The organism is Streptomyces sp. WP-1, assembly GCF_030450125.1.
Lineage (GTDB): Bacteria > Actinomycetota > Actinomycetes > Streptomycetales > Streptomycetaceae > Streptomyces > Streptomyces incarnatus.
In genome coordinates this window covers 795,550-908,357 of sequence record NZ_CP123923.1, presented here as the reverse complement: position 1 = coordinate 908,357, position 112,808 = coordinate 795,550, and the positions used below count along the sequence as shown (strand labels likewise).

At 72.5% G+C, this 112,808-nt stretch carries 104 protein-coding genes and 3 pseudogenes (2 of these 107 only partly in view); 58 read left to right on the top strand and 49 right to left on the bottom strand.

The features are described 5' to 3' along the window. Positions 1–822 carry the 5' portion of an acetylglutamate kinase gene (gene argB, locus QHG49_RS03730; RefSeq protein ID WP_301487209.1) on the bottom strand. Its footprint begins 135 nt before the window's first position, so the window shows 822 of its 957 coding nt (coding positions 1–822); it begins with the start codon at positions 820–822; its stop codon lies off the left edge, out of view. Between the two features lie 658 nt (positions 823–1,480). On the opposite strand from argB, the gene QHG49_RS03725 reads away from it, so the two are divergent. From QHG49_RS03725 to QHG49_RS03705, 5 genes are all read left to right on the top strand, one after another. Next, positions 1,481–2,275 (top strand): 2,3-dihydro-2,3-dihydroxybenzoate dehydrogenase, encoded by a 795-nt coding sequence (locus QHG49_RS03725; RefSeq protein WP_301487208.1) that lies wholly within the window; start codon positions 1,481–1,483, stop codon positions 2,273–2,275. Positions 2,276–2,336: 61 nt separating this feature from the next. Next, entirely contained in the window at positions 2,337–4,001 is a 1,665-nt protein-coding gene (locus QHG49_RS03720; RefSeq protein WP_301487207.1) for a (2,3-dihydroxybenzoyl)adenylate synthase, read from the top strand. A 15-nt stretch (positions 4,002–4,016) separates the two neighbouring features. Next, positions 4,017–4,649, top strand: a complete 633-nt coding sequence (locus tag QHG49_RS03715; RefSeq protein ID WP_301487206.1) for an isochorismatase family protein — start codon at positions 4,017–4,019, stop codon at positions 4,647–4,649. A gap of 186 nt (positions 4,650–4,835) precedes the next feature. Then, positions 4,836–6,233 carry a lysine N(6)-hydroxylase/L-ornithine N(5)-oxygenase family protein gene (locus QHG49_RS03710; protein ID WP_301487205.1) on the top strand — a complete coding sequence of 466 codons (1,398 nt, stop codon included), beginning with the start codon at positions 4,836–4,838 and terminating at the stop codon, positions 6,231–6,233. Positions 6,234–6,252: 19 nt separating this feature from the next. Continuing rightward, complete coding sequence (locus QHG49_RS03705; protein WP_145484376.1) at positions 6,253–6,483, top strand: MbtH family protein; 231 nt, start codon at positions 6,253–6,255, stop codon at positions 6,481–6,483. Positions 6,484–6,586: 103 nt separating this feature from the next. On the opposite strand, the gene QHG49_RS03700 is transcribed toward QHG49_RS03705, so the two are convergent. Next, positions 6,587–6,754 (bottom strand): hypothetical protein, encoded by a 168-nt coding sequence (locus QHG49_RS03700; protein ID WP_159707136.1) that lies wholly within the window; start codon positions 6,752–6,754, stop codon positions 6,587–6,589. A gap of 23 nt (positions 6,755–6,777) precedes the next feature. On the opposite strand from QHG49_RS03700, the gene QHG49_RS03695 reads away from it, so the two are divergent. The 11 genes from QHG49_RS03695 to QHG49_RS03645 all read left to right on the top strand — a co-directional run bounded on the left by QHG49_RS03695 (position 6,778) and on the right by QHG49_RS03645 (position 26,597). Then, positions 6,778–7,980, top strand: coding sequence for an isochorismate synthase (locus QHG49_RS03695; RefSeq protein WP_301487204.1), 1,203 nt, complete (start codon positions 6,778–6,780; stop codon positions 7,978–7,980). A 154-nt stretch (positions 7,981–8,134) separates the two neighbouring features. After that, the gene (locus tag QHG49_RS03690; RefSeq protein ID WP_145484379.1) at positions 8,135–8,374 is read left to right on the top strand and encodes a phosphopantetheine-binding protein; all 240 of its coding nucleotides are present in this window, start codon (positions 8,135–8,137) and stop codon (positions 8,372–8,374) included. Then, positions 8,371–9,225, top strand: a complete 855-nt coding sequence (locus QHG49_RS03685; protein WP_301487203.1) for a siderophore-interacting protein — start codon at positions 8,371–8,373, stop codon at positions 9,223–9,225. Before QHG49_RS03690 ends, QHG49_RS03685 begins: the two co-directional genes overlap by 4 nt. Before the next feature lie 142 nt (positions 9,226–9,367). Next, complete coding sequence (locus tag QHG49_RS03680; protein WP_301487202.1) at positions 9,368–10,366, top strand: ABC transporter substrate-binding protein; 999 nt, start codon at positions 9,368–9,370, stop codon at positions 10,364–10,366. Then, positions 10,363–11,385 (top strand): iron ABC transporter permease, encoded by a 1,023-nt coding sequence (locus tag QHG49_RS03675; RefSeq protein ID WP_301487201.1) that lies wholly within the window; start codon positions 10,363–10,365, stop codon positions 11,383–11,385. The genes QHG49_RS03680 and QHG49_RS03675 overlap by 4 nt, the downstream gene beginning before the upstream one ends. After that, the gene (locus QHG49_RS03670) at positions 11,382–12,377 is read left to right on the top strand and encodes an iron chelate uptake ABC transporter family permease subunit (RefSeq protein ID WP_301487200.1); all 996 of its coding nucleotides are present in this window, start codon (positions 11,382–11,384) and stop codon (positions 12,375–12,377) included. The genes QHG49_RS03675 and QHG49_RS03670 overlap by 4 nt, the downstream gene beginning before the upstream one ends. Next, entirely contained in the window at positions 12,374–13,159 is a 786-nt protein-coding gene (locus QHG49_RS03665) for an ABC transporter ATP-binding protein (RefSeq protein WP_145484388.1), read from the top strand. Before QHG49_RS03670 ends, QHG49_RS03665 begins: the two co-directional genes overlap by 4 nt. Before the next feature lies 1 nt (position 13,160). Further along, on the top strand, positions 13,161–23,150 hold the full coding sequence (locus tag QHG49_RS03660) for a non-ribosomal peptide synthetase (protein ID WP_301487199.1): 9,990 nt from the start codon (positions 13,161–13,163) through the stop codon (positions 23,148–23,150). Further along, complete coding sequence (locus QHG49_RS03655) at positions 23,147–24,550, top strand: DHA2 family efflux MFS transporter permease subunit (RefSeq protein WP_159707146.1); 1,404 nt, start codon at positions 23,147–23,149, stop codon at positions 24,548–24,550. The genes QHG49_RS03660 and QHG49_RS03655 overlap by 4 nt, the downstream gene beginning before the upstream one ends. Next, the gene (locus QHG49_RS03650; protein WP_301487198.1) at positions 24,550–25,575 is read left to right on the top strand and encodes a 3-deoxy-7-phosphoheptulonate synthase; all 1,026 of its coding nucleotides are present in this window, start codon (positions 24,550–24,552) and stop codon (positions 25,573–25,575) included. The genes QHG49_RS03655 and QHG49_RS03650 overlap by 1 nt, the downstream gene beginning before the upstream one ends. A 74-nt stretch (positions 25,576–25,649) precedes the next feature. After that, the gene (locus QHG49_RS03645) at positions 25,650–26,597 is read left to right on the top strand and encodes a methionyl-tRNA formyltransferase (RefSeq protein WP_301487197.1); all 948 of its coding nucleotides are present in this window, start codon (positions 25,650–25,652) and stop codon (positions 26,595–26,597) included. 102 nt (positions 26,598–26,699) lie between these two features. On the opposite strand, the gene QHG49_RS03640 is transcribed toward QHG49_RS03645, so the two are convergent. Together QHG49_RS03640 and QHG49_RS03635 are read right to left on the bottom strand one after the other, a co-directional pair. Then, entirely contained in the window at positions 26,700–27,410 is a 711-nt protein-coding gene (locus QHG49_RS03640) for a hypothetical protein (RefSeq protein ID WP_301487196.1), read from the bottom strand. 590 nt (positions 27,411–28,000) lie between these two features. Beyond that, positions 28,001–29,578: an ATP-binding protein gene (locus tag QHG49_RS03635; RefSeq protein WP_301487195.1), complete on the bottom strand. Its 1,578-nt coding sequence runs from the start codon at positions 29,576–29,578 to the stop codon at positions 28,001–28,003. 116 nt (positions 29,579–29,694) lie between these two features. Here QHG49_RS03635 and QHG49_RS03630 point away from each other — a divergent pair, with 116 nt between their 5' ends. Both QHG49_RS03630 and QHG49_RS03625 read left to right on the top strand, forming a co-directional pair. After that, complete coding sequence (locus tag QHG49_RS03630; RefSeq protein ID WP_145484399.1) at positions 29,695–30,057, top strand: hypothetical protein; 363 nt, start codon at positions 29,695–29,697, stop codon at positions 30,055–30,057. Further along, the gene (locus tag QHG49_RS03625) at positions 30,054–30,482 is read left to right on the top strand and encodes a response regulator (RefSeq protein WP_145484401.1); all 429 of its coding nucleotides are present in this window, start codon (positions 30,054–30,056) and stop codon (positions 30,480–30,482) included. The genes QHG49_RS03630 and QHG49_RS03625 overlap by 4 nt, the downstream gene beginning before the upstream one ends. Before the next feature lie 537 nt (positions 30,483–31,019). Here the strand turns inward: QHG49_RS03625 and QHG49_RS03620 are convergent. The 3 genes from QHG49_RS03620 to QHG49_RS03605 form a co-directional block, all read right to left on the bottom strand. Next, positions 31,020–31,865, bottom strand: a complete 846-nt coding sequence (locus QHG49_RS03620; RefSeq protein ID WP_301487194.1) for an SDR family oxidoreductase — start codon at positions 31,863–31,865, stop codon at positions 31,020–31,022. 220 nt (positions 31,866–32,085) lie between these two features. Then, entirely contained in the window at positions 32,086–32,241 is a 156-nt protein-coding gene (locus QHG49_RS03615) for a hypothetical protein (protein ID WP_301487193.1), read from the bottom strand. 705 nt (positions 32,242–32,946) lie between these two features. After that, positions 32,947–33,300, bottom strand: a complete 354-nt coding sequence (locus QHG49_RS03605) for a hypothetical protein (RefSeq protein WP_301487192.1) — start codon at positions 33,298–33,300, stop codon at positions 32,947–32,949. A gap of 268 nt (positions 33,301–33,568) precedes the next feature. Between QHG49_RS03605 and QHG49_RS03600 the strand changes: the two genes are divergently transcribed. After that, positions 33,569–34,006 carry an integrase core domain-containing protein gene (locus tag QHG49_RS03600; RefSeq protein WP_301487191.1) on the top strand — a complete coding sequence of 146 codons (438 nt, stop codon included), beginning with the start codon at positions 33,569–33,571 and terminating at the stop codon, positions 34,004–34,006. Here QHG49_RS03600 and QHG49_RS03595 read toward each other — a convergent pair. From QHG49_RS03595 to QHG49_RS03575, 5 genes are all read right to left on the bottom strand, one after another. Beyond that, positions 33,964–34,167, bottom strand: coding sequence for a hypothetical protein (locus QHG49_RS03595; RefSeq protein ID WP_301487190.1), 204 nt, complete (start codon positions 34,165–34,167; stop codon positions 33,964–33,966). The genes QHG49_RS03600 and QHG49_RS03595 overlap by 43 nt on opposite strands. Before the next feature lie 97 nt (positions 34,168–34,264). After that, on the bottom strand, positions 34,265–34,615 hold the full coding sequence (locus QHG49_RS03590) for a hypothetical protein (RefSeq protein ID WP_301487189.1): 351 nt from the start codon (positions 34,613–34,615) through the stop codon (positions 34,265–34,267). Positions 34,616–35,475: 860 nt separating this feature from the next. Then, entirely contained in the window at positions 35,476–36,048 is a 573-nt protein-coding gene (locus tag QHG49_RS03585; RefSeq protein WP_301492685.1) for a class I SAM-dependent methyltransferase, read from the bottom strand. A gap of 5 nt (positions 36,049–36,053) precedes the next feature. Further along, complete coding sequence (locus tag QHG49_RS03580; RefSeq protein WP_301487188.1) at positions 36,054–36,278, bottom strand: hypothetical protein; 225 nt, start codon at positions 36,276–36,278, stop codon at positions 36,054–36,056. Between the two features lie 68 nt (positions 36,279–36,346). After that, a complete protein-coding gene (locus QHG49_RS03575; RefSeq protein WP_145484411.1) occupies positions 36,347–36,757 on the bottom strand; it encodes a hypothetical protein in 411 nt (136 codons plus the stop codon). An 805-nt stretch (positions 36,758–37,562) separates the two neighbouring features. On the opposite strand from QHG49_RS03575, the gene QHG49_RS03570 reads away from it, so the two are divergent. Continuing rightward, positions 37,563–38,231, top strand: coding sequence for a DUF5753 domain-containing protein (locus QHG49_RS03570; protein WP_301487187.1), 669 nt, complete (start codon positions 37,563–37,565; stop codon positions 38,229–38,231). Between the two features lie 96 nt (positions 38,232–38,327). Next, positions 38,328–38,531: a DUF397 domain-containing protein gene (locus QHG49_RS03565; protein ID WP_301487186.1), complete on the top strand. Its 204-nt coding sequence runs from the start codon at positions 38,328–38,330 to the stop codon at positions 38,529–38,531. A 199-nt stretch (positions 38,532–38,730) separates the two neighbouring features. Here the strand turns inward: QHG49_RS03565 and QHG49_RS03560 are convergent, their stop codons facing one another. From QHG49_RS03560 to QHG49_RS03520, 10 genes and pseudogenes are all read right to left on the bottom strand, one after another. After that, positions 38,731–39,036, bottom strand: a complete 306-nt coding sequence (locus QHG49_RS03560) for a hypothetical protein (protein ID WP_145484415.1) — start codon at positions 39,034–39,036, stop codon at positions 38,731–38,733. Further along, positions 39,033–39,506: a hypothetical protein gene (locus QHG49_RS03555; RefSeq protein WP_301487185.1), complete on the bottom strand. Its 474-nt coding sequence runs from the start codon at positions 39,504–39,506 to the stop codon at positions 39,033–39,035. Before QHG49_RS03555 ends, QHG49_RS03560 begins: the two co-directional genes overlap by 4 nt. Before the next feature lie 64 nt (positions 39,507–39,570). Further along, positions 39,571–40,320: a transposase family protein gene (locus QHG49_RS03550; RefSeq protein WP_301487184.1), complete on the bottom strand. Its 750-nt coding sequence runs from the start codon at positions 40,318–40,320 to the stop codon at positions 39,571–39,573. A 42-nt stretch (positions 40,321–40,362) separates the two neighbouring features. Next, on the bottom strand, positions 40,363–40,644 hold the full coding sequence (locus QHG49_RS03545; RefSeq protein WP_301487183.1) for a hypothetical protein: 282 nt from the start codon (positions 40,642–40,644) through the stop codon (positions 40,363–40,365). Positions 40,645–41,438: 794 nt separating this feature from the next. Next, positions 41,439–41,597 (bottom strand): annotated as a pseudogene (locus tag QHG49_RS34005) (transposase); the annotation flags it as partial. A 371-nt stretch (positions 41,598–41,968) separates the two neighbouring features. Further along, complete coding sequence (locus QHG49_RS03540; RefSeq protein WP_301487182.1) at positions 41,969–42,934, bottom strand: pirin family protein; 966 nt, start codon at positions 42,932–42,934, stop codon at positions 41,969–41,971. Positions 42,935–43,054: 120 nt separating this feature from the next. After that, positions 43,055–43,405: a hypothetical protein gene (locus tag QHG49_RS03535; RefSeq protein WP_301487181.1), complete on the bottom strand. Its 351-nt coding sequence runs from the start codon at positions 43,403–43,405 to the stop codon at positions 43,055–43,057. Beyond that, complete coding sequence (locus QHG49_RS03530) at positions 43,402–44,058, bottom strand: RNA polymerase sigma factor (RefSeq protein ID WP_159707184.1); 657 nt, start codon at positions 44,056–44,058, stop codon at positions 43,402–43,404. The genes QHG49_RS03535 and QHG49_RS03530 overlap by 4 nt, the downstream gene beginning before the upstream one ends. Positions 44,059–44,120: 62 nt before the next feature. After that, positions 44,121–44,573: a hypothetical protein gene (locus QHG49_RS03525; RefSeq protein ID WP_301487180.1), complete on the bottom strand. Its 453-nt coding sequence runs from the start codon at positions 44,571–44,573 to the stop codon at positions 44,121–44,123. A gap of 143 nt (positions 44,574–44,716) precedes the next feature. After that, positions 44,717–45,685, bottom strand: a complete 969-nt coding sequence (locus QHG49_RS03520; protein WP_301487179.1) for a pyridoxal-phosphate dependent enzyme — start codon at positions 45,683–45,685, stop codon at positions 44,717–44,719. 75 nt (positions 45,686–45,760) lie between these two features. Here QHG49_RS03520 and QHG49_RS03515 point away from each other — a divergent pair. From QHG49_RS03515 to QHG49_RS03500, 4 genes and pseudogenes are all read left to right on the top strand, one after another. Further along, positions 45,761–46,792: pseudogene (locus QHG49_RS03515) on the top strand (thiolase domain-containing protein); the annotation flags it as partial. A gap of 83 nt (positions 46,793–46,875) precedes the next feature. Next, positions 46,876–47,118 (top strand): DUF397 domain-containing protein, encoded by a 243-nt coding sequence (locus tag QHG49_RS03510; RefSeq protein ID WP_145491426.1) that lies wholly within the window; start codon positions 46,876–46,878, stop codon positions 47,116–47,118. Positions 47,119–47,265: 147 nt separating this feature from the next. After that, positions 47,266–48,171 (top strand): universal stress protein, encoded by a 906-nt coding sequence (locus QHG49_RS03505; RefSeq protein WP_301487178.1) that lies wholly within the window; start codon positions 47,266–47,268, stop codon positions 48,169–48,171. Between the two features lie 407 nt (positions 48,172–48,578). Further along, positions 48,579–49,076 carry a hypothetical protein gene (locus QHG49_RS03500; protein ID WP_145491421.1) on the top strand — a complete coding sequence of 166 codons (498 nt, stop codon included), beginning with the start codon at positions 48,579–48,581 and terminating at the stop codon, positions 49,074–49,076. Between the two features lie 13 nt (positions 49,077–49,089). Here the strand turns inward: QHG49_RS03500 and QHG49_RS03495 are convergent, their stop codons facing one another. Next, on the bottom strand, positions 49,090–51,060 hold the full coding sequence (locus tag QHG49_RS03495; protein ID WP_301487177.1) for an N-acetylmuramoyl-L-alanine amidase: 1,971 nt from the start codon (positions 51,058–51,060) through the stop codon (positions 49,090–49,092). 437 nt (positions 51,061–51,497) lie between these two features. Next, complete coding sequence (locus tag QHG49_RS03490; RefSeq protein WP_301487176.1) at positions 51,498–52,640, bottom strand: aminoglycoside phosphotransferase family protein; 1,143 nt, start codon at positions 52,638–52,640, stop codon at positions 51,498–51,500. Positions 52,641–52,886: 246 nt separating this feature from the next. Between QHG49_RS03490 and QHG49_RS03485 the strand changes: the two genes are divergently transcribed. Further along, on the top strand, positions 52,887–54,380 hold the full coding sequence (locus QHG49_RS03485) for a hypothetical protein (RefSeq protein ID WP_301487175.1): 1,494 nt from the start codon (positions 52,887–52,889) through the stop codon (positions 54,378–54,380). Between the two features lie 70 nt (positions 54,381–54,450). Here the strand turns inward: QHG49_RS03485 and QHG49_RS03480 are convergent, their stop codons facing one another. Continuing rightward, positions 54,451–55,905, bottom strand: coding sequence for a PP2C family protein-serine/threonine phosphatase (locus tag QHG49_RS03480; RefSeq protein ID WP_159698615.1), 1,455 nt, complete (start codon positions 55,903–55,905; stop codon positions 54,451–54,453). Between the two features lie 363 nt (positions 55,906–56,268). Between QHG49_RS03480 and QHG49_RS03475 the strand changes: the two genes are divergently transcribed. Continuing rightward, the gene (locus tag QHG49_RS03475; RefSeq protein WP_301487174.1) at positions 56,269–56,682 is read left to right on the top strand and encodes an SsgA family sporulation/cell division regulator; all 414 of its coding nucleotides are present in this window, start codon (positions 56,269–56,271) and stop codon (positions 56,680–56,682) included. 151 nt (positions 56,683–56,833) lie between these two features. Further along, on the top strand, positions 56,834–58,858 hold the full coding sequence (locus tag QHG49_RS03470) for a phosphocholine-specific phospholipase C (protein WP_301487173.1): 2,025 nt from the start codon (positions 56,834–56,836) through the stop codon (positions 58,856–58,858). Here QHG49_RS03470 and QHG49_RS34000 read toward each other — a convergent pair. Further along, on the bottom strand, positions 58,848–59,972 hold the full coding sequence (locus QHG49_RS34000; RefSeq protein ID WP_370530421.1) for a serine hydrolase: 1,125 nt from the start codon (positions 59,970–59,972) through the stop codon (positions 58,848–58,850). The genes QHG49_RS03470 and QHG49_RS34000 overlap by 11 nt on opposite strands. Between QHG49_RS34000 and QHG49_RS03455 the strand changes: the two genes are divergently transcribed. Continuing rightward, a complete protein-coding gene (locus QHG49_RS03455) occupies positions 59,958–60,350 on the top strand; it encodes a hypothetical protein (protein ID WP_370530420.1) in 393 nt (130 codons plus the stop codon). The two genes, QHG49_RS34000 and QHG49_RS03455, sit on opposite strands and share 15 nt — an antisense overlap. 80 nt (positions 60,351–60,430) lie before the next feature. Here the strand turns inward: QHG49_RS03455 and QHG49_RS03450 are convergent, their stop codons facing one another. After that, a complete protein-coding gene (locus QHG49_RS03450) occupies positions 60,431–61,525 on the bottom strand; it encodes a chemotaxis protein (protein WP_301487171.1) in 1,095 nt (364 codons plus the stop codon). Between the two features lie 417 nt (positions 61,526–61,942). On the opposite strand from QHG49_RS03450, the gene asnB reads away from it, so the two are divergent. Continuing rightward, on the top strand, positions 61,943–63,784 hold the full coding sequence (asnB, locus tag QHG49_RS03445; protein WP_145491398.1) for an asparagine synthase (glutamine-hydrolyzing): 1,842 nt from the start codon (positions 61,943–61,945) through the stop codon (positions 63,782–63,784). Positions 63,785–63,793: 9 nt separating this feature from the next. On the opposite strand, the gene QHG49_RS03440 is transcribed toward asnB, so the two are convergent. Beyond that, on the bottom strand, positions 63,794–64,516 hold the full coding sequence (locus tag QHG49_RS03440) for a DUF4232 domain-containing protein (protein ID WP_301487170.1): 723 nt from the start codon (positions 64,514–64,516) through the stop codon (positions 63,794–63,796). Positions 64,517–64,573: 57 nt separating this feature from the next. Continuing rightward, the gene (locus QHG49_RS03435) at positions 64,574–66,202 is read right to left on the bottom strand and encodes an alpha/beta hydrolase (protein ID WP_301487169.1); all 1,629 of its coding nucleotides are present in this window, start codon (positions 66,200–66,202) and stop codon (positions 64,574–64,576) included. Positions 66,203–66,499: 297 nt separating this feature from the next. Here QHG49_RS03435 and QHG49_RS03430 point away from each other — a divergent pair, with 297 nt between their 5' ends. The 5 genes from QHG49_RS03430 (at position 66,500) to QHG49_RS03410 (ending at position 69,557) form a co-directional block, all read left to right on the top strand. Then, positions 66,500–67,144, top strand: coding sequence for a chaplin (locus QHG49_RS03430; RefSeq protein ID WP_167532436.1), 645 nt, complete (start codon positions 66,500–66,502; stop codon positions 67,142–67,144). 217 nt (positions 67,145–67,361) lie between these two features. Beyond that, entirely contained in the window at positions 67,362–67,595 is a 234-nt protein-coding gene (locus tag QHG49_RS03425) for a hypothetical protein (protein WP_301487168.1), read from the top strand. Beyond that, entirely contained in the window at positions 67,586–67,771 is a 186-nt protein-coding gene (locus QHG49_RS03420; protein WP_301487167.1) for a hypothetical protein, read from the top strand. The genes QHG49_RS03425 and QHG49_RS03420 overlap by 10 nt, the downstream gene beginning before the upstream one ends. Positions 67,772–67,866: 95 nt before the next feature. Further along, positions 67,867–68,721, top strand: coding sequence for a GNAT family N-acetyltransferase (locus tag QHG49_RS03415; RefSeq protein ID WP_145491385.1), 855 nt, complete (start codon positions 67,867–67,869; stop codon positions 68,719–68,721). A 50-nt stretch (positions 68,722–68,771) separates the two neighbouring features. Further along, the gene (locus tag QHG49_RS03410) at positions 68,772–69,557 is read left to right on the top strand and encodes a GNAT family N-acetyltransferase (RefSeq protein ID WP_301487166.1); all 786 of its coding nucleotides are present in this window, start codon (positions 68,772–68,774) and stop codon (positions 69,555–69,557) included. A gap of 7 nt (positions 69,558–69,564) precedes the next feature. Here the strand turns inward: QHG49_RS03410 and QHG49_RS03405 are convergent, their stop codons facing one another. Next, the gene (locus QHG49_RS03405) at positions 69,565–69,828 is read right to left on the bottom strand and encodes a GlsB/YeaQ/YmgE family stress response membrane protein (protein ID WP_301487165.1); all 264 of its coding nucleotides are present in this window, start codon (positions 69,826–69,828) and stop codon (positions 69,565–69,567) included. Between the two features lie 227 nt (positions 69,829–70,055). On the opposite strand from QHG49_RS03405, the gene QHG49_RS03400 reads away from it, so the two are divergent. Further along, the gene (locus tag QHG49_RS03400; protein ID WP_301487164.1) at positions 70,056–71,540 is read left to right on the top strand and encodes a hydrolase; all 1,485 of its coding nucleotides are present in this window, start codon (positions 70,056–70,058) and stop codon (positions 71,538–71,540) included. Positions 71,541–71,588: 48 nt separating this feature from the next. Here QHG49_RS03400 and QHG49_RS03395 read toward each other — a convergent pair whose 3' ends face one another. Next, on the bottom strand, positions 71,589–74,330 hold the full coding sequence (locus tag QHG49_RS03395) for an exo-beta-D-glucosaminidase (RefSeq protein WP_301487163.1): 2,742 nt from the start codon (positions 74,328–74,330) through the stop codon (positions 71,589–71,591). 175 nt (positions 74,331–74,505) lie between these two features. On the opposite strand from QHG49_RS03395, the gene QHG49_RS03390 reads away from it, so the two are divergent. Together QHG49_RS03390 and QHG49_RS03385 are read left to right on the top strand one after the other, a co-directional pair. Next, the gene (locus tag QHG49_RS03390) at positions 74,506–75,948 is read left to right on the top strand and encodes an APC family permease (protein ID WP_301487162.1); all 1,443 of its coding nucleotides are present in this window, start codon (positions 74,506–74,508) and stop codon (positions 75,946–75,948) included. Between the two features lie 138 nt (positions 75,949–76,086). Beyond that, on the top strand, positions 76,087–76,587 hold the full coding sequence (locus tag QHG49_RS03385; protein ID WP_159707883.1) for a GNAT family N-acetyltransferase: 501 nt from the start codon (positions 76,087–76,089) through the stop codon (positions 76,585–76,587). Positions 76,588–76,743: 156 nt separating this feature from the next. Here QHG49_RS03385 and QHG49_RS03380 read toward each other — a convergent pair whose 3' ends face one another. Continuing rightward, complete coding sequence (locus QHG49_RS03380; protein ID WP_145491368.1) at positions 76,744–77,190, bottom strand: SPW repeat protein; 447 nt, start codon at positions 77,188–77,190, stop codon at positions 76,744–76,746. A 235-nt stretch (positions 77,191–77,425) separates the two neighbouring features. Here QHG49_RS03380 and QHG49_RS03375 point away from each other — a divergent pair, with 235 nt between their 5' ends. The 3 genes from QHG49_RS03375 (at position 77,426) to QHG49_RS03365 (ending at position 80,177) form a co-directional block, all read left to right on the top strand. Further along, on the top strand, positions 77,426–77,803 hold the full coding sequence (locus QHG49_RS03375; RefSeq protein WP_145491365.1) for a BlaI/MecI/CopY family transcriptional regulator: 378 nt from the start codon (positions 77,426–77,428) through the stop codon (positions 77,801–77,803). A 16-nt stretch (positions 77,804–77,819) separates the two neighbouring features. After that, positions 77,820–78,746 carry a M48 family metalloprotease gene (locus QHG49_RS03370; protein ID WP_301487161.1) on the top strand — a complete coding sequence of 309 codons (927 nt, stop codon included), beginning with the start codon at positions 77,820–77,822 and terminating at the stop codon, positions 78,744–78,746. A gap of 360 nt (positions 78,747–79,106) precedes the next feature. Then, complete coding sequence (locus tag QHG49_RS03365) at positions 79,107–80,177, top strand: adenosine deaminase (protein ID WP_159698582.1); 1,071 nt, start codon at positions 79,107–79,109, stop codon at positions 80,175–80,177. On the opposite strand, the gene QHG49_RS03360 is transcribed toward QHG49_RS03365, so the two are convergent. Together QHG49_RS03360 and QHG49_RS03355 are read right to left on the bottom strand one after the other, a co-directional pair. Next, positions 80,159–80,674 carry a DUF664 domain-containing protein gene (locus tag QHG49_RS03360; protein WP_159698579.1) on the bottom strand — a complete coding sequence of 172 codons (516 nt, stop codon included), beginning with the start codon at positions 80,672–80,674 and terminating at the stop codon, positions 80,159–80,161. The two genes, QHG49_RS03365 and QHG49_RS03360, sit on opposite strands and share 19 nt — an antisense overlap. Positions 80,675–80,717: 43 nt before the next feature. Continuing rightward, on the bottom strand, positions 80,718–81,620 hold the full coding sequence (locus QHG49_RS03355; protein ID WP_159698576.1) for a LysR family transcriptional regulator: 903 nt from the start codon (positions 81,618–81,620) through the stop codon (positions 80,718–80,720). Between the two features lie 109 nt (positions 81,621–81,729). On the opposite strand from QHG49_RS03355, the gene QHG49_RS03350 reads away from it, so the two are divergent. Then, positions 81,730–82,722 (top strand): aldo/keto reductase, encoded by a 993-nt coding sequence (locus QHG49_RS03350; protein WP_301487160.1) that lies wholly within the window; start codon positions 81,730–81,732, stop codon positions 82,720–82,722. Between the two features lie 81 nt (positions 82,723–82,803). Here QHG49_RS03350 and QHG49_RS03345 read toward each other — a convergent pair whose 3' ends face one another. Further along, positions 82,804–83,187 (bottom strand): nuclear transport factor 2 family protein, encoded by a 384-nt coding sequence (locus QHG49_RS03345; protein ID WP_145491349.1) that lies wholly within the window; start codon positions 83,185–83,187, stop codon positions 82,804–82,806. A 316-nt stretch (positions 83,188–83,503) separates the two neighbouring features. On the opposite strand from QHG49_RS03345, the gene QHG49_RS03340 reads away from it, so the two are divergent. Then, the gene (locus QHG49_RS03340) at positions 83,504–83,914 is read left to right on the top strand and encodes a hypothetical protein (protein ID WP_159698570.1); all 411 of its coding nucleotides are present in this window, start codon (positions 83,504–83,506) and stop codon (positions 83,912–83,914) included. Here the strand turns inward: QHG49_RS03340 and QHG49_RS03335 are convergent. Continuing rightward, entirely contained in the window at positions 83,867–85,165 is a 1,299-nt protein-coding gene (locus QHG49_RS03335) for a streptophobe family protein (RefSeq protein WP_301487159.1), read from the bottom strand. The genes QHG49_RS03340 and QHG49_RS03335 overlap by 48 nt on opposite strands. Positions 85,166–85,382: 217 nt before the next feature. Between QHG49_RS03335 and QHG49_RS03330 the strand changes: the two genes are divergently transcribed. Then, positions 85,383–85,835, top strand: coding sequence for an ATP-binding protein (locus QHG49_RS03330; RefSeq protein WP_145491339.1), 453 nt, complete (start codon positions 85,383–85,385; stop codon positions 85,833–85,835). A gap of 84 nt (positions 85,836–85,919) precedes the next feature. Here QHG49_RS03330 and QHG49_RS03325 read toward each other — a convergent pair whose 3' ends face one another. Next, positions 85,920–86,807 (bottom strand): RNA polymerase sigma factor SigF, encoded by an 888-nt coding sequence (locus QHG49_RS03325; protein ID WP_159698564.1) that lies wholly within the window; start codon positions 86,805–86,807, stop codon positions 85,920–85,922. A gap of 337 nt (positions 86,808–87,144) precedes the next feature. On the opposite strand from QHG49_RS03325, the gene QHG49_RS03320 reads away from it, so the two are divergent. Beyond that, positions 87,145–87,627 carry a VOC family protein gene (locus QHG49_RS03320; RefSeq protein WP_159698561.1) on the top strand — a complete coding sequence of 161 codons (483 nt, stop codon included), beginning with the start codon at positions 87,145–87,147 and terminating at the stop codon, positions 87,625–87,627. 10 nt (positions 87,628–87,637) lie between these two features. On the opposite strand, the gene QHG49_RS03315 is transcribed toward QHG49_RS03320, so the two are convergent. Further along, positions 87,638–88,642 (bottom strand): zinc-binding alcohol dehydrogenase family protein, encoded by a 1,005-nt coding sequence (locus tag QHG49_RS03315; protein WP_301492684.1) that lies wholly within the window; start codon positions 88,640–88,642, stop codon positions 87,638–87,640. Between the two features lie 134 nt (positions 88,643–88,776). Between QHG49_RS03315 and QHG49_RS03310 the strand changes: the two genes are divergently transcribed. The 4 genes from QHG49_RS03310 to QHG49_RS03295 all read left to right on the top strand — a co-directional run bounded on the left by QHG49_RS03310 (position 88,777) and on the right by QHG49_RS03295 (position 91,945). Continuing rightward, positions 88,777–89,571 carry a VOC family protein gene (locus tag QHG49_RS03310; protein ID WP_301487158.1) on the top strand — a complete coding sequence of 265 codons (795 nt, stop codon included), beginning with the start codon at positions 88,777–88,779 and terminating at the stop codon, positions 89,569–89,571. A gap of 45 nt (positions 89,572–89,616) precedes the next feature. Beyond that, the gene (locus tag QHG49_RS03305; protein WP_301487157.1) at positions 89,617–90,324 is read left to right on the top strand and encodes a ribonuclease H; all 708 of its coding nucleotides are present in this window, start codon (positions 89,617–89,619) and stop codon (positions 90,322–90,324) included. A gap of 66 nt (positions 90,325–90,390) precedes the next feature. Beyond that, positions 90,391–91,374, top strand: coding sequence for an aldo/keto reductase (locus QHG49_RS03300; protein ID WP_145491320.1), 984 nt, complete (start codon positions 90,391–90,393; stop codon positions 91,372–91,374). A gap of 73 nt (positions 91,375–91,447) precedes the next feature. Further along, on the top strand, positions 91,448–91,945 hold the full coding sequence (locus QHG49_RS03295; RefSeq protein ID WP_145491315.1) for a DUF6328 family protein: 498 nt from the start codon (positions 91,448–91,450) through the stop codon (positions 91,943–91,945). A gap of 346 nt (positions 91,946–92,291) precedes the next feature. Here the strand turns inward: QHG49_RS03295 and QHG49_RS03290 are convergent, their stop codons facing one another. The 5 genes from QHG49_RS03290 to QHG49_RS03270 form a co-directional block, all read right to left on the bottom strand. Continuing rightward, positions 92,292–92,717, bottom strand: a complete 426-nt coding sequence (locus tag QHG49_RS03290) for an SsgA family sporulation/cell division regulator (protein ID WP_145491312.1) — start codon at positions 92,715–92,717, stop codon at positions 92,292–92,294. Between the two features lie 69 nt (positions 92,718–92,786). Further along, positions 92,787–93,758, bottom strand: a complete 972-nt coding sequence (locus QHG49_RS03285; RefSeq protein WP_159698540.1) for an LLM class F420-dependent oxidoreductase — start codon at positions 93,756–93,758, stop codon at positions 92,787–92,789. A gap of 119 nt (positions 93,759–93,877) precedes the next feature. Further along, positions 93,878–94,840, bottom strand: a complete 963-nt coding sequence (locus tag QHG49_RS03280; protein ID WP_301487156.1) for a pyridoxal-phosphate dependent enzyme — start codon at positions 94,838–94,840, stop codon at positions 93,878–93,880. A 19-nt stretch (positions 94,841–94,859) separates the two neighbouring features. Beyond that, positions 94,860–95,537 (bottom strand): AIM24 family protein, encoded by a 678-nt coding sequence (locus tag QHG49_RS03275; protein ID WP_145491301.1) that lies wholly within the window; start codon positions 95,535–95,537, stop codon positions 94,860–94,862. A 54-nt stretch (positions 95,538–95,591) separates the two neighbouring features. Continuing rightward, complete coding sequence (locus tag QHG49_RS03270; RefSeq protein WP_159698534.1) at positions 95,592–96,773, bottom strand: serine hydrolase; 1,182 nt, start codon at positions 96,771–96,773, stop codon at positions 95,592–95,594. Positions 96,774–97,106: 333 nt separating this feature from the next. Here QHG49_RS03270 and QHG49_RS03265 point away from each other — a divergent pair, with 333 nt between their 5' ends. Both QHG49_RS03265 and QHG49_RS03260 read left to right on the top strand, forming a co-directional pair. After that, positions 97,107–98,867 (top strand): M4 family metallopeptidase, encoded by a 1,761-nt coding sequence (locus QHG49_RS03265; protein ID WP_301487155.1) that lies wholly within the window; start codon positions 97,107–97,109, stop codon positions 98,865–98,867. Between the two features lie 240 nt (positions 98,868–99,107). After that, entirely contained in the window at positions 99,108–100,343 is a 1,236-nt protein-coding gene (locus QHG49_RS03260) for an SGNH/GDSL hydrolase family protein (RefSeq protein WP_370530560.1), read from the top strand. A gap of 17 nt (positions 100,344–100,360) precedes the next feature. Here QHG49_RS03260 and QHG49_RS03255 read toward each other — a convergent pair whose 3' ends face one another. Genes QHG49_RS03255 through QHG49_RS03245 form a run of 3 tightly spaced genes read right to left on the bottom strand, consistent with a single transcriptional unit; the run spans position 100,361 to position 103,859 of the window. Further along, positions 100,361–100,711: a UBP-type zinc finger domain-containing protein gene (locus QHG49_RS03255; RefSeq protein ID WP_145491289.1), complete on the bottom strand. Its 351-nt coding sequence runs from the start codon at positions 100,709–100,711 to the stop codon at positions 100,361–100,363. Beyond that, on the bottom strand, positions 100,708–102,186 hold the full coding sequence (locus QHG49_RS03250) for an ATP-binding protein (protein ID WP_301487153.1): 1,479 nt from the start codon (positions 102,184–102,186) through the stop codon (positions 100,708–100,710). Before QHG49_RS03250 ends, QHG49_RS03255 begins: the two co-directional genes overlap by 4 nt. Continuing rightward, positions 102,183–103,859, bottom strand: coding sequence for an FAD-dependent oxidoreductase (locus QHG49_RS03245; RefSeq protein ID WP_301492682.1), 1,677 nt, complete (start codon positions 103,857–103,859; stop codon positions 102,183–102,185). The genes QHG49_RS03250 and QHG49_RS03245 overlap by 4 nt, the downstream gene beginning before the upstream one ends. A gap of 241 nt (positions 103,860–104,100) precedes the next feature. On the opposite strand from QHG49_RS03245, the gene QHG49_RS03240 reads away from it, so the two are divergent. Next, positions 104,101–104,967, top strand: a complete 867-nt coding sequence (locus QHG49_RS03240; RefSeq protein WP_159698522.1) for a universal stress protein — start codon at positions 104,101–104,103, stop codon at positions 104,965–104,967. A gap of 7 nt (positions 104,968–104,974) precedes the next feature. Here QHG49_RS03240 and QHG49_RS03235 read toward each other — a convergent pair whose 3' ends face one another. Both QHG49_RS03235 and QHG49_RS03230 read right to left on the bottom strand, forming a co-directional pair. Further along, the gene (locus tag QHG49_RS03235) at positions 104,975–105,748 is read right to left on the bottom strand and encodes an MBL fold metallo-hydrolase (RefSeq protein WP_145491281.1); all 774 of its coding nucleotides are present in this window, start codon (positions 105,746–105,748) and stop codon (positions 104,975–104,977) included. 106 nt (positions 105,749–105,854) lie between these two features. Then, positions 105,855–106,484 carry an alpha-ketoglutarate-dependent dioxygenase AlkB gene (locus QHG49_RS03230; protein ID WP_159698516.1) on the bottom strand — a complete coding sequence of 210 codons (630 nt, stop codon included), beginning with the start codon at positions 106,482–106,484 and terminating at the stop codon, positions 105,855–105,857. A 125-nt stretch (positions 106,485–106,609) separates the two neighbouring features. Between QHG49_RS03230 and QHG49_RS03225 the strand changes: the two genes are divergently transcribed. Further along, a complete protein-coding gene (locus tag QHG49_RS03225; protein ID WP_145491276.1) occupies positions 106,610–107,251 on the top strand; it encodes a TetR/AcrR family transcriptional regulator in 642 nt (213 codons plus the stop codon). A gap of 18 nt (positions 107,252–107,269) precedes the next feature. After that, entirely contained in the window at positions 107,270–108,943 is a 1,674-nt protein-coding gene (locus QHG49_RS03220) for an FAD-binding dehydrogenase (RefSeq protein ID WP_159698513.1), read from the top strand. 2 nt (positions 108,944–108,945) lie between these two features. On the opposite strand, the pseudogene QHG49_RS03215 reads toward QHG49_RS03220, so the two are convergent. After that, positions 108,946–109,293, bottom strand: a pseudogene (locus QHG49_RS03215) (DUF488 domain-containing protein). 207 nt (positions 109,294–109,500) lie between these two features. Between QHG49_RS03215 and QHG49_RS03210 the strand changes: the two are divergent. The 4 genes in view from QHG49_RS03210 to QHG49_RS03195 are tightly spaced (at most 42 nt apart) and all read left to right on the top strand, a layout consistent with a single transcriptional unit that may run on beyond the window. Continuing rightward, the gene (locus QHG49_RS03210; RefSeq protein ID WP_301487152.1) at positions 109,501–110,922 is read left to right on the top strand and encodes a M1 family metallopeptidase; all 1,422 of its coding nucleotides are present in this window, start codon (positions 109,501–109,503) and stop codon (positions 110,920–110,922) included. 42 nt (positions 110,923–110,964) lie between these two features. Continuing rightward, positions 110,965–111,699: a L,D-transpeptidase family protein gene (locus QHG49_RS03205; RefSeq protein WP_159698507.1), complete on the top strand. Its 735-nt coding sequence runs from the start codon at positions 110,965–110,967 to the stop codon at positions 111,697–111,699. Between the two features lie 20 nt (positions 111,700–111,719). After that, positions 111,720–112,424 (top strand): response regulator transcription factor, encoded by a 705-nt coding sequence (locus QHG49_RS03200; protein WP_301487151.1) that lies wholly within the window; start codon positions 111,720–111,722, stop codon positions 112,422–112,424. Continuing rightward, positions 112,421–112,808, top strand: the beginning of a protein-coding gene (locus QHG49_RS03195) for a cell wall metabolism sensor histidine kinase WalK (RefSeq protein ID WP_301487150.1). 1,490 nt of this gene lie beyond the right edge of the window; the window shows 388 of its 1,878 coding nt (coding positions 1–388); the start codon lies at positions 112,421–112,423; the stop codon falls past the right edge of the window. Before QHG49_RS03200 ends, QHG49_RS03195 begins: the two co-directional genes overlap by 4 nt.

Sequence of the window (112,808 nt, the reverse complement as noted above, 5' to 3'; positions counted from 1 at the left end):
GCCCGGCACCCGCCCGTCGATGACACGCGCCGCCCGCACCCCCTCGCGCACCGCCCGCAGGCACCCCTCCATCTTGGGCACCATCCCGCCGGTCAGGTCCGGCAGCAGCGCGTCGAGTTCCGACGCGGTCAGCCGCTCGATCACCTCGTCGCTCGTCGGCCAGTCGGCGTGCAGCCCGGTGACATCGGTGAGGACGATCAGCCGCTCGGCGCCCAGGGCACCCGCCAGGGCCGCCGCCGCGAGATCCGCGTTGACGTTGTAGACCTCGCCCCCGGCCCCCCTGGCGAGCGGTGACACCACCGGGACGCGGCCCCGGGACAGCAGCGCGCGGATCGTCTCCGGGTCCACCCGGACGACATCGCCCACCAGCCCGATGTCCACCGGCTCGCCGTCCACCCAGGCCGGTCTGCGGACGGCGGTGAGGGTGTGCGCGTCCTCGCCGGTCAGTCCGACCGCCAGCGGGCCGTGCGCGTTGATGAGGCCGACGATCTCCCGCTGCACCTGCCCGGCGAGCACCATGCGCACCACGTCGAGGACTTCGGGCGTGGTGACCCGCAGCCCGGCCGTGAAGCGGACCTCCAGGTCGAGCCGGGCGAGCAGGGAGCTGATCCGGGGCCCGCCGCCGTGCACCACCACCGGGTGGACCCCGGCCCGCAGCAGCGTCACGACGTCCCGCGCGAAGGACCGTTGCAGCGCCTCGTCGACCATGGCGTGGCCCCCGAACTTCACCACGACCACCTTGCCCACGGACGCCTCCAGGTGGGGTGTGGGGTCGGCCGGTGGGGGAGTGGAGGGTGCGGCAGGCGCGGAAGTCGATGTCATCGGGTGTTCGTCCCTTCGCTGAGGCCCCTGGTGGGGGCCATGGGGTCGGCTCGCGCGGCCCGGCGTCGGACCGCCCCGGGCACAGGGCCGTGCGGACGGTGCGGAGTCGGGTGGCCGGGAGCCGGCGGCGCGCGTACGTGGGCGCGGTGCGGCCGGATGGGCGGGTGCGGCGGAGTGCCGCGGCGCGGACCGGCGCGTCCAGCGCGTCCGGTGCGCGGTGACGTGTGCCGGCGGTGCGGTGCGGTGCGGTGCGGTGCGGTGCGGTGCGGTGCGGTGTGCGGTGCCGCTGCTTCCGGCGTCCGACAGTCCGACGCCGACCGGGAACGGCCGTCGCGACGTCGTCCCCGGGGACGTTACCCGACGACGCGGCCCGCTCGCTCGTACGGGTACGCCCCGGGCCTCTTGGGCACAAACCGCAGGACATCGCGGGGACTTGGGTTTTCGGGGGGTGATCCGGGTGACATGGCGCCGACGTTGACGATCACCGTCAAGGTAAAGGTATGGTTAGCCTTACCTAAGTCGCCGGGGGCGGGCCGTGGTGTCCCCCCGGGTGGTCGTATCCGTTGCGCGTTCGCCGGAAACCCGAGGCCATGAAGTCATCCCACAGATCCCCATCTGCCGTTCACCGATCAGGCGCCCGATACGAGGGGGCGGTCGTATGAGCGGCGAGCCCGAACTGGCCGGTCGTACGGCCCTGGTGACCGGGGCGGCGCGGGGAATCGGCGCCGCCGTGGTCGAGGCCCTCGCCGGACAGGGCGCACGCGTCCTCGCCACCGATGTGGACGGTGCGGCCGTGGCCGAACTGGCCGCACGGCACGAAGGCCGGGTCACGGGCCGGGAATTGGACGTGACCGACGCCACGGCGGTGGAGGACCTGATCGCCGAGGCCGAACGGACCCTGGGGCCCCTGGACATCGTGGTCAACGTGGCCGGCGTCCTGCGCGGCGCGGCCGTGGTCGACCTGGACGACGCCGACTGGGCGGCCGTGTTCGCGGTCAACACCGACGGCGTCTTCCATGTCTGCCGGGCCGCCGCCCGCCGGATGACCGAACGGCGCCGGGGCAGCATCGTGACCGTCGCCTCCAACGCGGCCGGTGTGCCCCGCGCCGGTATGGCCGCCTACGCCGCCTCCAAGGCCGCCGCCGTGATGTTCACCAAATGCCTCGGGCTGGAGGTCGCCCCGTACGGGGTGCGGTGCAACACCGTGTCCCCGGGCTCCACCGACACGGACATGCAGCGCGCCATGTGGGACAGGGCGCCCGGCGGCCCCGACAGCGGCCGACGGGCGGTGATCGAGGGGGACCTGGCGTCGTACCGCACCGGCATTCCGCTCGGCCGGATCGCCGAGCCGTCGGACATCGCGGACGCCGTCGCCTTCCTGGTCTCCGACCGCGCCCGGCACATCACCCTGCACGACCTGTACGTGGACGGCGGCGCCACCCTGCGCGCCTGACCGCCCTCGGCGCACACCGCCGCCCCGTGACGAACCCCGCCGAACACCGTGGAGCCACGCCGTGACCATCGAACCGATACCCGCCCCCTCGGGCCTCACCCCGGGCGTGGACGCGCCCACCTGGCCCGAGGAGTTCGCCGAGCGCTACCGGCGGGCCGGTCACTGGCGGGGCGAGACCTTCGGCCGCATGCTCCGCGAGCGGGCCGCCGCCCATCCCGACCGGGTCGCCCTGGTGGACTTCGCGCCCGAGCGCCGCACCCGGACGTACCGGCAGCTGGACGAGGCCGCCGACCGGCTCGCCGCCGGGTTCGCGGGGCGCGGCATCGGGCGCGGGGACCGGGTGGTCGTCCAGCTGCCCAACACCGCCGAGTTCGCCGAAGTGGTCTTCGCCCTCTTCAGGCTGGGCGCGCTGCCCGTGTTCGCGCTGCCCGCCCACCGCGACACCGAGATCACGCACTTCTGCGCCTTCTCCGAGGCCGTCGCCTATGTGATCCCGGACGTGCACGACGGCTTCGACCACCGCGACCTCGCCACCCGGGTCCGGCAGAGCGCCCCCGGCCTCCGGGAGATCTTCGTGGCGGGCGACCCGGGCGGGCACACGGCGCTGTCCGACGTGCCGTGCGGCCCGTCCGGACCGCTGCCCGAACCGCAACCGCACGAACTGGCCTTCCTCCAGCTGTCGGGCGGGACGACCGGGGTGTCCAAGCTGATCCCCCGCACCCACGACGACTACATCTACTCCCTGCGCGGCTCGAACGAGATCTGCGGTGTCGACGCGGACACCCGCTTCCTGGTCGTCCTGCCCGCCGCCCACAACTTCCCCATGAGTTCCCCCGGCTGGCTCGGCACGCTGTACGCCGGAGGCCGCGTCGTGATGTGCCCCAAGCCCGATCCGACGACCGCGTTCGCCCTGGTCGAGCAGGAGCGGATCACCATGACCGGCCTGGTGCCGCCGCTCGCCCTGCTGTGGACGGACAGCGCGCCGCGCGCCGAACGCGACCTGGCCAGCCTGGAGCTGGTGCTGGTCGGCGGGGCCAAATACAGTGAGCAGGCGGCGCGGCGGCTGGAACCGGCGCTCGGCTGCCGGCTGATGCAGGTCTTCGGGATGGCCGAGGGCCTGGTCAACTACACCCGGCTGGACGACGATCCGGAGACGATCGTCACCACCCAGGGCCTGCCCATCTCGCCCGACGACGAGATCCGGATCGTGGACGACGCCGACCGGGACGTGCCCGACGGCGAGTTCGGGCATCTGCTGACCCGGGGCCCCTACACCATCCGCGGCTACTGGCGGGCTCCGGAGCACAACCGGTCCGCGTTCACCGAGGACGGCTTCTACCGCACCGGTGACATCGTCCGCCGCACGGCGAGCGGGCACCTGATGGTGGAGGGGCGGGCCAAGGACCAGATCAACCGGGGCGGCGAGAAGGTCGCCCCGGAGGAGATCGAGAACATCATCCTGGCCCACCCGGCGGTCCATGACGTCTCCCTGGTCGCGGTGCCCGACGACTACCTCGGCGAGCGCACCCTCGCCCATGTGATCCTGCGCGCCGACGCCGAGCCGCCGACGGCCGCCCAGATCAAGGCGTTCGTCCGCGCGCGCGGTGTCGCCGCCTACAAGATCCCCGACCTCGTCCGCTTCGTCGACGCCTTCCCGCAGACCGGCGTCGGCAAGGTCAGCAAGAAGGGGCTGCGCTCGGCCGCGGTCCCCTCCGAGCAGCGCTGAAAGGCCCCTCTCCCCATGGCACTTCCGTCCATCACCGGCTACCCCCTGCCCACCGCGGGCCAGTTGCCGGACAACCGGGTCTCCTGGTCCGTGGACCCGGCGCGGGCGGTGCTGCTGGTGCACGACCTCCAGCAGCACTTCCTCTCCGCCTTCCCGCCCGGCGAACAGCCGCTGACCGGCATGCTGGCCAACACCGCCCGGCTGCTCGACGCGGCCCGGCAGGCCGGGACACCCGTGGTCTACTCGGTCCAGCGCGGCGGCCAGACCCCCGAGGAACGCGGGCTCCAACTCGACTTCTGGGGACCGGGCGTGGCCGACGATCCGACGGCCCTGGCCATCCCGGAACCCGTGGCCCCCCGGCCCGGCGACACGACGCTGACCAAGTGGAAATACAGCGCGTTCGCCCGCACGGACCTCGCGGACCTGATGCGGGACCAGGGACGCGACCAGCTGGTCGTCGTCGGTGTGTACGCGCACATCGGCGTCATGACGACGGCCTGCGACGCGTGGATGCGGGACATCCAGGCGTTCGTGGTCGCCGACGCCGTGGCGGACTTCTCCCGCGAGGACCACGAGATGGCCCTGCGCTGGGCGGCCGGCCGGTGCGCGATGGTGATCACCACGGACCAGGCGGCCGAGTCCTTCTGAGCGGCCGTTGCCGCCGGGTCCAGCGCGTCGCACGTTAGTTGATGAATCATCAACTCCTTTTAGCATTGCCGGTGTTGATAGGCCGATGAGGCTTGACACCATCCCGAACCTAGGAAAACTTAGGCGAGGCTTGCCTAAGTGAAGATCGTTTGTCGGTCCCTCGCGGGACCTTGTCGAAGGGCGAAGATGTCAGCAGGGCGTGCGGTTGCCGGTGGGCCGGGTCAGTGGCCGGTCCAGGATGTGGTCGGTGTGGGCTTCGGTCCGGCGAATCTGGCGTTGGCCGTCGCGGTCGCGGAGCAGAACGCGCACGGCGGCGGTCGTGGACTGCGCTCGGTGTTCGTGGAGCGGCAGCAGGAGTTCGGCTGGCATCGGGGAATGCTGCTGCCGGGCGCGACGATGCAGGTCTCGTTCCTGAAGGACCTGGCGACGATGCGGGACCCGGGCAGCCGGTTCACCTTCCTGCGCTACCTGCACGACAAGGGCCGGCTGGCCGACTTCATCAACCAGAAGTCGTTCTTCCCGACCCGCGTGGAGTTCCACGACTACCTCCGCTGGTGCGCGGCCATGGTGGAGGACCAGGTGCGCTACGGGCGCCAGGTGTACGCCCTGCGGCCCGCCGCGGACGGCGACGGTCCCGCCTCCGTCCTGGAGGTCCACACCCGCCCCGCCGACGGGGAGGCCTCCGGTGACGAAGTGCTGCGGACGCGCAACGTCGTCCTGGGTACGGGACTGGTGCCCAGGTTCCCGGAGAACGTGACGCCGGGGCCGCGGGTGTGGCACAGCTCGGAGCTGCTGCCGCGGGCGGCGGCCCTGAAGGACCGCCCGGCGCGGCGCTTCGTGGTGGTCGGCGCGGGCCAGTCCGGCGCGGAGGCCGCCGAGTTCCTCCACCGCGAGTTCCCGGACGCGGAGGTCTGCGCGGTCTTCAGCCGCTACGGCTACAGCCCCGCCGACGACAGCCCCTTCGCCAACCGGATCTTCGACCCGGCGGCCGTCGACGACTTCTACACGGCGCCCGACGAGGTCAAGGAATCCCTGCTCGGCTATCACGCCAACACCAACTACTCCGTCGTGGACGGCGAGTTGATCGAGCAGCTCTATCGCACCGTCTACCAGGAGAAGGTCGCCGGCACCGAACGGCTGCGGATCCTGAACGCCACCGCCCTGACCGCCGTCGAGGAACACCCCCAGGGTGTCCGCGTGGCGCTGCGCCCCCTGATCGACGGCGACCCCCGCACCCTCGACTGCGACGCCGTCGTGCTGGCCACCGGCTACCGGCCCTCCGACCCCCGCACCCTCCTCGGCCCCCTGGCCGAACACTGCCTGACCGACGGCCAGGGGCGGCTGCGGATAGGACGCGACCACCGGATCGCCACCACCGGCGCCGTCCGCGCAGGAATCTACCTCCAGGGCGCCGCCACCGAGCACACCCACGGCATCACCTCCTCCCTGCTGTCCACCCTCGCCGTCCGCGCCGGTGAGATCTGCGACGCGCTCCTCCTCGACCGCGCCCAGCGCACGGACGCCGGCGCCGAGGCCGCCGACCTCGCGGCCGAGACCGGCACCGTTCCCCTCCCCACCCCCTGACCCCGCCAGGAGACCGGCCATGGCCGCCACCAACCCCTTCGAGGACGACAGCGCCCGCTACCTCGTCCTCGTCAACTCCGAGAACCAGCACTCCCTCTGGCCCGCTTTCGCCGCCGTACCCCAGGGCTGGACCGTCGCCCACGGCGAGGACACCCGCGAGGCGTGTCTCGCCCACGTCAGCCGGCACTGGACCGACATGCGGCCCACCAGCCTGATCGAGCACGCGCGCGCCGCGGCGCCGGACGCCTGAGAGTCGCGGGCCCGGTGGGCGGCGCACTCCCGCACGCAAGTCCCTGGTGCGGACGCGTAGTTGACCGTCGAGCCTTTCTCTTAATAAAGTAAGGCTAACCTAACTATCTGGTGAGGTTGTCGTATCCGGCCAGGTTCTCGGAGCCCTTGCTTCCCCGCCCGGAACCCCTGCCGATGTCCTCGCTCGTCACCGCTCTCGCGAGCCGGCGCGCCTCTCCCGGCAGGACGACCACCCCGGAGAAACCGCCGTGCCGCCGGCGCCCAGACCGCACGCCCGAATGAAGGATGCACCGACGTGTCCCTATCCACCCTGATGCGCCCCAGCCCCATGCACCGGCCCTCCGACCTGCTGGCGGCCTACCTCACCGGCTCGTTCTACTTCTCCTCGGCACGCGGCACCCTGCTCGCCGACGGTGTGCACACCCGGGTACGCGCCGGGAGCGGCGCCCGGGCCCTCGCCGCGGCCGAGGCGCTGGACGCGGCGGCCGCGGCCGGACTGCCCGATCCCGTCGTGGTCGGGGCCGCCGGATTCCGTCCGGACGGTGACGCCGGCCTGCTGGTCCCCGCGGTCGTACGGCGCGCGGGCGCCCCCTCCGCCCTGGCCGGCCATCTGCCCCAGCCGGGATCCGGCACCGGGTGGACGGTTCGGCCCCGCCCCGAACCCGAGGGCTACACCGCCGCGGTGAGCCGGGCGCTGGAGCTGATCGGCGACGGCGAGCTGCGCAAGGTGGTGCTGGCCCGTTCCCTGGAGCTGACCGGCGAACATCCCGTGGCCGTGCCCGCGCTGCTGACCCGGCTGGTCCACGCCGACCCGGCGTCCTACGCCTTCGCCGCCGATGTCACCGCCCCCGGTGACCCCGCCCCGCGCACCCTGGTCGGCGCCAGCCCCGAGCTGCTGGTGTCCCGGCGCGGCGCCCACGTGACCGCCAACCCGCTGGCCGGGTCCGCCCCCCGGGCCGGTGACGAGAGACTCGACCGGGAACGGATCGCGCGGCTGCGCGACTCGGCGAAGGACCTCGGCGAACACGCGCACACCGCCGCCCAGGTGGCCGAGGTGCTCGGCCGGTTCTGCGCCGACCTCGACGTCCCCGAGCGCCCCGAGGTGATCGGGACACCGACGATGTGGCACCTGTCCACCCGGATCACCGGACGGCTGCGGGACCCGCTGGACCCGGCCAGCTCCGCGCTCGGCCTGGCCGAGGCGCTGCACCCCACCCCCGCCGTCTGCGGAGTGCCCGCGCCCCGGGCCCTCACCGCCATCGCGGAACTGGAGCCCGAGGACCGCGGCTACTACGCGGGCATGGTCGGCTGGAGCGGACTCGACGGCGACGGCGAGTGGGCGGTGACGATCCGCAGCGCCGAGGTCTGCGACCGCACCGTACGGCTGTTCGCCGGAGCCGGCATCGTCCCCGGTTCCGACCCACAGGCCGAACTGGCCGAGACCTCGGCCAAGTTCCGCACCCTGTTGCGCGCCCTCGGCCTCGAACACCTCGTATGAACCGCGCCGCGGGCCCTGGCCGCCCTCCTGTCCGGCAGCCGCGGACCCCGGCAACGGCACGGCACCCCGCCCGTCCCGACCTTCCCAACCGTCCCATCTGTCCGGCCCGATCGCCGACCCCGCCGTCGGCACCCATATCCCGAGGAGTCAACCGATGAGTGAGGCACTGTCACCCGAGCGCATCCGCACGGACGTCGCGGAGCTGCTGGGCTGTGCTCCCTCCGAGATAGCCCCCGACGACGACCTGCGCGACCTCGGTCTCGACTCGGTACGGCTCATGACCCTCGTCGAGCGCTGGCGGGCGGACGGCGCCGGCGACCTCGAACTGCCCGACCTGGCGGAACGTCCCGAACTGGCCCACTGGCAGGCCCTCCTGACGGGCGAGAAGGCATGAGCCGCACCGAGCACCGGCCCGGCCACCTGGAGCGGATCGAGGAGGTCCTGGCCGGACCCCGCCCCGAGAAGGTGCGCTACCCGATCCGCGTCCGCCGCACCGAGGTCGTACGCACCACGACGGTCGGCGCCGGTCTGCTGCGGGTCACCCTGGGCGGACCGGGCACCGAGGGGTTCGAGGCGCACTCGCCCATCGACCACGTCAAACTCCTCTTCCCCGAGCCCGACGGATCGCTGCGCCTGCCAAAACCCGACGGCGACCTGCTGAAGTGGCCCCGCCCCGCGCCCACTTCACGGGAGTACACCGTGCGCCGCTACGACCCGGAGACGGGCGAGATCGACATCGACATCGCCCCGCACGAGGGCGGTCTGGCCTCGGACTGGGCCCAGCGGGTACGCCCGGGCGCCGTCCTGCATGTCGCGGGACCGCCCGGCGGGCTGATCGTCCCGCCCGTCTACGACCGCTATCTGCTGGTCGGCGACATCACGGCACTGCCCGCGATCGCGCGCTGGCTGGAGGAGCTGCCCCGGGACGCGGAGGGCTGGGCGTTCATCGAGGTCGCCGGCGCGGCGGAGGAGATCGAACTGTCCGCCCCGGCCGCCGTCGAGGTGCGCTGGCTGCACCGCGGCGACCGCCCGGCGGGCACCGGCGACGCCCTGGTACAGGCCGTCACCGCCGTACCCGTCGCCGAGGGCGAGCGGCTGTACGCGTGGATCGCCGGCGAGGCCGGACAGATCAAACCGCTGCGGCGCTGGGTCCGCGACGAACTGCGCCTGGACCGGGCCGACTACGAGATCACCGGTTACTGGAAGCGCGGCATCGCCGACTTCGACGACGAGCACGAGCACTGACGGCACGTCGTCCCGGCCGTCCCACCACCCCCACCCCTTTATCCACCCACGAATTCCTTCCGGCGACCTGCCGGAAGGCCATGGACCGAGGCACAACCGCTCGAAGGAGCGGACCGGTCTCGCATGTCAGAAGGAGTCGCACATGTTCACGCGCAGATCAGCGGGTCTCGTCGGTGCCGTCGCACTGGCCCTGACCCTGAGCGCGTGCGGATCGTCCCACGACGACGCCGCGGGCAAGCCCGAGAAGAACGACACCCGGGTCTTCACCGCGGACAACGGCAAGGTGACGATCCCGGTCCACCCCAAGCGCGTGGTGGCCACCGGCTACGCCGTGCCCACGCTGATCGAGGCCGGCGCCCCGCTCGTCGGCATCTCCTCCTGGCAGCGCGGGGAACCGATGATGGACGGCCAGGAAATGGCCACCTACAAGAAGCTGACCAAGGTCGCGGGCGAGCAGGCCTCGGAGACCAACTACGAGGCCATCGCCGAGGCCAAGCCCGACCTCATCGTGCTCGGCGTCCCGGTGCCGGTGCTCGGTGACATCGACATGAAGCGGCTCAGGTCCATCGCCCCCGTCGTCGCGATCGGCCCGACCCTGCCCTCCCAGTGGCGTGACGTGTCCACCAAGCAGGCGGACGCGGCGGGCGTGCTCACCAAGTACGAGTCCGACAAGGCCACGTACGAGGCCGAGGCGGCGAAGCTGAGGAAGAAGTACCAGAAGGTGCTGCCCCAGCTGAAGCTCGGCCACGTCGGCGCGTACGGCGACACCTCCAAGGGCACCTTCCAGCGCGAGTTCAACGGCTCGTGGGGCACCAACGTGGCCCAGGACGTCGGCGCCGAGTACTACGGCAAGGTCAAGAAGGCCGGACCCGGCTCCAAGTCGGTGAGCGAATACCCCTCCATGGAGCAGATCACGGACTCCCTCGGCCAGGCCGACGCCATCACCTACTCGGTCGACGCCGACGGCAGCGTCCCGGACTCGGTCAAGTCCGTCCTCGACTCGAAGCTGTGGAAGAACCTGCCCGCGGTCAAGAAGAAGATGACGTTCCCGATCGCCTACACCGAGGCGTCGACCTACGGGGACGCCCTGAAGACCCTGAAGGCGATCGACAAGGCGTTCGCGCCCCTGCTCGACAAGTGACCGCCACGGACCGCCCCGACCAGGGGGAGTCACCCGGGCGGGACCTGAGGAGGACCGGCCTGCTCATTGGCGGGCTGGTCCTGCTGGCCGCGGCTGCCGTCCTCAGCATCGCCGTCGGCGCCCACGCCGTACCCCCCGCCGATGTGGTCAGGGCCCTGTTCGACTACCGAGGAACGAACGACGACGTGATCGTACGAGACGTCCGGGCCCCCCGGGCGCTGCTGGCGGCGGCCGTCGGCGCCGCCCTCGCGGTCGCGGGCGCGCTGATCCAGACCCTCGCCCGCAACCCCCTCGCCGAGCCCGGCGTCCTCGGGGTCACCGCGGGCGCGGGGTTCGCGGTCACGGTCGGCGCCGCGCTCGGCCTGGCCGGCGGGCAGGGCGGCCAACTCCTGTGCGCCGTCGCCGGTTCGGTGCTGGCCGCCCTGCTGGTCCTGTCGGTGGGACGGCGCGCGCCCCTGCGCCTCGTCCTCACCGGCGTGGCCCTCACCGCCGTACTGGGGGGCATCGCACTGGGGCTGCGGCTGATGAACCCGAAGCTGTTCGACGCCTACCGGTTCTGGTCGGTCGGGACCCTCGCCGGACGCGAACAGGAACCGCTGACCCTGCCGCTCGTCGCCATCGGCATCGCCCTCGTGGCGGCGCTGGCACTGGGGCGGTCCCTCAACGCCCTGGCACTGGGCGAGAACGTGGCCCAGACCCTGGGCGCCGGGGTGGCCCGCACCCAGGCCGTCACGCTGGTGCTCATCACCGTGCTCAGCGGCGCCGCGACCGCGGTGGCGGGCCCCATCCTGTTCGTCGGCCTGATCGTGCCGCACCTCGCCCGCAGGGCGGCCGGCGGCTCGGTGCCCTGGCTGGTGCTGTACTCGATGGTCCTCGGTCCCGTGCTGCTGCTGGCCGCCGACACCGCGGCCCGCGTGCTGCTGCCCACCGGGGAGATGCCGGTGGCCATCGTGACCGCGTTCCTCGGCGGCCCCATGCTGATCTGGACCGTCCGCCGCTACGGGGCGGGGGCACTGTGACCGGGTACGCTCCGCGGGTCGCGCGCCGCCCGCTGCTGGTCGCCGTCGTCCTGGCCGTCCTGGTCCTCGCGCTCGGCCTGCTCGGGCTGTGCTACGGCGCGTCCTGGGCCTCCCCCCAAGAGGTGCTGTCCGCCCTCACCGGGCGGGAGCGGTCCGTGGTGATCATCGACTGGCGGCTGCCCCGGGTGGCGGCCGGCGCCGTCTTCGGGGCCGCGCTCGGCGTGGCGGGAGCCATCTTCCAGAACCTGACCCGCAATCCGCTCGGCAGCCCCGATGTGATCGGCCTGGACGCCGGCTCCTACACCGGAGCGCTGTTCGCGATGACCGTGCTGTCGGGCACCTCCGCCCAGCTGGCCACCTCCTCGGTGGTCTGCGGACTGCTCGTCTCGGCCGTCGTCTACCTGCTCTCCGTCGACCGGGGCTTCTCCGGGCTGCGCCTCGTGGTGATCGGCATCGCGGTCAACGCGATGGTGACCGCGCTGAACTCCTGGATCGTGCTCCGTGCCGACCTGGACATCGCGATCGCCGCGGTCGGCTGGAGCGCCGGTTCCCTCAACGGCGTGGACTGGTCGGACCTGTGGATCCCGTTCTGGGTGATCGCCGTACTGCTGACGATCATCGCCGTCCAGGCCCGCGCCATGCACCAGACCGCGCTCGGTGACCCGCTCGCGGTCACCACCGGGGTCGCGCTCGGCCGGTTGCGGCTGCTCATGGTGCTGGTCGGCGTCGGCTGCACGGCGACGGTGACCGCGGTCGCCGGACCCATCGCGTTCATCTCGCTGGCCGCTCCGCAGATCGGCCGCCGGCTCGCCGGCTCGGCGGGCATCCCCCTGCTCCCGGCCGCCCTGACCGGGGCCGTCCTGCTCCAGGGCGCCGACCTGATCGCCCAGGCGCTGCTGGCGCCGGTCGCGCTGCCCGTCGGTGTGGTGAGCACCGCCGTCGGGGGCTGCTATCTGATCTGGCTGCTGACCAAGGAGGTGAGGCGCGCATGAGCGCACGCCTGACCGCGCGGGAGATCACCCTGCGCTACGGCGACCGGGTGGTGGCCACCCGGCTGAGCCTCGACATCCCCGACGGCGCGTTCACCGCGGTCGTGGGCCCCAACGCCTGCGGGAAGTCCACCCTGCTGCGCGCGTTCGTCCGGCTGCTGCGCCCCGCCGAGGGACACGTGGAACTCGACGGGCGCGAGGTCGGGTCGTACCCGTCCAAGGAACTGGCCCGCCAGGTCGGCTTCCTGCCCCAGGACCCGCTGGCCCCGGACGACGTCAAGGTCCGGCAACTGGTCGCCCGCGGCCGGTTCCCGCACCAGTCGCTGCTGTCCCTGTGGTCCGAGAGCGACGAGCGGGCCGTCACCGAGGCGATGGCCGCCGCCGGCGTCTTGGAACTGGCCGGCCGGCCCGTCCAGGAGCTGTCCGGCGGGCAGCGGCAGCGGGTCTGGATCGCCATGGCGCTCGCCCAGCAGACCCCGTATTTGCTGCTCGACGAACCCACGTCCTTCCTGGACATCACCCACCAGTACCAACTGCTGCGCCTGCTGGCCCAGCTGCGCGACCAGGGCCGCACCGTCATCGCCGTACTGCACGACATCAACCAGGCGTGCCGCTTCGCGGACCACCTGGTGGCCATGCGCGACGGACGGGTGGTGGCCGAGGGCAGGCCCGCGGACATCGTGGACGCCGCGCTGATCAAGGACGTCTTCGATCTGCCCAGCGTCATCGTGCCCGACCCGGTGGCCGCCACCCCGATGGTCGTCCCCACACTGCAAGGAGAGTGAGTTGACCACCCCACCCGCCCCCGCGGACCGACTGCTACCCCTGACCGGCGCCCAGTCGGGCATCTGGAACGCGCAACGTCTGGAACCGGACTCGCCGTACTACGTGGTCGGGGACGTGGTGGAGATATCCGGCGGCGAGCGGCCGATCGACCCGCAGGCGCTCGCCGAGGCCGTCCGGGCGACCACCGAGGAGGCCGAGAGCCTGCGCCTGCGGGTGTACGACACCCCCTCGGGCCCGCGCCAGACGGTCAGCGACACCCCGGTGGAGCTGCCCCGGATCATCGACGTCGGCGGCGCGAGCGACCCCACGGCCGCGGCCGCCGCCCTCGTCGAGGCCGAGCGGGCCCGCGCGGCCGAGCACTGCCGCGCGATGGTGGACCGGCCGCTGTACGAGCCCGTCGTCATCCGGCTCTCCGACCGGGAGGTCTGGTACACCCAGCTGGGCCACCACCTGGTCTTCGACGGCTACAGCGGAGCCATGGTGGCCCGCCGCACCGCCGCCCACTACACCGCCCTGGTGCGGGGGACCGAACCGCCGCGCCGCACCTTCGGGACGCTCGCCGACGTCGTCGCCGCGGACCGTGAGTACCGGGAGAGCGAGCGCGCGGCGGCCGACCGCGCCTACTGGGTGGACCGGTTCACCCCGCTGCCCGACCTGGACGACGTGCGCACCTTTGCCGGCCCCTCCGGCCGCTCGCTGAGCGCCCGCACCCGCCTCACCCCCGAACAGACCGCCCGGCTGCGCGAGTTCGCCGACCGGGAGAAGGCCACCTGGGGCGAGGCGCTGATCGCCTGCTACGCCGCCTTCCTGCACCGCATGCTGGGCCGCACCGACGTGGTCTTCGCGCTGCCGCTGATGTGCCGGACCGCCTCCGCCGAACTGCGCACCCCGGTCATGGCCGTCAATGTGCTGCCGCTGCGGGTGGACGTGCACGGCGGGGACGACTTCGGCGAGCTGACCCGCCGGGTCGCCGCCGCGCTGCGCGAGACGCGCCGGCACCAGCGCTACCGGGGCGAGGACCTGCCGCGCGACCTCAAGGTGCCCGGCGCGGGCGCGCTGCTGCACGGCCGCGGCATCAACCTCAAGGCGTTCGACCTGGCACTGGACTTCGACGGGGCGACGGGCCTGATGCGCAATGTCGCGGGCGGCCCGCCCGAGGACATGGGCCTCGCGGTGCTCCCCACCCCCGACGGCGGACTGCACCTCGGCTTCGAGGTGGACGCCCGCGACAACGACCAGGAGAGCGTCGACGGCAAACTGGCCGGATTCCGCGCGCTGCTGACCGGCCTGCTCGACGGACGGACCGTGGCCCGCGTCCCCATGGGCGGTGCCGACGGCGAGGTCCCGGCCCCCTGGACGCCCGCGGCCCTGCCCGGCACGCCGCTCCTCGTGCCGGACGCGTTCGACGCCATGGCCGCCGCGGCCGCCGCCGGTGACACCGCCCTCGTCTGCGGCACGGACCGGCTGTCCGCCGGTGAACTGGCGGGCCGGGTCCACCGGTTGGCCCGCGCGCTGCGGGCCCGGGGCATCGGACCCGACGACGTCGTGGCCCTCGCGCTGCCCCGCTCCGCCGACCTGGTCACCGCGCTGCTCGCGGTCCTGGACGCGGGCGCGGCCTTCCTCCCCCTGGACACCGCCTACCCGCCCCAGCGGCTGCGCGCCCTCGTCGAGGACGCCCGCCCGGCCCTGGTGGTCACCTCCGGCGCGGTCGACGGCCTCCCCTGGGACACCCTGCTCGCCGAGGCCGCGCCGCTGTCCACCGCACCGCTGGCACCGGGCGAACTGGCCGCGCCCCGCCACCCGGAGCACCTGGCCTACGTCATCCACACCTCCGGTTCCGCCGGACGCCCCAAGGGCGTGCTCGGCCGGGCGGGCGGCCTGGCGGCGCTGCTGCACCACCAGCGCGCCGCGGTCGTCGCCGAGACGGAGCGCGCCACGGGCCGCCGCCTGCGCGTCGCCCACACCTACTCGTTCGCCTTCGACTCGGCCTTCGACCACCTCGTATGGCTGCTGTGCGGACACGAACTCCACGTCTACGACGCCGAGACCGTCCGCGACGCCGACGCGCTGCTCGCGGCGTACGCCCGGGACGGCATCGATGTCGTCGACACCACGCCCTCGATGGCGGCGGCCCTGGTCGACGGGGGACTGCTCGACCTGCGCCCGGCCCTGCTCGTCCTCGGCGGCGAGGCCACACCCCCGGCGCTGTGGCAGCGGATCGTGGCCTCCGGCGTCGGCGCCCGCAACATGTACGGGCCGACCGAGGCGACCGTGGACAGCACCACCGCGCCCGTCACCGGGGACGCGCCCACCATCGGCCGGCCGCTCGCCGGCACCCGCGCCTACGTCCTGGACCACGCCCTGCACCCGGTGCCGCCGGGCGCGGTGGGCGAGCTGTACCTGGCGGGCCCGCACCTGGCCCGCGGCTACCTCGGCATGCCCGGTACGAGTGCCGAGCGTTTCGTCGCCGACCCGTACGGGGCGCCCGGGGAGCGGATGTACCGCACCGGCGACCTGGCCCGCTGGGTCCCCGGGCGCGGCCTGGACTACCTGGGCCGTGCCGACGGCCAGGTGAAGGTGCGCGGCCACCGGGTGGAGACCGGCGAGGTCGAGGCCGCGCTGGCCGCGCTGCCCGGAGTCACCGCCGCTGCCGCCGCCGTACGCTCCTCCCGGCTGGTCGGCTACGTCGTGTCCGCCACCGTCACCGCCGACGTGGTGCGCGCCCGGCTGGCCGAGACGCTGCCCGAACACCTCGTACCCGCCGCCGTGGTGGTGCTCGACGCGCTGCCCCTCACCCCCAACGGCAAGCTCGACCGCGCCGCGCTGCCCGCACCCGTCAGTGCGGGCGGCGGCCGGGAGCCCCGCACCGAGCCGGAACGCCTGCTGTGCGCGGCGCTCGCCGAGGTGTTCGAGGTCGAACGGGTCGGTGTGGACGACGACTTCTTCACCCTCGGCGGGGACAGCATCTCCGCGATCACGGTCAGCAGCAGGCTGCGCGCGCTGGGCCTCGAACTGCGGCCCCGGGACCTGCTGGCCCGCCGCACCTTCGCCTCCCTCGCCGCCTTTGCCGTACCCGCCGAGGCGACGGACGAACCGGCCGACGACCCGACCGGGCCCGTCACCGCGCCGCCCATCGTGCGCGACCTGCTCGATGCCCACCCGGACCTCGACGTGGTCGCCGGATACGCCCAGTGGACGGCCCTGCGCGTCCCCGAACTCACCCTGGAAACCCTGGACATGGGGGTCCGGGCGATCCTCGACCGGCATGACGCGCTGCGGCTGCGGGCCGGCGAGGACGGCCTGGAGATCCTGCCCCGGGGCGCGGTGCCCGCCGTCGTCACCGAGGTCCACGGCGCGGACGCCGCCACGGTCGCCCGTCAGCTGGCGGACGAACTGGACCCGCGCCGCGGCGACCTGCTGCGGGCGGCCCTGCTCCGCACCGGCCCGGACGCCCCGGACGAGGTGGTCCTCGTCGTGCACCACCTCGCCATGGACGGCGTCTCCTGGCGGATCGTCATCCCCGATCTGCACGCGGCCTGCACGGGCGGCACCCTGCCGCCGGCCGGTGCCTCCTGGCGGCGGCACGCCACCCTCCTCGCCGAACAGGGCGCCGCCGGAACCCGGCGGGACGAACTCGGCCACTGGCGCACCGCCCTCGCCTCCGCGACCCGCCTCGGCACCCGGCCCCTGGACCGGACGAAGGACACGGTCTCGACCGCCCACCGCTCGGTCACCACCGCCTCCCCGGCCGTCACCGAGGCCCTGCTGACCACACTGCCCGCGGCCTACCGCGCAGGTGTCGACGAGATCCTGCTCGCGGCCCTGGTCCTGGCGCTGCGCGAGTGGGGCGCCGAGGGGGACGCGGTGACCGTCACCCTGGAGGGACACGGCCGCGAACACCTCGATCTCGCCCGCACCGTCGGCTGGTTCACCAGCGAGTACCCGGTGCGGGTACCGGCGGCCGGCGACCCGGGGGACGTGCTGCGGGCCGCCAAGGAGGCCAAGCGGGGCGTCCCCGGACAGGGACTCGGCTACGGCGTGCTCCGCCACCTGGACCCGGCGGGCGCCGAACTGGCCGCCGTACCGCCGCCGGACGTGCTGCTCAACTACCTCGGCCGCTTCGCGCCGTTGACCGGCACCGGATGGCGACTGCCCGAGGAGGACGCCTTCTCGGTGCTCGAACCCGGCGCCAAGGCCCTGGAACAGGTACTGGCCCTCAACTGCTTCGTCCACGAGGGGGACGAGCCCCGGCTCGCCGTCGAATGGACGGCCGCCACCGGCGTCCTCGGCGCCGAGGCGGTGGCCGCCCTGCACACGGCGTGGGACCGGGCCCTGGAACTGCTGGCCGACCACGCCCGGCACGCCACCGGCGGCCTGACCCCGTCCGACCTCCCGCTGGTCGGCCTCGACCAGGACACCATCCGGGCGCTGGAGCGCTCCGGCCCCGTCGAGGACGTGTGGCCCGCCACCCCGCTCCAGGTCGGACTGTCCTTCCACACCCTGGTCCGCGACGACCCGGACACCGATGTGTACGTCGTCCAGGCCGTCACCACCCTGGAGGGCGAACTCGACCCCGAGCGGATGGCGCGGGCCGCGCGGGAACTGCTGCGCCGCAACCCGTCGCTGCGCGTGCATCTGGCGCAGACGGGCGACGAGGTGGTGCAGGTGGTGCCCGCCGAGGTCACCCTGGAGTGGCGCCGCGACGACGACTTCGAGCGGGCCGTCCAGGCCGAACTGGCGCGCCCCTTCGACCCGTCCGGGCCGCCGCTGATCCGTTTCCTGCTCTCCCGCGTCGGCCCCGCCGAGCACAGACTGGTGATCACCAACCACCACGCGCTGCTGGACGGCTGGTCCATGCCGCTGGTCGGCCGCACCCTGCTCGGCATCTACGCCGAACTGGGCGGCGGACCGCAGGTGCCGCCCGCCGCCGACGTCCGCGAGTACTACCGCTGGCTGGCCGGCCGGGACCGCGAGGCGTCCCTGGCCGCGTGGCGCGAGGCACTCGACGGTGTCGACGGCGCCACCCGGCTGGCACCGGCGACGGCCGGGACCTCGGTCGAGCGGCCCGGCCGGATCGCCATCGACCTGGGCCCGGACTTCAGCGAACGGCTGCGCGCCTTCGCCCGCGACCGGGGCGTCACCCTGACCACGGTGCTCCAGACCGCGTGGGGCCTGCTCCTCGGCAGGCTCACCGGGCGCGACGACGTGGTGTTCGGCTGCCCGGTGTCCGGGCGGCCCGCCGAGGTGGACGGCGTGGCCGGCATGATCGGCCAGCTCGGCACCACCATCCCCGTGCGGGTGCGGCACACCCAGGACACGACCGTCCGGGAACTGCTGGCACAGGTGCACTCCGAGAGCGTCGCGCTGGCCGACCACCACTACGTCGGCCTGCCCGGCATCCAGCGGATCGCGGGCGCGGGTGAACTCTTCGACACCATGCTGGTGATGGAGAACTTCCCGCTCTCCGACCGCGCCCGCACCCCGCTGGCCCCCGGACTCGACCTGGCCGCGGTGGACATCACCGACGCCACCCACTACGCCCTCACCGTGATCGTGCTCCCCGGGGACACCCTCACCATCGGACTCGGCTACCAGCCCAGCGCCTTCGACGAGCCGACGGTGCGCGACCACGGCCGCCGCCTGCACCATCTGCTGCGCGAGATCGTCGCCGATCCCGCACGGCCCGTGCTCGCCCTGCCCCTGCTCGACGAGGCCGAGCGGGAGCGGATGCTGCGCACCGGCACCGGGGCCCGCCCGGTCCGTGAACGCGGCCCATGGCTGGCGGAGTTCGCCTCCTGGGTGCGCCGCAAGCCCGACGCCGAGGCCCTCGTCTGCCGCGACCGCGCCCTGACCTACGCGGAACTGGACCGGGAGGCCAACCGGCTCGCGCACGCGCTGATCCGGCGCGGCGTCCGGCCGCAGGACCCGGTCGCGGTGTTCCTCGGCCGGGACATCGAGATGACGGTGGCACTGTTCGGCGTGGCCAAGGCGGGCGCGGTGTACGTGCCGATGGACGCGAGCTACCCCCAAGACCGGCTGGCGTACATGCTGGACGACATCGCACCGGCCGCCGCCGTCACCACGGGCGCCGAACTGCCCACCGCCCGCGACATACCGGTGCTGCGCCTCGACGACCCGGACACCCTCGCCGGTATGCCCGGCACCGACCCGGCCGGGGCCCGCGCCAGTCTCACCGAGGACGCGCTCGCCTACGTCATCTACACCTCCGGCACCACCGGACGGCCCAAGGGCGTCGGCGTCACCCACCGCGGCGTACCCGACCTGATCGCCCTCCAGGAGGACGTCGTCCAGGTCACCGAGCACGACCGCTATCTGCACTTCGCCTCGACCGGCTTCGACGTGGCGTTCTGGCAGACCATGGTGCCGCTGCTGTCCGGAGGCACCTCCGTGATCGCCCCCGAGGAGGTACGCGTTCCCGGGGACGAACTGCTGGACTACATCGTCGAGCACCGGGTGACCGGCGTGAACCTGCTGCCGTCGTTCCTGGCGGCGATGCCCGACGACCGCACCGTCGACCCCGACGTGTTCTTCGTCGTCGGCGCCGAACGCCTCGATCCCGAACTGGCCCGGCGCTGGGGCGAGGGCCGGCGGGCGCTGTTCAACGCCTACGGCCCCACCGAGGTCACCATCAACTCCGTCACCTGGAAGTATGATCCGGCCGACCCCGGCCCGCTGCCGATCGGCCGCCCCGACCCCAACGTCCGCGCCTACGTCCTGGACCGCGGTCTGCACCCCGTGGGCACCGGTGTGACGGGCGAGCTGTACCTCGCCGGACCGAGCCTGGCGCGCGGTTACCTCGGCCGGCCCGACCTGACCGCCGCCGCGTTCGTGGCCGACCCCTTCGGGCCGCCCGGCGAACGCATGTACCGCACGGGCGACCTGGTGCGCTGGCGGGCGGACGGCCACCTGGTGTTCCTCGGCCGCGCCGACCACCAGATCAAGATCCGCGGCTTCCGGGTCGAACTGGGCGAGATCGAGTCCGCGCTGACCCGCCACCCCGACGTACGCGCCTGCGCGGTGGTCCTGCGCGAGGGACGGCTCGTCGGCTACGTCATCCCGGTCGACGGCGCCGAGTGCGACACCGCCCGGATCCGCGAGCACCTGGCCGCCGGGCTGCCGGACCACATGGTGCCCACCGCGCTGGTGGTCCTCGACCGGCTGCCGCTGGGCCCCGGCGGAAAGCTCGACACCGCCGCCCTGCCCGCCCCCGACACCGCGACCGCCGGCCGCCGCGAACCCGCCACCCCCGCGGAAGCGGTGCTGCTCGGTGTCTTCCGGGACATCCTCGGCAGCGACGACATCGGACCCGACGACGACTTCTTCGCGATCGGCGGGGACAGCATCGTCTCCCTCCAGGTGGTCTCCCGCGCCCGCCGCCAGGGACTCGGACTGACCGCGCGGGACGTGTTCGAGGGCGCCACGGTCGCCGGGATCGCCGCCCGCGCCCGGGCCCTCACCGAGGACCGCGCCCCGGCGGTCGGCGACGCCCCGCTGACCCCCCTCATGCGGGACCTGCTGCGCCGCGCGGGCACCGCCGCCGACGGCTTCTGCCAGTGGGTGGAGGTCTGCGTCCCGCCCGGCGGCGACGAGCACTCCTGGCGGACCGTGTTCGACAAGGTGCTGGCCCGCCATGACGTGCTGCGCGCCCATCTGGTCGCGGACGCGCTGCGCATCCCGCCGGCCGGTGCGGTGACCGGCGCCGATGTGCTGGTCCGGGTGCCGGTGGCGCCGGACCTCACGGCCGAGGGCCTGCGCGCCCTGGCCGACGAGTGGACCGCCGAGACCCGCGCCGCGCTGGACCCGCGCACCGGACCGCTGCTGCGCGCGATCTGGCTCGACACCGGAGCCGCACGGCCCGGCCGGCTCGTCCTGATCGCCCATCACCTCCTCGTGGACGGCGTCTCCTGGCGCATCCTGCTGGACGACGTGCGCCACGCGTACGACGGCGGCACCCCGGCCCGGCACGGGCTGTCCTTCCTGGCCTGGGCGCGCACGCTCCGCGCGGCCGACCGCGGCGCCGAACTGCCGCACTGGCAGCGGATGACCGCCACCGAGGCACTGGCGGCCCGGCCGCTGGACCCCGCCCGGGACACCGTGGCCACCGCAGCGCACCACGAGATCGCCCTCGACGCCGACACCACCCGGGCCCTGACGACGGCCCTGCCCGCGGCCCTGCGCAGCACACCGGACGCGCCCCTGCTCGCGGCGCTCGTCCGGGCCGTACGCGCCTGGCGCGGCACCCCCCGGCTGCTCGTCGCGCTGGAGAGCCACGGCCGCCCCGCCGACGCGGACCTCTCCCAGACCGTCGGCTGGTTCACCGCCGTCCACCCGGTGCTGCTCGACGCCGACGACGACCCGAAGGCGGTCGCCGAACGGCTGCGCGCCCAGGGCGACGGCCTCGGCCACGGCATCCTCACCACGGCCGGTCTGCTGGACCCGGTCGCACCCGAGATCGCCTGGAACTACCTCGGCCGCTACGCGGGCGCCCCGGACACCGAGACCGCCTGGCAGGCACCCCCGGACGCGGACCCGCTCGGCTCCGGCGGCACCGACGGCATGCCGCTGCCGCACGCGCTGATGGTCAACGCGCTGGTCCGCGAGGACCGGCTCGGCATCCGGCTGACCTGGCCCGGCGCGCTGTTCACCGGCGCCGAGATCGAGCGGCTGGCCGAACACCTGCGGAGCGCGCTGCTCGACGTCGCCGCCGCGCCGGAGATCGGCTCGCTCGACGCCGGCCGGCAGATCGCCGAGGTGCAGCCGCTGACGCCGTTGCAGGAGGTGATGCTGCGGCACTCGCGCACCGAGCGCCCCGACCCGTACACCGTGCAGTCGGCCTTCTCCCTCACCGGGTCCCTGGACATCGAGGCGCTGCGCGGCGCCGGCGCCGACCTGCTGGCCCGGCACCCGAACCTGGGCGCCGTGTTCCCGGCGGACCTCGCGCTCGTCCCGAAGTCCCCGGAACCGGACTTCCGGGTCTCCGACGGACCGGCCGAGGAGGTTCTCGCCGCCGACCTGGCGGAACCGTTCGACCTGAGCACGGGCCCGCTGGTCCGGCTGACCGTGATCCGCCACGACCCCCGGCGCTTCGACCTGGTCCTGACCAGCCATCATGTGCTCTCCGACGGCTGGTCGGCGCCCCGTATCCTCACCGAGCTGTTCGCCCTCTACACGGCACGGCTGCGCGGCGAGGAGGCGGATCTGCCCGCTCCCGTGCCGTTCGGCGACTACCTCGCCTGGCGCGCCGCCCACGAGCCCGACCTCGGCGTCTGGGCCGACGAACTGGCGGGCCTGCCCGAAGGGGACTACCTGGGCGCCGGTGAACCGGGCCCCGCCTGGCAGGAGCCCGAGGTGATCACCTTCGAGGCGCCGCTGGTGGACCGGCTCACCCGGCTCGCGGCCCGGCGCGGTCTGACCCGCAGCACCCTGGTGCAGGGCGCGTGGGCGGTGCTGCTCGCCCGGCGCTCCGGGCACCCGGACGTCTGCTTCGGCGCCATGGTCGCCTGCCGGCCCCCGGAGCTGGAGGGCGTCGAGGAGATCGTCGGACTGCTCGCCAACACCGTGCCCGTACGGGCCCGCCTGACGGGCACGTTCGCCGACACCCTCACCGCGCTCCAGACCCGCCAGCGGGCCCTGGTCGAACACCATCATGTGGCCCTGTCCGACCTGGAACGCGTCACCGGGCGGCGCAGGCTCTTCGACAGCCTCGTGGTGTTCGAGAACTACCCGGTGGACCGGGACCGGCTGCGCGAGCCCGCCCCCGGACTCACCCTCACGGGCACCCGCTTCCGCGAGGCCACCCACCACCCGGTGACCCTGACCGTCATGCCGGACGGCGACACCTGGACCGGTGTGCTCGCCCACCGCTCCGCGGCCGCCGCCGACGGACTCGCCGAGGAACTGCTCGACCTGCTGCGCCACCTGGAGGACCACCTCGACCGAGACGTCCGCACCCTCCTGGAGCGACGATGACCGAGAAGACCGCCGCACCGGCCGAGAAGGTCGACGCACCGCTGCTGCGCATCGCGTTCATCCTGGTCCTCGGCACGTTCATGGCGTCCATCGACGCCACGATCGTCAGCGTCGGCATCGACACCCTGGCGGACGACTTCCACGCCTCGCTCGCCGAGATCCAGTGGGTCAGCACCGCCTATCTGCTGGCCATCGTCACCGCCGTACCCGCCTCCGGCTGGCTCGCCGACCGCCTCGGCGGCCGGCGGGTCTGGCTGGTCGCCGTGGGGATCTTCCTGTGCGGGTCCGCACTGTGCGCCCTGTCCTGGTCCGTGACCAGCCTGATCGTCTTCCGGGTCCTCCAGGGCCTGGGCGGCGGACTGCTGCCGCCGACCGGGCAGGCGCTGCTGGCCCGGATCGCCGGACCCTCCCGCACCGGACGGGTGATCAGCGTCGTCGCGGTCGTCCCGCTGCTCTCACCCGTGCTCGGCCCGCTGGCCGGCGGCGCCCTGCTCGGGGCGGCCTCCTGGCCGTGGCTGTTCCTGGTCAACCTGCCGGTCGGCGTCGCCGCGATCCTGCTCGCCCGCCGCTATGTGCCGGTGGTGGAACCGGCGTCCGGGCGGGCCGCGTTCGATGTGCGGGGGGCCGTACTGCTGTCACCCGGCCTCGCCGTCCTGGTGTTCGGCCTCACCGAGGTCGCCCACGGCAACACGCCCGCGGCGGCCGTGGGCGTGGGCGCGGGCCTGCTCATGCTGGCGGGCTTCGTCGTGCACGGCCTGCGCACCCGGGGCACCCCGCTGATCGACCCCCGGCTGTTCACCCGGCCACCACTCGGCGCGGCGGCCCTGGCCCTGCTGGTCCTCGGCGCGTCCGTGTTCGGTACGACGTTCCTGCTGCCCCTGTACTTCCAGACCGGACGCGGACTGTCGGCCTGGGGGACCGGACTGCTGCTGGCCCCCCAGGGGCTCGGCGCGGCGGCCGGGTCCGTGCTGGTCAACCGCACCATCGACGCGGTGGCCCCGAGGACCCTGGTGATCACCGGCGTCACCCTGGTCCTGGCCGGCACGGTCCCCTTCACCCAACTCGACCACGGACTGCCCGACATCGCGATCGCCCTGGCGCTCCTGGTGCGCGGCTTCGGGATGGCCATGATCGGCGCCCCCGTGATGAACATCGTCTACAGCCGGATCGAACCCCAGCAGATCGCCCGCGCCTCCGGAGCGCTCAACCTCCTCAACACCGTCGGCGGTTCCCTGGGGACCGCGGCCCTCGCCGTGGTCCTCCAGGACCGGCTCGGCGCCCGGCACCAGGACGTCCCCGCGGCGTTCGCCGACACCTTCTGGTGGGTCGTCGGACTCGGGCTGCTGGCCGCGGCCGGGACGACGAGACTGCCCCGGACCCGCGCCCTCAGGAGAGCCTGATGATGCACACACTGCCCGCCCCCGCCGACCTCACCACGGCCCTTCCCCTGTCCACCGCGACGGCCCGGGCCGTCGCCGACCACCGCGACACGGTCGCCGCCGTGCTCGACGGCAGGGACCCCCGGCTGCTCGTGATAGCCGGTCCCTGCTCGGTCCACGACCCCGCCGCCGCCCTGGAGTACGCGAGCCTGCTCGCCGCCGCCGCGCGCCGCTACGCGGACGACCTGGTCGTCGTCCTGCGGGCCTACCTGGAGAAGCCGCGTACGGCGCTGGGCTGGACCGGGCTGCTCAACTACCCCGCCCTGGACGGCAAGAGCGACCTGGCGACCGGGCTGCGCACCGGCCGCGCGTTCCTCACCGAGGCCGCCGCCCTGGGGCTGCCCCTCGCCTACGAGTTCGTCGACCCGCTGCTCGCGCCGTACGTGGCCGACACGGTGTCCTGGGCCGCGATCGGTGCCCGGACGGTGGCCAGCCAGCCGCACCGGCACCTGGGCTCCTGGCTCCCGATGCCGGTCGGCATGAAGAACTGCGTGTCCGGCGCCCTGGGTTCCGCCGTCGACGCCGTCCAGGTCGCCTCCCATCCCCATGCCCTGCCCGTCCTGGCACCGGACGGCCGTCTCACCGTGACGCACACCGTCGGCAACTCCCACGCACACCTGGTGCTGCGGGGCGGCCCGGTGCCCAACTACGACGCCGCCGGCACCGAGCACGCCCGGTCGCTGCTGACGGCGGCCGGTCTGCCGCTGTCCCTCGTCGTGGACGCCTCGCACGGCAACAGCGGCAAGGACCACAACCGTCAGCCGGTGGTCGTCGCCGACCTCGCCGAGCGGATCGGCGACGGGGAGCCGGGCCTGACCGGCGTCATGATCGAGTCGTACCTCTCCGACGGCCGCCAGGATCTCGCGGCGACCGTCCTCCGGCGCGACCTCAGCGTCACCGACGCCTGTCTGGGCTGGTCCCGCACCCTCCCGCTGCTCGACATGCTGGCGCTGGCCGCCAACCGCCGCCGTGCGCGGCGCGCCTGACATCCACTCATTTGCACATTAGGTAAGCCTTACCTAAGTTATTCCCGCAGACCCTGTTCCAAGGAGGAATCTCCATGCGCGTCGTCATGTTCGGTTACCAGACCTGGGGCCACCGGACCCTGCAAGCGCTTCTCGACTCCGACCACGAGGTGGTCATGGTGGTCACGCACCCCAAGAGCGAGCACGCCTACGAGAAGATCTGGAGCGACTCCGTGGCGGACCTGGCGGCGGAGCACGGCGTCCCGGTCGTCATCCGCAACCGGCCCGACGACGAGGAGCTGCTCACGCTGCTCAAGGAGGCGGACCCGGACATCATCGTCGCCAACAACTGGCGCACCTGGATCCCGCCGCGCGTCTACTCCCTGCCCCGCCGCGGCACGCTGAACGTCCATGACTCGCTGCTGCCGAAGTACGCCGGTTTCTCCCCCCTGATCTGGGCCCTCATCAACGGGGAGAAGGAGGTCGGCGTCACCGCCCACATGATGAACGAGGAACTCGACGCCGGTGACATCGTCGCCCAGCGAGCGGTGGCCGTGGGACCCTCGGACACGGCGACCGACCTGTTCCACAAGACCGTCGACCTGATCGCCCCGGTCACCATCGGCGCGCTCGACCTCATCGCGTCCGGACAGACCGAGTTCACCCGCCAGGACCGGTCCCAGGCCACCTTCTTCCACAAGCGCGCCGAGGACGACATCCGGATCGACTGGACCTGGCCCGCCGAGGACCTGGAGCGCCTGGTCCGGGCCCAGTCCGCCCCGTACCCGGCCGCCTTCACCCACCACCGCGGCAGGCGCCTCGAAGTCCTCGGCGCCGTCGTCTCCCGGAGCCGCTACGGCGGCACACCGGGCCGCGTCTTCTACCGCGAGGGCGACGGCGTGGTGATCGTCGCCGGAGCCGACGCCCGCACCGGCCGCAACCACGGACTGGCCATCACCCGGGTACGGACCGACGACGGCCGCGAGCTGCCCGCGACCGAGTACTTCACGTCCATGGGCGGCTACCTCACCACCCACCCCTGACCGACCGATCCCACCTCGATCCGCCACCCGGGCCGCCACCGCGCAAGCCGTGGCGGCCCGGTCGGCCCTCCCGGACCCGCTCGGGTCTCCGGCGCCGCAGGGTCACGGCTGGTTGCCGTTGGAGGCGAGGCGGGCGCCCATCTCGGCGTTGGCGCGTTCGGACCGGCTGTTGGCCCGGTCGTGCTTGAGCCGGAGGTAGTCGTACAGGGCCCGTACGCACAGATCCCGGGTCCGGTAGGTCGCGTCCGAGGCCAGTTCGAGGTCCTCGGTGACCTCCATCAGCTTGCCGTCGACCGTGGTGTAGACCGGGTGCCAGATGAGTTCCACCGCCGGGTTGAGCGCCATGACCACGCGCAGCTGCGGGACCTCCTGTGCGATGAGGACGCTGTCGGGGTTGTACGCCCGCAGGAAGATGTGGACGGGGCCGCGGGCCCGGGTCACGAACGCCTTGGACAGGACGTTCCACATCGGCGTCTTGAGCATCCAGTCCATGGTCAGCTGGAGTTCGTTGACCACGCCGCCGAACGGGGTGGACTCCAGAGGCGTATGACCCTTGGAGCGGGCGTAGACGCTGGTGTCGATGCCGCCGGACCACAGGGCCATCGTCGGCCGGTCGATCTCCAGGTAGTCGCCGACGAGCCGCACCAACTCCTGGTACCAGCTGTTCGACGCGCGGTGGTCGCGCTGCTCCTGGCGTTCGGTGAACATCGCCGGCGCCTCGTCGTTGAGCTGCCCCTGTTCCGCGATGCCGCCCAGGATCAGCTGCCAAGCGGCGTCCGTGACGTCCTGGGGGAAGCCCACCTTGTCCATCATGTCGCGGAATGTGTCCCACTCGCCGTGTGCGGTGGGATCGGCGGCATGACGCCGTGCCACCTCCCTGACGTCGGGAGCCCCCTGGCCCTGCACACGTTGGACATGACGGGTGACGGCCGCGTTGCCCACGGTCCGCTGGAGGGCGGCGAACCCGGCGGGTTGCGGCGCCCGCCCGGCGGCGAACTGCGGGGCCGGGCCCGGTATTCGCCTCCTCGGCGCCGACACGGGCGCCGCCGGTATCGGGGATGTCGCTCTGTCTCGCACGCGCTGACCAGCCCTCCGGTCACTCAGGCCACCATCGTCTCGGAGGGGCCGAGGCTAGGCCCTCGGCCCGACCCCCACAAGGACCGGAAGGGCAGCCGAAAGGGCAGGCGGGAGGGCTGTGCCGTGGCATTGGCGAGGGTCTTGGACGGCGGAACCGTGTTGATCCTGCTCCGCACCTGAGCGCGAGAGCTCGTCCAGCGGAACGAACCCGTCGGCCCGGATCGGGATGTACATCCAGGGCCCAGGGCGTTCGGTGCTCGAAGCCGAATCCACGCCGCTTCACCACTGGTGCCGGCGCCCGCACAGGCGTCCGACCGTCCAGAAGATCACTTCACCGGAAGGTGCTGTGTGGGCGGTGGGGTGCTCGGCAGGGTGAAGGTGATACGGGTTCCAGGGGTGGAGAGGGGCGCCACGGCGATGGTGCCGCCATGGTGTTCGACGACTTTCTTGCACATGGCCAGTCCGATGCCGCTGCCGGGATAGCGGTCCTTGGTGTGCAGGCGCTGGAAGATGACGAAGACACGGTCGGCGTACTCGGGATCGATGCCGATGCCGTTGTCGGTGACGGAGAACCGCCAGACACCGTCTTCCTCGGCTGCCGAGATGTGGATCTCGGGAGAGCGGTCGGGGGCGCGGAATTTCACGGCATTGGAGATGAGGTTCTGCCACAGCATGCCGAGCTGGGTGGAGTCGCCCGCGACGGCGGGGAGGTCGTCCCGGGTGACGCGGGCACCGGCTTCCGCGATGGAGACGCTGAGGGCGTCGAGCGTGTCGTCGAGGAGTGTGTCGAGGTCGACGGTCTCATGGTTGTTGAGGACACGGCCGATCCGGGAGAAGGCGAGCAGATCGTTGATCAGGGTCTGCATGCGGTTCGCGCCGTCGACGGCGTAGCCGATGTACTGGTCGGCGCGTTCGTCGAGCTGGCCGCTGTAGCGCCGCTGGAGGAGCTGGGTGAAGCTGGAGACCTTGCGCAGGGGTTCCTGCAGGTCGTGGGAGGCGATGTAGGCGAACTGCTCCAATTCCTCGTTGGAGCGTTTGAGGTCGGCGGCCTGTTCGTCGAGGAGCCGGCGGGTGTGCTCGCTGGTGGCGAGTTCGTCGGCGAGCCGGCTGCGCATGGCGTCGATGTCGGTGCTCAGTTTGCGCAGGTCGGCCGGACCGGATGCGGCGATGCGGTGGGTGAAGTCGCCGCGGGTGACCCGCCCGGCGTCGCTGCTGAGCCGGGTCAGTGGCCCGCTGACACCACGGCGCAGCCCCTCGAAGACCGCGGCGGCCAGCAGGACGATGACCAGTGCCACGGCCGCGAAGACCCAGTCGCACAGCGTCTGGGCACGGTTCAGGTCGCCGACCGCGCTCATGCGGGCGCTCAGGAGGTGGTTCTGCTGGGCTGTCATCGCCTGCCGGAGGTGGTCGAAGGCGGCTTTGCCCTCCGCGGCCCGGTCGGTGGCGATGGGTACGGGGGCACCGGCCGGGGCACCGGAGATAGGGGTGGCGATGCGCTGCTGCCAGGTGCGTGCGCGGCCGAGGACGGTGCGCAGGTCGGCCTGCTCGCGCGCGTCGCCGGACAGGAGCTGGTGGAGCCTGTCGACAGCGGACTTCTCGTCGGCCAGGCCCTGCCGGTAGGGCTCGAGGAACTGCTTCTCGCCGGTCAGGCCGTAGCCGCGGACCCCGGTCTCCTGGTTGACCAGCGCCGTTTCCAGGCGCACGGAGTTGGTCAGCGCGGGTGAGCGTGTGTTGACGAGGTCGTTGCTGATCGAGGTGGCCCGGCCCATCGCCCAGACGCCCAGACCGCTGAGGACGGCCAGCAGGGCGAGCGAGGCGCTCACGCCGACACGCAGCCAGCGTCGTGTCGTCCAGTTCGCCAGGGGGCGGGTGCCCGGAGCGGCTGGGACGTGCTCTGCGGTCATCGCGGGTGCTCCTCGGTGTCCCGTCGTGGCCGCGGTGACGTGTACGCGGCGCCATTACCTTACCGGCACGACAACACTGGTTGTCATCGCTGGTCAGAGCCCCTTACACTCCGGGTATGCCAGGCATCCATTTCCGGCTGCGGATGACCGACAGCGAGATCGCAGAGGTGGCCGTCCGCGAGGTCCACGAACTCGTGTCACGCCTTGTCCCCGAGGTGTTCGAGACCATACGTGGCGATGGCGACCACACGGCGGGACAGGCGCAGGCCCTGGCACAGCTGCACCTGCTCACCTACTTCCAGCAAGCCGTCGAACAGCTGGAAGCCAGAGCCGCCAACGAGGCGGCCGACGCCGGAGCCGGCTACCCGCAGATCGGCCGGGCCTCCAACATGACCCGGCAAGGAGCCCGCCGGCGATGGCCCGGCCTGCTCGACCAGCAGCCCCCCTCGACGCCCCCCGAAACCGGGAGTATCCAATGATCACCGCCCCCGCCCGTCCCTATGACGTGCTCCTCGTCGAGGACGACGAAGCCGACGCTCTTCTCATCGAGGACGCGCTGCTGGCCCGCGGCGCCCGCAATCTCGTCAAGGTCCACGACGGCGTGGCCGGCCTCGCCTATCTCCGGGACCCCTCCCGCTCTCGTCCCGACCTGATCGTCCTGGACCTCAACATGCCACGCATGAACGGCCGCGAGCTGCTCGCCGTCATCAAGGAGGACCGGGACCTGCGCACCATCCCGGTCGTCGTCCTGACCACCTCGTCGGCCCCGGACGACGTCGCCGGTGCCTACCAGCAGTACGCCAACGCCTACGTCACCAAGCCCGTCAACCTCGACGACTTCGAACGCGCCGTCCAGAGCATCGACGCCTTCTACCTGGAGACCGTCACCCGCCTCTCGCGCTGACGGACGCGAGAGGCGAAGCGGGCCTGCGGCCCGCCGCTGTCCGGGCGGCAGCGACGCCGGCGCCGACGGGGCGGTCACCGGGAGCAAGGCGCGCGGAGACCCGCTTCCCGCGCCCGCGATCAGCAAGCCCTGAACAGCCGCCCTCGAACTCGGCCCCCCGCGCGTGGGCGACCTGCCGGAACGTCAGCAGGTGAGTCGGCTGTCCACACTTCCCGGGCAGCCGCCTCACTCCCTTGTCTCTCGGCCGTTCAGCCGCGGACGATGTTCGCGCCTGCGGGCCCTTCTTGAGATAGGGGCGCGGGGGAGGGGCACCCGCGAGGAACCGGCTCCGCACCGTGCGCCGAGCCCCATCGCGAACCCCGCCGTAGGCCGCAGCCCATGGTCCGGGCGCACCTTCCAGCTTTCCGACCTGCTCGGCGGGCTGCGACCTCTGCGCGACGAGGACGGCGCCGACGACGAGTGAGCGTCAGCCGGGGCGATCCCTGTGGCTGGGAGGTGCGGTCAGATAGTTGACGGGCAGGTCGGGGCTGCGGGGAGTCAGTCCTGGACCGGTGTGCCCGGAGTGATGTCGTACGCCTTCTGCACCAGGGCGGGGCGGCTGCCGTCGTTGAGCTGCCGGTCCCACAGGGAGTCGACCTGGTGGCGGGCCTGCGGCTCCATCTCTTCGGGCAGCAGGTTGCGGTAGCGCCGCTCCTCGCCGAGCAGGACCCGTACCGTGCGCTCGTAGACCGGTTCGGGGTCGTACTGCTCGTGCGGAAAGGCCAGCTCGGCGTAGTCGTAGAGGCGGCCGGCGGGGTCGTCGCGCCATTCCTTCCACGTCTCGAACATGGTGTCGTTGAAACCGGTCAGGAAGGGCCCGGGATTGATCGTGGCGACCGTGACGCCGAACTCGGCCAGCTCCTGGTCCAACGCGTCGGCGAACGCCTCCACCGCGTGCTTCGACCCGGCGTAGGCGCCGGTGAACGGGTCGACGGTGAGTCCGGCGACCGAGGACATGAAGACGATGCGCCCACTGCGGCGCGCGGCCATCTGACGGGCGATGCCCTGGGTGAGCAGCACGGGCCCGAAGACGTTCACCTCGAACTGGCGGCGCAGCCGTTCCTCGGGGATGTCAACGGTGGCGCCGCCTTCGGAGACGCCGGCGTTGTTGAGGAGGACCTCGACGTCCCAGGTCCAGGCGTTCTCGCGGTCGCCGGGGTCGGTGACGTCGAGTTTCTCGACGCGTAGTTCGACGCCCCGCTCCCGAGCCTCGGCACGGACCGCGGCGACCTGGGCGATGATCTCCACGCCCGCGATCACCTGGTGCCCACCGGCTGCGAGCCGCAGCGCGACCTCCTTGCCGAAGCCGCTGCCCGCGCCGGTGATAAGAATCGGTCCCGCCATGGTGGTTGAGCCTTCCCGTACTGGTGTCCGGCCTGTTCCAGACACCGATCCTCGGATGCACCTGCCCCCGCCGCTCCTGTTCACCACGCAGGCGGCCACCAAGATCTACCGGATGGAGCAGGACCACCGACACAGCGGCTGCACCTGACCGCAGCCGGGGGCTGTTACGTCGAGTACCTTCCCGATCCGCTGATTTCCGAGCGGCACGCCTACACCTCCCTCAACACAACCGGTCGTTGTAGACCGCCAGGGCCGGGCCGTCGACGCTGAGGTGGCGGGGGAATTTCTCGTCCTGGCTCCAGTTGTGGGAGGAGTTCATGACCGTCCACCACAGCGAGGTGTCCGGCTTGGGGGCCAGGGGGAGGGGGATGACCATCAGCGGGGCCGGTCCAGGGCGAGACCAGACGGCAGCCGTAGTGCTCGCCTATGGCCTGGATGACGATCGCGCGGATCTTGAAGGCGGCCTCGACCAGCGCGCCGATCGGTTTGGGAAGGACGGCTCCGAGAAGCTCCCCCACCTTCTCCGAGATTCCGGCGGCGGCCCGGGCGGCGGCGTTGCGGGAGATGCGCTGCGCTTCCTCGTGGGGGCACTGCCTGCCAAGCGGAAAGGGCGTCGGCGTGGGCGATGCCCCGGTTCCGCAGCCAGGTGCGGATGGCCCGGGAGCCGTAGCCCTTGTCGCTGAGGACGTGGACCGTCCGGGTGCGGGGCCGGGGCCCGTCAAAAGGGCGGACCATCCCGTAGGCGACGTCGGCGCCGTGTTGCTCGACCAGCCGGTGGCAGATCCCGGTGACGGCGGGCCGCTGCTTGCGCGCCGCTGGCCAGGCCGAGTCCAAGGCCTTCCACACCGTCCGCCATGTCAGGCCGTGCCTGCGCCCAAGCTCCCGCATCGTTGGAACAGGGCGCCTCCCAGACCCATCGACAAGCATCATGACGGCGGCTGTTCCGGCCAGTGCCGCCGGCACCGCGTGCAACCCCGCACGTCCTACCGGAGACAGGGCAGCCTCGGCCGCGTGGCTTCATCCGCGCCTACCGGGCCCAGAGATGGAGCGGGCCCGGTGGACGACGTGTCGTCTTGAGGGGTCAGTACCGGTCGGCTGTGAAGAAGACGCCGCTGGCGGCGGTGGCGCCGTCGGGTCCGCCGGCGTTCACGTACTCGTTGCTCCCGGCCGCCACGCTGCCGGTGCCCTCATGACCCGCGCCCGTCATGAAGAAGCCCCCACTGGCGGCGGTGGCGCCGTCGCGTCCGCCGGCGTTCACGTACTCGTAGCCCGCGCCCGCCGCGCTGCCGACGCCCTCCTGGCCCGCGCCCATCATGTGGCTGTACTGCTTCTCGGGGCCGTTCCAGTCGTCGGCCTGGGCTGCGGCGGCCAGGGGCACAACCGCGCCCAGGCCCACCATCAGAACCACCGCGGCTCGGGTCAGTGTCGTACGCATCGCAAACCTCATTTCTGCTGGATGGACAACGAACCATCGTTATGCCTCGCCCAACCCGACCGCCGTCCCCCGCACAACACGTCACATGGCCTCATTCGGCCTAGACAGAGCACTCGATTCGCCCTGCCGAAGCCACGATTCCGTCCGGCGAAGAATCTCCGTGGGCTTGATCTGCTTTGGCGGACATCCGGGATCAGGGGCTCTGCCCCGGAAGGATGTCCATCATGGAGAGCATGGGGAAGAAGCCGAGTCCGCGGCTGGCGACCTCTTGGAATCCTCCGTACATTCGTCATCGAGATCGCCTCCCGGCGAGTGGTCGGCTGGGTCATGGCCGACCATCTGCGCACCGAGCTGGTCGTCGAGGTGCTGCGGTCCGTCTGCCGCCGACGCCGCCCCGCCGGGACGGCGCTTTTCCATTCAGACCGCGGCTGTCGGCACCACCAGCCGCGAATTCTCCCTGCTGGCAGATGAATTCAATATTCGCCTGTCGATCAGCCGCACCGGCCAGTGCTGGGACGACGCGTTGGCCGAGTCGTTCTTCGCCACGCCGAAGGGCGGACTGTTCGGCGACCGTTCCTGGCCGAGCGGGTCCGTCGCCCGCACCGTGGTCTTCGAATGGACCGAGGGCTGGTACAAATTGCACCGGTTGCACAGCAGTCTCGGCTACCGCGGCCCCGCCGACCACGAGGCCGCCTTGGCAGCCTGACCACCACACCGATGGTGTCCGTCAAAGACGAAGTCGTGCTCCAGACCTGCCACGACCTTCGCCTGTTCGCGAAGGCGCGTGTCGTCGCCGGCGTCCAGGCCGCCTACGAACAGGTTCCAGGTCAGAAAGCGCGCCGGGAACATCGGCGCGAGGGTCTTCATACTCAAGTGGGTCTCCTGATGCATGGACGTGAACGGGGGCGCCCGTGATCGCCCGTGAGAGGGAGGGCGGTCGCGGAGATCATGGGTAGAGCCGGGATCAGACCCGCAGCGCGCACAGGTGCTGGACCAGGTCCAACGCGGACGGCCGGCTCTCGGCGGGCGCTTCGAGTACGTACCGCAGCACTGCCTCCAGCTCCGGCCAGTGGGCGAGAAGGGCGAGAGGGGCGCCATAGCGGACGAGTACCTTCGCCAGCTCGGATTCGGTGAACACCGAGGGATCTATGGCCAGGGCGCGGTAGTCACGCGGCCACTGGCCGCTCGCCGCCCACCAGATCGACGCGGCCGGCGTCCAGACCTCGTCTGCCACCGTGGGGCATACGGGCCGCCGGCTCCAGCGGGCGAGGCTCTCGGGGCTGGACAGATGAACGGGGCTGCCGGTCGTGTCCACGGGGGGGGTAGATCCTCGGCCGGGGACCAGGCCGACGCCCAGTCGACCATCCGGGCCCCGCCCGGCCCGAGGATGACGTGGTGCGGGAACCCAGTTCGCCTGATGGACGGTCGCGACCGATATGCAGGTCAGGACTGCGGCAGCCAACGCCTCGTCGGTCCCCTCGCCGCGTCTGCGGACCGGCGCGAACACCTGCCACATCGTCGGCCCGTTGAGCCACGGCACGGTCAGCCAGGCAGAGTCCCCACCCTGGCCGTGCCAGCCCTGGGCAGGAAGGCGCGAGCCCGCCGGGACGAGTCCTTCGAGCAGGCTCCGCACTGCCGCCTCACGAGCCACCCTCGCCGCGCCGGCGCCCACGCCGAGCTTGAACATCCGCACGCCCAGCGGGCCGGCCACCCGTCAAATCTCTACACCGGCCCCACCGACGATCGGCTCCCATTGAGCCGGGGCGCCCACCAGGGCCTCAGTTTCGGCCCGGCCGTGCACCAGCCGGGAGTTGTCCACCAACGCGGGTCTTGGTATTGCCTGAGTCATGATCACCTTAGGTCTGAGCTGTGCTGCCAGTGCGCCCTCGGCGGTGCCGCAGCGCGAGCGGGCAACTCGGTTCGATCTGGGTGGTGCTGGGACGCAGTTCTCCCGGCTCGCACCGCATCTGGCACTCCGCCACTGGTGTGGCGGACCGCGGGGCGCACCAGAGCGACGCGGTACGAGCCGGGAGGCCGACGTGGGCCTCGTGACGACAGGGAGGCGCCTACGCCGGCAGCCAGCACCGCCTTCCGCCGCGACCGTGACGTCCGAGCGGCGAAGACGGGCCGGTCCCGTCCCCTGAGTCCGATCGCCTACAGGGGACGGGAGTCTGATCAGCCCCGCAGGACGATGCCGAGCAGGTTGTCGGGGAGGCGATACACGGTCATGTGCTTCCATGTGTCGCCCAACTCGGCGACGCGGGCCGCCGATATGCCGCGGTTTGCGACACCGCGCGACACCTTCTCGGCGATGTGCGTCGCGATGTAGAGGACTCCGCCAGGCTTGAGCCAGCGGCCGAGGTGGACCATGAAGCGGGGGCTGTCCACGAACTCGAAGCTGAGTCGGCAGGTCACCAGGTCAGCGGGCTCTGGCGCGGGGACGAGCGGCCTGGCGGCGGTGACGTCGTACAGGCAGAAGTCCAGCAGCCCCTCGCGGTCGGGGTGCGTGTCCCTCGCCGACGTGATCGCGGCCAGGCTGAAGTCGAGTCCGGTGACCCTCATTCCCCAGTCGGCCATGCGCGCGCTCAGCTCGCCCGTGCCGCATCCGACGTCCAGGACGCGCATGCCGCACTCGGCGCCGGTGAGGGCCCGCATCATCTGCCGCTCCTCGGCGCGGGACGGGGCGACGCGATAGCTCGCGCTGTAGAGGCTGTCCCAGTACTCGGGAGTCCGCGTCTCATGGAGCATGGTGATCACGCGGCGGGCCCTTCGGGTGAGACGCCGGACTGGTCGACGGGCATGTCCGGCACAGACATGGCCGTGCCCGCCTGGGGCTTGTCGAGGTCTTCATGGACGGTGACGCCGATGAGCGCGTGGGCAGCGAGGTGGTCGGCAACGACCAGCGTCGCCGGGACAGCGCCTACCAGTTCCGCGCTTCGTTTGCGTAAAAGGGGCAGCAGGGGGTGTTGGGCGGACATGTCTCTCACAAAGTCGGAGGGCGAAGAGGTGTCGGCCGGGCCGGGAGAGCGGCGCGGCCGACACCTGCTCATGGGGTGCTCGGCGTCGACGCATCCAGCTCGCTCGCGCGCTCCCGTAGCACCTTGTACAGGTGCGCCGGGTCCGCGAGGACATCGCCGCCGTAGTCGGGCGGGACGAGCCAGTAGTGCCCCGGCGGCGAGAGGCGGTCCAGACGCGGCACGCCGGTATGGCGGGTGTACGGCGGGGTGCCCCCCAGGCAGTCCAAGCCGGCCTGGCTCATGTCGCTCGGCCAGTGCCGGTCCGTGCCGGGCGGCACCAGGAAGTAGAGGAACGGCCTGAAGGGGTCACACCAGACCGCCCCAACCCCCATCTCCGCCACCTGACGGCGGAGATCTTGGACGTCGGTGGAGCGTTCGAAACCAAGGCCGAGGGCGGTGTAGGGCGTCCGTACGACGTCCCACATGATCCCGGCGGCCATCAGAGCTGCGCCGTGGTGTCTCCACTCCCTGCCGACTGCTTCCTGCGACTCGGCGGCCTTAAGCATCCACCGTGCTGCCTGGGTTCGCCGCACCAAGGCCTCTCCGCGAGGCATTGGCGCCAGCGACCCGCCGGACGTCACCGTGACTGACTGGGAGGGCTCGACATTGCCGCTCTCGTCTTCGCGGGGCATTCCGTTTTGTGCCTGCGTAGTGCTCGGTGACATCGGTGACATGGGGGTGTCTCCGTTTGGGGTTTAGTTACAGGTCGCCAGCAGCGTCCTGGACGTCAGTGGGCCCCTGCGGGCCGCCGCCGAAAGGGAGCACTCGAATGGCGGCGGGCCGCTCCTCGGGGGAGGGTTTGGACAGCTCTGCGAGTGGGTCGCAGACGCCCAGCACTGGTCACGTCCCGCTGTCGGGCGAGGTCGTCTCCGTGCACATCTAGGCTGCTCCATGCGACAGTTGCAATGCAAACCCAAGTGCACTTTTCACTTGAGAAAGCATGTGTAAACGCTAGAGACTCTGGCCTTTGCAAGGGTGACTGGAGATGGCAGACTCAGGGCTCGCGCCCGATCCAGCAAACCTCTCGACAGAAATGCCCCAGCTCTCCGCCGAGTTGGGGGGGGCTCTCGACTGGTTTTGGTGGACTTCGGGCAGAATCGGATGGACTCGCGACTGCGGGAGGACAGGCGTGGCAGCTCCGACAGGACCGACAGGACCGACAGTCAGGCGGGTACAGCTCGGCACGGAACTCGACGCCTGCGTATCCGAGCCGGCTTCAACGCCACTGCTGATGCCGTCAAGCAGATGGACGGCATCAGCACCACGCGGTTGTACCGAGTTGAGCGAGGCACAAGCGCATTTCGACGGTCCGTCGACCTTGTGGCGGTCCTCAATGCCTACGGCGTGACCGACAAGAACGACATTGATTTCCTCGTCAGTATTCACCGAGACAGCCTGAACAGGGGCTGGTGGTCGACCTACGCTCGCACCATGCCATCCGGGATGGCGATGTACATCGGCTTGGAAGACGGAGCTAAGGCCATAAGGGCCTGGCAGCCCGACGTGGTGCTCGGACTCTTCCAGACGGAGGAGTACGCGCGAGCCGTGTTCGAGGTCGGCAAGCCTGTCGAAGAGCGCACGACAGAGTTCGTGAAGAAGGGCATCCGCCTGCGCATGGAGCGGCAGGAGATCATCATCAGGGACAATCCCGTGGAGGTTCGGGCCATCCTCGACGAGGCTGCCCTGCGCCGCGTCATGGGTAGCTCGCAGGTCATGAGAGGACAGATGGACCGGCTCTGCGAACTCGCGGCCCTGGACAACGTGACGATCCAGATCCTTCCCCTGGCAAACCCCACCTACCGTCATCCGTTTGACTTCACGCTGATGGAGTTCGACGACCGCATTCCGACCGTGGTCCAGATGGACACGGTCGACGGCACTTCCACCCTCAGCGACAAAGACACTGAGGTCTAAATGTTCACCCGCAGGTTTGATGCCTTGCGGGACGGCGCTGTGCCAGTGGCAAAGACGCCGGAGTTTCTGCAACGACTAGCCCGAGAGATCTAAGAGATGGCTTTTAACGCCCAAGGCCTCGCCCCTGAAGGCGACTTCATCGTCTCTTCCTACAGTGGCAACGGCAACAACTGCATCAAGATGGCCGGTCCGACTCTTACACATGGCTACGTGGCCGTGTGTGACTCGAAGCACGACAACGGACCAGCGTTCGCCATCCAGCCCAAGGCGTGGAAGGCGTTCATCTCCTTCGTCGCCTGATCGACTTCGCCACGAGGCCGAGGCCCCGCACGCAGTCTCCGCGCGGTGCCTCTTGCACGCGTCTACCTGCCCTTGGCGGCTGACCGACGCCGGTACCGCTGCCCTGGAGGGCCGATGCCACGGCTGCCTGGATGACCGCGACGGAGTGCACCGCTCTGACAGCCAGACGCCGTGGCCAGCCACCCGCCCCAGAGGCTGTTCAGTAGCTGGTCAGATCTACGACCACGTCGCACAGCGGGTCGTCGGTCGGCTTCTGTTCGTACTCGTTTTCGAGGTATCCGGACCCGATGCCGGCCAGCAGGCCGGGACCGGCGTGGCTGATGATCACGTCGGCGCCGTAGGTGAGGCTCCCGTCGGGTGCTGTGAGGTACAGCCGCATCCGGTCATCGCCGGTGACCACCAGGCCCTTGAAGACAGGAAGGTCCGGCGTGTGATCGGCGACCAGGGCGCGGACGATCCCGGGCAGGTGCTCGAAGACCCCTTGGTGGAGGTTCTGGCCGGTCACAGCTTCGCCCAGGCCGGGCATTTGTTGGCCGGCTGGTTCTTGCAGAACGCGTTGATCACGCCGATCGTTTGCCCGCTGCCAGCGTCGTACTTCTGGTCCTTGGTCTTACGGGAGTACTGAACGATGACCACGATCTTCACCATCCTGGGCCGGGGCACGCCAGTCTCGAACTCTACCCCGCCGTAGGTGAGTCGGCCGTGATGGTCATCGGACTCGGGGTGTTCGTTGACGATGGCTGCGATCGTCCCGCACTTCTTGATGTTGTGGCGGCCGGTGAAGTGCTGCCAGCCGAAGTCGGCATTCCCGTACCGGGTGACGATCTTCCGCCCCTGGGGGTCCTTGGCCTGGCACTTGATGCGCTTGTCCCAAGGGTGCGGCTGTGCGAGCAGGGAGACTGCGGAGGCGGCAGACCCCGCTGACAGGGAACCCACGGTCACTAACGTCGCTACGGCTGTTGCGATCTTCTTCATGCCGCAAGCACACCATTACCCTAATGGGCATAACAATGGCCAATGAGGACATTACTGAGCTTCTTCAGCGTTGCCGCTCCAGTGTGAGGATGGCCTTGGCGATTGACGTCATGCGGTTGGGGCTGCATCGGGACCGGTGGAAGATACGCCAGGACTTCAGCCTCGCGACGCCGCGTTCGACGGGCGCTCGTGCTGCGGCCAGTGCCCGGTTGAGGGTCTTTTCGGTGGGAGTGAGTTCCTGCAGGGGTCTGCGCTTGATGCCGGTGGTCAGCCACGGGCCGGCGCCCTGGTAGGCGAGATCGGCCAGGATGGGAACGCCCTGGCGCTCGCAGATTCGGATGATCTGGTGGGTGCGGGCGGCGGTCAGGTCGTGGGTGCGGCCCGGCAGGGCGGGCGAGAGCCACAGCAGCCGGCCGCCGGGGTCGGTGACGACCTGCACGTTCACGCCGTGGCGCCGGTGTTTGTGGGAGTAGTCGGCCCGGCCGTCGCCGACCCGGTCGCACTCGGCGAGGGTTCCGTCGAGCAGGACGAACTCGGGGTCGTGCGCGCGGAGCGTCTTCAGCAGGCCCGGTGCGCGTTCGGCGAGCAGGCCGACGACCGCGCTGGTGTAGGCGTGGGCGGTGGACTCGCTGATCCCGAACCCGGCGGCGATCTTCGCCAGAGTGGTGTGCTCGCGCAGGTACACCAGTGCCACCATCGCGCGCTGGGACGGGCGGAGTTTGCAGCGCCGGTCGCCCTCACGGGTGACGATCAGCATGGTGACCCACTCCACGAGTGCATGCGGCAGGTCGAGTGCGGCAGGATGGATAACCAACGAGGCCCCCGAGCAACGTGATTGAGACGTCAGACATCTCGATCAACAGCCCGGGGGCCTCGCTCGTTGCGCTTCACGCCCCATCACCCGATCGGTGGCCAAGTCGAAGAAGCTCAATGCCTCATCGGTGGGCGGGTCGATTGACTTACGGTACCGCTCGATGCCGTAACCCTGCGGGTAGGCAATGCCGTCGGAGTTGGCTATCGGATCGGCAGCGAGCTTGCGCGCGATGGTCAACCAGTCGACGCCGGCGAGGCGTAGGTCGATGGCCTCCGAGCGGCGGCGTGCGATGGCCGCACGCGCGGCTTTGTCGGGACGTCCCACGGTGGGAATCCTCCACGGCTCGGGTGCGCCCCCGCGGCCGACTCCATGATCGCACCATTCGAGAGGCGGCCCACCCGCCGCCTCTCTTGCTGTTCCCAGGACAACACCATCCGTCGTCCGATACGGTGGCGCAAAGGACGCTTGGGCTGCGCGGAGCAATGCCGTGGGAATGGCATTGCTCCGCGCAGCCCAAATGGATTGATGAGGTAGAGGCAACGCCAGCGCGTTGCCTCTACCTCATCAATCCACGGTTGGCCCCGGCTCCTACACTCGAAACCCACTCAACGCGCCAATCACGACTACCTGAGTTCTTACGCTGGCGCAGAACTCAGCTCAGCCACATACCTATGTGGATCGAGCTGAGTGCGTGCGCCGCCAGCTCGGTCCCGATCAGAAGGGACTGAACAGTGGACTCGTCGGCGGTTCTGTGGATTCTTGCTTGGTCGGGCGTGGTTTCTATTGCCATCTTTGTGGTGACCGGAATCCTGGGGCAGCTCCTTCCGCTGGTGGAGGCTTGGCGAAAGCTGCGCGAGGCGCTCCGAGGCCGCAGCCGAAAGAACGGCACTGTTGACACCGATGCAACACCGGACAGTGAGTGCGCCGAGGATCCAGTACATGCCTTGACGCGCTCCGCGAGAGTCGGCTTGACGGGTAGAGGCGAGCAGGGCAGCGAATCCGGTTCTCCGCACTGACACCGCCGTCAGAGCAGTGACATCTGCTCGCCCTCGCCCGGCCTCCTACGAGTTGGTGCGTGGTAGCGGGTGAGGTGTGTTCGGCCTGGCCGTGGCCGGTACTCAGACGTTGGCGGTGCGGTCGGAGACGAGGCCGGCCATGGCGCGGTAGGTGTCGGGCAGGCGGTCGCGGCGGCGGGTCCAGCGGGTCAGTTGCTTCCAGCGTTTGTGATCGGCAAGGGCGTGTTCGACGGTGATGCGGTCGGACGAGTGCCCGTGTCGCCTACACCTGAAGCTGTTTGGTTCCCACAACTGCCCGAGCGGCCGGCCAACGACGACTGGCCCCGAAGGCTAATCGACTCCGGGGCAGCATCAGCCGACAACACGATGCAGATAATCTCTCCCCCAGCCGCGCTCCAAGGAGCGATCACACCGCTTCACCATGTGCTGATGACTCGTCAGTAAAGTCAGCATTGGGTCAGCATTCGTCCGGCCAAAGCTGCCCTCATATGACCAGACCTTGGAAACGCGGGCAGCCTCGGAGGCGTCCCGCAGGCAGTATCCAAGAGTCAGCGCCACCAGCGATCCTCGTTGGAGGTCAGGCGAAAGGACGGTCTCGAACGCCTTGGACCGCAAATCAGAGTCTCCCCAGGTCAACGCACTCTTCCGCGCGGTTTCAGCGGTACCTCCGGCAGCTGCGGTGCGCGCAGCGGAGCCCCGTCGTAGCCCTTCACCTCGCCGAAACGAACCCCCTTCATCCAGTCCTCGCGGGCCTGTTCGATCTCGGACTCGGTGCGGGCCACGAAGTTCCACCACATGATCAGCTCCTCGGCGAAGGGCTCGCCGCCCAGGAGCATGACGCCGGCGTCGGACTCGGCGCGCAGGGGGAGTTCGGAGCGGCCGCAGCCGAGGTAGAGCATCGAGCCGGGCAGCACCGGCACGCCGTCCACGTGGACCTCGCCGGACATCGCGAGGACGCCGTACTCGAAGTCGGGGTCCAGGGGCAGCCGGACATCGGCGCCCCGGGTGAGGGTGAGGTCGGCGCCGACGATCGGGGTGTAGGCCGTGCCGGGGGAGACGGAGCCGTCGAGGTCGCCGAGGAGCACCGTGGCGGTCAGGCCGGGCGCGGTGACCGTGGGCAGCTCGGCGTGGAACTCGAACCTCGGTTCCGTGTGCCGGTGCGCGTCGGGCAGCGCCACCCACAGCTGGGCGCCGTGCAGGAGGCGGGCGTGCGGGCGGGGGCTCTCCTCGGAGTGGCTGATCGCGCGCCCCGCGGTCATCAGGCCCAGCTGCCGGGGCCGGATCGTCTGGAGGCTGCCCGTGGAGTCGCGGTGCAGCACCTCGCCCTCGTGCAGCCAGCTGACCGTCTGCAGCCCGATGTGGGGGTGCGGCGGGGCCTGCATGCCGGGCTCGTCGGCGATGTCGTCCGGGCCGTAGTGGTCGACGAAGGCCCACGCGCCGATCATGCGGCGGCCGAGGTTCGGCAGCAGCCGTCGCACCTCGGTCGATTCCCCCAGCTTGACGGAGCGGGGGCTCAGCAGTTCGCGGACGGGTTCCGCGACGACGAATCCGCGGCCACCGCAGACGGTCGGCTCGGGCGCGCGGTCAAGGTTGCTCATGCCGCCCAACTTAGCGGTGCGGGTGCCGGACCGGTGGGCGCGGACGGGTGCAATTCGCCACCGCGCTCACCGCGCTCACCGCATTCACCGCGCTCACCGCGCTCAGGGCCCGCACCGTGCTCACCGCGGGTCCGGCTCCGGGGCGGAAGGGCTCGCCACGGGCGTGGGCGACGCGGAACTCGGCACCGGTGAGGGCGTGCCGACGGTCGGGCGCGGATGGTGGGCCGGCGGTGCCGGACGGGTCCCGCCGCCGTGGAGGGTGAACAGGACGAGGGCCGCCACCGCCGCCAGGGCCAGCAGCCCCACCACGGTGCCGCGCAGCGGCAGACGGTACGACTTGAGCGCGCCGGTCGGCGAGCGCAGGGGGCGCAGATCGGCCGGTCCGACGGCGTTCGCGCGGGCGGCCAGGGCGGCGCGCAGCCGTTCCTCGACGGGTTCCCGGACGGATCCGTCGACGGGGGAGTGGTTCATCGCAGACCCTCCAGACGCCGGCCGAGCGCGTCCAGGGCCCGGCTGGCCGTGGACTTGACGGCCCCTCTCGACAGACCGAGCGTCGCCGCGATCTCGGCCTCCGTCAGATGCGACCAGTAGCGCAGCACCAGTACCTCCCGTTGGCGCCGGGTCAGGGTGCCCAGCGCCGCCAGCACCTCCCGGTGGTCCTCATGGATGAGCACGTCCTCCTCGGGCGCGGGCGCGTGCCCCTCCGGCGCCGGGGGGTGCGCCCGTACGGTCCTGCGCCGACGCAGCACCGAGCGGGCCGTGTTGACCACGCTGGTCCGCAGATACGCCTCCGGGTCGTCCAGGGCGGCCAGCCGATGGCCGTGCCGGCGGAACAGCGCGGTGAACGCGTCCTGTACGACGTCCTCGGCCGTGGGCAGATCGTCCACCAGCAGCACCGCAAGGCGCACCAGGGGCAGCCGGCGGTGGTGGTACAACTCCTCGATCCCGGGCGGGCGTTCGGCGGCGGTTGCCGCTCCCCTGGTCGGGGGACGCGGCTCGGACACGGTGTCCTGGCCCATGCCGATACGGGCGAGGAGCCGGGTGAATCGCCGCCGGCGGGACGGGAGCCGGGCGGCACCGGCCCGTTCCCAGGGCAGGGCCGCCGGTGGGGTGGCTGTCGTCATGGATCTCCCGGGACCGGGTGCGGGGAACCGCCGTACGACGGCTCCCCGCACCCGCCCCTACCTCAGTGCTGCGGCGGAACCGGCGCCGGGACGGCCGGCCCGTGGTGCGGGTGGGCGGGCGTCGACGGCACCGGCGACGGGGACGCGGAGTGCGCGGGCGGCGGCACGGGCGACGGGGTCGCGGTACCGCCCGGGACGGACGGCACGGGGCGCGGGGTCGCGGTACCGCCCGGGACCGAGGGCACGGGACGCGGGGTCGCGGTACCGCCCGGGACCGAGGGCACGGGACGCGGGGTCGCCGTACCGCCCGGGACCGAGGGGACGGGGGTCGGCGTCGCCGTACGGGTCGGGACCGACGGCACCGGCTTCGGCGTCGCGGCGGCGTGGTGGTCGGACTGCGCGGCCTGCGCGGCCACGGTGCCGGTGACGGCGAGCGCCGCGCCCAGCGCGGAGACCCCCAGGACGGTGCGCAGCTTGCGGGCGCGGCTCGGGCGGGGGACACGGTGTGCGGACATGGGTTCCTTCAGGGCTGGTCGGACAACTGGTCGAAGTGGAGGCCTCCACCCGGACAGACGTCCGACCCCGGTCGAGGTTGCGGGTACCGGCCGAAGAATTTCTGTACGCCCTTCACCGCCCCGATCTCCCCTGGGCCTGCCCCTCAGTAAGCCCCCGCCCCCTCCTCCGCGGCCGCCACCGCCGCCGCGTGACCGAACAGCCCCGGCAGCCCCCCGGTGTGCACGAACACCGTCTTCTCCCCGGGGCGTACGTCGCCGTCGCGCACCGCCGCCCGCAGCCCGGCCAGGGCCCGCCCCGTGTACGTCGGGTCCAGCACGATCCCCTCGGTCCGCGCGGCCAGCCGCAGTGCCTCGGACACCGGCTCCGTCAGCGCCGCGTACCCCGCGCCCACCTGGTCCCGCCGCACCCGTAGCCGCTCCGCCGTGACCTCCCGCGAGGTGAGCGGCGTAGCGAACGCCACCACCGCGGCGGCCGGGTCGGCCAGCGCGCCGACATCGACGCCGAGGACGCGGTCGGTGCCGAGGGCGGCGACGAGGCCCGCCATGGTGCCGCCCGAGCCGAGCGCGACCACCGCCGTGCGCAACTCCGGCAGCTGGGAGCGCAGTTCCTCGCCGCAGCGCGCGTAGCCCCGGGCGCCCAGGGTCCCGGAGCCGCCGAACGGGATCAGCGCGGGGCGCTTCCCGGCCGCGCGCAGCCGGGCGCACACCTCGGCCGCGGCCGTGTCCAGGCCCGCCTGGTCCACATCGCCCGCCCAGGTGAGCCGGGCCCCGAACAGCCAGTCGAGCGCGAGGTTCCCGGAGCGGGAGGCACCGGGGGTGCCGCGCAGCACCAGCACGGCGTCGAGGCCCAGCCGGGCGGCCGCGGCGGCGGTCAGCCGGGCGTGGTTGCTCTGCGCCGCGCCCGTGGTCACCAGCGTGTCCGCGCCCTCCGCGAGCGCCGCGCCCACCGTCCACTCCAGCTTGCGGATCTTGTTCCCGCCGCCGCCCAGACCGGTCAGATCGTCCCGCTTGACCCACAGGTCCTCCGGGCCGAGCCCCAGCGCGGCGGCCAGCCGGGGCGCCGGTTCGAGCGGGGTGGGGAAGGTGCCGAGCGGCACGGGCGGGTGCGTCATGGCGGATCCTCGGGGGAGGAGGGCAGGGACCCTCGGCAGGGTGACGGCGGTACGACGATCAGTCGATCACAGTAGGACGTCGACGCCGTGGTCATCGGGAAGGCGCCCGACTTCTTCGAGGGCGTGATGATGCCCGAGCTGTACCTCGCCGACGCGCTCGGCGCCGTCGGCAAACCCGTGCTGCGCGTGCACACCGCGGGCTCCGTCGGCGGCTCCACCGCGCTGGTCGCCGCGAACCTCGTGGCCGCCCGGCTGCACGGAACCGTCCTCACCGTCGCCTTCGAGAAGCAGTCCGAGTCCAACGCCATGTGGGGGCTGTCCCTGCCCGTCCCCTTCCAGCAGCCCCTGCTCGCCGGGGCGGGCGGCTTCTTCGCCCCGCATGTGCGCGCCTACATGCGGCGCAGCGGCGCCCCCGACACCGTCGGCGCGCTGGTCGCCCACAAGGACCGGCGCAACGCCCTCAAGAACCCCTACGCCCACCTGCACGAACACGACATCACCCTGGAGAAGGTGATGGCCGCGCCCATGCTCTGGGACCCCGTCCGCTACTCCGAGACCTGCCCCTCCTCGGACGGCGCCTGCGCCATGGTCCTCACCGACCGCGCCGGAGCCGCCCGCGCGCCCCGGCCGCCCGCCTGGCTGCTCGGCGGCGCCATGCGCAGCGAACCCACCCTGTTCGCGGGCAAGGACTTCGTCTCCCCGCGGGCCGGCCGGGACTGCGCCGCCGACGTCTACCGGCAGGCCGGGATCACCGACCCGCGCCGGGACATCGACGCCGTCGAGATGTACGTGCCGTTCTCCTGGTACGAGCCCATGTGGCTGGAGAACCTGGGCTTCGCCGCGGAGGGCGAGGGCTGGAAGCTCACCGAGGCCGGGGTGACCGCGCTCGACGGCGACCTCCCCGTCAACATGTCGGGCGGGGTGCTGTCCACCAACCCCATCGGCGCCTCCGGCATGCTGCGCTTCGCCGAGGCCGCCCTCCAGGTGCGCGGCCAGGCCGGGGAACACCAGGTGCCCGGGGCCAGAAGGGTGCTCGGGCACGCGTACGGCGGCGGATCGCAGTTCTTCGCCATGTGGCTGGTCGGCGCCGAACCACCGGAGCGCTGAACGTCCTTCCCACGTGGGCTGTTGGGCACCGGGAGCGGTCGCTAGGCTGAGCCGCGGACGACGACACCGGGAGGAGCACGGACGTGGCCGAGAGCACCACCCAGCACAAGCCGCTCAAGGGCTGGGACAAGCCGGACCTGGACCTCAGTGAGGCGGAGTGGCGGTCCAGCAGCCGAGGCAAGGGCGATGTCCAGATCGCCTTCGTCGAGGGCTTCATCGCGATGCGCAACAGCGAGCGACCGGAGAGCCCCTCCCTGATCTTCACCCCCGCGGAGTGGGGCGCCTTCGTCTCCGACGCACGGGAAGGGGAGTTCGACCTCACCTGAGGACGGGCCGCACCACGGGCCTGATCTGAACCGGGGGTGTTGCGCGCCGATTTCCGGACACGTGACCTACAGCGCCCTGCCGGGGCCGATGCCTGATGGAGGCTGGCCCCAGCAAGGGAGAAGGTCGTGTTCCGGAGGTGAGGAAGTATGAGCGCTGCGCCGGTCATCGCCGCGGTGGACGGTTCCGAGGACAGTCTGCGCGCGATGGAGCGGGCGGCGGACGCCGCCCGTCGCCGTGCGGCACCGCTGCGGGTGGTCCATGTCCGTCAGTACGCCGCCTGGGGGCAGACCGACGTCCTGGTGGCCGGGCCGTCCGACGAGGAGGGCGACCCCGTCCTCGACGAGGTGCGCGCCCGGCTCGCGGACCACGCGCCCGAGACCGTGGAGTACATCGCGCTGGAGGGGGCGCCCGGCGCGGTGCTGCCCGAACTCGGCGTCGACGCCCAGCTGATGGTGATCGGCTCCCGCGGCCGGGGCGGCTTCGCCAGCCTGCTGCTCGGCTCCAACAGCCTCGCCGCCGCGCGGGACGCCGAGTGCCCGGTCGTCGTCGTACCGCCGCCCGACCGCGAGGTGCACGGCGAGGGCCCCGCCGAGCCCGGACCCCGGGTGGTGGTCGGTGTGAACGTCGACAGCCCCGACGAGGCCACGCTCGCCTTCGCCTTCACCGAGGCGGCCCTGCGCGGCGCCCGGGTGCAGGCGATCGCCGCCTATCCGTGGCCCCTTCAGACCTGGTCGGCGCCCGGCCAGCTGGTGCCGCCCATGCCCGACGAGGAGGCCATCGCCAACGAGACCCGGGCCCTCGCCGAGGGCTTCCTCGCCCCGCACCGCGAGCGCCACCCGAGCGTCCGCGCCGACTCGGAGGCCCTGCCGGGCGACGCGGCGGGCAACCTCGTGGCCGCCTCCCGCGCCGCCGAACTGGTCGTCGTCGGCCGCCACCGCCGCCGCCTGCTCGCCCCGGCCCGCATGATGGGCTCCGTCACCCAGGCCGTCCTGCTGCACGCGGCCGCCCCGGTGGCGGTGCTGCCGCCGACGCCGGGGGAGGGGGAGGAATGAGGGAAGTCGTGAGCGGGTGAGGACGGGGTGCGGTGACGGCGGGTGCCGGGCCGGCCCGCCGCGGCCGCCGGGCGTGTGGCCGCCGAGCGGGTGGCCGGTGACAGGGAGTGAGGGGCCCGGAGTCCGCCCGTCCGGCCCCGGTACGGCCCCGACCCCGGTACGGCCCCGACCCCGGTACGGCCCCGGCCCCGGCCCGAGCCGGTCTCGCGGACCCCTGCCCGGTGCCCGCCGCCGGTGGTCGGCCCGGCACGGCGGACGCGGGTACGGCCCCTGTCCCCGAGCCCGAGCGACGAGCGCGCGCCTCCACACCGCGAGTTCCGCACCCCGCCCTCCCGGCATGCCTGCCCCGCTCCACCACCGGGTGCCCGCAGGTCACTCCGCTGTGCCGGGGCACGTACCATTGCGGCATGTCGTTCCTCCGCCGCCGCAGTGCCACTCCCGCCGGGCCCGACTTCGACGTGCTGGCCATGGACCCGGGCGACTGGCCGGGCAATCTCGGCGCGGGTCTGCTGCCCGCGCCCGACGGCACCTGCCAGGGTGTCTTCCTGCGCTACGACCTCTTCGGCGGCCGCGGCCCCGCGATGATCATCGGCAATCTGCCGCAGGGCTCCCCGGCCCGCGAGGTGGAAGAGGCGGAGATCCCCTTCGAGGTGGGCCAGCTGCTGCTGGCGCTGGAGAACGACGAGGAGGTCACCGTCGTCGGCACCGAGGACACCCCGGTGCTCCAGGGCGACAACCTCCTGATCGTGCGCCGGCTGAAGCTCTCCGAGAGCCGGATCTCCTGTGTCCAGTTCGACCGCAGCGACGGCGTCCTCGTGACCATCGCCGCCTGGGACCGGCCCATCACCGACGACCTGTACGCCCTGCTGAAGCCGCTCCCGGCGGAGCTTTTCCAGCAGGGCTGAGGCCCGGGAGCGGTCAGCTCGCCGAGTTCTCCACGGTCACGTCCGCCGCCCGGACGAACTCGACCCGGTGGCCGTACTGGATCTCGTAGTACAGGTCGTCGCCCCGCACCACCTGGTGCGAGTCCGGGGTGAAGGTGACCGAGTAGTAGTACTCGCCCGGCATCTCGTCACCGATCACGTACTTCTGCCCGGCCGGGACGGTGTACGGCAGCGGCACCACCGACTGGACGGGCACCCCCGCCGGATAGGCGGACTTCTCCGGGTAGGCGCGGCCGTACACCGGGATGCTGGTCAGCCCCTCCTTCGGGGTGATCACGCGCCCCTTGGCGGAGACGGCCGTCGGATGCTTCGCCGGGTTCTGGAACCACGCCTTCTGGCCGAGGTACCAGATGGCCGTCCAGTCGCCCCAGTGATCGGCGACCGCGTACTGCTGGCCGGTGGCGGCCCGCGAGGACACGTCGTTGACGTCGGTCGTCGGCGGCGTACCGCGCCCGACGTCCGTGATCAGCGGCGCGTTCACATCGTGGTCCGAGTACAGCCGCACCTCGCTGGAGGCGTGCGCCGCGCAGGGCTCGCCCGCCGTGGTGCAGCCCGTGTAGGCCGGCTGGTTCGTGGCGTAGTCCGGCCGGATCGTCACCAGGCCGCCCTGCCTGCCCGCGGTCTTCTTGAACGGGTGGCCGAGCAGCTGGAAGTAGTGCGCCCAGTCCCAGTACGGCCCCGGGTCGGTGTGCATCCCCGCGATGGTGGACGCCGTCGGGCCGGGCACATTGTCATGGCCCAGGATGTGCTGCCGGTCCAGCGGAATGCCGTACCGCGAGGACAGGTACGTCACCAGCCGCGCCGAGGACCGGTACATCGCCTCCGTGAACCAGGCGTCCGGGTCGGCCAGGAAGCCCTCGTGCTCGATGCCGATCGAGCGCGCGTTGACGTCCCAGTTGCCCGCGTGCCAGGCCACGTCCTTCGCCTTGACGTGCTGGGCGATCAGGCCGTCGGTGGAGCGGACGGTGTAGTTCCAGGACACGTAGGTGGGGTCCTGGATCAGGTTCAGGACGCCGTCCCAGGCGCCCTCGGTGTCGTGGATGACGATGTACTTGATCGCCTGCGAGGCCGGGCGGTCGCCGAGGTCGTGATTGCCGTAGTCGTCGTCGCCGAACTGCGCGTACGCCGCCGGGAGCCACTCGCAGGACACCGACTTCGGGCACTGCGCGCCGTCGTCCTTGACGGTGCGCGGCCCGGTCCGGGACAGCTGCGCGGTCCGCGGGGCGAGACCCGGCTCGGCGGCCAGGGCGACCCGCTGCCCGGCGTCCGTGGTGCGCCGCTCACCCGTGCGGAGCACGTCGTACACGTCATGGGCGTACGCTGCCGCCGTCGCCGTGTCGTCGGCCCCGGAGAAGCGGGCCACCGCGCCGTACCAGTCGGCCGGGTCGGCGCTCAGCGGCTCGCCCAGCCCACGCTGTGCGGCGGCCAGCAGGGCGGCGCCGCCGGAGATGTTCGCCGCCGGGTCGGTGCGCAGCTTCGCGGCCGGGATGCCGGTCAGCCGCGCGGCCCGGGGCAGGGTCTTCAGCCGGGCCGGCAGCGCGGAGTCGGCCGGCACCTTCGACTCGGGGTGCGGCGCGGGGCGGGAGCTGTCGCCGCGCGCGTCCTCGGTGCCGTCGGCGAAGTGCTCCGTGGCGGCGATCGCGGTACGGGCGTCGGTGAGGTGCATCGGGCCGTAGCCGCCGGAGACGCTGGGCGCGCCGCCGTGGTAGTCCCAGCGGGACTGGAGGTAGGAGACGGCCAGCAGCACGCTCTGCGGCACGTGGTACGCGGCGGACGCGGAGGCGAACGCCGACTGCAGCCGGCCGGGGGAGGGGTCCGGGGCGCTCCGGGCGGGGGCCGCGCCGAACAGCGGCAGCAGCAGGGCCGCCGCGGCGAGCGGTACGGCGGCCCGCCTCAGATGTCTGTGGCCGGGAGTGGACGGGGAATCGGGGGCGGAACCTCGCAATGCGGCCTCCTGGGACGGGCGGGCGTGGCGGGGCGTGCGGCGCCGAACTGGGTCAGTGGTATCGGCTGGCCGACGATCCGTCAATGATGCAATCACCACGGAGATTTCCCACGTCACGGAGGGTTTCGGCGAGTTTCGCGACGGCGGCGGGCGGGCCTGGGGGGCGTCAGTGGCATAGACCAATGGGTCGCGTCGCTGGTCGCGGCCGTACGGACGTCGCGCGGTGCCGGCCGCACCGGCCCCGGGTGCTCGCCGCCGTACGGCTGAAACGATTCCTCCACGCGGCCGTATGTCCGAACGCATGCGCGGTCGTACCCGCCCGCGAGCGTGGCTGTACCCGCCCGCACGCGCGGCCGTACCCGTACAGAGGTCGTATCCGCGCATACGAAGGCCCGCGGTGCGCCGCCACTCCTGGCGCACCGCGGGCCCTCGCCCCGTCAGCGGGTGCCGACCGCCGCACGCACCGCCTTGCGGGCCATCTGGCAGTCGTCGTGCAGCCGCCGCAGCAGCAGCCGCTGCTCCTCGCCGGAGGTCACGGCGCCCGGGTGGGGCAGGCCGGGGGCCGCCGGGGGCGGGTCCTGCATCGCGCGCTGGACGGCCGTCTCGTAACGCCGGATCTCACGGGTCAGCAGCAGCATCAGGTTCACCAGGAAGGCGTCCCGGGAGGCCGGGCCCGCCGACTGGGCGATCTGGCTGATCTGCCGCCGCGCCGCCGGGGCCTGGCCGAGCACCAGCCACAGCGTGGCCAGGTCGTGGCCCGGCAGGTACCAGCCGGCGTGCTCCCAGTCCACCAGCACCGGGCCCGCCGGGGACACCAGGATGTTCGACAGCAGGGCGTCGCCGTGGCAGAACTGGAGCATGGCGCCCCGGCCCACCTCCTGTGCGATGCCGTGCAGCAGCTTCTGGAGGTCGCCGAGGTCCCGGTCGGTGAGCAGCCCCAACTCGTGGTAGCGGGACATCTGTTCGACATAGTCCAGGGGCATGTCGAACAGACCGGCGGGCGGCCGCCAGGCGTTCACCCGGCAGATCGCGCCCAGCGCCGCGCGGATGTCGGCGCGGGGCGGCGCCTCCATCGGATGCCGCTGAAGTGCCGCCACCCGGCCGGGCATCCGCTCGATCACCAGGGCGCAGTTGTCCGGATCCGCCGCGATCAGCCGGGGCGCCCGGACCGGGGGCCGGTGCCGGACGAACGAGCGGTATACGGCTATTTCGTGGCGGCTCCGCTCCGCCCATCCCGGCGTGTGGTCCAGCAGGCACTTGGCCACGGCCGTGCTGCGGCCCGTGGTGCCCACGAACAGCACGGAGCGCGCGCTGCGCCGCAGCACCTGGACCGGCGCGAACTCCGGGCAGATCCGCTGCACCGCGGCGAGCGCGGTGCGCAGCGGGGCGCCCTGGGGTCCGGAGAGGTCCAGCCTCCCGCTGAGCGGCGGGACGGGCTGCCCCGGGACCCGCCGGGGGCGGGGCGCGCCCAGCACGGAGCCGCCCGGACGCACCGCCGGGTCGAGATACGGTCCGCCGCCCGCCGGGCGGGGGCGCAACGGCCGAAGCGGGGCGGACACGGAGGACGTTGCCGCGTACATGGGAGATCCAGATCCCTTCGTTGCCTGCGGTGCCTGCCAGAGAGGTCCTTGCGTCAGCCCGGCCCGGTCCCCGGTCACACCCTGGGGAATGTCCCCGGGGAGACCGGGTCGGGGTGGCGCTTTCCTACCTGACACCTGCTGACCCGTGGCACACCATCTGGCGCACCCTGGCGAACCCTGGCGAATAGTCGCCCGGCAACTCTCCCGGGTCTACTGTCAACTCAGCCGAGAACCTGGGGGCTTGACGTGAGCGGACGACCCAACACCCGCCTTTGTGACCTGTTCGGCCTGGCCGGCTGGTCGAAGGGCGAACTCGCGAGACTGGTCAACCGGCAGGCGGCGGCCATGGGCCACCCCCAGCTGGCGACCGACACCTCCCGGGTCCGGCGCTGGATCGACATGGGAGAGATCCCGCGCGATCCCGTGCCGCGGGTGCTGGCGGCTCTGTTCACCGAGCGTCTCGGCCGTGTCGTGACCATCGAGGACCTCGGTCTGGTGCGCCACGGGCGGGCAGGGAAACGGCAGGGCGACGGGATCGAGGAACATCCCGACGGAGTGCCGTGGGCGCCCGAGCGGACCGCCGCGGTCCTCACCGAATTCACGGGAATGGACCTCATGCTCAACCGACGCGGCTTGGTGGGCGCGGGTGCCGCGCTCGCCGCGGGATCCACACTCAGCAGCGCCATGCACGACTGGCTGCACACCGACCCGGTCCTCAGGGCGGACGGCCCCGCCCTGGACGACCCCCTGCACCCCGACCCCGCCGGTTTCGACCGCTACGAGGCCGCCCCCATCGGCTCGGAGGAGGTCGCGGAGCTGGAGCGCTCCGTCGAGGTCTTCCGGGCCTGGGACGCGGCCCGCGGCGGCGGCCTCCAGCGCAAGGCGGTGGTGGGCCAGCTCAACGAGGTGGGCGGCATGCTCTCCTACCGCCACCCACCCCACCTCCAGCGGCGCCTGTGGGGCGTCGCCGCCAATCTGGCCGTCCTCGCGGGCTGGATGTCCCACGACGTCGGCCTGGAACCCACGGCGCAGAAGTACTTCGTCATCGCCGCGCACGCCGCCCGGGAGGGCGGTGACCGGCCGCGCGCCGGGGAGGCGCTGTCCCGGGCGGCCCGCCAGATGGTCCATCTGGGCCGGCCCGGCGACGCGCTGGACCTGATGAAGCTCGCCCAGTCCGGCGGGGGCGAGCGCCTCCAGCCGCGTACCAAGGCGATGTTCCACACCATCGAGGCCTGGGCGCAGGCGGCGATGGGCAAGGGCCAGGCGATGCGCCGCACCCTCGGACAGGCGGAGGACCTGTTCGTGGCCGACCGGGGCGACGGCGAGCCCCTCGACTGGATGCAGACCTTCAAGGCCGAGGACCTGTACGGCATGCAGGCCCTGGCCTACCGCACGCTGGCCGAGTTCGACCCGGACGCGGCCGTGCACGCCCAGCACTTCGCGGACCGGGCCCTGGCGCTGCGCGTCGACGGCCGGGAGCGCTCGAAGATCTTCGACCATCTCTCCATGGCCTCGGCCTGCTTCATCGCCGACGACCCCGAGCAGGCCGAACGCTACGCGCGGCTCGCCCTGATGTCCATGGGCGCGAACTCCTCGCGCCGCACCTGGGACCGGCTGCGCCAGATGTACCGGCTCACCGCGCAGTACGCCGGATACCCGAAGATCCATGAACTGCGGGAGGAGATCAGACTGGCCCTGCCCAAGCCGAGGAGCAAGGGCGCGAACAGCGCGCAGGCGTAGGGGGCCGCGCGCCGCGTTCCCTCATACCGGGCAGCACATCTGACGTCCGGTCATGTTCACAGGCGTCCGCTCAGGCCGTGACCCTGGCGACGAGCACACACGCGTCGTCCACCCGCCCGGCCCCGCCGAACTCCTCCACGAGCACCCGCGCGCAGTCCTGTGCGTCCCGGGCGTCGTCGAACCGTGGGGCGAGACCCAGCAGCCGGTCCACGGCCGCCGTCCGGCTGTGCCCGGGTACCAGGCCCTCGGTGTGCAGCAGGAGCAGATCGCCCGGTACGAGGATCACCTCGGCCTGCCCGTAGACGGCGCCCGAGGTGGCCCCGAGCAGCACGCCCTCGGGGGCGTCGAGCGCGCACCCCGTCCCGTCGCGGAACAGCAGCGGGGCGGGGTGTCCGGCCTGCCCCCAGACCAGGGTCCGGGTGCTGGGCCGGTAGCGGGCGCAGACGGCGCTGCCGAGAGCCGGCTGCACCGTGGCGTCCAGTAACTGATTGAGCAGGGACAGGAGTTGGCCGGGCTGGGTGCCCGTCATCGCCATGCCGCGCACCGCGCCGAGCAGGGTCGCCATGCCGGAGGCGACGGCCACCCCGTGCCCGGTGAGGTCGCCGACGCTGAGCAGCGTCTCGCCGTCGGCCAGCTCCAGGGCGTCGTACCAGTCCCCGCCGATCGGCGTCCCGCCGTCCGAGGGCAGCCGGTGCGCGGCGAGGTCCAGGGTGCGCGGGCCCTGGTGCGGGGGGCGCAGGGAGCCGCGCCAGGGCGGCAGTACGGCTTCCTGGAGCGCGGTGGCGACCCGGTGCTCGGTCTGCTCCCGCTGGCGGTGCCGGCGCAGCGAGTCATGCGTCTCGCGCACCGTGCGCCGGCTGCGGCGCAGCGTGCTGACGTCGCGCAGCACGGCCCACATCGAGACGGTGCCGCCGTCGGCGCCGAGCACCGGCTCGCCCATCATGTGCACGCTGCGCACGGAGCCGTCGGGGCGGCACACCCGGAACTCGCCGTCGATCGGGCGGCCGTCGATCAGGCAGTCCGTGACCATCGCGGTCAGTTTCGGACGGTCCTCCTCCAGGACGAGCGAGGGCAGTTCGTCCAGGGTGAGGGCGGGCAGGGCGGGGTCGCGGCCGAGGATCCGGTACAGCTCCCCGGACCAGGACGCCTCGTCGGTGAGCAGATTCCACTCGGCGCTGCCGACCCGGCTGAGCAGCGCGCCGCGCGGGGCGCCGGCGGGGGCCGGGCGGACGGCGACCGCCTCGGCGGGCTCCAAAGGCTCCGGTGGCTCGGCGGCCGGGGGCAGGGGTGCGGGTCCGTCGCGCAGCTGGGCCAAGTGGGCGTCCACGTCGTCCAGTTGGTGCAGTGCCAGGTCGTACAGGGCGCGCTGCCAGCGTTCCTCGGGGTCCGTGTCGTCGTGGCGGACGTCCCGCCGTACCGCGTCCATGTCGCCCTTGAGCCGCCGCGCCTGGGTGATCAACGCCTCGACCGGGTCGTGCCCGGGCGGCTGGGCGGCGGCGCGGTCCGCGGAGACCGATGACGGCATTTCGCACTCCGAACGAGGGGGACGGCAGGGCCGGGCGGAACGGGGGACCGTAACGACTCTCGCACAGCGCGGGACGCCCCGTAAGGGATTTGGCAACACACGATACGGTGGTGCTTCCGGCATATGCCAGAGTCTTCCCGAAGCGATCCCGAGCGCTCCCGCAGTGCCCGGTCGGGCAATCAAGTCGTAGACGTCCTACGGGAGTTGACGGATCCGGCGGTCCTGCGTCGAGGCCCCCGGACCAGGTAGTCAACCGTCTGTTCGAGGGCCTTGTGTTCCCCGCCGTTCGGGACCGGCCGGTACCCATCGAACTCTGACCGGATTTGGCGGCATGCGAAGGGCCTCCCCGCACTCCATAAAGGCATGGAGACCACCATCGAACTGCCCGCCCTTGCCCGGCTCGTGACCGCCGAGGACCAGGAGATCCCGCTCACGGCCACCCTGCGCTACACCACCGGCGACCCGCTCGCCGTCTTCGTGGACTTCCCGGCCGAGGCGGCGCTGGAGGGCGAGGACGTCAGCTGGACCTTCGCCCGCTCCCTGCTGGACCAGGGGCTGCGCACCCCGGCCGGCCACGGCGATGTGCAGATCTGGCCCTACGGCCGCACCCGGACCGTACTGGAGTTCCACTCGCCCTTCGGTCTCGCCCTGCTCCAGTTCCCCACCTCGACCCTGCGCCGCTTCCTGGTGCGCACCTACGAGGTGGTCGCGGCCGGCCAGGAGGACATGGAGGCGGTGGTGGAGCGGGGGCTGAACGCGCTGTTCGGAGGGGTGTGAGGCGTCCGCCGGAGTTGTCCGGGTGAGCCCCGGCCGGTTTTGAACATTGTTCACCTTCGCCTCACCGCACGGGTATGGACCCGGACGACCGGCGCGGGCACCCTGGCCCGCGGTGTGCCGCAGGGGCACTACCGTGACCGAGGGCGGACGAATGACACCGATCAGCCGAAGGGGCTTCGTGGGGCTGGGCGCATCCGTGGCGGCGGGAGTGGCGCTGGGCGCCACCACGCGCACCACCGCGGCTGCCGCCACCACGGCGACCGGCACGATCAAGGACGTCAAGCACGTGGTGATCCTGATGCAGGAGAACCGCAGCTTCGACCACTACTTCGGCCGTCTCAAGGGCGTGCGCGGCTTCGACGACCGCAGCGGCATCACTCTCGGCGGCAACTACTCCGTCTTCAACCAGCCCAATCTGCTCTCCCGCCAGTACCCGTGGAAGCTCAGCTCCACCCCGTCGGCGGCCGGCAAGGACGGCGAGACCCTCGCGCAGTGCAACGGCGACCTGCCGCACTCCTGGTCCTCGCAGCACTCCGCCTGGAACAAGGGCCGCCTGGACAACTGGGTCCTGGGTGTCGGCAACGTCCGCTCGCTCGGCTACCTGGACCGCTCCGACATCCCCTTCCACTACGCGCTCGCCGACAACTACACCATCTGCGACGCCTACTTCTGCTCCACACTGAGCGCCACCGGCCCCAACCGCACCTATCTGTGGAGCGGCAAGGTCGACTCCTCCAGCAACGACGGCGGCGACGAGTCCGGCCTCACCTGGCAGACCTACGCCGAGGCGCTCCAGGCCGCCGGGGTGAGCTGGAAGGTCTACCAGAACGCCTCGGACAACTACGGCGACAACGCCTGCGCGTACTTCAGCAGGTTCGCCAACGCCAAGGCGGGCGACCCGCTGTACGACCGGGGCATGTCCTCGGTGCCGAAGGTGACCGGCTCCACCCCGGACGACATCGCCGCCGCCATCAGGGCCGACGTCCAGGCGGGCACTCTCCCGCAGGTCTCCTGGGTGGTGGCCAACCAGGCGTTCTCCGAGCACCCCTACGCCCCGCCCGGCGACGGCGCCCACTTCGTCAACCTCGTCTACCAGGCCCTGGCCGCCGACGAGGACGTCTTCGACTCCACCGTCATGTTCCTCAACTACGACGAGAACGACGGCTACTTCGACCATGTGCCCCCGCCGTCCCCGCCCTCCGGCACGGCCGGCGAGTTCCTCAACGGGGTGCCGTTCGGCTTCGGCTTCCGGGTGCCGATGATCGTCATCTCGCCCTGGACACGCGGTGGCTGGGTCTCCTCGGAGGTCTTCGAGCACACCTCGGTGCTGCGCTTCCTGGAGACCTGGACCGCCGCCCTCGGCACGCCCGCGAAGTGCGCCAACATCAGCGACTGGCGGCGCAAGGTGAGCGGCGACCTCACCGGTGTGTTCGACTTCGCCCACCCGGTCAAGGGCCCGGTCCCGCTGCCCGCGACCAGCGTCATCGGCATCGACAACTGCACCTCGCTGCCCAACCCGGTGCCGACCGACAACGCGCTGCCCGCGCAGGAGCCCGGCACCCGCCCGGCCCGCGCGCTGCCGTACCAGCCGGGCGGCTGTCTGGACCGCCTGGAGTTCGACGCGGGCGGCAAGACGCTCGCCTGGTTCGTCATGACCAACCAGGGCGGCCCCGCCTCCCGCGCGGCCCACTTCTCCATCCACCCCAACGCCTACCGTGACACCACGCCCTGGCAGTACACGGTGGACGCGGGCGGCACCGCCACCGACTTCTTCAACATCGGCTCGGGCTACGGCGACGGCAAGTACGACCTGTCGATGGTCGGCCCCAACCGGTTCCTGCGCCGCTTCCAGGGCGATGCCACCAAGGCGGGCAAGTCCGCCGAGGTGAGCACCCGTTACGCGGTCGAGCCGGGCAGCGGGAAGCTCGCCCTCTACTTCAAGATGGTCAACTCCGGTTCCTCGCCGGTGAAGTTCACCATCACCTCCAACCACTACCGCTCCGACGGCCCCTGGACGTACACCGTCGCCGCCGGCGCCTCGACGGAGGACTTCTTCAACGCGGTCGCGTACAACAACGGCTGGTACGACTTCACGATCACGGTGGACTCCGACGCGTCCTGGTCGCGCCGGTTCACCGGACACCTGGAGACGGGCGCCACCAGCGTCAGCGGCTGACCGCCGCGTCCAGGTCCGGGCGCGGGGCGAGTCCGGCGGCCAGCCGCCCACCGCCCTCCAGCGCCCGGACCCCCGCGCGGCGGGGTCGGAACTGGTTCTCGCCGCCGTTGACGCGCGGGGTGGTGCCGAGCATGAGGCCGCTGTCCGGGGAGGCGAGGAAGGCCACGGCGGCGACCGCCTCCGGGGCGTCCCCTCCGGCCGCCGGACACTCCGGCAGGACGGTCCGGGGTGCCCTGATCGCCTGGCGCGACGACGGCCGTGCTCGCCTCCGCCACCGGTTCCAGCGGGCCGTCGACGAGGGTGATCTGCCCCCGGCCGGTCCGGGCCGCCCCGGCCGGTCGACGACGCCGATCAGCCGGCCCTGGGGGCGCAGCGCATGCCGATGCGGACGCAGCCTGTGCCGTCGGGCAGGCTGGAGAAGATCACCGGTGTGTAGTCCGTGCTGAAGGCCGAACCCACGCCTGTGCCGGCGAAGGCCGTCTCCGTGACCGGCAGCAGGTTGATCCGCAGGGGCTCCGAAAGGGTCCTTCATGCCGTCGACGAACTCGTAGAGCGCGTGCCCGGCACCGTTCTTCTCGGTCACCGTGATGACCACGCCCTCGCGCCGGTACGTGCCGACGAGCGGTGCCCGGTCCACCACGGGTGGCGTGGCCGACGGGCCGAAGGGTTCCGGCACGGCCACGCCTGCCAGATCGGCGAGCAGCTCGCGGTGGAGCGCCGCGTACACCTCGCGCGCGCCGCCGCCGTTGGTGAGCAGCGCGACGGCGACGCCGGCCGACGGCACCACGCGCAGGTAGGCGTACTGTCCGATGGAGGCGCCGTCGTGGCCGTAGCCGCCGACGCCGTTCCAGTCGTACAGGGTCCAGCCCAGGCCCCAGCCGTCCGAGCTGACCGTCCACTTGTCGGGGCAGTCCACCACCCGGCGTTGCATCAGCGCGACTGTCTCCTCGGAGAGCACGCGGGTGCCGTCCTCGGCCACGCCGCCGGCAAGGTGCATCCGGGCGAGCCGTGCGAGGTCGCCCGCGGTGGCGATGACCCTGCCGTACGGGCCCGCACATGGCGCACGGCGGTCACCCGCGCCGCCGTCGACCTGCGCGCCATGGTCCTGCGCCACCCCTGGGCCGGCCCCGAACTCGGCCAGGTCGGGCTTCTCCACGTCGGCCCGGACGCCGTCCGCATGACATCGGGTCTCCTCGCGCAGTTCGAGGCGGCCGGTTTCCCCGCGGGGGAGGAGGACCTGGCCGCGGGGGCGCTCATGTCCTACGTCGTCGGGATCGCCACCAGCGAGGCCGCATACCTCTCACTGGTCGACCGAAGCGGTGTCCCCGAGCACGAACGGCTGTCGGACCACAGCCCGGACTCCGGCGGGGAGGCGGACCCGCGGCAGGTGCGCGAGGACCGCTTCGCCCATGGACTCGACCGGATCCTCGACGGTCTCGCCGGCAGCCTCCCGCCGGGCGACGACCGTGGTTCCCGCCCCACCGGCCGGTGACATGACGAGCAGGCCCGCGAAGGTGTCGTCGGACAGGACAGCCGACGATCTCCCGGGCCCGCGCGGGCCGCACGGGCGGATCAGAACCGCAGCACCCCCGCGATCCCGTCCTCTTCGCCCAGCGTGCCGTCGGGCACGAAGCGGACGTCGGCGCCGGTCTCCAGGCACTGCTCCACGATCTCGTCCACGATGTCGTCGCGGGCGTCCAGGTCGCCGGGCTCGGCCGGCACCAGGTGGTCGCCGTCGTCGCGGACCACGGCCCGGAAGCCGTCCTCCACGGCGAGCAGCCGCACCCGGCCCTCCCGGGCGCTGAGCCACAGCTCGTCCAGACCGGCCGCGAAGGCCTTGCGGCCGCGCGCGGAGGTCAGTTCCTCGACGACGGAGTGGGTGCCCTTGGACTCCTCCGCCTCCAGGACCGGGCGGATGGCCTGCCACACCGCCTCGGGACCGGAGTTCGCGAGCCCGCCGTGCCCCACGTGCACCGCGCCCCTGGCGACCGTACCGGCCTCGTCCAGCAGGGAGAGCGCGGCCCGTTCGCCGGTGACGTACAGCGGCCGGGGGTGCTCGCGCAGCACGGCGGCCATCGCGTTGTCCGCCTCGCGCAGGAACTGCCGGGTGCCCTCGTCGCGGAAGGTGCTCGGCTGGTCACCGACGCGCATCTGCCGCTCGGCGTCGAAGTTCGGGCGGCTGCGGATCAGCGGGAAGCCCCCGGCGTGCTCCTCCGCCACCCGGTCCACGCCGCCGCTCCACAGGGTGACCTGGTCGGCCGAGACCGACAGCACCCAGAAAGGCCGCTCGGCCGCCTGCGCGGCGACCAGATTGCGGGTGAGGAAGGTGTCCGCGAGCACCACACGCTCGGGGACGCTGCGGGCCAGCGACCAGACCTGGTGCTCACCCGGCGCCGCGAAGATCACCAGACCCTCCTCGGCGTGCGCGAGATCCACCTCGGCGAGCGCCCGGTCGAGCTGGGCGTCCACGTCCGCCCGCCGCTCCCGGGTCACGGCGGGATCGGCCTCCAGGCGCTTGCGGGCCTCGGCCAGCATGTTGCGCAGCCGGACCGGATCCTGCTTGTTGCCGGATCCGCGGCGGTGCGTCGGGGTCAGCACCGACACCGCCGGATAGGGCCGCGGACGCCGCAGTTCGGCAAGGGTCGCGGGACTCAGTGCGTGCTCCATGACAGAACCATAGGGCTGATTCACATGTACGGCATTCGGGGTATTCAAGACGTATGACCGCGTGCCGGGACGCGCCCGCGGTGCCCCGGCGGCCGGGCCACCCGGGCGCCGGAGCGGTTCTCGACCGCGATGCCACACGGCGCGCCACGCTTGGGGAACTTTTTGCCCAGTGGCCGGTTCCCGGCGCCCGTGGCGCCCCGGCGTCGCGATTCCCGGACCTCGCGAAGGCAAAACGCGGCCGAAACCATCGGGCGGACGGCCGCGGCCGTGTTACGTCCGCGTTGACCGGCACCCGGCGCGGGCGGACGCTCGTCATATAGGTGCTCGATACAACTGGTTCGTCGGCCGGAGCCGCGGCCCGCGCGAAAGCGCAGATGAGCGCGGCGCCGGCGGTCGGCCGGAGGCAGGAGGCAGCGCATGTGCGGCATCACCGGATGGGTGTCCTTCGACCGTGACCTGAGCGCCGAGGCCACCACATTGCATGCGATGACCGAGACGATGGCCTGCCGCGGCCCGGACGACCGCGGCACCTGGGCCGAGGGGCCCGCAGCCCTGGGACACCGCCGGCTCGCCATCATCGACCTGCCCGGCGGCCGCCAGCCGATGTCCCTCGACACCCCCGAGGGCACCGTCGCGCTGGTCTACTCCGGGGAGACCTACAACTTCACCGAGCTGCGCCGCGAACTGACCGACCGGGGCCACCGGTTCACCACCGACTCCGACACCGAGGTGGTCCTGCACGCCTACGTCGAATGGGGCGACGCGCTGGCCGAACGCCTCAACGGCATGTACGCGTTCGCCATCTGGGACGGCCGCCGCGACCAGCTCGTGATGATCCGCGACCGCATGGGCATCAAGCCGTTCTACTACTACCGCACGCCCGACGGCGTCCTGTTCGGCTCCGAGCCCAAGGCGATCCTCGCCAACCCGCTGGCCCGCCCCCGGGTGACCCTCGACGGGCTGCGCGAGCTGCTCGTGATGATCAAGACCCCGGGGCACGCCGTCTGGGACGGCATGCGCGAGGTGGAGCCCGGCACGGTCGTCACCGTCGACCGCTCCGGACTGTCCACCCGCGTCTACTGGCGCCTGGAGACCCGCCCGCACGAGGACGACCGCGACACCACCATCGCCACCGTGCGCACCCTGCTGGACGACATCGTGCGCCGCCAGCTCGTCGCCGACGTGCCCCGCTGCACCCTGCTCTCCGGCGGCCTCGACTCCTCCGCCATGACCGCCATCGCCGCCCGGCAACTCGCCGAACAGGGCGAGACGGTGCGCTCCTTCGCCGTCGACTTCGTCGGCCAGACCGAGAACTTCGTCGCCGACGAACTGCGCGGCACCCCCGACACCCCCTTCGTGCACGACGTCGCCCGCAACTCCCGCACCGAGCACCAGGACATCGTGCTCGACGCCGAGGCGCTCGCCGACCCCGCCGTGCGCGAACACGTCATCCGGGCCCGCGATCTGCCGACCGGCTTCGGCGACATGGACGCCTCACTGCTGCTGCTCTTCCGCGCCATCCGGCAGAAGTCCACGGTCGCCCTGTCCGGCGAGTCCGCCGACGAGGTCTTCGGCGGCTACCTCCAGTTCTTCGACGAGGACGCCCGCAGCGCCGACACCTTCCCCTGGCTGGTGCGCTTCGGCCGCCACTTCGGCGACGACTCCGACGTACTGCGCACCGACCTGCTCAAGAGCCTCGACCTGGACGGCTACACGGCCGACGGCTACCGCACGGCCGTCGCGGGCATCGAACGCCTCGCCGGGGAGAGCGACTTCGAGTTCCGGATGCGGCAGATCTGCCATCTGCACCTGACCCGGTTCGTGCGCATCCTGCTCGACCGCAAGGACCGGATGAGCATGGCCACCGGACTGGAGGTGCGGGTGCCGTTCTGCGACCACCGCCTGGTCGAGTACGTGTTCAACGCCCCCTGGGCCCTGAAGTCCTTCGACGGCCGGGAGAAGAGCCTGCTGCGCGAGGCGTCCAGGGACGTCCTGCCGCAGAGCGTGTACGACAGGGTCAAGAGCCCCTACCCGTCCACCCAGGACCCGCGCTACGCCCGCGCCCTCCAGGACCAGGCCAAGGATCTGCTGGCCCGGCCCTCGCACCGCGTCTTCGACCTGGTGGACCGGGACCGCGTACGCAAGGCCGCCGAACGCGAGGCCCCGGTGTCCGACCAGGCCGCCCGGCGCGGCCTGGAACGCACCCTGGACCTCGCGCAGTGGCTGGACCTGTACGCGCCGGAACTCGTCCTCGGCTGAGCGGCCCGCTCAGCTGGGGCCGGGGCTGCTCGCGGCCGGGCCGACCGGGCTCGCCGATGCGGAACCGGTCGGGCTCGGGCCGGCCTGCGAGGGGCTCGCCGGGCTCGGGCTCGCCGGGGGTGTCGGGCTCGGGCTCGGCGTCGTGGTGGCCGGGGCCGGGCTCGGCGTCGCCTTCGTCGGCGTCGGCGTCGGCTTCGGGCTCGTCCGGGTCCCCGCACCGAGCCCCAGCGCGCGGTCCGCGGCCCCCGCCGAGGGCTGCCAGGACGTCGTCACCGGCTCCCACACCGCCACCTTGGACCCGGTGCCGAGGCGGGTGGGGGCGAAGACCCGGCCCCAGCGGCCCGTCCAGTCGCCGACGGTGACCGAGGCCGCCCGGCGGGCCTGCGGGTCCGAGGCGCGGCCGATGGTGCGCACATCGGCGTGGACGGTCGCGCCCGCCGGGAGCCGCAGCCGGCCCGTGCCGTCCCCCGACACCGGCAGCGCCGCCCCGTCCAGGCCGCCGAAGGTCACCAGCGGCACCCGGTCGATGGCGCAGGCGCGCCCGCTGCGGTTGGTGACGCTGACGCGCACCACGGTGGGCCGGTGCGGCACGGTGGCCGCCCGCAGCGTCAGCTCCCCCTGGACGCAGGGTGCCACCCGTGGGGCCCGGGGGGCCGCCTGTCCCGGCGGCGCGGTCAGCAGCAGGGCCGCGACGGCGGCAGCGGCGGTGGGTACGGCGATGGCGGCGCGCATGCGCATGATGGTGTCCCTCCGGTCGAGGTCACGGACGCCGGTCGGCGGCCGGTGCCTTCATCGGTCGATGCGGTTCGGGAAGACGCTCCACTCCTTCCCGTCCGCCGGGCAGGAGCTGCCGTACGCGGGCAGGGAGCCGTGGAGCAGGAAGTCGTCCACCGTGCGGTGCACGCACACGGAGGAGCCGTAGCCGGTGTGCCCGTCGCCCTTGTTGTCGAGGACGACGGCCGCGGGGCCGAGCCGCTGCGCGGTCCTGACGGCCCACGGGTACGGCGTCGCCGGGTCGCCGCGCGTGCCCACCAGCAGCATCCGCGGCGTGTCGACGTCCTTCACCTCGGCGCGGATGAAGTCGGTGCCCTTGGGGCGGCCGTAGCACATCAGCACCTGGGTGAGCCGGTAGCGGCCGAAGACCGGGGACGCCTCGTCGTACGCGGCCCGCAGCCGCTTCAGGTCCCCGGCGATCCGGGCTGCGGAGGGCCGGTCGGGGTCGTCCGCGCAGTTGATCGCCAGCAGGGCGGCCTGGAGGTTGTCGGGCGGCACGTCCTGGGGGTCGACCAGGCCGTCGTGCCCGGGGGCCGCCGGGCCCAGGACCGGCCCGGCGCCGCCGGTGGCGAAGCCCATGACGCCCCGGGGATCGCCGTCGCGGGTCAGCGTGCCCAGCGCCCGCTCCAGCGGCGGCCACAGGTCCTTGCTGTAGAGGGCCTGCACGATGGCCGTGACCAGGTCCTGCCCGGAGAACGGGTCGCCGCCGTCCGTCGTGACCGGCCGCCGGTCCAGCGAGCGCACCAGCCGGACCACCGCGTCGCCGGCCGCGCGCCGGTCCCGCCCGAACGGGCAGCCGGCGTCCCTCGCGCACCAGTCCAGGAAGTCCTCCAGCGCGGTCTGCTGCCCGCGCGCCCCGTCGATGCCCTGCTCGGCGAGCGACTCGGTCAGGGTGTCCACGCCGTCCAGCGCCATCCGCCCCACGTTGTGCGGGAACTGCGCCGCGTACACGGAACCGAGCCGCGTCCCGTAGGAGAAACCCAGGTAGTTGAGCTTCCGCTCGCCGAGGGCCTGGCGGATCACGTCCAGGTCCCGGGCGGCGTTCACGGTCCCTATGTACGGCAGCACGTCGCCGGAACCGCGCGCGCACGCGTCCGCGCTCCGCCGCAACTGCCGCAGCAGCGCCTGGGGGTGGGCGAGGTCGGCGTCCGCGCCGGCGACCGCCGCGGCCTGGTCGCCGCCGTCGCCGCAGCTGACGGGGGAGGAGCGGCCGACGCCGCGCGGGTCGAAGGTGACCACGTCGTAGCCGTTGGCCAGCCCCATGAACTGCTTGCCGTCGTACGCCAGTTCGTTCACGCCCGCGCCGCCGGGGCCGCCGAAGTTCAGCAGCACCGAGTGGCGGGAGCCGCCGGTGCCGCGATAGCGGGCCACCGCGAGGTCGAGCGTGCCGGTGCCGGGCCGGGCGTAGTCGAGCGGCACCGTCACCTTCCCGCACTGCATGTCCCTCGGCATGCCCGGACCCGCGCAGACGCCCCAGGCCACCTTCTGCCGGTAGAACCGGGACAGGTCGGGGCGGCCGGCCGCGGACGGAACCGAGGCCGCGACCGCGGGCGTGGGCAGTACGGAGCCGAGCAGCGTCAGGGCGAGGACTCCGGTACCCGCACAGCGCCGCACCGCGGACCGCGTGCACAGCTTGGCCAGCATCGATCGCCTCCCGAGGCGCCCGCAGCGGACCGGGACGGCGCCCTTTCGCTCACCATAAGTGGGCCCCGTTCGGCCCGCCTCCGGACGAGCGGAACGCCACCGGGTGCCGTATGCTCCGCGCCCGATTGGTGATCATTCATCGGCCTTACAAGCGGTTTATCGACGCTGCCACTCGATGGGGTGAAAGCCCGATGGGCCATAACTCGGCTGGTTCGCCCGCGTTTTACCGGGTGCGGGTGACTGCCCGCGAACTTGTCTGGAAGGCAGGAACCAATGAGACGGGCTACCCGAAACGGTGTGATCGCCGCCGTCGCCGCCTCCGGTGCGATGGCCCTGGCGTGGCCGGTGTCCGCCGCTTTCGCGGCCGACGGCGCGAGTGCCGACGGCGTCGCGGCCGGCTCGCCCGGACTGATCTCCGGCAACGGCATCCAGCTGCCGGTGGACGTCCCGGTGAACGTGTGCGGCAACACGGTCGACGTGGTGGGGCTGCTCAACCCCGCCATGGGCAACACGTGCGCGAACGAGACCGGTGGCGCCAAGGGCGGCTCGACCACCTCCGGCGGGGCCGCGGCCCACGGCGGCGCCCACCACTCCCCGGGAGTGATCTCGGGCAATGGGATCCAGCTCCCCATCGACCTGCCGGTCAATATCAGCGGCAACAGCGTCAATGTGGTGGGACTGCTCAACCCGGCCATGGGCAACACCTCCGTCAACGGCGGCGAGACCCCGAGCCACCCGGTGAAGCCCACCCCGCCGCCGCCGGCCCCCGCCAAGTCCCACCCGGCCAAGCCGCACACCCCGCGGCCCGCGCCGGAGCCGGTCACCGCCTCGCTGGCCCACACCGGTACGGACCTGACCACCCCCGCGGCGGCCGGCAGCGCGGCGCTGCTGCTCACGGGCACCATCCTCTACCGCCGTTTCCGCCCGAGCCGTATGCGCTGACCCCCACCCCGACCCAGGCCTCCACCGGCCACCGGGCCCCCACCGTCCAGCAGTCGAGCGGACGCCGGCCCGGTGGAGCCTCGCGGCGAACCCCCGCGCAGCGGCGACACCTTCACAGCCGGACACCTCCACGGCGGCGCACCCCCGCAGAGGCGCCCCGGCCCTCTCGCGGCCCCGGGAAGTACGGTGGCCCGGTGACGGACTGCATCCGACGGCGGTGGCGCACACTGCCCCCTGGACCCGGGTACTCCTGGTCGTCGCCATCGGGGGCTTCCTCGAAGGCACGGGCGCGCACGCCCTCGACCTCGCCCGGCACGGGCTGGGCGCCTACTCCTCCTTCGCGCCCCGCTCCAGGTCTTCTTCAGCGCGCTGGTCGTCCTCGACCCCCTGGTCGCCGTCCCGCTGCTGTACGCACGCCCGGCGGGCGTCCTGCTCGGCGCCGTGGCGATGACCGCGGACACCCTCGGCAACTGGTACGCCAACTGGTCCTGGCTGCACGCCGACTGGACCCGGCTGCCGCACCCGGTGGGGATGCTCCCCATCACCCTCTTCGGCCTGTTCGTCCTCGTCTCCGCGCTCCCGCCGGCGCGTGCGCTGACCACCCCGCGGCCGGTGCCGGTCGGCTGATCTCCCCGTGGTGCGCCGGCCGTTGATCCGCGAGGATGCTGCGGACACGGGCCGTCCGGTACGGCGGCCGGCCCCCGACGCAATGGAGCGCACCGATGACTTCTCCCGCCCCCCACGACCTCGTCGTCACCCGGGCCGGCCTCGCCGACTGGCCGGTGATCAGCGGGTGGGCGGCGGCGGAGGGCTGGAACCCCGGACTCGCCGACGGACCCGCGTTCTTCGCCCAGGACCCCGAGGGCTTCTTCCTCGGCCGGATCGGCGGCGAACCGGTCTCGGCCATCTCCGTCGTCAACTACGGCGCCGACCACGCCTTCCTCGGCTGCTACCTCGTCCGCCCCGATCTGCGCGGCCAGGGGCACGGCCTCACCACCTGGAAGACCGCCCTGGCCCACGCCGGCACCCGCACCGTCGGCCTCGACGGAGTCGTCGCCCAGCAGGACAACTACCGCCAGTCCGGCTTCCAGCTCGCCTACCGCACCGTCCGGTTCACCGGCATCGCCCCCGGGACGGAGACCTCCGAGGGAGTCCGCCGGGCCGGGCCCGCCGACCTCGCCGCGATCACCGCCTACGACAGTGCCTGCCACCCCGCCGACCGCCCCCGCTTCCTCGCCGAGTGGCTCACCACCCCGGGCCACCACACCGTCGTACGCCACCACGAAGGCCGCCTCACCGGGTACGGCGTGATCCGCCCCGGCCGCGACAGCCTGCGCGTCGGCCCGCTCTTCGCCGACACCGCCGAGGACGCCCGCGCCCTGTTCGCCGCGCTGGCCCGCGAGGCCGCCGGCCGCGAACTCGCCGTCGACGTCCCCGAACCCAACGCCGCGGGTATCGCCCTCGCCGAGGCCGCCGGGCTCGCCCCCTCCTTCGAGACGGCCCGCATGTACACCGGACCGGTCCGCGCCCACGCCCAGGACCGCGTCTTCGGCGTGACCACCCTCGAACTGGGCTGACCGGGTAATCGCGTTGCCGCGCCCCCTCCCGCGTGATCGGGTGGGCGGCCATGGAGAAGAACGAGATCCTCGCCCTGTACGACCGCGACCTGCGCGAACACGCCGCCCCCGACGGGCCCGGCGCCCATGTCGAACGCGTCGGGGAGGTGGTGCGGCAACGCGCCGACGCGCATGGCTGGAACGGGGTGCTGTGGACCGGCCTCGACGAGGCGGGCGCGGACGCGGCGATCCAGGAGCAGATCGCCGCCTTCACCGCCCTCGGCCACGACTTCGAGTGGAAGCTCTACAGCCACGACCGGCCCGCCGACCTCGGCGCCCGGCTCACCGCGGCCGGATTCCGGGCCGAGCCGGCCGAGACGCTGATGATCGGCGAGATCGACCGGCTCGACCTGGCCGCCCGGCTCCCCGCGGGGGTACGGCTGGTGGAGGTCGTGGACGAGGCGGGCGTCGATCTCTTCACCGAGACGCACGAGAAGGCGTTCGGCACCGACGGGACCCGGTTGCGCCGTCGGCTGCTCAGCCAACTGGCCGCCGATCCGGGCGCGTTGGTGGCCGTCGTCGCGCTGGCCGGGGCCGAGACCGTCAGTGCCGCCCGGATGGAACTGGTGCCCGGCACCCCGTTCGCGGGGTTGTGGGGCGGCGGCACCGCCGAGGCGTGGCGGGGCCGGGGCCTGTACCGCGCCCTCGTCGCCCGCCGCGCCCGGATCGCCGCCGCCCGCGGCTGCTGCTACCTCCAGGTCGACGCCTCGCCGATGAGCCGCCCCGTCCTGGAGCGGCTCGGCTTCCTCCCGCTGAGCACCACGACCCCTTACCTCTATGAGGTCAAGGGAAGTTGACGGTATGTCAACGACGTGCCAACGCCCGATCGAGTGCGGCGATCCCCGCCGCCGCCAGGGCGATCTGGATGAGCCACTCGATCCAGTCGGGCCCCTTGGTGTCCGCGACCCCGATCCCCGCCGCGATCGCGGAGCCGATCAGCGCGGCCACGATGCCGACGACGATGGTCCACAGCACCCCGATGTGCTGCCTCCCCGGGACGACCAGCCTGCCCAGCACACCGATGATCAGGCCGATGATGATCGCGCTGATGATGCCTGAAATCTCCATCTCCACCCCTTCGCACGGCGTGAACCCGTCCTTGGAGAAGGTGCCCGCTGGAGAGCCGGACAGTCCGGCGCGCTTTATTGCCGGGACTTTCTGTTCACCGGCCCTTCATGCCATGTACCTTTCAAGCCATCGACGCGTGTAGAACCCTCAAGCGGGTTCTACGCGCGCAGACTTGGCGCCGCAACGCCCTCTCCCCACCCCCACACCGCACAACGGAGGTTCGCCGGATGCCCGGATCCACGAGATCCCGACGCAGAGTCACCACCGCACTCGCCGGTTTCGGCCTGCTCCTGACCGGAGCCGCCGTCCAGGTCGGTGCGAGCGCCCCCGCCCAGGCGGCGACCACACACCGCGTCCTGTTCGACAACGCCCACGCCGAGACGGCCGGCAACGCCGACTGGGTCATCTCCACCAGCCAGCCCGACCCGCTGGGCCAGAACGCGAACCCGCAGTCCGAGACGGACTGGACCGGCGCGCTCTCCTCCTGGGGCGTGGCGCTCCAGAAGACCGGCGACTACAGCCTGAAGACGCTGCCTTCCGGCCAGAGCCTGACCTACGGCGGCTCGTCCGCGCAGGACCTGTCGAACTTCGACACGCTGGTCCTGCCCGAGCCCAACACGATGTTCTCGGCCGCCGAGAAGACGGCGATCATGAACTTCGTGAAGAACGGCGGCGGTCTGTTCATGATCTCCGACCACACCGGTGCCGACCGCAACAACGACGGCAACGACGCGGTCGAGATCCTCAACGACCTGATGACGAACAACGGTGTCGACAACACCGACCCGTTCGGCTTCTCCATCGACGCGCTGGACGTCAAGTCCGGCTACCCGGCCGCGATCAGCGACAGCACCGACCCGGTGCTGAACGGCTCCTTCGGCAAGGTCACCAAGAGCCTGTTCGCCGACGGTACGACCGCCACCCTCAAGCCCGCCGACAACGCGGCCGTCAAGGGCCTGGTCTACCGCAGCGGTTACTCGGGCAACACCGGCGCCTTCTTCCTGACCAGCACCTTCGGCGCGGGCCGCGTCGCGTTCTGGGGCGACAGCTCCCCGATCGACGACGGCACCGGCAGCTCCGGCAACACCCTGTACGACGGCTGGAACGACCCCGGCGCCACCAACGCGCCGCTCGCCCTGAACGCCACCGCGTGGCTCGCCGGTGCCGGCGGCACCAGCGGCGGCGGTGGCGGCACCGGCGGCGGTGGCGGTGGCACGGGTGGCGGCGGCACCGGCACCTGTACCGCGGGCCAGCTGCTCGGCAACAACGGCTTCGAGTCGGGCGACACGACCTGGAGCGCGTCCGGCAAGGTCATCACCAACGCCGCGGCCGAGTCCGCCCACTCGGGTTCGTACTACGCCTGGCTCGACGGCTACGGCACCGCCACCACCGACACGCTCTCCCAGCCGGTGGCCGTCCCGGCGGGCTGCACCTCGGCCAAGCTGAGCTTCTACCTGCACGTGGACACGGCCGAGACCTCGACCACCACCGCCTACGACACCCTCAAGGTGCAGGTGCTGAACGGGTCCGGCACGGTGCTCGGCACCCTGGCGACGTACTCGAACCTCAACGCGGGATCCGGCTACACCCAGCGCAGCTTCGACCTCAGCGGCTACGCCGGGCAGAACATCACCCTTCAGTTCACCGGCACCGAGGGCTCCAAGTACCAGACCTCGTTCGTCGTGGACGACACCGCGCTCACCGTGAGCTGAGCGCCCCGCACGCGAGGGGGGTGGGTCCGGCGGGACCCACCCCCTTCGTCATGCCGCCGGCACGGTCCGCTCCGGGGTGTTCCACCCGGAGACCCGCACCCGGGGGGCCGCGCCGCGCAGATCGGCCGTCCGGTAGACGGCGGTCAGCGTCACCGACTCACCCGGCCACAGCCCGACCTCGTTGTCCGACCAGCGCACCGGCAGCACCGGCACCCCGCGCCCGTCGACCAGGTGCACATCGGTCAGCAGCGCGGGCGTCCGCCCGTCCGTCGTGTTGCGCAGGGTCACCGTGGTGGTCGACGTGCCGCCGTCCGAGCGGGTGGTGGCCGTCGCGGCCACCGGGACCGGCGCCATCGAGGCCAGTCCGGTGAGGTCGGCGTAACCGGTCGTCGGCGTGTACCACCAGGTGGTGCCCGGCCAGTCGAGCGTGTCCTGCCTGCCGGAGAGCCAGTACACGTTCCGGCTCACCTCCCGGCCGCCCGCGTCGGTCAGCACCAGCCGCAGCAGATACGTCCGCGCCAGCCCCGGCACCGAGTCCGGCAGGGTCAGCGCGTTCGCGTGCGCCCCGTCCCCGGGCACCGACAGACCGGCGGCCGCCCCGTCGTAGCGCAGGGTGCCGTCGGGATCGAACAGCGTGGCCCGCGCGGCCAGACCGCGCGCCGTCGTGTGCCGGTTGTTGACCACCGCCACCGAGCGGTCGTCGTAGCCGTACTGGATGTGCAGCGGCTCGTTGGCCTTCTTCGCGCCGAAGTAGGCGCCGCCCTGGTCGAGATAGCGGTCCGTCAGCTGCCAGTGCAGGGACGTCCAGCCGCTGTTGAACATCCAGTGGATCACCCCGGTCGCGGGCGCCTCGGGGTCCGTCGCGTTGCGCCCGTACGCCTCGAACTGGGCCCGCACGTTCTCGTACTGGGCCAGCTGGGCCTTGCGGACGTAGTCGGCGAGGCCGGTGGGGGCGCCGTAGCGGGCGGCGAGCGCGGCGTCGTAGAGCGAGAGCGTGCCGAAGGTGGCGGACGGCGAGCGGTGGTACTGCTTGGCCCCGGGGTCCTGCCAGAGGCTGTCCAGCTCGGCCGGGGTGAGCATCCGGCGCAGGGTGTCCAGGGTGGGGATGCTGGGGCCCGCGCTGGTCTCGGAGTTGAAGCCGGTGGCCCCGCCCTCGCGCTTGGCATACCAGTAGCCGGGCGGCACCCAGTCGTAGGGGCCGGTCATCTTCATGCCCGAACTTCCCAGCCGGGGCGAGGACTTGTCGGAGGCGGCGGGGACGACCGGGAGGTTCCAGTCGGCGGCCCGCAGCGCGTCCAGGTAGTTCTTCTCGATCCTCGCGTCGGGCGCGAAGTCGCTGCCGATCAGGAAGGAGATCACGCTGGGGTGGTCCCGCAGCCGGGCGGCCTCGGCGGCCATGGACGCCTTCGCCACCGGGTAGTCGGCCGGGGTCCACTTCTCCCCGTTCTCCGTGCCGTTGACCTGCCCCTCCCACTTGGTGCAGCACTCCCAGCCCGGCAGCGTGAGCACCCCGTACCGGTCGGCCAGCCCGAAGAACTCGTCCGGCTCCAGATGGCCTTCCAGCCGCAGGGTGTTCAGACCGAGGTCGACGGCGTACCGCAGCCGGTCCTCGGCATAGGCGCGGTCCCAGCGCAGGAACTCGTCCGGCGACCAGCCGCCGCCCTTGATCAGCAGTGGCCGGCCGTTGATCCGGTACTGGCGGGCCCCGGCCGCGTTCAGCGGTGCCCGGACGTCGCGGATGCCGAAGGACTCGTGCGCGGTGTCCGAGGCGGTGCCCGCCACGCGCGCGGTGAGGTCGAGGGCGTACAGCGGCTGTCCGCCCATCCCGGCCGGCCACCACACCTTCGGCGCGGTCAGGTGCAGCGCGGGCACGTCGGCGGGGGAGAAGGTGAGGGTCCGCGTCTCGTGCGCGGCGAGCCGGACCGTCCTGCCGAAGCGCGCCGGGCCGACGGTGCCGGTGACCTCGGCGGTGACCGGCGCGGCGGAGTCGTTGCGGGCCTGCGCGCGGACGGTGAGGTCGGCGGCGGCGAGGGAGGGCACGGCCAGCTTGGTGACCACGTGCGCGTCGCGCAGCGCCACCGGGCCGCCCCGGCGCACCAGGACGTCCCGGACGATGCCCATGTTCCGGTCGGGCGGCGGCTGGAGCCAGTCCAGCCAGCCGATGGTCAGGTCCTTGCCCGGATCGTTGGGCCGGATGCGGAAGGCGACCGTGTTGACGCCGCGGCGCACCAGGGCGGTGACGTCCAGCTCGTGGTGGGTGAAGGCACCGGTCACATCCCGTGCGGCGGCCACCTGGCGGCCGTTGACATAGACGTCGGCGGCGGAGACGACCCCGCTGAAGTCGAGCAGGGTGCGCCGCGCGGTGTCGGCGACGGTGAAGTCGGAGCGGTACCACCAGGGCACCTCGAAGTCGGCCTTCGGGATCTTCGCCAGGTTGGTGGAGCGGAACGGGTCGTCGTACACCCCGGCGGCCAGCAGCGCGGCCAGCACCGTGGAGCGCGGGCCCGCCGGGTACCAGCCGCGCGCCGCGTAGCCGGGGGAGGAGACGGCCGCGGGTGAGTCGCTCACCTTCGCCGTGGACTGGACGGTGAAGGCGGCGAGCGGGGTGGTGCTTCCGGCGGCCGAGGACACCTCGGTGCTCCGGGTGGCCGCCTTCAGCTCCGCGACCGGCCGCAGCGGCGGCGCGGGGACGTGCGGGTCGGCCCAGGCGCCGGTGGTGAGGTAGCCCAGCAGGGCGAGGAGCCCGGTGGCCGTGGCGAGCCGATGGCCGGGGGCGGGGCGAGGGAACACAGACGGTCTCCAGGCTCGTAAAGTTAGGAAACTTTACTAACCGGGCTTAAGCTAGGTCGCCGTCCCAGGGCTGTCAACGACCGTCGCCACAGCGCCCGCTGAATGTCCGTCAACCGCCTTCATCCGGCGGCCGGATTCTCGTAGGGTCCCCTCCCCGACGCCTCCAGGAGTCCCCATGTCCGGTAGCCCGCCCTCCCCGGACGGCTTCGTCCGCCGGGTCGGGCTGTTCCAGGCCACGGCCATCAACATGAGCCAGATGTGCGGCATCGGCCCGTTCGTCACCATCCCGCTGATGGTCGCCGCGTTCGGCGGGCCCCAGGCGGTCGTCGGCTTCGTCGCGGGCGCGGTGCTGGCCCTGTGCGACGGGCTGGTCTGGGCCGAGCTGGGCGCCGCGCTGCCCGGCTCCGGCGGCAGTTACGTCTATCTGCGCGAGGCCTTCCGGTATCGCACCGGCACGCTGATGCCGTTCCTGTTCGTGTGGACGGCGATGCTGTTCGTGCCGCTGATCATGTCCACGGGCGTGGTCGGCTTCGTCCAGTACCTCGGCTATCTCGCCCCCGGCCTCGGCGGCCCGGCCGGCGACCTGACCGGCCTCGGCGTCATCGCCCTGGTGGTGCTGCTGCTGTGGCGCGGCATCGAGCACATCGCGCGGATCACGGCCGTGATGTGGACCGTGATGATCGCCTCCGTGGTCCTGGTGATCGCCGCCGCCGCGACCGACTTCAGCCCCCGACTCGCCTTCACCTACCCGGCGGGCGCCTTCGACCTGACCGGCGGCCACTTCTGGGCCGGCTTCGCCGCGGGCCTGACCATCGGCGTCTACGACTACCTCGGCTACAACACCACCGCCTACATGGGCGCCGAGATCAAGGACCCCGGCCGCGTGCTGCCGCGCTCCATCCTCTACTCGATCCTCGGCATCATGGCGATCTACCTGCTGCTCCAGATCGGCACGCTCGGCGTGGTCGACTGGCACCGCATGAGCGACCCGGGCGACATGGCGTCCACCTCGGTGGCCTCCGCGGTCCTGGAGCGGACCTGGGGCCGGGGCGCCGCCGACACTGTCACCGTGCTCATCCTGATCACCGCCTTCGCCTCCGTGTTCACGGGCCTGCTGGGCGGCTCCCGGGTGCCGTACGACGCCGCGCGCGACCGGGTCTTCTTCCGGCCGTACGCCAGGCTGCACCCCCGGCACCGCTTCCCCACGCTGGGCCTGGCGACCATGGGCGTGATCACCGCGGTCGGCTTCCTCATCGGCCGGCACACCGATCTCGCGACCCTGATCCAGCTGCTCACCACCGTGATGGTGATCGTGCAGGCGCTGGCCCAGATCGTCGCCCTGACGGTGCTGCGCTCCCGGCGGCCCGATCTGCGCCGCCCGTACCGCATGTGGCTCTACCCGCTGCCGTCCCTCGTGGCCTTCACCGGCTGGTGCGTGATCTACGCCTGCGCCGACCACAACTCACCGGGCCGCCACCCCGCCGAGTGGTCCCTGGCCTGGCTGGCCCTCGGCTGCGCGGCCTTCCTGGTCTGGGCGCGGCGGGAGCGGGTCTGGCCGTTCGGGGCGAAGGAGACGGACGAGGAGCGCTCCGCCGGACGGGACGCCGAGACCGTATGAGCCCCGGGGGGCTATGATCCGGTCGGCGTGAGGAGCCTCCCCGGCCGGACGGAAGTCCGCCCGGGGAGGCTCTCGTTCATGACCGACAACATGAACGAGAGCATGGACGAGAACGTGCACGAAGAGATCGGCGGGACCATGAGCGTGGCCCCGTGCGTCCGCCTCGCGACCCTCCAGGACCGGCCCGCCGTCGAGCGGCTGTGGCTGATGTTCCGCCATGACATGTCCGAGTACCAGGGCCGACTGCCCGCGGCCGACGGCACGTTCCGCGGCGAGCGGGTGGAGTCCGCGTTCACCGAGGACGGCTGGGCGGCGTACCTGCTGAGCCGCGGGGACCGCCTCGCCGGGTTCGCCTTCGTACGGGGGCTCGACGGGCCGGTGCGCGTGCTGAACAGCTTCTTCGTGGTGCGAGGCGCCCGGCGCGGGGGAGTGGGGCTGCGGGCCGTACGGGAGGTGCTGCGGCGGCATCCGGGACGGTGGGAGGTGGCGTTCCAGCGGGACAACGCGGGCGGGGCGGCCTTCTGGCACCGGGTCGCGGAGGAGGTCGCGCCGGGCGGGTGGAGCCGTACCGAGCGTGCGGTGCCGGGGCGGCCGGAACTGCCCGCGGACCTGTGGCTGAGCTTCACCGTGAGCCGCTGAACGAGCCCCGGACACAAGGGCGCCGGCGCAGAGGGAGAGGGCCGGTCCGCTGGGCGCACCGGCCCTCCGTCCTTCTTCCTTCCGTGTTCTTCTTCTCTTCCTCGTTCTCGACGATCGGCTCCTTCCTCGCGCGTTCTCGTCGTGCTTCCTTCCCCACTAGGGCCTGGGCGTGCTCTTCGTGGCCTTCGCCGACGACGCGGCGCAGACGATGCCGAGGAGGAGGGCCAGTGCGCCGATCACGACGTTGTTGATGATCACACCGGTGTCCGGGGCGCTCCCCACGATCCACGGGGCGATGATCATCCAGACGCCCAACGCGCACATCGCCCAGCTGAGGCCGTACATCCGCTCGGGGGCCCTGGTGAATCCCAGCGCCAGCAGCCCGATCGCGATGCCCATGATCAGGTTGTGCGTCATGAGCGCCGGCTGACTGATGGTGTAGTGCAGGATCCAGGGCGATGCCGCGCAGTACAGACCGAGCAGGAACACCGGCCCGTCCACGAGCGCCACATCACGACCGCCGAGCATGCGGGCGTAGCGTTCCCGCATTTCGGGGACATCGGGGTGGGTCGATATGTCACCCCTGTGCGACACGTTGGCCATGACTTTCGTCTCCTTCGAATGCGCAGGCCAGACCGCTGATGGTGCGGTGTTCAGCGAGCACCGCACTACCCATTTTGCGCTTGTTCGCCGTTTATGTGTAGCCGTAGGACGGTTTGTCATGTATGGGGTCGCGCCGAACGGCGGGCGGAGACGCCTCGCGCGCCCGTATGACTACCATCGTGTAGACAGTCCGCACAGGGACCGCACGGACGACGAGGAGGGTGAGGACGTTTCCATGACCGACGGCAAGGACGAACGCCGACCGGCCGGTGGACTGGAGGCGAGCGTCATGGCCGCGCTCTGGGCCGCCGACGGCCCCCTGACCCCCGGGCAGGTCCAGGCCGGTCTGGGCGCGGACCTGGCGCGTACGACGGTGACGACCATCCTCAGCCGCCTGCACGACAAGGGCGTCGTCGAGCGGCAGCGCCGGGGCCGCGGCTTCGTGTACTCCCCGGTCCAGGAGGTCCAGGACGCCCACGGCCTCACCGCCCGCCGGATGCACACCGAGCTGGACCGGGACAGCGACCGCGAGACCGTGCTCGCCCGCTTCGTCGCCCAGCTCAACCCCGACGACGAGCGCATCCTGCGGGATCTCCTGGAATCCGACGGCTGAGGGGAGCCCCCGGCCGATGACCGCCCTCCTCCTGCTGCCCCTGCTGCTGCCCTGCGCCCTGCCGGTACTGGCCCGGTGGGCCCTCGCCCGGCTGGCCCCCGCCGCCGCGCTGTGGGCCGTCACGGGCTGCGCGGTGGTCCTCGGCGGCTGCTCGCTGGCCGCGCTCGGCGCCTTCGTGCTGATCGGGCTGCTGCGGCTGCCCCTGTTCGCCGCGTTCGGCGAGTTCGTCCACCCGCTGCGCACCGCCCCCGCCCTGATCGTGGTGCCGGCCGCCGCCACCTCGGTCGGTGTCCTCGCCGTCTGCTGCTGGACCTCGGCGCGCTCGGTACTGCGGCAGGGCCGGGCCTTCCGCGTCGCCCGCACCGAGGCCGGTCGGCGGCCCGCCGCCGGTGACCTGTGCGTGGTGGACTCGCCCCGCCCCGACGCCTACGCGCTGCCCGGCCGCCCGCACCGCATCGTCGTCACCACCGCGATGCTGCGCAGCCTGGACGGGCCCGAGCGGGAGGCGTTGTTCGCGCACGAGCGGGCGCACAACGAGGGCGGCCACCACTACTTCCTCGCCGCCGCCGAACTCGCCGCCCACTGCCACCCCGCGCTCCGGCCGGTCCGTACGACCATCCGGCTCGCCGCCGAGCGGGCCGCCGACGAGGCCGCCGCCGCGCGGGTGGGGGACCGTCGGCTGACCGCGCGGGCCATCGCCCGTGCCGCCCTCGCCGGGCACGACGCCGGCACCCCGCGGCCCGACTTCGCGGCCGGGGCGGCCACGGGCCCGGTGCCGCAGCGGGTCCAGGCCCTGCTGGGTACGCCCGGCAGGCCCCGTGCGGGCCGGGCCGTCGCCGCGCTGCTCATCGCCTGCACCGCCCTGTCCGGGGCGGCCTCCGCGGCCGGGCTGGTGGACTTCCACCACCGGGTGGAGGTGGCGCAGGGCGAGGAAGCGCCCTGACGCGGTGTGAGAGCACCCCGGTGTCGGCGGTGAGAGCACCCCGACGTGGCAGTGAGGGCGCCCCGACGCAGCGGTGAGGGCGCCTCGGTGCGGCGGGGCGAGGGGCATCCCGGTGCGAAGCGCCCTCGCGGGAACGCCCCGGCGGTCTCGTCACGACACCCCCGGCGGTCTCGCCGCGACACCCCCGGCGGTCTCGTCACGGCACCCGGCCGACGCCTTTGCGACGCGCGTAGACAACTCCATGGCAACGCGCGTAGACAAGTATCTGGTTTTACGTATAACCTCACCGGCTAACCAACCCCGTCGGCACCGTCGGCCGCCTGATCGACCCCGGTACAACTCGCTGAGGAACGCCCTGCCATGACCGCCCCCCGCATCGACACCGACACCCTCCGCCGCCTCCCCAAGGCCGTGCTGCACGACCACCTCGACGGCGGCCTGCGCCCCGCCACCCTGGTCGAGCTGGCCGCCGAGGTCGGGCACCAGCTGCCCACCACGGACCCGGACGAGCTGGCCGCCTGGTACGTCGAGGCCGCCAACTCCGGTGACCTGGTGCGCTACATCGCCACCTTCGAGCACACCCTCGCCGTGATGCAGACCCGTGAGGGCCTGCTGCGCACCGCCGAGGAGTACGTCCTGGACCTCGCCGCCGACGGCGTGGTCTACGGCGAGGTGCGCTACGCCCCCGAGCTGAACACCCGGGGCGGCCTGAGCCTCGCCGAGGTCGTGGAGAGCGTGCAGGAGGGCCTGGCCGCCGGTATGGCGAAGGCCGCCGCCGCGGGCACCCCGGTGCGCGTGGGCACCCTGCTGTGCGGCATGCGGATGTTCGACCGCGTCGCCGAGGCCGCCGACCTGGCCGTGGCCTATCGGGACGCCGGGGTCGTCGGCTTCGACATCGCCGGCGCCGAGGACGGCTTCCCGCCCGCCGACCACCTGGCCGCCTTCGAGCACCTGCGCCGCGAGAGCGTGCCCTTCACCATCCACGCCGGCGAGGCGTACGGCCTGCCCAGCATCCACCAGGCGGTCCAGGTGTGCGGCGCCCAGCGCATCGGGCACGGCGTGCGGCTGACCGAGGACATCGTGGACGGCAAGCTCGGCCGGCTCGCCTCCTGGGTGCGCGACCGCCGTATCGCCCTGGAGATGTGCCCCACCTCCAACCTCCAGACCGGCTGCGCCACCTCGATCGCCGAGCACCCCATCACCGCGATGAAGGACCTCGGCTTCCGGGTCACCCTGAACACCGACAACCGCCTGGTGTCCGGCACCACGATGACCCGGGAGATGGCGCTGCTGGTCGAGGAGGCCGGCTGGGGCGTCGAGGACCTGCGGACGGTCACGGTGAACGCGCTCAAGAGCGCGTTCATCCCCTTCGACGAGCGCAAGGCCCTCATCGAGGACGTGGTCCTGCCCGGCTACGCCGCCGCGCTCTGAACCAGCCCCTTGAGGTAGGCGGCCTGTCCGATGTGCTGGAGATCGTCGGACAGGACGCTCACCAGGCGGGCGCCGAGCGTCACCGGCGGGTCCCAGCGCTCGTCCACGACGCGTTCGAGGTCCTTGGCGGCCAGTGAGCGCAGCGCGCCCAGCGTCTGCTCGTGCACCGCGTCGTAGTACCCGCTCAGCAGGTCGGCGCTGTCCACCCGCACCTTCGCGACCTTGGCCGGGGTGTGCCCGTAGCCGGTGTCGGCGCGCGGCAGATCGAGGCCGAAGCGCTTCTCCCAGCCGTCGGAGAGCCACACCTGGTCGAGACCGAAGGCGTCGGCGATGTGGTCGTCCTGCACCCGGGTGAGATGCCAGACCAGCCAGGCGATGGTGTTGGCGCCCGGGACCGGGCCGTGGTGCAGCTCGTTCGGACCGAGGCCGCCGAGGGTGTCGTGGACTTCTTCCTGGATGCGGCCGTAGCCGTCGATGAGGATGTCCTTGGCATGCATACCGTCCACCATCACAGATGGACGGCGCGCCCGCGTCCGCAATTCAGGACGACCGGTACGGCGCCAGGCCCTCCGCCTCCAGCAGTGCCACCAGGGCGCGGGCCGCGGGGCTGGTGGAGTGCTCGGGCGGCAGCAGCGCCACCGTCTCGTACTCGGCCTCGCCCGTCCCCTTGAGCGGCAGCGCGGTCAGCGTGGGCCGCTTGTGCCGGAAGTGCCGGGGTACGACCGCGACACCCAGGTTCTCGTCCACCAGGTCCAGCAGCGTGTGCACGTCGTTGACCTCCAGCGCGACCGTGCGCCGCACCCCCGCCGCGGCGAAGGCGGCGTCGGTGGCCCGGCGCGGGCCCCAGTCCGGGTGGAAGTCGACGAAGACCTCACCGGCGAGGTCGGCCGTGCCCAGCAGCGCCCCGGCCGCGGCGAGCCGGTGTCGGGGATGGCACAGCACGGTCATCGGCTCGCTGGTCAGCGACACCGAGCGCAGCTGGTCGCCGTCCGCCCGGGTGCGGTAGGCGAAGGCCAGATCGAGGCGGCCCGCCGCGACCTCCTCCGCCAGCGCGCCCGAGCCCGCCTGGCGCAGCCGGATCTCCACGTCCGGGTGCGCGCCCCGGAACGCCGCCAGCAGCCGGGCCACATGCACCCCGGCGACGCACTGCTCGGTGCCCAGCGCCAGCGTGCCGCGCAGCACGCCCTGCACCGCAGCGACCGCCTCGTGCGCCGCGCGCACCTGCGCGAGGATCCGCTCGGCCTCCGCCAGCAGCGCCCGCCCCGCCTCCGTCAGCGTCACCCGCCGCGTGGTGCGCACGAACAGCGGTGCCCGCAGCTCCCGCTCCAGCGCCCGGATGGACGCGGACAGGCCCGACTGGGACACCATCAGCCGCTCGGCGGCCCGGGTGAAGTGCTGGTCCTCGGCGACCGCGACGAAGTGCTGGAGATGACGCAGTTCCATGATTGAGCAGCCTAGCCGCTGAATTCCATCCGATTCTCCCATTGGACCGCAGGGCGCGGCCCGGGGAATCCTGGGCCGGAAGATCCGTGCCCGACCTTCTGGAGTCGCGTTGTACACCGCATCCCCCGACCGTTACGCCGAGATGCCCTACCGGCGCACCGGACGCAGCGGCCTCAAGCTCCCCGCGCTGTCGCTCGGCCTGTGGCACAACTTCGGTCCCGACCGCCCCGTGGAGACCCAGCGGGCCATCCTGCGCCGCGCCCTCGACCTCGGTGTCACCCACTTCGACCTGGCCGACAACTACGGCCCGCCGCCCGGCGCCGCCGAGTCCGCGCTCGGCGCCGCCCTCGCCGCCGACCTCGCGCCCTACCGCGACGAGCTGGTCATCTCCACCAAGGCCGGCTACCTCATGTGGCCCGGCCCGTACGGCGAATGGGGCTCGCGCAAGCACCTGCTCGCCTCGCTCGACCAGAGCCTGAGGCGGACGGGCCTGGAGTACGTCGACATCTTCTACTCGCACCGCCCCGACCCGGACACTCCGCTGGAGGAGACGATGGGCGCGCTGCACACGGCCGTCCAGCAGGGCAAGGCGCTCTACGTCGGCGTCTCCAACTACTCCGCCGAGCAGACCCGGGAGGCCGCCCGCATCCTCGCCGGCCTCGGCACCCCGCTCCTCATCCACCAGCCGCGCTACTCGATGCTCGACCGGCGCCCCGAGGACGAGGGCCTGCTCGACGCCCTGGACGAACTGAACGTCGGCTCCGTCGTCTACTCGCCCCTGGAGCAGGGCCTGCTCACCGGCCGCTATCTGAAGGGCATCCCCGAGGGCTCCCGCGCCGCCGGCGACAGCCCGTTCCTGAGTTCCGAGGCGGTCACCGAGGATCTCGTCGGACGGCTGCGCGCGCTCCAGGAGATCGCCGAGTCCCGCGGCCAGAGCCTCGCCCAGCTGGCTCTCGCCTGGGTGCTGCGCGGCGGCCGGATCACCTCCGCCCTGGTCGGCGCGAGCAGCGCGCGCCAGCTGGAGGACAGCGTCGGCGCCCTGCGCAACCTGGACTTCGACGCGGAGGAACTGAAGCGGATCGACGCGATCGTACGGTCGTGACAACACCGCCCCTTTGCGCGGACCCCCGCACGCGGCCCGGCCTCCGCCCCACCCGGGGCACGGAAGCCGGGCCGCGTGCCGTCACGCACCCTCGGGGACCCGGTCCAGGAACCCCATCACGTGGCGGATACGGCCCTCGCCGTCCAGGGTGACGACGTCGAACCCGGCGACCGGCGCCGAGCCGTCGGCCTCGTTCACCAGCTCCCAGCCGAAGCGCGCGATGTCGTGGTGCCCGTCCACCGCGCCGAGCGGGCGGAAGACGAACCCCGGGAACTGCTCGTGGGCCGCGGCGATCACGGCCGCCACGCCCTCGTGGCCGCGGACGTCGGCGAGCGGGTCGGTGTAGGAGCCGTCCGCGGCCCAGGCGGCGGCGACCGCCTTGCGCAGCGCCTCCGGCTCGGTGGCGTTCCAGGCCTCGAAGTAACGCGCGGCGGCACTCTCGTAGCGTTCGGTGTTCACGGACATGGCGAATCAGCCTCCATCGGAGTCGTCTGTGCTGGTCGGACCCCGGATCGGAGTTTCGCCGACCCGGTGGAACCACCATGCCCGAGGGGCCCCCGACGGGTCGATTACCTCCGGGGTCATGCTCGTACCGGCCCGCCGGACCCCATCATTTCGACCAAAAAGGGTGGGGAATATGCCAACAGAGTGGCCGGAAAGTCATGGTGACAGTGTTTCGGCCGTGGCGATACTCGAACAACGAGGGGCACTTCACCGCACGGAGCCGCACGGAGAGCGAGGTCCGCCCGGCACACCCGGACGAGGCGACGGGGAGTGATACGTGCACGACGAATTCCTGTGCCATGTCACGGCATACGGGGTGTGCGGCGGCCGGCGCGTCGGCGTACCGCTCGGCACCTACCGCGCGCCGACCCTGGCACTGGCTCTGTGGTGGCTGCGCGACCGCGCGTCCTGGATCGCCGAGCGGCTCGACCCCAGCCCGGAGGCCGCCCCCTTCCCGGCGGGGGCGCTGGTGCCGGTCGCGGAGACGGTCGCCGACGTACCCACGCTGCTGCGCGCCTGGTGCGCCGACGACGGCCGGCAGGAGCGGGTGGCCGAGCAGCTGGCGCAGGGGCGGCTGGTGCGGATCGCCGCGAACGACGACACCACCGAGTACGAACTGCTCGCCGAGTCCGTCGACGCCCTACGGATGCAGCGCACCGTCCCGGCGCTCGTGGTGCCCATCGGGTGACCGGCGGCGGCGCACCGGCAGGGCGAGCAGAGCGCCGAGGAACCCGGCGGCCAGCCCCCACAGCGCGCCCAGGCCCACCGCCTGCCAGGTCCGCGGCCGCAGCAGCAGCTCCCCGGACAGGCCCCCGCCCAGGTCGCCGATGCCGAGCAGGGACAGCCCGTAGTGCGCGGAGATCCGGCACAGCAGGCAGATCGCGAGCACGGTGAGGGCGAGTGCGACGGCGAGGCGCACGGCGTGCCGCCACAGCGGGGTCCGGGGCGGTGCGCACAGGGCCGCCCGGACCGCGACCACGAGCAGCAGCACCCCGGCCGCCACCGGCAGCCATGCCGTCCGGCCGTCGTACTCCGTCAGCGTGCGCAGATCCACCTCCGAGACGTCGGGGGTGCGCAGCAGCACGTCCAGGATGTGCGGGACCGGCAGCCCGAAGGGGCCGTCCACCCGGCCGTTCCAGGTCGCGCCGAGACCGACGGTCAGCGCGGGCCAGACCAGGTTGGGCAGGCCGAGCAGGATCAGCGCGAAGGTCGTCCGCGCGTGCCCCCGGGAGGCCGCCGTGACCAGCGCCACCACGAGGCCCACGACGACCGAGGCCAGCAGCAGCTCCAGCATCGCGCGGGAGACGGGACGCGCCCCCTCCCGCCACCGCGGCAGCCGCCCCGGCAGCGGCACCCGGTGCGCCACCAGCAGCGCCACCAGCAGCACCCCGGCCAGCCACAGCAGCGCGAACAGCACGGTCGGCGGCACGTCCGCGGCGAACCCGATCCGCGGCTCCGCCTCGAACAGCGAGGTCAGATCGCTGAGCGTCCCGCTGCCCACGTCCACCGCGAACGTCTCCCGGGCCGCGAGGGCGAGCCCGGTCAGCACCAGCAGCCACAGGACGGCGAGCCGCGCCGCCCACCGGGCCAGCTTCCGGGCCGAGGCGACCGTGCGGTGCCGCAGCGGGCGCAGAAAGCCCGCGCCGACCACCAGGGCACCCGCCAGCGCCACCGACAGGGGGAGTACGGTGATCCCGGCCTCGGTCCTGGCCAGGGCGCCGGCGTCACCGGCGAGCCGGACGCTGCCGCCGACCGCCGTCACCACGGTCGCCGCCAGCACCCGGGGGAACGCGCCGTCCGGCAGTCCCGCCGCACCCGCCGCCCACAGCCCGGCCGCGGCCACCAGCACCATCACCGCGAGCCCGGTCAGCACCACGGCCAGCGCCTGGGGCCAGCCGTGCCGGGCGGCGGGCCGTGCGGAGACGGTCAGGGGGCTCACGTCTGCCACGCTAGGCAGCGGCCGGGCACCCCGCGCGCCGGGTGGTCCGTCCGCGCCGGGCCCCGGCCGGTACCGTGATGTCCGCACCGCCGGGACCGTGACGCTCGCCACTGTGCGCGGCCGGCGAACGCCTGGACTGCGATGCGCGGCTCGGGGTAAGAGGACTGGTGCGAATACGGCCGAACGGACCGGGCCCGCGGCCCGCGAGAGAGACAGCATGACCGAGCATCTGGGCGGGGCAGTGATACCGACCGGTTTCGACGTACCCGTCGAGCCGCTGAGACGCGCGACGCATTTCACCGGCGAACCCGGCTGCATCGCCGAGGCACGGGCCTTCGCGGCCCAGTTCCTGGAACAGCTGCGCACCGAGTGGTGCGCCACCATCGACCGCGGCGCCGACGGGGAGCTGCTCCTGCTGGTGAGCGAGCTGGTCACCAACGCCGACCGGCACAGCGACGGCCCCTACATCCTGGAGCTGGAGGGCACGGACGCCTCCGTCACGGTGTCCGTCTGCGACAGCAGTACGGCGCTGCCCCAGCTCTTCCCGAAGAACCCGCAGCGCATCGGGCGGCACGGCCTGGAGATCGTGCACGCGATCGCCACCGAGGTCGCCGTCGAGCGGATCCCGGTCGGCAAGCGGGTGATCGCCCGCTTCGCACTGAGACGCTGAACGCCCGGACCGTGTCGGTACCGGGCGTTCAGCGTGCGCGGGATTCTCTGCTTCGTCGGACCTCTGCCTCGTCCGCCTTACGGCTCAGGCGCAGCCCAGCTCGCCCAGCATCCCCTGGCGCAGCCGGGTGATGATCCGCTTGATCAGCCGCGAGACATGCATCTGGGAGCAGCCGAGCCGTTCCCCGATCTCCGCCTGGGTGGCCTCCTCCACGAACCGCAGGTGGATGATCTGCCGGTCCCGCTCGCTCAGCTCCGCCATCAGCGGCGCCAGCGCGTGGAAGTCCTCCACCAGGCGCAGCCCCTCCTCCTCCACCCCGATGAAGTCGGCGAGCACCGCCTCGCCGTCCTCGGGGCCGTCACCGGTGAGCGCGGCGTCCAGCGAGGAGGAGTTGTAGCCGTTGGCGGCGAGCTGCCCCTCCAGCACCTGCTCCTCGGAGAGGTTCATCAAGGTGGCCAGCTCGGCGACCGTCGGGTCCCGGTCGAGGCGGCTGGACAGCTCCTCGCGCGCCTTGGCCAGCTCCACCCGCAGCTCCTGGAGCCGCCGCGGGACGTGCACCGCCCAGGTGGTGTCGCGGAAGAACCGCTTGATCTCACCGACGATGTACGGCAGCGCGAAGGAGGTGAACTCCACCTCCCGGGACAGCTCGAACCGGTCGATGGCCTTGATCAGGCCGATCATGCCGGTCTGGACGATGTCCTCCATGTCGTCGCCGCGGCCCCGGAAACGGCCGGCCGCGAACCGCACGAGCGACATGTTCATCTCGATGAGGGTGTTGCGCGCGTACTGGTACTCGTGGGTCCCCTCCTCCAGCTGGGTCAGCCGGCGGAAGAACTGGCGGGACAGCTGGCGCGCGTCCCGCGGGGCGACGGAGGTGGGGTCCGCGATGCCGGGCAGGGCCCCCGTGTCCGTGCCGTCCTGCTCGGTCCTCTCGATGACCACTGTCTGCGACCGGATCCCAGCGGTATCCATTACCTCTCCCACGAAAGTCACGGTTCGACGTCTGCCCTTTTCGGACCGCTGCGTCCGGTCCCTGCGCTGTTGTGTGCTCGGCGTGTACCCCGGATCCGGCAGATCATTCCTGCCGGTGGGGGCGTTCACGGCGCGGGTACCCCCGGTGACTCGGTGCATGCCCGCCCGATACTGCACTTGGCTGAAATTCGCCGTTCCTCCCAGGTCAGAGCACCCGCGCCGCCCCCTGGCCGCGCCATGCTCGGCCGGATTCCGTCCGTCCACCGGCCCGCCGATGAGTTTTCGGCCGGGTGCCGGTCTGTACTCCGACCGTGTTTCCCCCATCCAGGAGGTGCTCATGACCACCGACGGTTTCACCACATGTCTCTGGTTCGACGGCCAGGCCGAGGAGGCCGCGCACCACTACGTGTCGATCTTCGAGAACTCCCGCGTGGACCGCGTCGGCCGCCACACCGAGGCCGGGCCCGGTCCGGCGGGATCCGTGCTGGCCGTCGAGTTCACGGCCAACGGCCAGCGGTTCATGGCGCTCAACGGCGGCCCCCAGTTCACCTTCAACGAATCGGTCTCCTTCCAGCTCTTCTGCTCCGACCAGCAGGAGATCGACCACTACTGGAACCGGCTCACCGAGAACGGCGGCGAGGGCGGCCCCTGCGGCTGGCTCAAGGACAAGTACGGCGTGTCCTGGCAGATCGTCTACGACCGGCTGCTCCCCATGCTGAGCGACCCCGACCCGGAGCGGGCCGCCCGGGCCACCCGCGCCATGATGAGCATGGGCAAGCTGGACGTCGCCGCGCTGGAGCAGGCCTACGCGGGGGAGTGACGAGGGGTTCTCAGCGCCCGGGCACCAGCACCGCCGCGCCGTCGAAGCGGCCCGCCTTCAGATCGCGCAGCGCGTCCGGGGCCCGGTCGAGCGGATAGGGGTGGGTGGTCGCGCGGACGCCGTAGCGGGCCGCCAGGGTCAGGAACTCCCGGCCGTCCGCACGGGTGTTGGCGGTGACGCTGCGCAGCTCCTTCTCGTAGAACAGGTCCGTCTCGTACCTCAGCGGCGGTACGTCGCTGAGGTGGATGCCCGCCACCGCCAGCACCCCGCCCCGGTCCAGGGCGCGCAGCGCGACCGGCACCAGATCGCCGACCGGGGCGAAGAGGATCGCCGCGTCCAGCGGCTCCGGCGGCGCCTCGTCAAGGTCCCGCGCGGAGGCCGCGCCCAGCTCCAGGGCGAGCCTGCGCGCGACCTCGTCCCGGGTGATCACATGCACTATCGCGCCCTCGGCGAGCGCGACCTGCGCGCACAGATGGGCGCTGCCCCCGAAGCCGTACAGGCCGAGGCGCCCGCCCCGTGGCAGCGAGGTGCGGCGCAGCGCGCGGAACCCGATGATCCCGGCGCACAGCAGCGGCGCCGCCGACACGTCGTCCAGCGCCTCGGGCAGCCGGTAGGCGAAGGCGGCCGGCACGGTCGTGTACTCGGCGTAGCCGCCGTCCGCGTCCCACCCGGTGTATCGGGAGCGCGGGCACAGGTTCTCGGCGCCCCGCGCGCAGTAGGCGCACACCCCGTCGGTGCGGCGCAGCCAGGCCACGCCCACCCGGTCGCCCGGCGCGAACCCGAAGACCTGCGAGCCGAGCCCCGCCACCTCGCCGACCACCTCGTGCCCGGGCGTCACCCCGGCCCGGCGCACCGGCAGCTCGCCCTCGGTGACATGCAGATCGGTCCGGCACACCCCGCACGCCCGCACCCGCACCAGCAGCTCGTCCGGGCCCGGGGTGGGCACCGGCCGCTCCACCAGCTCCAGCGGCTCGCCCTCGACCGGTCCCGGCGCCAGCACCGACCACGCCCGCATCGTCATCGTCCAAGCCCTTCCGCAGGCGGCCCCTCCCCAGTGTCCGGCAGCGCCCCGCTCGGCGCGCGGCCCGCCCGGCGGCTGGCTAGCGTGAGCAGGCGGGGGGCCGCGACGACTCCAGGAGGGCGGCGACCATGGCCGTACACCCCGAGGGAACGCCCTGCTGGGCCGATGCGATGTTCACCGATCTGGAGGGCGCCAAGAGGTTCTACGGCGAGGTCCTCGGCTGGACCTTCGGCACCTCCACCGCGGCGTACGGCCACTACACGCAGGCATCCGTGGACGGCCGGGCCGTCGCCGCCGTCGTCCCGCCCATGCCCGGCCAGGAGGGCCAGTCGCGGTGGTGCCTGTACTTCGCCTCCCCGGACGCCGCCGCCACGGCCGAGAAGGTACGGCGGCACGGCGGCGACGTACTGATGGAGCCGATGCGGGTCGGCGACACCGGCACCATGTGCCTGGCCCGCGAGCCCAGCGGGGCCGTGTTCGGGGTGTGGCAGGCGGGCACCCACGAGGGTTTCGAGGCGACGGCCGAGCCGGGCGCCTACTGCTGGGCCGAGGTCTACACCCGCGAACCCGAGAAGGCGGACGCCTTCTTCCGCGCGGTCTTCCCGTACCGCACGAAGGACATCGTGGACGACGCGGTGGACTTCCGGATGTTCGAGGTCGGCGAGGACACCGTGCTCGGGCGGATGCGGATGACCGAGGACTTCCCGCCCGAGGTGCCCTCGTACATCAACGTCTACTTCACCGTGGCCGACTGCGACGCGGCCGTCGCCGCGGCGGCCCGGCTCGGCGGCATCGTCCGCTTCGGACCGATGAGCAGCCCCTTCGGCCGGTTCGCGACGCTCAGCGATCCGCAGGGCGCCGACTTCTCGGTGATCGACATCACGACCACCGAGGGAGAGGTGCCCCGGATCGAGGAGACCTGAGCGAGGGCCCCGCCGGTCCGGTCGGGGCACTCGTGCCGTCATGGGATGATCGTGCGCATGCGTGAACGAGTGGTGGCCGCGTGCGACGGGGCTTCGAAGGGAAACCCCGGACCGGCCGGATGGGCATGGGTGGTCTCGGCCGACGACGAGCGGACGCCCGCTCGCTGGGAGGCGGGCCCGCTCGGCCGGGCCACCAACAACATCGCCGAACTCACCGCCCTGGAACGGCTGTTGAGCTCCGTCGACCCGGCCGTCGAGCTGGAGATCCGGATGGACTCCCAGTACGCGATGAAGGCCGTCACCACCTGGCTGCCCGGCTGGAAGCGCAACGGCTGGAAGACGTCCGGCGGCAAGCCGGTCGCCAACCAGGAGCTGGTGGTCGCCATCGACGCGCTCCTGGAGGGCCGCTCGGTGGAGTTCCGCTACGTCCCGGCCCACCAGGTCGACGGCGACCCGCTCAACGACTTCGCCGACCGCGCGGCCAGCCAGGCCGCCGTCGTGCAGGAACCGGCGGGCAGCGAGCTGGGCTCACCGGTGCCGCCGCCCTCGCCCGACACCCCCAAGTCGGCCGCCCCGCGCAAGAAGACGGCCCGCCGCTGCGGGGGCGCGTCGGCCTCGTCCTCCGCGTCGCGCACCATCAAGGCGAAGTTCCCCGGCCGCTGCCTGTGCGGCCGCGCCTACGCGGCGGGCGAGTCCATCGCCAAGAACGCGCAGGGCTGGGGCCATCCGGAGTGCCGCACGGCCGAGGCCTGAGCGGGCCGCCGCCCCGAGCGACCCGCCTCCCCCGTGGGAGCGGGCGCCGGGTGACAGACTGTCGTCATGGACGAACGTGTGATCGACAGGTCGGGTCAGTGGGCGTCGGTGGTCGGACTCGGCACCTGGCAGCTGGGCGCGGACTGGGGCGACGTCAACGACAAGGACGCGCTGGCCGTCCTGGAGGCCGCGGCCGAGTCCGGGGTCACCTTCTTCGACACCGCCGACGTCTACGGCGACGGGCGCAGCGAGCAGACCATCGCCGCCTTCCTGAGCGGCCGCCCCGATCTGCACGTGCTGGTGGCCACCAAGATGGGCCGCCGCGTCGACCAGCTCCCCGAGAACTACGTCCTCGACAACTTCCGCGCCTGGAACGACCGTTCGCGGCGCAACCTCGGCGTCGACCGGATCGACCTGGTGCAGCTGCACTGCCCGCCCACCCCGGTCTACTCCGCCGACGCGGTGTACGACGCGCTGGACACCCTCGTCGAGGAGGAGCGCATCGCCGCGTACGGCGTGAGCGTGGAGACCTGCGCGGAGGCGCTGGCCGCGATCGCCCGGCCGAACGTCGCCAGCGTACAGATCATCCTCAACCCGTTCCGGATGAAGCCGCTGCGCGAGGTGCTGCCCGCCGCCCGCGCGGCCGGTGTCGGCATCATCGCCCGGGTGCCGCTCGCCTCCGGGCTGCTGACCGGCAAGTACACCAAGGACACCGTCTTCGCCGCGAACGACCACCGCACCTTCAACCGGCACGGCGAGGCGTTCGACCAGGGCGAGACCTTCTCCGGCGTCGACTACGGGACCGGCGTGGAGGCCGCCGCCGAGTTCGCGGCGCTCGCCCCCGAGGGCTGCACCCCGGCCCAGCTGGCGCTGCGCTGGATCATCGAGCAGGAGGGCGTCACCACGGTCATCCCCGGCGCTCGCGACCCCGAACAGGCCCGCGCCAACGCCGCCGCGGCGAAGCTGCCCCCGCTGCCCCCGGAGACGTTCACCGCGATCCGGGACCTGTACGAGCGGCGGATCGCGGAGCAGGTCGAACACCGCTGGTAGCGGTGCCGGCGCCCGCCGTTCGAAGGAACCGGTCCGCCGTTTGAAGGAACGGCGGGCCGGTTACCAGCACCGCATGACAGAGGACGACCGCCGCACGGGGCGCGACGAGAGCGAGGAGGAGCGGGCGGACCGGATGTGGGGTGAACTCATCCAGGAGGTCCGCGTCGCCCAGACGGGCGTGCAGATCCTGTTCGGCTTCCTGCTGACCGTGGTCTTCCAGCCGAAGTACGTCCGGCTGCCCGAGACCGACCAGCACATCTACATCGTCACCGTGGTGCTCGGCGCCTGCGCCACCGGCGCCCTCATCGGGCCGGTCTCGCTGCACCGCCTGGTCTCCGGCCGCCGGGTCAAGCCCCGGGCGGTACGGATCGCCGCGCGGCTGACCTTCGTCGGCCTGGTGCTGCTGCTGGCCACCATGACCTCGGCCCTGCTGCTCATCCTGCGGGTGGCCACGCAGGACGCCTATGTGCCCTGGCTGGTCGCGGCCGTCGTCGCCTGGTACCTGACATGCTGGTACGGCCTCCCGCTGTGGGCCCGGCGCCGGCACACCACCGGCACGGAAGACCGGTGACGACCGGGCGGGCGGGACGCGCAGGGTCCCGCCACGCCCGAGCTGCGACCGCTGCGCCCCGACCACGCCCCCGCGCGGACGGCGGCGCCGCTCCCGGCTGACGGATCGCCGAGCGCGCCGCGGGCCTGGGCCGTACGGGAGATGTCGCACGGGCCGCCGAGGTGTACGGGCTGACCTTTCTGACGGCCGCGAGCAGGGTGGAGAACCTGGCCTCGCGGGCCGTGCCGGGTTCACCGTGGCCGGTGAGACCCGGCTGTCCGGACTGCCGGGCCTCACCGGCCGCCGGTCGCTGACGCGGGCCTCACCTGCCGCCGCTCGCTGACGAGCGTCCCGTGACATCAGCCGCTCATCCCGTGGCGAGGATGTCCGCCAACAGCTCGTCCACCGGGACGCGTTCGCGGCCCGGCGGTACGATCTCGCGGGTCTCGCGCACGAACATGGCCACGGCCGGTGCCCAGGCGTACACCACCGCGCGCTGCCGCCCGCCGTCCGGGCGCGGCTCCCCGAGGAACTCCATGCGCAGCTCCTGCCACATCCCCGTGTCGGCGGGCCGCAGCCGTACGTCGCCGACGCCGACCGGCCTGTCCAGGCCCTCGGCGAGCATCTCCCGGTCGAGGCGCCAGGTGGCCAGCACATGGCCGTCGTGGGCGAATACGATGGTGACGGCGAAGGGGTCGTCGGCGTCGTACCCGAGATGGGCGAGGACCGGGAAGCGGCCGGTGCCGGGGGCATGGAGCTGCACCACCAGGGTCTTGTGCACGACGGTGTTCACGCTGGGAACCTCCCGGGACGATCGGCGTATCGAAGCTCTGGTACCCCGTTCGCCCCGGTCGAGCCCCCGTCAGCCGAACGCCTCCCGCAGCGCGGGCAGCAGGGTCTTCGCCGACCACTTCAGGAACTCCGGCTGGGTGTCACCGCCGATCTGCACCAGGGCGACCTCCTCGAACCCGGCCTGCGCGTACGGCCGTACGGCCTCGATGAAGGCGTCCGGGTCGTCGCCGCACGGAATGGAGGCGGCCACGTCGTCGGGGGTGACGAACTGGGTCGCGGACTCGAAGGAGTCGGGGTGGGGCAGTTCGGCGTTCACCTTCCAGCCGAGGCCGAACCAGCGGAACTGGGCGTGGGCCCGCTTGACGGCCGTGTCCCGGTCCGGGTCGTAGCACACCGGCAGCTGGCCGACGCGGGGCTTGCCGCGGCCGCCGTGGCGGTCGAACGCCGCGAGCAGGTCGGGCTTCGGCTCGGTCGCGATCACCAGGTCGCCGAGTTGTCCCGCGAGCCGGCAGGACTGCTCGCCGGAGACCGCGATACCGATCGGCGGGGGCGGCCCCGGCACGTCCCACAGCCGGGCCGACTCCACCTGGTAGTGCCGGCCGTGGTGGGTGACGTGCTTGCCCTCGAACAGCGCGCGGATGATCTCCACGGCCTCTTCCAGCATCTCGTGGCGCACATCCACCGGGGGCCAACCGCCGCCCACCACATGCTCGTTCAGGTTCTCACCCGCGCCGAGCCCGAGCCGGAACCTGCCCTCGGACAGCAGTTGCACGGTCGCCGCCTTCTGGGCCACGACGGCCGGGTGGTAGCGCCGGATGGGACAGGTCACGTAGGTCATCAGCGGGATCCGCGAGGTGGCCTGCGCGGCGGCACCCAGCACGCTCCACGCGTAGGGGGCGTGCCCCTGTGCCCGCAGCCACGGAAAGTAGTGGTCCGAGATCACCGAGAAGTCGAACCCGACCTCCTCGGCCCCCACCACATGCTCCACCAACTCCCGGGGCCCGGCCTGCTCGGTCATCATCGTGTATCCGATTCGCACCATGGGCCCCGAGTCCCCGGCCTGACGCCCATGAAAACGGAGGAGCCTCCGAAGGCCGAAGACCGAAGGCTGATGCGCGGTGGGCGATGGACGGTGGGCGAGGGGCAGCGGTCCCGCCACCCCTACCCCAGCCCGAACCGCTCCGCCCAGTCCGTCACCTCTGCCAGGGTCGTGTTGCCGCCGCACACCACCAGGCCCAGATGGGCGGCGGGGCCGACGCGGGAGAGGATCTCACGGGCGGCCGGGAGCAGGCAGCCCGCGGCGGGTTCCGCCCAGAGTTTGGCGTGGGTGGAGAGGTCCAGGCAGCCGCGGACGGCCTCCCGGTCCGGGACCACCAGCACGTCCTCGACCAACTCGGCGGTGTGGTCGTAGGTCAGCCGGCAGACGCTGGGCGCGCTGAGCGTGGTGACCAGGGAGGACAGCGGGACCGGCACCGGGCCGCCCGCCTTCAGCGCGGCCGACATCGCCTCCGCGCCCGCCGTCTCCACGCCCCACACCCGCACCCCGGGCCGCCGGGCCCGCAGCGCCGCCGCGATGCCCGAGATCAGCCCGCCCCCGCCGATGCTGACGAGGACGTCCGTCAGCCCGTCGTCGGCGTCCTCGGCCAGTTCGAGGCCGACCGTGCCCTGCCCGGCGATCACGGCCGGGTCGTCGAACGGGTGGACCAGTGTGCGCCCTTCGTCCGCGAGCCGCATCCCCAGCGCGAAGGCGCCGTCCATGCCGTCGGTCAGCCGCAGCGACGCCCCGGCCTCCTCGGCGAGCGCGAGCGAACGCGCGGGCGCGGTGCGGGGTATCACCACGGTCGCCTTCACATCGAGGGCCGCCGCCATCACCGCGAGCGCGATCCCGTGGTTGCCGCCGCTGACCGCGACCACGCCCGCCGCCCGCTCCGCCTCGCTCAGCGACAGCAGCTTCGCCGCCGCCCCGCGCGCCTTGAACGAGCCGGTGCGCTGGAGCAGTTCGAGCTTGGCGGTGACCGGGACGCCGAGCAGCGCGCCGAGCCCGGGGCTCGCCACGGTCGGTGTCCGCACCACATGCGGGGCGATCAGCCCGGCCGCGGCTTCGATCTCGGAGATGCCGATCACGGTGTGCCACCCTTCCCGTTCAGTGCTGCTGCGGCTTGTGCCGGGTCAGCTCGCTCGGACGTACGACGACCACGCCCTCGCCCCGGAGCATCAGCTGCACGGCCTCGCCGGAGCCGCCGCGCAGCATCGACCCTACCGACTGCGAGCGGTGCAGCGAGGTCTCCAGGGCCTCGCTCCAGCCGACCACCGCGTCCGTGTCGACGTACACCGGCTGCTCCGCCGAGACCGGGATGACCAGCGGATCGCCCTCGCAGACCAGACCGAGCCGGCCGCTGCCGCTGAACACGCTGTTGAACAGGCCGCCCGCGGTGACGCCGGAGCCCTTGACGGTCCGGATCTCGTACGACAGCGAGGGGTCGAAGCACAGCACATGCCGGCCGCCCACGGTGAACCGGTCGCCGGGCTCCATCTCCACGACGAAGCAGTTCTGCGCCTCGTGCGCGAGCCAGACCTCGCCCCGCCCGCGCACCGCCATCAGGGGCAGGCCCTCCCCGGTGACCGCGCGCTTGAGCATGCCCCCGACGCCCTGCCCCTTGCGCTCGAACCGCAGGTCACCGCGGTGGGCGACCATCGCGCCCTGCCGGGCGTACATCTCGCCGTCCACCGCGTACCGAAGGCACTTGGCGTTCTCGACGGACATCCCGGGTCCGGTGGCCGCCCGCACCATGTGCCGACTGGAAAAGAGATCACCCTTCATGCGGGCATCCTGACCCGAGGACACGCCTTCTGCCAAGATCAGGACGCTCGCGGCCTACTCCTTGCCCGCCGCCGGGGGCCACCGCTTGCCCTGCTTGCCGCAGAACGCCGAATCCAGCGTCCCCGCGAGCGTGTTGAGCACCTTGCCGTTGTTGGACGTGGTGGCGACGGCCGTCATGCTCCGGCCGCCGTCCTTCGTCGCGAACGCGTACGTGTAGTAGCCCTGCACCGTCCCCGTGTGCCCGTACACCGAGATCCCGCACGACAGATCGCGGCGCCGCAGCCCGAGCCCGTACGCGGTGGTGGCGTTGACCCGGTTCATCTTCTCCATGTCCGCGAGCCGCGCCGGGGACATCAGCCTGCCGCCGAGCAGCGCGCTGTAGAACGTGTCCAGGTCCCGCGCGCTGGAGATGATGGCGCCCGCGCTCTGCGCCCACGACACCGTCTGCTCGGTGGCGTCCACCAGCGGATCGCCCGCCTTGTCGGGGGTGAGGTAGCCGTGCGCGTGGGCGCCGGGGATCGCGGTGTCGGGGTGGACGTAGAACGTGTCCTGGAGCTTCAGTGGCCCGAAGATCCGGTTCTGGTACTCGGTCCGCACGGAGTGCCCGGTGATCTTCTCGATGAGCATGCCGGCGACCACGAAGTTGGTGTTCGAGTACGAGTACGCCGCGCCGGGCGCGTTGGTGCGGGGGTGCTTCAGGGACAGCGCCACCAACTGCCGGTACGTGAACACCTTGTTGCGGACCGCCTCGAACCCCGGAACGCTGTCGGCGAACATGTCGTTCGTGAAGTCGTACAGCCCGCTGCGGTGGCCGAGCACCTGGCGCACCGTGATCGCGTCGTCCGGCAGCAGCCCCGGCAGATAGCGGTTCACCGGCGCGTCCAGCGCCAGCCGGTGCTCGTCGACGAGTTGCAGCAGGACGACCGCCGAGAAGGACTTGGTGACGCTGCCCACGCGGAACCGGTCCCCGGCGTCCATGGCCCGCCGGGTGCCGCGGTCGGCGTACCCGTACGTCGTCCGGTACACCGTGCCGTGGTCGTCGATCCGGGCCAGCGCGCCCGGCGCGCCACCGGCCACCGCCGACCGCAGCACCGCGGTCAGGCCCGCCGTGTCGGGCGCCGAAAGCCCGTCCGCCGCGGCCGACTCCGCCGCGGCCGACTCCACCGCCGGTACCGCGAGCAGCGACAGCGCGACCGCTCCGAGGACCGCGCCCCTGCTCACCCTGGCTGACACCATCGGGCATCCACTCCCATCCGTACGACCACCGATGCGACATCGGTCACATTCCGGCCTGGGAACCTAGGGGATCGAGGCCACGTCTCCACAGCCGACACACAGTTGGTCATTCCTCGATCACTCTCTGGCGCTCATTTGTAAAGGATTGCCATAGAAGATCGCGAAATAGATCATTCCTGGTTTACGTGCACATGACTGATCCGTAAGGGTGAGCCTTCGGGGCCCGACCAGCCCCCTGGCGCCGAAGGGCGCCATGTCTACAGGGCGGTTGACGTCGCGCCGCCCTTCACAGAAGGAACCCTGATCAGATTGCGTAAACCGCACATACGCTCAGTGGCGGTCGCGGTCGCGGTGGCCACCGCCGCCACGGGCCTCGCCGGTACGGCCTTCGCGGGCCCCACGACGGGGGAGGCGCGCTCCGTCGCGTCCGTCACCGATGCCGGTGCCGTGGTGACCGCGGCCCGCACCGCGGCCTTCGCGCACGCGTCCGCGTCCGGTGTCTCCACGGGTGACGAACTCCAGGCCCAGGACGTCATGCTGGACCCCGAGGGTGCCCGGCACGTCCGCTTCGAGCGCACCCACAACGGCCTGCCGGTGCTCGGCGGTGACCTCGTGGTCCACCTCGACCACAAGCTCGCCTACACGGGCGTGACCCGCGCCGCCGCCCAGGCCGTCAAGCCTGCCGCCGCCGCCCAGGCCAAGCTGACCGCGGGTCAGGCCGCCGCCAAGGCCGCCCAGGCCGCGAAGGGCGAGGCCGGTACCGCCCAGCTCGTCGTGGACGCCCGCGACGGCGCCTCCGCGCTCGCCTACCAGGTGACCGTGACCGACCAGGACGGCACCAACACCGTCGTGGTCGACGCCGTCACCGGCAAGGTGCGCAGCAACACGCCCGACAGCGACCAGTTCCTGTCGCCGAAGCTCGTCAAGAGCCTCCAGAAGAGCGGCGCGACGGCCACCCCGTCCACGGGTGACGCCCGCGCCGCCGCGCTGGGCCGCGCCGACGCCCCCACCGGCGCCAAGACGGCCTTCCCGTCCGCCGCGAACGGCACCGGCAAGACCCTCTACGTCGGCAGCGTCGGTCTCACCACCACGCAGACCTCGCGCGGCCACTACCAGCTCGCCGACCCGAGCCGGTACGGCACCGAGGTGCGCGACGCCAAGGGCAAGACCACGGAGAGCTTCGGCGCCGGCACGAAGTTCACCGGCACCAGCAACGTGTGGGGCAACGGCGCGACCTCCAACCGCGCCAGCGCCGCCGCCGACGCCCAGTACGGCATCACCAAGACGCTGGACTTCTACAAGAAGACCTTCGGCCGCAAGGGCATCGCCGACAACGGCAAGGCCGCCCACGGCCTGGTGCACTGGGGCAACAAGGTCGCCAACGCCTTCTGGGACCCGACCTGCTCCTGCATGCTCTACGGCGACGGTGACGGCCAGACCTTCAAGAAGCCGCTGGTCGTCCTCGACGTCACCGGTCACGAGCTGACCCACGGCGTGGTCGACGCGACCGCCAAGCTGGAGCCGACCTACGTCGACGCGGACGGCAACCAGTACGGCGAGCCGGGCGCGCTCAACGAGTCGCTGGCGGACATCTTCGGCTCCAACGTCGAGTTCTACGCCAACAACAAGCAGGACACGCCCGACTACCTGATCGGCGAGAAGCTGGGCCTCGCGCAGAAGTTCCTGCGCCGCCTGGACCACCCCTCGCTCGACAAGCTCGAGGGCACGATCGACTACTGGACCCCGGCCACCTACGACACCGAGGTGCACGCCGGTTCCGGTGTCTCGTCGCACGCCTACTACCTCCTCGCGGAGGGCAGCGGCAAGAAGACGATCAACGGCGTGGCGTACAACTCGCCGACGTACGACAAGTCCACGGTGAAGGGCATCGGCCGCGCCAAGGCCACCGCCATCTTCTACCGCGCGCTGACCCGCTACATGGTGTCCACGACCGACTTCCACGGCGCGCGCCTCGCGACGCTCCAGGCGGCCAAGGACCTGTACGGCGCGAGCAGCACCGAGTACAAGACGGTGAACCAGGCGTGGGCGGCGGTCAATGTGACCGTCGCGAACACGCCGGCCGCCAAGCACTGACGGCCTCGCGCACGACCGGATGCCCCGCCCCGCGCGGGGCATCCGCATGTCCGGGCCGGTGCGGGGCAACCGGACCTCCCGATGCCGTCGGCCTCATGGCAGGCGGCGGGCCGGCGAGGGAGGAGAGCGATGACCGCCCACCGAGGTGCGGACCGGGGCCCGTGGCGGGACCATGTCCAGCGTGGGATACGCGGGTACGGCCGCGGGGGTACGGCCGGGTTCCGATGGGCCGGGCGCCTCGTGAACGGCCGGTTCGGGCGCGGCTGCCGCGTCGCCGCCGCCCTGCTGGCGGTCGCCGCCTGCCAGTCCGGGCCCGCCCGCACGGTCCTCCACCCGCCGGGCGCCCCGGGCCGCGCCTCCGGCGTGCTGACCTGGGCGGCGAGCGCCGAACGCATGGGCCCGGGCGTCGCGGGCGCGCAGTACCGGATGATCGTGCACACCAGCGTCGGCGGCGGTGCGCCGCGGATCCGCTTCACCAACGCCTTCGGTGACCGCCCGCTGACCCTCGACCACGTCTACGCGGGCCTGCGCGCCCGGGGCGCCGCCCTGCGCCCCGGCGGCAACCACGCCCTGACCTTCGGCGGCGCCCACCGCATCACCGTCCCCGCCGGTTCCGTCGCCTGGAGCGATCCGCTGCCCGGCCGGGTGCCCGCCGGTGCCGACCTAGTGGTGAGCCTGCGCACCCCGGCGGCCGGGGGCCCGGCCAGCGGCCACGCGCTGGCCCTCCAGACGTCGTACATGGGGCTGGGCGGCGATCTCACCGCCGAGGACGGCGGCGCCCACTGGACGCGGACCACCGGCGCCTGGTGGTACGTCGACGCCGTCGCCGTACGCCCCGACCGCCCGGCCACCGGGGCCGTGGCCGCGCTCGGCGACTCCCTCACCGACGGCTGGCAGTCCACCGTGGACCGCAACCGCCGCTGGCCCGACTACCTGGCCCGGCGCCTGCACACGGCCCACGGCGCCGTACAGGGTGTGGCCGACGAGGGCATATCCGGCGACAAGCTGCTCGCGGACGGCACCGGGGACGGCGCCGGGCAGAGCATCCTGCACCGCCTGGACCGCGATGTGCTGTCCCAGCCCGGGGTGCGCACCGTCGTCCTCTTCGCGGGCGTCAACGACCTGAAGGCGCACACCGGCGTCACCGCCGCCCAACTGATCGCCGGATACCGTGAGTCGGCGCACCGCGCGCACGCGGCCCATCTGTGTGTGACGGCCGCCACCATCAGCCCCTTCAAGGGCTGGCCGGAGTGGGACCGCGCCGCGGAGACCGTACGGCGCGAGGTCAACCACTACCTCCGCACGCGCGGGGGCTTCGACGCCGTCGCCGACTTCGACCGGACGCTGCGCGACCCCCGTGACCCCGAGCGCCTGCGGCCGGCGTACGACGGCGGCGACCATCTGCACCCCGGCGACCGGGGCATGCGCGCCCTCGCCGACTCCGTCGACCTGAAGCGGCTGGACTGCGGGCGCTGAGGCCCGCACGCCCCGGCTCACCCCAGGGTCCGCGCCCAGTCCTGCGGCACCCGTCCGGCGGGGCCCGGCACCGGCTGGTCGGCCGGATGCCCGGACGGCGGGGCGAGTTCGGGCCCCTCGGCGGACAGTTCCTCGGTGGCGAAGTTCCAGAACCACGCCTCGTCCGGCTCGAAGCTGCGGATCACCGGATGCCCGGTGGCCCGGTAGTGCGCGGTGGCGTGCCGGGCGGGCGAGTCGTCGCAGCAGCCGATGTGCCCGCACTGGGCACAGCGCCGCAGATGGAACCACCACCCGCCCGCCGCCTCGCACTCCGCGCAACCGGTGCCGCTCGGCGGGACGTTCGGATCGATGCCCTCGACGCCGCTCATACGGCCTCCTCTGGTCGTTCCCCGGCCGGTTCGGCCGGTTCGGGTTGTCCGGCACTCAGCGGCAGCAGCACCTGGAAGCGGGTGTCACCGGGTTCGGAGTCGACCCGCAGCGTGCCGTGGTGCTTGTTGACGACGATCCGCCAGGAGATGTCCAGACCGAGCCCGGTGCCCTCGCCGACCGGCTTGGTGGTGAAGAACGGGTCGAAGATCCGGTCCTTGATCTCCGCCGGGATCCCGGGCCCGGTGTCCCGGAACTCCACCAGCACCCGGTCGTGGTCGCGCGCGGTGCGCACCGTCAGAGTGCCCTCGCCGCCCGAACCCCGCATCGCGGAGACCGCGTTGTCGACGAGGTTGGTCCACACCTGGTTCAGCTCCGCCGGGTAGGCGGGCACCGGCGGGAGCGTCCGGTCGTACTCCTTGATGACCCGGATGCCGGAGCCGAACTTGGCCGACAGCATCAGCAGCGTGCTCTCCAGCAGTTCGTGCACGTCCACCGCGCGGTACGGCGCCCGGTCCAGCTGCGCGTACTGCTTGGCCGCGTCCACCAGGTGCGAGATGCGGGTGGTGGAGTCCTCGATCTCGGTCATCAACAGCTCGGTCTCGACGGTGTAGTTGAGCCAGCCCACCGCGCCCGGCAGGATCTCCTCGTCCACGGCCGCCGCCACCTGCTCCAGCCAGTCGACGTCGAGCCCCGCCTGGACGAAGGTCGCCGCCGGCTGCCAGCCCTGCTCGATGCCGTGGTCCGCCAGCCAGTCCCCGAGCAGGTCCTCCCGGTCGGCGGCCTCCAGCGGACTGAGCGCCGGGGCCTTCGCCACCCGCTCGGCGGTGCGCTCCTGGATCTCGACCAGACTCGCCAACGCGTCCCGGGAGAACGGCCCTTCGGCGATCACGGCCAGCTTGCGCCGCATCCTCGCCACCCGCTCCCGCAGAGCGGAGGTGGCCCGCACGGCCGCGGCCGCCGGGTTGTTCAGCTCATGGGTGAGCCCCGCCGACAGCGAGCCGAGCGCCAGCAGCCGCTCCCGCTGCCCGATGGCCGCCTGGGTGTTCTTCGACCCGAAGAACAGGCCCTCCAGCAGATGCACCGCCATCGGGAACCACTCGTGCATCACGTCCGCGAACAGGTCGGCGGGCAGCACGAAGAACCGCGTCGGCTCGGTGGCCCGCAGCGAGTTGGCGTACACCTGCCGCACCCGGTCGCCCAGATACGCCTGCATCGCCCCGCCGTACACCCCGCGCTGCGAGGTCCGGGAGACCTCCACGTCGTCCCCGCCGACCCGGCGCGAGATCACCACCGTCCCCTCGACCATCACGAAGAAGCAGGTCGCCGGGTCGCCCTCGGTGTACACCGGGCCGGGCTGGAACAGCTCCACCCGCCCCTCGGCGCACAGCCGCCCCACCTGCTCGGGGGTGAGCTTCTCGAAGAGGAAGAGCGACCGGATCTCCTTCGGGTCGCACGGCATGATCTGCCCGCTCATGACTGCTCCAGATACCGGTGGACGAGCATGACGGCCATCGCGCCCTCGCCGACGGCGGACGCGACGCGCTTCGCGGACTCGGCGCGCGCGTCGCCCGCCACGAACACGCCGGGTACGCTGGTCTCCAGGTGGTACGGCGGCCGGTCCAGCTCCCAGCCGGCCGGTGGCCGCCCGTCGGCGGTCAGATCGGGCCCGGCCAGGATGAAACCGCGCTCGTCGCGCAGCACGCCGTCGCCGAGCCAGTCGGTCAGCGGGGCCGCGCCGATGAACACGAACATCCACCGGGCGTCGACCCGTTCGGTCTCCCCGGTCCCGGTATGACGCAGCGTCAGCTGCTCCAGGCGCCCCGAGCCATGGGCCGCCTCCACCACCGTGCGGCAGCGCACCTCGATGTTGGGCGCCTCGGTGATCTGCTGGATCAGGTAGTACGACATCGACGCCGACAGATCCGCGCCGCGTACCAGCAGCGTCACCGACTTGGCGCCCCGGGCGAGGTACATCGCCGCCTGGCCCGCCGAGTTGGCGCCGCCGACGATGTACACGTCCTCGCCCTGGCAGCCGGCCGCCTCGGTCAGCGCCGAGCCGTAGTACACCCCGCAGCCCGTCAGGTCGACGCAGCCCCGGGCGTCGAGTTGCCGGTACTGCACGCCGGTCGCCAGGATCACGCTGTGCGCGGCGATCGCCGTACCGTCCGCGAACCGCACGACCCGGGCGGCGCCGCACGTCTCCAGGGCCGTCACCTCGCGCGCGGTCAGGATCTCGGCACCGAACCGGGCCGCCTGCCGCCGGGCCCGGCCGGTGAGCTGGGCACCGGAGACACCGTCCGGGAAGCCCAGGTAGTTCTCGATGCGGGAACTCTGCCCGGCCTGCCCGCCGGTCGCCGAGCGCTCCACGAGCACCGTGCGCAGCCCCTCCGAGGCCCCGTACACGGCCGCGCCGAGCCCGGCCGGGCCGCCGCCGATCACCACCAGGTCGTAGAAGTCGGCCGTGGGCGTCGTGGCCAGTCCCACCCGCGCGGCCAGTTCGGGCGCCTCGGGCTCGACCAGGGCCGAGCCGTCCGGGGTGACCACCACCGGCAGCCGCTGCCCGTCCAGCCCGGCCGCGGCCAGCAGCCGCTGCCCCTCCGGCTCCTCCACCGAGTACCAGCGGTACGGCACCTGGTTGCGGGCCAGGAACTCCCGGACCTGCGAGGACGGCGCCGACCAGCGGTGCCCCACCACCTTGGTGCTCGGCACCGGCCTGTGGTCGCTGGCGCGCCATGCCGTCAGGAGATCGTCCAGCACCGGATAGAGCTTCTCCTCCGGTGGGTCCCACGGCTTGAGCAGATAGTGGTCGAGGTCCACCACGTTGATCGCGTCGATCGCCGCGTTCGTGTCCGCGTACGCGGTCAGCAGCACCCGCCGTGCCCCCGGGTACACGTCGAGCGCCTGCTCCAGGAACTCGATGCCGTTCATCCGCGGCATCCGGTAGTCGGCCAGGATCACCGCCACCAGGTCGCCGCGCAGCTTCAGCTCGCGCAGCGCTTCCAGCGCGGACGGCCCGGACTCGGCGCGCACGATCCGGTACGACGCTCCGTAGCGGCGCCGGAGATCACGGGCGACGGCGCGGGAGACCCCCGGGTCGTCGTCCACGGTCAGGATGACGGTCCGCGTCGCGTCGGCGGCCGGTGTCATCGGGGCCCGGGTGCCGGGCGCGGCCTGTGTCATGGATCTCCACCCCGAGCGTCGGAATCCCGCGGCGCGGTGGCACGGGCACCCTCGCACCGGTACGCGCCCATCGTATGTTCGATCGCCCGGCTTCGCCCCGGCGTCCGGGCCCGCCCCCATGACGGAGGGCCGGGGTCCGGGCGGGGCGCGCCGTGTCCGATAGTGGGGATCAGCAGCATGAACGGTCGGCACGACGAGGAGGCCACGGATGACACGGGCGATCACGGCAGGGCTCGACGGCACGGAGGAGAGCCTGGCCGCGCTGGACTGGGCGGCCAGGGAGGCCGTGCGCCGGGGGCTGCCCCTGCGGGTCCTGCACGCGTGGCACCACGCCGAGAAGCTCGCCGGAGCCGGCCGGGACACCCAGCGCGGGTGGGCCGAGGAGGGCGTGGCGGAGGCGGTGCGCCAGGTCGCCGAGCGGCATCCGGAGCTCACGGTGAGGGTCGACGTGGTCGAGGAGGACGCGGCCGAGGCGCTGGGGCGCGCGGCCCGGGACGCGGAGACGCTGGTGCTGGGCTCGCGCGGACACGGCCCGGTCGTGGGCTTCCTGCTGGGCTCGGTGGGCCAGCACGTGATCGCCGAGGCCACCCGGCCCGTGGTGCTGGTGCGCGCCGGCGACCGTGCCGCCCTGGAGGCCGCCGGGCGCGAGGTGGTGGTCGGCCAGCAGGGCGACGCCGAGGACAGCGCGGCGGCGCTGCGCTTCGCCTTCGAGACGGCGGCCGCCCGGGGCGCCGCCGTGCGCGCCGTACGGGCCTGGACGCTGCCGCCGGTCTTCGCCTACAGCCCCGGCTCGCTCAGGCTGCTGGACGAGGCCGGGGGACTGGAACCGTACGAGAAGCAGGCGCTGGCCGACGCGCTGCGGCCCTGGCGCGAGCGGTTCCCCGAGGTGCCCGTGGCCGAGCAGGTGGAGATGGGCAGCGCGGGGCAGGTGCTGCTGTCGCTGGTCGGCCGCGCCCAGCTGATGGTCGTCGGCCGCCGGGCCCGCCGCACCGCCGTGGGCGCCCGCATCGGCTCGGTCGCGCACGGGGTGCTGCACCACGCCGACTGCCCGGTGGCGGTGGTCCCGCACGACTGACCCGGCGTCAACCCGCCTTGGTGGCGGGGGACTTGCGGGTGGCCCGGTCCCGGGCCTGTTCGGCGGCGGCGCGCACCGCGCCCCGGTGGACCGGGCCGTGACCGGGCAGCAGGGTGTCGCCGTCGAGCGCGGCGATCAGGTCGAGGGAGGCCACGACCCGGCCGCGGTCGTGGTCGAAGAAGCCGGGCAGCAGCTGCGGCCCCTTGGTCCAGGACACGGCGTGCCCGCTGACCAGGGCGTCCCCGGAGACCACGATGCCGGCCTCCGGCAGGTGGTAGACGCAGTGTCCGTCGGTGTGGCCGGGGGTGTGCACGGGCACCGGGCGGCCCGGCAGGTCGAGCGCGCCCGCGCCGGGGAACGGCTCGGGCGCGGTGACCGGGTTGTGCTCCATGCCGCCCACCTTGATGACATGCGCGGCCCACGGCAGCATGCCCGGCCGCCAGACGTTGCGCACGACGTCGCCGAGCGTGGCCTGGTGCAGGAACTCCCGCCGGGCGTGCGGGACTTCGGCCGGGTGGAGATAGACGGGCGTGCCGTAGGTGGACCGCAGGTACTCGGCCGAGCCCAGATGGTCGTTGTGCGCGTGGGTGATCAGCACGGCGGACACCGCCTGAGGTGAACCGCCCACCGCGGCGAGGGACTCCAGGATCCCCGGCCGGTCCCCGGGATACCCGGTGTCGATCAGGGTGAGGGCGTCCCCGTCCTTCAGGATCACCCAGTTGACGTTGTTGCCGTGCACCAGGTAGGTGCCGTCGGCCACTTGATGTACTTCTGCCCGCATGGTTTCTCCGCGCCCGAGTGCCAGTGATCTTCGAGGGGACAGCCAACCAGATCCGCCGCCGTGGGGCGCGAGGGGGCGGCGAGTTGTCCGGTTGTTCCGGCTTGTCTCAGCGCACGCCGTGCGGGCGGAACTGCACGCTGATCCGGGGCCCCGCCGCCCGCGCCGACTTGGGCACGCAGTGCTCCCAGGTGCGCTGGCAGGAGCCGCCCATCACGATCAGGTCGCCGTGCCCGAGCGGCCGCCGTACCGCCGGTCCGCCCCCGCCGGCCGGGCGCAGCAGCAGATCGCGGGGCTCGCCCACGGAGAGGATCGCGACCATGGTGTCCGCGTGGGCGCCCTTTCCGATCCGGTCGCCGTGCCAGGCCACGCTGTCCCGGCCGTCGCGGTAGTAGCACAGTCCGGCGGTGGTGAACGGCTCGCCCAGCTCCTTCGCGTAGTGCCGGGACAGGGCGGCGCGGGCCTCGTCCAGGACGGGGTGGGGGAGGGGGTCCGCGGCGCCGTAGAAGGCCAGGAGGCGGGGTACGGCGACGACGTTGTCGTACATCTTCCGCCGCTCGGCGCGCCAGGGGACCTCCGCCGCGAGCCGTTCGAACAGGGCGTCCGCGCCGGTCAGCCAGCCGGGCAGCACGTCGATCCAGGCGCCGGCGCCGAGCACGGTGCGGCGCAGTCCGCGCAGGGGGCCCAGGCGCAGCTCGTCGGTCTGGTCGAACAGGGAGCCCTGGAGGTGCGTGGCCATGCGGCCCAGCGTACTCCTTATTCGAAAATACGTTCCAATATGATCACCGGCCCGGACGGACTCGCCGGGGTCTTTCGATACAACGGTGTATCCGATACATTCGTGTATCGAACGGAGGTGTCGTCATGGTCACGCGGGAGACCGCCAAGCGCGTCACCCGGCGCCGGGCCGAGACCCGGGCCCGGCTGCTCGGAGCCGCGTTCGGGGTGTTCGCGGCCAAGGGGTTCGGGCGGGTCTCCATCGAGGAGGTCTGCGAGGCGGCCGGGTACAGCCGGGGCGCCTTCTACTCGAACTTCGCCACCCTGGACGAGCTGTTCTTCGCCCTCTACCAGGAGCGCGCCGACCTCATCGCCGGCCAGGTCGCGGACGCCCTCGCCGAGGACGGCCCCGGCCTCGACGTACCGGCCGCCGTGGACCGCGTCACCGAGGTGCTGCTGCTCGACGTGGACTGGCTGCTGGTGAAGACCGACTTCCTGGTGCACGCGGCCCGCGACCCGGAGGTCGCCCGCGTCCTGCTCGGCCACCGCGCCCGGCTCCGGGAGGCCGTCGCCGACCGCCTCTTCCGGGCCCGGGGCCACACCGGACTCCCCGCCGTGCTCGGCGGCACGGCCGGCGCCGCGCACGCCGTGGTCGCGGCCTACGACGGCGTCACCACCCAGCTGCTGCTGGACAAGGACGTCGAGCACGCGCGGAGCCGGCTCAAGCAGCTGCTCACCGCGCTGCTCACGGACGGCGGCGCGCCGGCCGCCCCCTCGACAACGCACTGAGGAAGGAACCTCGACGCCATGGACGCGGACGTCATCGTCGTCGGAGCGGGCCTCGCCGGTCTGGTCGCGGCCCACGAACTCACCAGCCGGGGACGCCGGGTGGCCCTGGTCGACCAGGAGAACGCCGCCAACCTCGGCGGCCAGGCGTACTGGTCCTTCGGCGGCCTCTTCCTCGTCAACTCGCCCGAACAGCGCCGGATCGGCATCAAGGACTCCTTCGAACTGGCCTGGAGCGACTGGCGCGGCAGCGCGCGCTTCGACCGGATCGAGGACGAGGACTCCTGGGCGGTGCGCTGGGCCCGCGCCTACGTGGAGTTCGCGGCCGGCGAGAAGCGGTCCTGGCTCCAGGGGCACGGCATCGAACTGCTGCCCACCGTCGGCTGGGCCGAGCGCGGCGACCTCAGGGCCGACGGGCACGGCAACTCCGTGCCCCGCTTCCACATCGCCTGGGGCACCGGCACCGGAGTGGTCGAGCCCTTCGTCGATCACGCCCGGCAGGCCGCCCGGGACGGGCTGCTCACCTTCCACCACCGCCACCAGGTGGACGACCTGGTCATCGAGGACGGCACCGCCCGCGGGGTGCGCGGCACGGTGCTGGCCCCCGACGACTCCCCGCGCGGTGTCGCCTCCAGCCGCGAGCGCGCCGGCGACTTCGAACTCACCGCCCAGGCCGTCGTCGTCACCACCGGCGGCATCGGCGCCGACCACGACATCGTGCGCCGCTACTGGCCCGAGCGGCTCGGCACACCCCCCGCCGAGATGGTCACCGGCGTCCCCGCCCATGTGGACGGCCGGATGCTCGACATCAGCGCGGCGGCGGGCGTCCGTCTGGTCAACCGGGACCGGATGTGGCACTACACCGAGGGGCTGCGGAACTGGGACCCGATCTGGCCCGGCCACGGCATCCGCATCCTGCCCGGCCCGTCCGCCATCTGGCTGGACGCCCTCGGCCGCCGCCTGCCCGACCCCTGCCTGCCCGGCTACGACACCCTCAACACGCTCAAGTACCTGCGCACCACCGAGGACATCGCGGGCTACGACCACTCCTGGTTCATCCTCACCCGGAAGATCATCGAGAAGGAGTTCGCGCTCTCCGGCTCCGAGCAGAACCCCGACATCACCGCCAAGGACCGCAGGGCGGTGGTGCGCAACCGGCTCGTCGGCAAGGGCGCGCCCGCCCCGGTGCAGGCGTTCCTCGACAAGGGCGCCGACTTCGTCACCGCGGACAGCCTGGAGCGGCTGGTCGAGAAGATGAACGGCCTCGCCGGGCAGCCGCTGCTGGACGCGGCCGGGGTGCGCCGCCAGATCGAGGCCCGCGACCTCCAGATGGCCAACCCGTACAGCAAGGACTCCCAGGTCCAGGGCATCCGCAACGCCCGCCGCTACCTCGGCGACCGGCTCGGCCGGGTGGCCGCGCCGCACCGTCTCCTGGACCCGGCCGCGGGCCCCCTGATCGGGGTACGGATGCATGTGCTGACCCGCAAGACGCTCGGCGGCATCCAGACCGACCTCGACTCACGCGCCCTCGGCGCCGACGGGACGCCGATCGAGGGGCTGTACGCGGCCGGTGAGGTGGCCGGGTTCGGCGGCGGCGGGGTGCACGGCTACAACTCCCTGGAGGGCACCTTCCTCGGCGGCTGCCTCTTCTCGGGCCGCGCCGCGGGCCGGCACGCGGCCCGGCACACCGGCTGACCTCAGCCTCCGAGCAACTCCAGGAGCACCTGGGCGCGGCCGCGCTCCGGCAGCTTCCTCGCCGTCAGCAGCGTCACCGGGCCCTCGCGGACCGACTCCCGCAGGCCGTCGAGCAGTTCGGCGGCCTCGGGGGCGGCCGGCTCCGCCTCGTACAGGGCACGGAACCCCTCGTACGACCCCCCGCTGTGGAACCAGGTGCGCAGCTTCGCCGACGGGGTGAGCCCCTTGGGCCACTCGTCCAGGTGCGCGGCCTCCTTGGTCACCCCCCGCGGCCACAGCCGGTCGACCAGCACCCGCAGCCCGTCATCGGGCTCGGGCGGATCCTAGATCCGGCGCACACGTACGCTCACGATCGGGCCCTCCCCCCATGACGGCGGCCACCTTCGGCGAGCGTACTGCGCGGGCCCCGGGGGCGCCGGTCGGCGACCCGGCCCTCGTCCGGTCCCACCCCCGCCGAGCAGCGATCTCGCCACCGGACGGCCAGAAGGAAACCGGAGACCCGGAGACACCGGCGCCTCTAGTCTGTGGGCCAGTCGAACACCTTTTGAGGAGCGCACGTGACGTCACCCCGCAGACAGCCCGCACGCCGTCGTACCACGGTCCTCGGCCGCAGGGCGGTGCTCGCCACCGTGCCCGTCGCCGTGGCCGCACTCGTCGGTGCCGCCGGACCGGCCGGCACGGGCACCACCGGCGCGGCCGGCGCGGGCGACCCCTACTTCCCGCTCAGCGGCAACGGCGGGTACCACGTGCGGCACTACGACCTGACGCTGCGCTACCAGAGCGACGGCCGCCTGGACGGCACCGCGGTCCTCACCGCCCGCGCCACCCAGCCGCTCACCCGCTTCGACCTCGACCTCAAGGGGCTGACGGTCGGCGGCGTCGAGGTCGACCGCACCGCCGCGGGCGTCAAGCGCTCCGGTCAGGAACTCGTCGTCACCCCGCGCCACGCCCTGCGCGCGGGCCAGGACTTCAAGGTCACCGTCACCTACCACGGCACGCCCGAGCCGGTCACCGACCCCGACGGCTCGGCGGACGGCTGGATCCCCACCGACGACGGGGCGTTCGTCGCGAGCGAGCCGCAGGGCGCCATGACCTGGTTCCCGGCGAACGCCCACCCCAAGGACAAGTCGTCGTACGACTTCACGATCACCGTGCCCAAGGGCCGCACCGCCGTCGCCAACGGGGACCTGCTCGGACAGCGCACCGCCAAGGACCGGACCACCTTCCGCTGGCGCGAGACCCAGCCCATGGCCGCCTACCTCGCCACCGCCACCATCGGCACCTTCCAGGTCAGGCAATACACCACCCGCGACGGCATCCGGGTCTACGACGCCGTCGACCCCCGCGAGGCCAAGGCCGCGGCCCCGGTGCTCAAGCAGCTGCCCTCGGTCCTGGAGTGGGAGAGCAAGCTGTTCGGGCCCTACCCGTTCACGTCCGCCGGAGCCATCGTGGACCACGCGAAGGTCGGCTACGCCCTGGAGACGCAGACCCGCCCGCTCTACGACTCCGCGCCCGACATCCTCACCCTCGTGCACGAGAGCGCCCACCAGTGGTACGGCGACTCGGTGTCCCTGACCTCCTGGAAGGACATCTGGCTCAACGAGGGCTTCGCGACCTACGCCGAGTGGCTCTACTCCGAGCAGCACGGCGGCGCGAGCGCCCAGAAGACCTTCGACGAGCTGTACGCCCGCCCCGCGGGCAACGAGCTGTGGGCCTACCCGGCCGGCGCCCCGGGCAGCGGCGAGAACATCTTCGGCACGCCCGTCTACGACCGCGGCGCGATGGCCCTGCACGAGCTGCGCAAGGCGGTCGGCGACCGGACGTTCCTCGCGATCCTGCGCGCCTGGGCCGCCGAGCACCGGGGCGGACACGGCACCACCGCGCAGTTCGTCCGGCTCGCCGAGCAGAAGTCCGGAAAGCCGCTGGACTCCCTCTTCCACACCTGGCTGTTCACGAAGGGCAAGCCGAACAAGGCCTGAGTTCTTACCAATTCCACATAACTGTCGGCGAAGCTCGACAGCATGATCAACCGCAGAACCGCTCTTCCCCTCCTCGCCTCCCCGCTGCTGCTCACCGGCTGCGGCGGGAGCGGCGGGGAGGCCGGGCACCGGGCGCGGCCCACCCGGCCCGCGCCCGCCACCGGCACCACCTCGCAGGCCGAACAGGCCCCCCACGGCATACCCGGGCTCGGCCCCACCCGGACGGCGGCGATACCGGGGCAGTGCACCCAGGCCGTCGTCGCCACCGGGCGCGGCCCGAACTCCCCGCAGTGCACGGTCGTCCTGCACCAGCGCACCGCCGACGGCTGGCAGGCGGGCCCGAGTTGGCCCGCGCACAACGCGCTGAAGGGCTGGAGCGCCCACCACATGCTGGGCGACCTGCGCTCCCCGCTCGGTGTGTACACCCTGTCCGACGCCGGGGGACTGCTGCCCGACCCCGGCAGCAGACTGCCGTACCACGAGTCCGCCGGATTCCACTCGCCCGGCACCGGCTTCGAGGGCGAACCCCTGGACGGCTCGTTCGACTACGTCATCGCCATAAATTACAACCGCAAGCCCGGCACCTCCCCGCTGGACTGGACCCGCCCGCTCGGCGCCGAGCGCGGTGGCGGGGTCTGGCTGCACGTCGACCACGGCGGCCCCACCCACGGCTGCGTCAGCGTCGCCAAGGCGCACATGAAGGACCTGCTGCGCACGCTCGACCCGGCCCGGCACCCGGTCGTCGCGATGGGGTACGCCGACTGGCTCGCGGTCTGAGCCGCTTAGGATCCGCAATTGTGTGCGCACATGTGCTGGTCGCCGAGGACGACGAGAAGCAGGCCGAACTGATCCGCCGCTCCCTGCTGGCCGACGGACATACCGCGACGGTGGTGCACGACGGCGCGGCCGCCCTGGACACGGCCCGCCGGCTGCGGCCCGACCTCCTCGTCCTCGACCTGATGCTGCCGGTCCTGGACGGCTTCGGCGTCTGCCGCGGACTGCGCGGCGACGACGGTGAGCTGGACGTCCCCGTGGTGATGCTCACCGCCCGCTCCGCCGAGGACGATCTGCTGCTCGGCCTCGAACTGGGCGCCGACGACTACCTCACCAAGCCGTACAGCCCGCGCGAGCTGATGGCCCGCATCCGCACGGTGCTGCGGCGCAGCGGCCGGGGCCCCGGCGCGCGCGGCGAGGACCCGGCGGTGCGGGCCGCCGGGCTCAGCGTCGACCCGGTACGGCACGAAGTGCGCTGCGACGGCGTGCCGGTGGACGTCACCCCGGCCGAGTTCCAGATCCTGCTGGCGATGGCGGCCGAGCCGGAGCGGGTGTTCACCCGGCGCCAACTCCTCCAGTGCACGCGGGGGTTCGACCGGTCCTCCACCGAACGGGCCGTGGACGTCCACATCATGAACCTGCGCCGCAAGATAGAGGCCGACTCCCGGCGTCCGGTACGGCTGCTCACCGTGTTCGGCGTCGGCTACAAGCTCAGCGGCCGGCTGTGAAGACCCGGCCGGAGCGGGGGAGCCGGGGCCGGGGCGCCCGGCGCCGGATACCGCTGCGCAAGCGGCTGCTGGTCCGGCTGCTGTCCGTCTCCGCCCTGATCGCCGTCTGCTCGGTGGCGGCCACCGCCTGGCTCGCGGTGACCACCACCACCAGCGCCCTCAAGGAGGAGCAGGGCCAGGACCTCGCCGCCGACAACAGCATCCTCGCCCAGCTCAGCGGGTACGCGGCCACCCACTCCGACTGGTCCGGCGTCCAGCGCTCCGTGCGCGACCTGGCCGCGCGGACCGGCCGGCGGATCGCGCTCACCACCCCCGACCGCACCCTCGTCGCCGACTCCGCGCCGCGCGGCACCCCGCTGCCGCCCCGCCCGGCCGCGAGCGTCG

Excerpts from the sequence above, each read along its gene's own strand:
- QHG49_RS03635 (WP_301487195.1), bottom strand. The coding sequence starts at position 29,578 with ATGACCGCAGAGCACGTCCCAGCCGCTCCGGGCACCCGCCCCCTGGCG.
- QHG49_RS03355 (WP_159698576.1), bottom strand. The coding sequence starts at position 81,620 with ATGGAACTGCGTCATCTCCAGCACTTCGTCGCGGTCGCCGAGGACCAG.
- QHG49_RS03360 (WP_159698579.1), bottom strand. The coding sequence starts at position 80,674 with ATGCATGCCAAGGACATCCTCATCGACGGCTACGGCCGCATCCAGGAA.
- QHG49_RS03390 (WP_301487162.1), top strand. The coding sequence starts at position 74,506 with ATGTCCGGTAGCCCGCCCTCCCCGGACGGCTTCGTCCGCCGGGTCGGG.
- QHG49_RS03640 (WP_301487196.1), bottom strand. The coding sequence starts at position 27,410 with ATGATGGACAAGGTGGGCTTCCCCCAGGACGTCACGGACGCCGCTTGG.
- QHG49_RS03595 (WP_301487190.1), bottom strand. The coding sequence starts at position 34,167 with ATGAAGACCCTCGCGCCGATGTTCCCGGCGCGCTTTCTGACCTGGAAC.
- QHG49_RS03345 (WP_145491349.1), bottom strand. The coding sequence starts at position 83,187 with ATGTCCGTGAACACCGAACGCTACGAGAGTGCCGCCGCGCGTTACTTC.
- QHG49_RS03505 (WP_301487178.1), top strand. The coding sequence starts at position 47,266 with ATGAGCGCTGCGCCGGTCATCGCCGCGGTGGACGGTTCCGAGGACAGT.
- QHG49_RS03470 (WP_301487173.1), top strand. The coding sequence starts at position 56,834 with ATGACACCGATCAGCCGAAGGGGCTTCGTGGGGCTGGGCGCATCCGTG.
- QHG49_RS03325 (WP_159698564.1), bottom strand. The coding sequence starts at position 86,807 with ATGGATACCGCTGGGATCCGGTCGCAGACAGTGGTCATCGAGAGGACC.
- QHG49_RS03240 (WP_159698522.1), top strand. The coding sequence starts at position 104,101 with ATGACACGGGCGATCACGGCAGGGCTCGACGGCACGGAGGAGAGCCTG.
- QHG49_RS03275 (WP_145491301.1), bottom strand. The coding sequence starts at position 95,537 with ATGAAGGGTGATCTCTTTTCCAGTCGGCACATGGTGCGGGCGGCCACC.
- QHG49_RS03625 (WP_145484401.1), top strand. The coding sequence starts at position 30,054 with ATGATCACCGCCCCCGCCCGTCCCTATGACGTGCTCCTCGTCGAGGAC.
- QHG49_RS03650 (WP_301487198.1), top strand. The coding sequence starts at position 24,550 with ATGATGCACACACTGCCCGCCCCCGCCGACCTCACCACGGCCCTTCCC.
- QHG49_RS03205 (WP_159698507.1), top strand. The coding sequence starts at position 110,965 with ATGATCAACCGCAGAACCGCTCTTCCCCTCCTCGCCTCCCCGCTGCTG.
- QHG49_RS03450 (WP_301487171.1), bottom strand. The coding sequence starts at position 61,525 with ATGGAGCACGCACTGAGTCCCGCGACCCTTGCCGAACTGCGGCGTCCG.
- QHG49_RS03270 (WP_159698534.1), bottom strand. The coding sequence starts at position 96,773 with ATGGTGTCAGCCAGGGTGAGCAGGGGCGCGGTCCTCGGAGCGGTCGCG.
- QHG49_RS03410 (WP_301487166.1), top strand. The coding sequence starts at position 68,772 with ATGGAGAAGAACGAGATCCTCGCCCTGTACGACCGCGACCTGCGCGAA.
- QHG49_RS03225 (WP_145491276.1), top strand. The coding sequence starts at position 106,610 with ATGGTCACGCGGGAGACCGCCAAGCGCGTCACCCGGCGCCGGGCCGAG.
- QHG49_RS03685 (WP_301487203.1), top strand. The coding sequence starts at position 8,371 with ATGAGCCGCACCGAGCACCGGCCCGGCCACCTGGAGCGGATCGAGGAG.
- QHG49_RS03665 (WP_145484388.1), top strand. The coding sequence starts at position 12,374 with ATGAGCGCACGCCTGACCGCGCGGGAGATCACCCTGCGCTACGGCGAC.
- QHG49_RS03645 (WP_301487197.1), top strand. The coding sequence starts at position 25,650 with ATGCGCGTCGTCATGTTCGGTTACCAGACCTGGGGCCACCGGACCCTG.
- QHG49_RS03235 (WP_145491281.1), bottom strand. The coding sequence starts at position 105,748 with ATGCGGGCAGAAGTACATCAAGTGGCCGACGGCACCTACCTGGTGCAC.
- QHG49_RS03615 (WP_301487193.1), bottom strand. The coding sequence starts at position 32,241 with ATGGTCATCCCCCTCCCCCTGGCCCCCAAGCCGGACACCTCGCTGTGG.
- QHG49_RS03285 (WP_159698540.1), bottom strand. The coding sequence starts at position 93,758 with ATGGTGCGAATCGGATACACGATGATGACCGAGCAGGCCGGGCCCCGG.
- QHG49_RS03655 (WP_159707146.1), top strand. The coding sequence starts at position 23,147 with ATGACCGAGAAGACCGCCGCACCGGCCGAGAAGGTCGACGCACCGCTG.
- QHG49_RS03230 (WP_159698516.1), bottom strand. The coding sequence starts at position 106,484 with ATGGCCACGCACCTCCAGGGCTCCCTGTTCGACCAGACCGACGAGCTG.
- QHG49_RS03555 (WP_301487185.1), bottom strand. The coding sequence starts at position 39,506 with ATGAAGAAGATCGCAACAGCCGTAGCGACGTTAGTGACCGTGGGTTCC.
- QHG49_RS03585 (WP_301492685.1), bottom strand. The coding sequence starts at position 36,048 with ATGCTCCATGAGACGCGGACTCCCGAGTACTGGGACAGCCTCTACAGC.
- QHG49_RS03540 (WP_301487182.1), bottom strand. The coding sequence starts at position 42,934 with ATGAGCAACCTTGACCGCGCGCCCGAGCCGACCGTCTGCGGTGGCCGC.
- QHG49_RS03710 (WP_301487205.1), top strand. The coding sequence starts at position 4,836 with ATGTCAGCAGGGCGTGCGGTTGCCGGTGGGCCGGGTCAGTGGCCGGTC.
- QHG49_RS03570 (WP_301487187.1), top strand. The coding sequence starts at position 37,563 with ATGGACGGCATCAGCACCACGCGGTTGTACCGAGTTGAGCGAGGCACA.
- QHG49_RS03680 (WP_301487202.1), top strand. The coding sequence starts at position 9,368 with ATGTTCACGCGCAGATCAGCGGGTCTCGTCGGTGCCGTCGCACTGGCC.
- QHG49_RS03690 (WP_145484379.1), top strand. The coding sequence starts at position 8,135 with ATGAGTGAGGCACTGTCACCCGAGCGCATCCGCACGGACGTCGCGGAG.
- QHG49_RS03620 (WP_301487194.1), bottom strand. The coding sequence starts at position 31,865 with ATGGCGGGACCGATTCTTATCACCGGCGCGGGCAGCGGCTTCGGCAAG.
- QHG49_RS03310 (WP_301487158.1), top strand. The coding sequence starts at position 88,777 with ATGGCCGTACACCCCGAGGGAACGCCCTGCTGGGCCGATGCGATGTTC.
- QHG49_RS03475 (WP_301487174.1), top strand. The coding sequence starts at position 56,269 with ATGGAGACCACCATCGAACTGCCCGCCCTTGCCCGGCTCGTGACCGCC.
- QHG49_RS03580 (WP_301487188.1), bottom strand. The coding sequence starts at position 36,278 with ATGTCCGCCCAACACCCCCTGCTGCCCCTTTTACGCAAACGAAGCGCG.
- QHG49_RS03530 (WP_159707184.1), bottom strand. The coding sequence starts at position 44,058 with ATGACGACAGCCACCCCACCGGCGGCCCTGCCCTGGGAACGGGCCGGT.
- QHG49_RS03520 (WP_301487179.1), bottom strand. The coding sequence starts at position 45,685 with ATGACGCACCCGCCCGTGCCGCTCGGCACCTTCCCCACCCCGCTCGAA.
- QHG49_RS03220 (WP_159698513.1), top strand. The coding sequence starts at position 107,270 with ATGGACGCGGACGTCATCGTCGTCGGAGCGGGCCTCGCCGGTCTGGTC.
- QHG49_RS03725 (WP_301487208.1), top strand. The coding sequence starts at position 1,481 with ATGAGCGGCGAGCCCGAACTGGCCGGTCGTACGGCCCTGGTGACCGGG.
- QHG49_RS03480 (WP_159698615.1), bottom strand. The coding sequence starts at position 55,905 with ATGCCGTCATCGGTCTCCGCGGACCGCGCCGCCGCCCAGCCGCCCGGG.
- QHG49_RS03715 (WP_301487206.1), top strand. The coding sequence starts at position 4,017 with ATGGCACTTCCGTCCATCACCGGCTACCCCCTGCCCACCGCGGGCCAG.
- QHG49_RS03365 (WP_159698582.1), top strand. The coding sequence starts at position 79,107 with ATGACCGCCCCCCGCATCGACACCGACACCCTCCGCCGCCTCCCCAAG.
- QHG49_RS03245 (WP_301492682.1), bottom strand. The coding sequence starts at position 103,859 with ATGACACCGGCCGCCGACGCGACGCGGACCGTCATCCTGACCGTGGAC.
- QHG49_RS03490 (WP_301487176.1), bottom strand. The coding sequence starts at position 52,640 with ATGTACGCGGCAACGTCCTCCGTGTCCGCCCCGCTTCGGCCGTTGCGC.
- QHG49_RS03565 (WP_301487186.1), top strand. The coding sequence starts at position 38,328 with ATGGCTTTTAACGCCCAAGGCCTCGCCCCTGAAGGCGACTTCATCGTC.
- QHG49_RS03525 (WP_301487180.1), bottom strand. The coding sequence starts at position 44,573 with ATGTCCGCACACCGTGTCCCCCGCCCGAGCCGCGCCCGCAAGCTGCGC.
- QHG49_RS03255 (WP_145491289.1), bottom strand. The coding sequence starts at position 100,711 with ATGAGCGGCGTCGAGGGCATCGATCCGAACGTCCCGCCGAGCGGCACC.
- QHG49_RS03320 (WP_159698561.1), top strand. The coding sequence starts at position 87,145 with ATGACCACCGACGGTTTCACCACATGTCTCTGGTTCGACGGCCAGGCC.
- QHG49_RS03630 (WP_145484399.1), top strand. The coding sequence starts at position 29,695 with ATGCCAGGCATCCATTTCCGGCTGCGGATGACCGACAGCGAGATCGCA.
- QHG49_RS03405 (WP_301487165.1), bottom strand. The coding sequence starts at position 69,828 with ATGGAGATTTCAGGCATCATCAGCGCGATCATCATCGGCCTGATCATC.
- QHG49_RS03295 (WP_145491315.1), top strand. The coding sequence starts at position 91,448 with ATGACAGAGGACGACCGCCGCACGGGGCGCGACGAGAGCGAGGAGGAG.
- QHG49_RS03250 (WP_301487153.1), bottom strand. The coding sequence starts at position 102,186 with ATGAGCGGGCAGATCATGCCGTGCGACCCGAAGGAGATCCGGTCGCTC.
- QHG49_RS03300 (WP_145491320.1), top strand. The coding sequence starts at position 90,391 with ATGGACGAACGTGTGATCGACAGGTCGGGTCAGTGGGCGTCGGTGGTC.
- QHG49_RS03380 (WP_145491368.1), bottom strand. The coding sequence starts at position 77,190 with ATGGCCAACGTGTCGCACAGGGGTGACATATCGACCCACCCCGATGTC.
- QHG49_RS03455 (WP_370530420.1), top strand. The coding sequence starts at position 59,958 with ATGGTCCTGCGCCACCCCTGGGCCGGCCCCGAACTCGGCCAGGTCGGG.
- QHG49_RS03500 (WP_145491421.1), top strand. The coding sequence starts at position 48,579 with ATGTCGTTCCTCCGCCGCCGCAGTGCCACTCCCGCCGGGCCCGACTTC.
- QHG49_RS03315 (WP_301492684.1), bottom strand. The coding sequence starts at position 88,642 with ATGCGGGCGTGGTCGGTGCTGGCGCCGGGACCGGTCGAGGGCGAGCCG.
- QHG49_RS03330 (WP_145491339.1), top strand. The coding sequence starts at position 85,383 with ATGACCGAGCATCTGGGCGGGGCAGTGATACCGACCGGTTTCGACGTA.
- QHG49_RS03375 (WP_145491365.1), top strand. The coding sequence starts at position 77,426 with ATGACCGACGGCAAGGACGAACGCCGACCGGCCGGTGGACTGGAGGCG.
- QHG49_RS03440 (WP_301487170.1), bottom strand. The coding sequence starts at position 64,516 with ATGCGCGCCGCCATCGCCGTACCCACCGCCGCTGCCGCCGTCGCGGCC.
- QHG49_RS03705 (WP_145484376.1), top strand. The coding sequence starts at position 6,253 with ATGGCCGCCACCAACCCCTTCGAGGACGACAGCGCCCGCTACCTCGTC.
- QHG49_RS03415 (WP_145491385.1), top strand. The coding sequence starts at position 67,867 with ATGACTTCTCCCGCCCCCCACGACCTCGTCGTCACCCGGGCCGGCCTC.
- QHG49_RS03400 (WP_301487164.1), top strand. The coding sequence starts at position 70,056 with ATGCCCGGATCCACGAGATCCCGACGCAGAGTCACCACCGCACTCGCC.
- QHG49_RS03535 (WP_301487181.1), bottom strand. The coding sequence starts at position 43,405 with ATGAACCACTCCCCCGTCGACGGATCCGTCCGGGAACCCGTCGAGGAA.
- QHG49_RS03605 (WP_301487192.1), bottom strand. The coding sequence starts at position 33,300 with ATGCGTACGACACTGACCCGAGCCGCGGTGGTTCTGATGGTGGGCCTG.
- QHG49_RS03385 (WP_159707883.1), top strand. The coding sequence starts at position 76,087 with ATGAGCGTGGCCCCGTGCGTCCGCCTCGCGACCCTCCAGGACCGGCCC.
- QHG49_RS03305 (WP_301487157.1), top strand. The coding sequence starts at position 89,617 with ATGATCGTGCGCATGCGTGAACGAGTGGTGGCCGCGTGCGACGGGGCT.
- QHG49_RS03575 (WP_145484411.1), bottom strand. The coding sequence starts at position 36,757 with ATGGCCGCCGGGATCATGTGGGACGTCGTACGGACGCCCTACACCGCC.
- QHG49_RS03370 (WP_301487161.1), top strand. The coding sequence starts at position 77,820 with ATGACCGCCCTCCTCCTGCTGCCCCTGCTGCTGCCCTGCGCCCTGCCG.
- QHG49_RS03435 (WP_301487169.1), bottom strand. The coding sequence starts at position 66,202 with ATGCTGGCCAAGCTGTGCACGCGGTCCGCGGTGCGGCGCTGTGCGGGT.
- asnB (WP_145491398.1), top strand. The coding sequence starts at position 61,943 with ATGTGCGGCATCACCGGATGGGTGTCCTTCGACCGTGACCTGAGCGCC.